We start from the raw sequence: 115,343 nt of genomic DNA on the forward strand, positions 1-115,343 counted from the left end.
CAGTTCGACTCGACCTTCAATTATCTGAAGGGCCAGAGCAAGATCGAGATCAGCGAGTCCGAGATCAACGGCAACAAGGACCCGTACAACACGTACACGCAGAAGGGCCTCACCCCCGGGCCCATCGGCAACCCGGGCCAGCTGGCCCTGCAGGCGGCCCAGACCCCGACGAAGGACGGCTGGCTCTACTTCGTCGCGACCGACGGCAAGCACAAGACGGAATTCGCCAAGACGCACGCCGAATTCCAGAGGCTGAAGGACAAGTTCAATGAACAGCAGGGCATCGACTGAGGCACGCAGGGCCGCGGTCCTCGGATCGCCCATCGCGCACTCGCTCTCCCCGGTGCTGCACCGCGCCGCATACGAGGCGCTCGGTCTCGGCCACTGGTCGTACGAGCGCTTCGAGGTGAACGAGGCGGAGCTGCCCGGCTTCATGGAGGGGCTCGACTCCTCCTGGGCCGGGCTGTCCCTGACCATGCCGCTCAAGCGGGCGATCATCCCGCTGCTCGACGGGATCAGCGACACCGCGGCCTCCGTCGAGGCCGTGAACACGGTCGTGATCACCGAGGACGGCCGCCGCACGGGCGACAACACCGACATCCCCGGCATGATCGCCGCCCTGCGCGAGCGCGGCGTGGACAAGGTGGAGTACGCCGCCGTACTCGGCGCGGGAGCGACCGCCTCCTCCGCGCTCGCCGCACTGGCGAGGATCTGCACCGGCCCGGTGACCGCGTACGTACGGACGCACACCCGCGCCGACGAGATGCGCGGCTGGGGCGAGCGGCTCGGCGTCGAGGTGCACACCGCCGACTGGGCGGAGGCGGCGCACGCCTTCGACGCCCCGCTCGTCGTCGCCACCACCCCCGCCGGAGCGACGGACGCCCTCGTGCCGTACGTACCGGAGCGGCCGGGCACGCTCTTCGACGTGCTGTACGACCCCTGGCCCACCCCGCTCGCCGCTGCCTGGGCCGAGGAGGGCGGAGCCGTCGTCGGCGGCCTCGACCTGCTGGTCCACCAGGCCGTGCTGCAGGTGGAACTGATGACCGGCCGCACCCCCGCCCCGCTCGCCGCGATGCGGGCGGCGGGCGAGCAGGCCCTGAGCGAACGATGAGCGCGCCCACTGCCGGGCCGCAGCTCGCCGCCGACTGGGGCAAAGGCCTCCTCCACCTGGCCCTTGGGATGCTGCCCGACTGGCTGGAGCACACGATCGCCGTGCTCGGCCTGCTGGCCCTTGCGGCGGTGGGCGCCCGGTGGCTGCTGGGCGTGGTTCGCGCCGCGCGGACCGGCGGAGGCGCCGGGTCCGCCGGGGACGCGGACGTCCGATAGCTGGACCGCGATCAGGCGACCGCTCCGGACGTGGGAGGATCGGGGGTGGCGGGCCAGGGCCGCGCACCCGGTCGCGCTGTCCCAATTCCAGGCGCGAGCATGAGGAGCACCGTTGAGCAGGTTGCGCTGGCTGACCGCGGGGGAGTCGCACGGACCCGCACTGGTGGCGACGCTGGAGGGTCTTCCCGCCGGTGTCCCGGTCACCACGGAGATGGTGGCGGACCACCTCGCCCGGCGGCGCCTCGGCTATGGACGCGGTGCGCGGATGAAGTTCGAGCGTGACGAGGTCACGTTCCTGGGCGGTGTGCGCCACGGCCTCACCCTGGGCTCGCCCGTCGCGATCATGGTCGGTAACACCGAGTGGCCGAAGTGGGAGAAGGTCATGGCGGCCGACCCCGTCGACCCTGCCGAGCTCGCCGAGCTGGCGCGCAACGCCCCGCTGACCCGCCCCAGGCCCGGCCACGCCGACCTCGCCGGCATGCAGAAGTACGGCTTCGACGAGGCACGGCCCATCCTGGAGCGCGCCAGCGCCCGCGAGACCGCCGCACGCGTCGCCCTCGGCACGGTCGCCCGCTCCTACCTCAAGGAGACCGCGGGCATCGAGATCGTCTCCCACGTCGTGGAGCTGGCCGCGGCCAAGGCCCCGTACGGCGTGTACCCGACCCCGGCCGATGTCGAGAAGCTCGACGCCGACCCGGTCCGCTGCTTCGACGCCGACGCGTCGAAGGCGATGGTCGCCGAGATCGACCAGGCCCACAAGGACGGCGACACGCTCGGCGGCGTCGTCGAGGTGCTCGCGTACGGCGTACCCGTCGGCCTCGGGTCGCACGTCCACTGGGACCGCCGCCTCGATGCGCGGCTCGCCGCCGCCCTCATGGGCATCCAGGCCATCAAGGGCGTCGAGGTCGGCGACGGCTTCGAGCTCGCCCGCGTCCCCGGCTCCCAGGCCCATGACGAGATCGTCGTCACCGAAGACGGCATCAAGCGCACCTCCGGCCGCTCCGGCGGCACCGAGGGCGGACTCACCACCGGTGAACTGCTGCGCGTACGAGCCGCGATGAAGCCGATCGCGACCGTGCCGCGGGCCCTGAGGACCGTCGACGTCGCCACCGGCGAGGCCGCCGCCGCGCACCACCAGCGCTCCGACGTCTGCGCCGTGCCCGCCGCCGGCATCGTCGCAGAGGCCATGGTCGCGCTCGTCCTCGCCGACGCGGTCGCCGAGAAGTTCGGCGGCGACAGCGTCGCGGAGACCCGCCGCAATGTGCGGTCGTACCTCGAGAACCTGGCCATCCGGTGAGCGGAGCGCACGAGGCCGCCGGGCCACAGGTCGTACTGATCGGGCCGATGGGCGTCGGCAAGTCCACCGTCGGCGCCCTGCTCGCCCAGCGCCTCGGCGCCGGCTACCGGGACACTGATGCCGACATCGTCGCCGCCCAGGGCCGGGAGATCTCGGACATCTTCATCGAGGACGGCGAGCCGCACTTTCGCGAGCTGGAGCGCGCGGCGGTACGGGCCGCTCTCGCCGAGCACACGGGCGTCCTCGCCCTCGGCGGTGGAGCGATCCTCGACGAGGGCACCCGCGAACTGCTGTCCGGACTGCCCGTCGTCTATCTCTCGATGGACGTCGAGGAGGCTGTCAAGCGCACCGGCCTCGGCGTTGCCCGCCCGCTGCTCGCCGTCAACCCGCGCAGGCAGTGGCGCGAGCTGATGGAGGCTCGCCGCCATCTGTACACCGAAGTCGCCCGGGCCGTCGTGGCCACCGACGACCGCACCCCCGATGAGGTCGCGCAGGCGGTCCTCGACGCACTCGAAGTGAAGGACGCATGACCGAGCAGGCAGTCACCCGTATCGCGGTCGCCGGCACCGCGGGCACCGACCCGTACGAGGTGCTCGTCGGCCGGCAGTTGCTGGGCGAGCTCCCCGGGCTGATCGGCCCCAGGGCCAAGCGCGTCGCCGTCATCCACCCCGAAGCGCTCGCCGAGACCGGTGACGCGGTCCGCCAGGACCTCGCCGACCAGGGGTACGAGGCCGTCGCCATCCAGGTGCCGAACGCCGAGGAGGCCAAGACCGTCGAGGTCGCGGCGTACTGCTGGAAGGCGCTCGGCCAGACCGGCTTCACCCGCACCGACGTCATCGTCGGCGTCGGCGGCGGGGCGACCACCGACCTCGCCGGGTTCGTCGCGGCGACGTGGCTGCGCGGAGTGCGCTGGATCGCGGTCCCGACCACGGTCCTCGCCATGGTCGACGCGGCCGTCGGCGGCAAGACCGGCATCAACACCGCCGAGGGCAAGAACCTCGTCGGCGCCTTCCACCCGCCGGCCGGCGTGCTGTGCGACCTCGGCGCGCTGGACTCCCTCCCGGTGCACGACTACGTCAGCGGCATGGCCGAGATCATCAAGGCCGGCTTCATCGCCGACCCGGCGATCCTCGACCTCGTCGAGGCGGACCCGGAGGGCGCGCGCACCCCGTCCGGGCCGCACACCGCCGAGCTGATCGAGCGCTCCATCCGGGTCAAGGCCGAGGTCGTGTCGAGCGACCTCAAGGAGTCCGGCCTGCGCGAGATCCTCAACTACGGCCACACGCTGGCGCACGCCATCGAGAAGAACGAGCGCTACAAGTGGCGGCACGGCGCGGCCGTCTCCGTCGGCATGGTCTTCGCCGCCGAACTCGGGCGGCTCGCCGGTCGGTTGGACGATGCGACGGCCGAGCGGCACCGCACGGTCCTGGAGTCCGTCGGGCTGCCGCTGACGTACCGCGGCGACCAGTGGCCGAAGCTGCTCGAGACCATGAAGGTCGACAAGAAGTCCCGCGGCGATCTGCTGCGCTTCATCGTCCTCGACGGCCTGGCCAAGCCGACGGTGCTGGAGGGCCCGGACCCCGCGGTCCTGCTCGCCGCGTTCGGTGAGGTGTCCGCATGAGCCGTCGTGTCCTCGTCCTGAACGGGCCGAACCTCGGGCGGCTCGGCTCGCGGGAGCCCGATGTGTACGGCGCCACGTCGTACGCCGGGCTGGTGGACGCCTGCCGGTCGCTGGGCAAGGAGCTCGGCTTCGACGTCGACGTCCGCGAGACGAACGACGAGGGAGAGATGGTCCGCTGGCTCCACGAGGCGGCGGACGGTTCCGTACCGGTCGTTCTCAACCCCGGTGCGTTCACGCACTACTCGTACGCGATGCGCGACGCGGCGGCCCAGCGGACCGCGCCGCTCATCGAGGTGCACATCTCGAATCCGTACGCACGGGAGGAATTCCGCCACACTTCGGTGGTCGCGGCTGTCGCCTCCGGAACGGTCGCGGGCTTCGGGATCGGCTCGTACCGGCTGGCCCTGCGGGCGCTCGCCGAAGAACTCGACGGCTGAGCAGGCCTCGACGGGGCACTTCGTACCGGCCCCGGCCGTTCCCACTGCGGAGGCCGGGGAGGGTACCGTTCGGTACGGGCGGGTCAACTGCCGCCCGACCAGCGTGAAGTCGTAGTCGTACGAGACGGAGTGGCACCGGATGCAGCACGGAGTGGGGGGTCCGCTGCCGCCCCAGGGACCCGGGCACGGACCGGCGGCCGGGTGGGAGCACCAGGCCCAGCACCCCGTCCCGCCGCCCCCGCCGCCGCAGGGCCGCCCGCCCGCTCCCGGCTGGACCGGTCCTGCCCCGCACCACGCCGCCGTGCCACCGTCCCGTGACACCACAGGGCATGTGCCACTGCCCCCGGGCGGACCGGTTCCCCTACCCTCCGCCATGGCTTCGCCCGGGGCGACCCCCACGCCCCCCGTCGAGAGCGGCACCGGCACCGCCACGCTCGCGGTGCTCCTCATCGGCCCGGCCGGCGCGGGCAAGACGACCGTGGCCCGCCACTGGGCCGCCGGCCGCCGTGTCCCCACCGCGCACATCAGCCTCGACGACGTCCGCGAATGGGTCTGCTCCGGCTTCGCCGACCCTCAGTCCGGCTGGAACGACCAGTCCGAGGCCCAGTACCGCCTCGCCCGCCGCACCTGCGGATTCGCCGCCCGCAACTTCCTGGCCAACGGCATCTCCTGCATCCTCGACGACGCGGTCTTCCCGGACCGTCCGGTCGTCGGCCTCGGCGGGTGGAAACGCCATGTGGGCCCCGGACTGCTGCCGGTCGTCCTCCTCCCCGGCCTCGAGATCGTCCTCGAGCGGAACGCGGAGCGCAGCGGCAACCGCCGCCTCTCCGACGAGGAGGTCGCCAGCATCCACGGCCGTATGGCCGGCTGGTACGGCTCGGGCCTCCCGATCATCGACAACTCCAAGTACGACGTCGAGACCACGGCCCGGATCCTCGACGAGGTCCTTGCCCGCTCGATCGCAAGCCCGCCGGCCTGGTAGGCGGGTTCTCCGCCTCCGCTGACCCCCAACGCCGTGTGGGCGTGGCCCTCGATCGCCGGAGGGCCTACTCGTCCGCCCGGCGCCGACCACGGACCCGGCCCGTCCGGCGCCTGGGATCGGACGCCTTTCCACCCTGTCCGGCGCTTGAGGACGGACACCCCGGCCCGGCGGACGGCATCGGGCCACGCCTCGGGGCCTCGCCTGCGGCTCGGCACCCGGGGGCGGGGCCGAGCCGCGGGGTCCGGGCGCAGGCCACCCGGCATCCGGGGTTCGGGGGTAGCGCCCCGGCGAACGGGGCCGGGGCGGAGCCCCAGCAGGGGCCGGGGGCGGCGCCCCCACCCCACACGGACGCGCTCGACCGGCCGAATCGGCTCGACGCTCTTAGGCTCGTGTCATGTCCGAGGTGTTCGCAGCCCGGCGCGGGCTGCTGCGGGACCGCTTCGCGGCCGTCGGCAGCTCAGCGGCCCTGGTGTCCCGACCCGCAAACGTCCGCTATCTCGCGGGCGCTGCGCCGCCGGGTGCCGTACTGCTGCTGGGCCCCGGAGGGCCCGCCGCCGACACCCTGCTCTGCCCCAGCGCGCCCACCGGTGATCCCGCTCACGGCAGGATCGACGAACGGCTGCGCCAGACCGTGCTGCCCAACCACGGAGGCGACGCGGCCGTCGCCGCCGCCCAGGCCGCCGGGGCCGCCGGGGCCGAGTCCCTCGCCGTAGAGGAGCACCATCTCACCGTCGCCCGCCACCGCGCCCTCGGCTCGGTCGCCCCGCACCTGCGCTTCTGCGACCTCGACGGCGCCGTGGAGCAGCAGCGGATGGTCAAGGACGAGGACGAGATCGCCTGCATCCGCATCGCCGCCGAGATCACCGACCAGGCCCTCGGTGAACTGCTCGAATCCATCCTCGTCGGCCGCACCGAGCGACACCTCGCCCTGGAGCTGGAGCGCCGGCTCGTCGACCACGGGGCCGACGGCCCCGCCTTCCGCACCTCCGTCGCCACCGGCCCCAACGCCGGACTCGGCGGGCACCGCCCCTCCGACCGCCGGGTGGAGGAAGGCGATTTCCTCGCCGTCTGTCTCGGCGCGAACTACCGCGGCTACCGCTGCGAGATCGCCCGTACGTTCGTCATCGGAACCACCCCTGCCGACTGGCAGATCGAGCTGTACGACGTCGTCTTCGCCGCTCAGCGGGCCGGCCGCGAAGCCCTCGCGCCCGGCACCGAGTACCGCGAGGTCGACCGCGCCGCCCGTCAGGTGCTCGACGCCGCCGGCCACGGCGACGGCCTCGCGCCCTCGACCGGGCACGGTGTCGGGCTCGAAATCGACGAGGACCCGCAGCTGTCGCCTGCCGCCATGGGTAAACTGGACGCTTGTGTGCCGGTCACCGTCGAACCGGGGGTCCACCTCCCGGGCCGGGGCGGGGTCCGGATCGATGACACGCTCGTCGTGCGCCAGGAGGCGGACGGCGGACCCGAGCTACTCACCATCACGACCAAGGAGCTGCTCGCGCTCTAGCGCGCAGCGTGCACTTTCGCACTCCCTGGTCGTCCACCAGCGTCAGTCCAGGAGATTCCGCAACCGTGGCCACCACGAACGACCTCAAGAACGGCATGGTGCTCAAGCTCGACAACGACCAGCTCTGGTCCGTCGTCGAGTTCCAGCACGTCAAGCCCGGCAAGGGCCCGGCCTTCGTGCGCACCAAGCTCAAGAACGTGCTGTCCGGCAAGATCGTCGACAAGACGTTCAACGCCGGCGTGAAGGTCGAGACGGCCACCGTCGACCGCCGCGACATGCAGTTCTCGTACATGGACGGCGATTACTTCGTCTTCATGGACATGCAGACGTACGACCAGCTGCACGTCTCCCGCACCGCCGTCGGTGACGCCGCGAACTTCCTCATCGAGGGCTTCACCGCCACCGTGGCCACGCACGAGGGCGAGGTGCTCTACGTCGAGCTCCCGGCCGCCGTCGAGCTGGTCATCCAGGAGACCGAGCCGGGCGTCCAGGGCGACCGCTCCACCGGTGGCACCAAGCCCGCCACCCTGGAGACCGGTTACACCATTCAGGTCCCGCTCTTCATCACCACCGGTGAGAAGATCAAGGTCGACACCCGTTCCGGCGACTACCTCGGCCGGGTGAACAGCTAACCGTGGCTGCTCGCAACAAGGCCCGCAAGCGCGCCTTCCAGATCCTGTTCGAGGCCGACCAGCGCGGGGCGTCCGTGCAGACGGTCCTCGCCGACTGGATCCGGCACGCGCGGACCGACGACCGTCAGCCGCCGGTCGGTGAGTACACGATGGAGCTGGTCGAGGGGTACGCGAAGCACGCGGCCCGGATCGACGAGCTCATCGCCACCTACGCGGTCGGCTGGACGCTCGACCGGATGCCCGTCGTCGACCGCAACATCCTGCGGCTCGGCGCATACGAGCTGGTGTGGGTGGACGAGACCCCGGACGCGGTGGTGATCGACGAGGCGGTGCAGCTCGCCAAGGAGTTCTCCACGGACGACTCCCCGTCCTTCGTGAACGGCCTGCTGGGCCGCTTCAAGGACCTCAAGCCGAGCCTGCGTCGCGACGCCGGCGCCTAGGCTCGCGCCTCGGCCGCTCAGCCACGAAGGCCCGCAGCGAATGCGCTGCGGGCCTTCGGCCGTTGTCCGCGTGCCCGGTGCGCGTGGGTCGGCCTGTTGCGCCGCGCACGCCGCTGCGGGCGGGGAAGCGTGCCACCCGCGTTCGGTGGGCCCGGGCGCCCGTCCTCGAACGCCGGACGGGCTGCAGGTCCCCGGTGGCCGGGGCATGGGTTCGAGGCGCCGGACGGGTTGAAGGCGTCAGCACCCCGAAACGGCCGCGGGCCGGTGGAAGCGCTGCTTCCCCCGGCCCGGCGGCACGTTTCTGCAGGTGTGGCGTCAGCCCTCTTCGTGCGCGACTGCACGCCGTGCGTCCGCGTCCAGCACGCCCCAGCTGATCAGCTGCTCGGTCAGGACCGAGGGCGACTGGTCGTAGATGACGGCGAGCGTGCGCAGGTCGTCCTGGCGGATCGAGAGCACCTTGCCGTTGTAGTCACCGCGCTGGCTCTGGATCGTCGCCGCGTAACGCTGCAGCGGACCGGCCTTCTCGGCGGGGACATGGGCGAGGCGCTCAAGGTCGAGGACGAGCTTGGGCGGCGGCTCTGCGGCGCCGCCGGGCGTGGTGCCCGGGAGAAGCTCCTGGACCGGGACCCCGTAGAAATCGGCCAGCTCGGCAAGACGCTGCACGGTCACCGCACGGTCCCCTCGCTCGTACGACCCGACGACGACGGCCTTCCAGCGGCCCTGGGACTTCTCCTCCACCCCGTGGAGAGACAGCCCCTGCTGGGTGCGGATGGCGCGGAGCTTGGCCCCGAGCTGCTTTGCGTATTCGCTGGACATATAGCTCCCCGGACACTGTATCGACGTGCGGCTCGGCCGCGCGGCTGGTCACTCACTGTGAGGTTACGCAGCGTTACTTGGCTGCGTCAAGCCGAATGGTCCGTACGACCCTCCCGAGGGTGTGACCAGGGGCCGGGCTGAACCCTGGTAGCGTGGACGGCGCAAATCCGACGTCCTTTAAGGTCCGTCCCGTGAGGCGGAGAAGGAGGTCCGTTTCGTATGGACACACACAGCCCCGATGCGGCGCGCCCCGTTCTTGAGGCCCCCGACATCGCGCGGGTACTGACCCGCATCGCCCACGAGATCGTCGAGCGCGCGAAGGGCGCCGAGGACGTGGTGCTCCTCGGCATCCCGACACGCGGGGTCTATCTTGCCCGCAGGCTCGCCGACAAGCTCGCGGAGATCACCGGCCGCACGATCCCGGTCGGCTCCCTCGACATCACCATGTACCGCGACGACCTGCGGCTCCGTCCTGCCCGCGCGCTCGCGCGCACGGACATTCCCGCCGACGGCATCGACGGCCGTCTGGTCGTCCTCGTCGACGACGTGCTCTTCTCCGGCCGCACCATCCGCGCCGCACTCGACGCGCTGAACGACATCGGCCGCCCGCGCGCCGTCCAGCTCGCGGTCCTCGTCGACCGCGGCCACCGTGAACTGCCCATCCGCGCCGACTACGTCGGCAAGAACCTCCCCACGTCGTTGCGGGAGACGGTCAAGGTCCAGCTCGCCGAGGAGGACGGTCGCGACACCGTGCTGCTCGGTGTGCGCGAGACCGCCCCGGCCGGCGAGCAGTAGCACCCCGTACGGCCTTCCCGATGCCGCGGCACCGGCAGCCGAAGCCGAAAGCCTGAGCCGAGGCCGAGGCCGAAGCCGGACCCGAGGCCCGAAACCGAAGTCCTACGGGCCTGTGCCTGCACGCCCCCATGCCCCGCAAACCGCCACACACCGGAGCACACCCAGATGAAGCGCCACCTCATCTCGGCCGCCGACCTCACCCGCGAAGACGCCGTCCTCATCCTCGACACCGCCGAGGAGATGGCCCGGGTCGCCGACCGGCCGATCAAGAAGCTGCCCACCCTGCGCGGCCGTACCGTCGTCAACCTCTTCTTCGAGGACTCCACCCGCACCCGGATCTCCTTCGAGGCCGCCGCCAAGCGCCTCTCCGCCGACGTCATCAACTTCTCGGCCAAGGGCTCGTCCGTCTCCAAGGGCGAGTCCCTCAAGGACACCGCGCTCACCCTGGAGGCGATGGGCGCCGACGCCGTCGTCATCCGCCACCACGCCTCCGGCGCCCCCTACCGGCTCGCGAACTCCGGCTGGATCGACGGAGCCGTCGTCAACGCGGGCGACGGCACCCACGAGCACCCCACCCAGGCCCTGCTCGACGCCTTCACCATGCGCCGCCGCCTCGTCGGCCGGGACGCCGGCATAGGGCGCGACCTCGAAGGGCGCCGCATCACGATCGTCGGCGACGTCCTGCACAGCCGCGTCGCCCGGTCCAACGTCCATCTGCTCACCACGCTCGGCGCCCACGTCACCCTCGTGGCACCGCCCACCCTGGTACCGGTCGGCGTCGAGACCTGGCCGTGCGACGTCTCGTACGACCTCGACGACGTGCTGCCGAAGTCCGACGCCGTGATGATGCTGCGCGTGCAGCGCGAGCGGATGAACGCAGCCTTCTTCCCGACCGAGCGCGAGTACTCACGCCGCTACGGCCTCGACGGCGACCGGATGGCCCGGATGCCCGAGCACGCCATCGTCATGCACCCCGGACCGATGAACCGCGGCATGGAGATCACCGCCGAGGTCGCCGACTCCGACCGCTGCACCGCCGTCGAGCAGGTCGCCAACGGCGTCAGCATCCGGATGGCCGTCCTGTATCTGCTGCTGGGCGGCGCTGTGCCTGATGCAAAAGATGTGCCCGCCGTCACCAACGCCACCACCGCCCGCACCGAGGAGACGAAGTAACCGATGAGTGAGACGACGAAGATTCTGCTTCGTGGCGCGAAGGTCCTGGGCGGCGAGGCGCAGGACGTCCTGATCGAGGGCGAGACCATCGCCCAGGTCGGCACCGGCATCGCGGCCGACGGCGCCACCGTCGTCGAGGCCGAGGGCAAGATCCTGCTGCCCGGCCTGGTCGACCTGCACACCCACCTGCGCGAGCCGGGCCGCGAGGACTCCGAGACGGTCCTCACCGGCACCCGCGCGGCCGCGAGCGGCGGCTACACGGCCGTGTTCGCCATGGCCAACACCTTCCCCGTCGCCGACACCGCGGGCGTCGTCGAGCAGGTCTGGCGGCTCGGCAAGGAGCACGGCTACTGCGACGTCCAGCCCATCGGAGCCGTCACCGTCGGCCTGGAGGGCAAGAAGCTCGCCGAGCTCGGCGCCATGCACGACTCCGCCGCCGGGGTCACCGTCTTCTCCGACGACGGCAAGTGCGTCGACGACGCCGTGATCATGCGCCGGGCGCTGGAGTACGTGAAGGCCTTCGGCGGAGTCGTCGCCCAGCACGCGCAGGAGCCGCGGCTGACCGAAGGCGCCCAGATGAACGAGGGCGTCGTCTCCGCCGAACTGGGCCTCGGCGGCTGGCCCGCCGTCGCCGAGGAGTCGATCATCGCCCGCGATGTCCTCCTCGCCGAGCACGTCGGCTCCCGCGTCCACATCTGCCACCTCTCGACCGCCGGTTCCGTCGAGATCGTCCGCTGGGCCAAGTCCCGCGGCATCGACGTCACCGCCGAGGTCACCCCGCACCACCTGCTCCTCACCGACGAGCTGGTCCGCACGTACAACCCGATCTACAAGGTCAACCCGCCGCTGCGCACCCAGCGCGACGTCATGGCACTGCGCGAGGCGCTCGCCGACGGCACGATCGACATCGTCGCCACCGACCACGCGCCGCACCCGCACGAGGACAAGGACTGCGAGTGGGCCGCGGCCGCCATGGGCATGATCGGCCTGGAGACCGCCCTGTCCGTGGTGCAGCAGACGATGGTCGAGACCGGCCTGCTGACCTGGGAGGGCGTCGCCGACCGCATGTCCTTCGCACCCGCCCGTATCGGCCGGGCCGAGGGCCACGGCCGTCCCGTCTCGGCAGGTGAGCCCGCCAACCTCACCCTGCTCGATCCGGCATACCGTGGAAACGTGGACCCCGCGGGCTTCGCCTCCCGCAGCCGCAACACCCCCTACGAGGGCCGCGAGCTGCCGGGTCGCGTCACCCACACCTTCCTGCGGGGCCGGGCGACGCTCATGGACGGGAAGCTGGCGTGACACCTGCACTGATCAACCTCGCCGCCGAGGCCGCGGAGAAGCAGTCGGCGGAGGTGACCGACTGGGCCGCCCGCCTCGGCTGGGTGGCCGGGCTGCTGCTCTTCGTCGCCCTCGTCTACTGGCTGATGCGCCAGGGCTGGAAGTGGCGCGGCGAGCTCCAGTCGGGTCTTCCGGCACTGCCCACCGCGCCGGAGCACGCGGGGGAGGCGAAGCTGAAACTGAGCGGCCGCTACCACGGCTCGACGACCGCCGGACAGTGGCTCGACCGCATCGTCGCCCACGGCCTCGGCACCCGCAGCCGCGTCGAGCTGACGCTCACGGACGCCGGAATCGACGTCGTGCGCCCCGGGGCCACCGACTTCTTCATCCCGGCCGCGGCCCTGCGCGCGGCACGCCTCGACAAGGGCATCGCCGGCAAGGTCCTCGCCGAAGGCGGCCTCCTCGTCGTCACCTGGGCGCACGGCGACAAGCAGATCGACTCCGGCTTCCGCTCCGACCACGCGGCCGAGCACGCCGCCTGGCTCGAAGCCATCAACACAGTCAACTCGATGAACATCACCAATCCGACGGAAGGCGCCGCACGATGACGACCTCCACCAGGGGAACCCGCGTTCCCGCCGTACTCGTCCTGGAGGACGGCCGTACCTTCCGCGGCCGCGCCTACGGGGCCGTGGGGGTGACCTTCGGCGAGGCGGTGTTCTCCACCGGCATGACCGGCTACCAGGAGACCCTCACCGACCCGTCGTACCACCGCCAGGTCGTCGTGATGACCGCCCCGCACGTCGGCAACACCGGCGTCAACGACGAGGACCCCGAGTCCTCCCGCATCTGGGTGGCCGGTTATGTCGTCCGCGACCCCGCCCGCGTGCCCTCCAACTGGCGCGCCAAGCGCTCGCTGGACGAGGAGCTGAGCCGGCAGGGCGTCGTCGGCATCAGCGGCATCGACACCCGCGCCCTCACGCGCCATCTGCGCGAGCGCGGCGCCATGCGCGTCGGCATCTTCTCCGGCAACGCACTGCCCGACGAGGGCACGATGCTGGCCGAGGTGCGCCAGTCGCCCGAGATGAAGGGCGCGAACCTGTCCGCGGAGGTCGCCACCGAGGAGACGTACGTCGTCCCGGCCATCGGCGAGAAGAAGTTCACCGTCGCCGCCGTCGACCTCGGCATCAAGGGCATGACCCCGCACCGCATGGCCGAGCGGGGCATCGAGGTGCACGTCCTGCCCGCCACCGCCACCGCCGACGACGTCTACGCCGTCAACCCCGACGGTGTCTTCTTCTCCAACGGCCCGGGCGACCCCGCCACCGCCGACGGTCCCGTCGCCGTCATGCAGGCCGTCCTCGAGCGCAGGACTCCGCTGTTCGGCATCTGCTTCGGCAACCAGATCCTGGGGCGCGCCCTCGGCTTCGGCACGTACAAGCTCAAGTACGGCCACCGCGGCATCAACCAGCCAGTGCAGGACCGCACGACCGGCAAGGTCGAGGTCACCGCGCACAACCACGGCTTCGCCGTCGACGCCCCGCTCGACAAGGTCTCCGAGACCCCCTACGGCCGCGCCGAGGTCTCCCACGTCTGCCTCAACGACAACGTGGTGGAGGGCCTCCAGCTGCTCGACCAGCCGGCCTTCAGCGTCCAGTACCACCCTGAGGCGGCCGCGGGCCCGCACGACGCCGCGTACCTGTTCGACCGCTTCGTTTCCCTGATGGAGGGCCAGCGTGCCTAAGCGCACCGATATCCAGTCCGTCCTGGTCATCGGCTCCGGCCCGATCGTCATCGGCCAGGCCGCCGAGTTCGACTACTCCGGAACCCAGGCCTGCCGGGTCCTCAAGGCCGAGGGCCTGCGCGTCATCCTGGTCAATTCCAACCCGGCGACGATCATGACCGACCCGGAGATCGCCGACGCCACGTACGTCGAGCCGATCACGCCCGAGTTCGTCGAGAAGATCATCGCCAAGGAGCGGCCCGACGCGCTCCTGCCCACCCTCGGCGGCCAGACCGCGCTCAACACCGCCATCTCCATGCACGAACAGGGTGTGCTGGAGAAGTACGGCGTCGAGCTCATCGGCGCCAATGTCGAGGCCATCAACAAGGGCGAGGACCGCGACCTCTTCAAGGAGGTCGTCGAGGCGGTACGGGAGAAGATCGGCCACGGCGAGTCCGCCCGCTCGGTCATCTGCCACTCCATGGACGACGTCCTCAAGGGCGTCGAGACCCTCGGCGGCTACCCCGTCGTCGTCCGCCCCTCCTTCACCATGGGCGGCGCCGGCTCCGGCTTCGCGCACGACGAGGATGAGCTGCGCCGTATCGCGGGACAGGGCCTGACGCTCTCGCCGACCACCGAGGTGCTCCTGGAGGAGTCCATCCTCGGCTGGAAGGAGTACGAGCTGGAGCTGATGCGCGACAAGCACGACAACGTCGTGGTCGTCTGCTCCATCGAGAACTTCGACCCGATGGGCGTGCACACCGGTGACTCGATCACCGTCGCCCCGGCGATGACGCTGACCGACCGCGAGTACCAGCGGCTGCGCGACATCGGCATCGCGATCATCCGCGAGGTCGGAGTCGACACCGGCGGCTGCAACATCCAGTTCGCGGTCGACCCCGACGACGGCCGGATCATCGTCATCGAGATGAACCCGCGGGTGTCCCGGTCCTCCGCGCTGGCGTCGAAGGCCACCGGCTTCCCGATCGCCAAGATCGCCGCGAAGCTCGCCGTCGGCTACACGCTGGACGAGATCCCCAACGACATCACCGAGAAGACGCCGGCCTCCTTCGAGCCGACGCTCGACTACGTGGTCGTGAAGGCCCCGCGCTTCGCCTTCGAGAAGTTCCCGTCCGCCGACGCCACCCTCACCACCACCATGAAGTCGGTCGGCGAGGCCATGGCCATCGGCCGCAACTTCACCGAGGCGCTGCAGAAGGCCCTGCGCTCCCTGGAGAAGAAGGGCTCGCAGTTCGACTTCACCGGCCCGGTCGGTGACAAGGACGAGCTGCTGCGCGAATCGGTCCGCCCGACCGACGGCCGGATCAACACCGTCATGCAGGCCATCCGCGCCGGCGCCACCCCGGAGGAGGTCTTCGAAGCCACGAAGATCGACCCCTGGTTCGTGGACCAGCTCTTCCTCATCAAGGAGATCGCCGACGAGCTCGCCGCCGCCGAGCGGCTCGACCCCGAGCTGCTCGCCGACGCCAAGCGGCACGGCTTCTCCGACGCCCAGATCGCCGCGATCCGGGGCCTGCGGGAGGACGTCGTCCGTGAGGTCCGGCACGCCCTCGGCGTCCGCCCGGTCTACAAGACGGTCGACACCTGCGCCGCCGAATTCGCCGCGAACACCCCGTACTTCTACTCCTCCTACGACGAGGAGAGCGAGGTCGCGCCGCGCGAGAAGCCCGCGGTCATCATCCTGGGTTCGGGCCCGAACCGGATCGGCCAGGGCATCGAGTTCGACTACTCCTGCGTCCACGCCTCCTTCGCGCTCAGCGACGCGGGCTACGAGACCGTGATGGTCAACTGCAACCCCGAGACCGTCTCGACGGACTACGACACCTCCGACCGCCTGTACTTCGAGCCGCTCACGCTCGAGGACGTGCTGGAGATCGTCCACGCCGAGACCCTCGCGGGCCCGGTCGCCGGTGTCATCGTGCAGCTCGGCGGCCAGACCCCGCTCGGCCTGTCGCAGGCGCTCAAGGACAACGGCGTCCCCGTCGTCGGCACCTCCCCGGAGGCGATCCACGCCGCCGAGGACCGCGGCGCCTTCGGCCGCGTCCTCGCCGACGCCGGCCTCCCGGCGCCGAAGCACGGGACCGCGACCACCTTCGCCGAGGCCAAGGCCATCGCCGACGAGATCGGCTACCCCGTCCTCGTACGCCCGTCGTACGTGCTCGGCGGCCGCGGCATGGAGATCGTGTACGACGAGAGCCGCCTCCAGTCGTACATCGCCGAGTCCACCGAGATCAGCCCCGACCGGCCGGTCCTCGTCGACCGCTTCCTCGACGACGCGATCGAGATCGACGTCGACGCGCTCTACGACGGCACCGAGCTCTACCTCGGCGGCGTCATGGAGCACATCGAGGAGGCCGGTATCCACTCCGGCGACTCGGCGTGCGCCCTGCCCCCGATCACGCTCGGCGGGTTCGACATCAAGCGGCTGCGCGCCTCCACCGAGGCCATCGCGCGCGGGGTCGGGGTCCGCGGACTGATCAACATCCAGTTCGCGATGGCCGGCGACATCCTGTACGTCCTGGAGGCCAACCCGCGCGCCTCCCGCACCGTCCCCTTCACCTCCAAGGCGACGGCCGTGCCGCTCGCCAAGGCCGCCGCCCGGATCTCGCTCGGCGCCACCATCGCCGAGCTGCGCGAAGAGGGCCTGCTGCCCGCCAACGGCGACGGCGGCACCCTGCCCATGGACGCGCCGATCTCCGTCAAGGAGGCCGTGATGCCGTGGAGCCGCTTCCGCGACATCCACGGACGCGGCGTGGACACCGTTCTCGGCCCGGAGATGCGCTCCACCGGCGAGGTCATGGGCATCGACTCGGTCTTCGGCACCGCGTACGCCAAGTCGCAGGCCGGCGCCTACGGTCCGCTGCCCACCAAGGGACGCGCCTTCATCTCGGTCGCCAACCGCGACAAGCGCTCGATGATCTTCCCGGCGCGCGAGCTGGTCGCGCACGGCTTCGAGCTCCTGGCCACGTCCGGCACGGCCGAGGTCCTCAAGCGCAACGGCATCAACGCCACCGTCGTGCGCAAGCAGTCCGAGGGCGAGGGCCCGAACGGTGAGAGGACCATCGTCCAGCTCATCCACGACGGCCAGGTCGACCTCATCGTCAACACCCCGTACGGCACCGGCGGCCGCCTCGACGGCTACGACATCCGTACGGCGGCGGTGGCGCGCAGCGTCCCCTGCCTGACGACGGTCCAGGCGCTCGCCGCCGCGGTCCAGGGCATCGACGCGCTCAACCACGGCGGTGTGGGCGTCCGCTCGCTCCAGGAACACGCGGAACACCTGACCGCGGCCCGCGACTAGCAGCCCACGAGGGGGACACCGGAAACGGTGTCCCCCTCCTCATGAGGACAGCCATATGTACAAACTCTTCTTCAACCTGGCCTTCAAGCGCATGGACCCGGAAGAGGCCCACTACCTGGCCTTCCGCTGGATCCGCCTGGCGGTCCGCATCCCCGTGCTGCGCACGCTCGTCGCCGCCGTACTCGCGCCCCGCCACAAGGAGCTGCGCACCGAGGCGCTCGGTCTGCGCATGCACGGCCCCTTCGGCCTCGCCGCCGGCTTCGACAAGAACGCCGTCGCCATCGACGGCATGGCGATGCTCGGCTTCGACCACGTCGAGATCGGTACGGTCACGGCGCAGGCGCAGCCCGGCAACCCCAGGAAGCGGCTCTTCCGCCTCGTACCTGACCGTGCGCTGATCAACCGCATGGGATTCAACAACGAGGGCTCCGCCGCGGTCGCCGCCCGCCTCGCCACCCGTCACGAGACCTTCCGGACGGTCGTCGGCGTCAACATCGGCAAGACCAAGGTCGTCCCGGAGGAGGAGGCCGTCGGCGACTATGTGACCTCGACCGAGCGGCTCGCCCCGTACGCCGACTACCTCGTGGTCAATGTGAGCTCCCCGAACACGCCCGGCCTGCGGAACCTCCAGGCCACCGAGGCGCTGCGCCCGCTGCTCAGCGCCGTACGCGAGGCCGCGGACCGCAACGTCCCCGAGCGCCGCGTCCCCCTCCTCGTCAAGATCGCCCCCGATCTCGCGGACGACGACGTCGACGCCGTCGCCGACCTGGCCGTCGAACTCGGCCTGGACGGCATCATCGCCACCAACACCACCATCGCCCGCGACGGCCTCGGCCTGAAGTCCGGCCCGGCGCTGGTGAAGGAGAGCGGCGGACTCTCCGGAGCCCCCCTCAAGGCGCGCTCCCTGGAGGTGCTGCGCCGGCTGTACGCACGCGTCGGCGACCGCATCACCCTCGTCGGCGTCGGCGGCATCGAGAACGCCGACGACGCCTGGCAGCGCATCCTCGCCGGCGCCACGCTCGTCCAGGGCTACAGCGCCTTCATCTACGAGGGCCCGTTCTACGCCCGCGCGATCCACAAGGGCCTGGCCGCGCGCCTGGCCGCCAGCCCGTACGCCACCCTCGCCGAGGCCGTCGGGGCCGAGGCCCCGAAGCCCGGGGCATGAGCGCGAACACCCACGGAGGTATCCAGATGAGCGACACTCCCGAGCCCTTCGGCGCGCGCCTGCGCCACGCCATGGACACGCGCGGGCCGCTCTGCGTGGGCATCGACCCGCACGCGTCGCTGCTCACCGCCTGGGGCCTGGACGACGACGTCGCGGGCCTGGAGCGCTTCACGCGCACGGTCGTCGAGGCGCTCGCCGACCGCGTCGCCGTCCTCAAGCCGCAGTCGGCGTTCTTCGAGCGCTTCGGCTCACGCGGCATCGCGGTCCTGGAGCAGGCCGTCGAGGAGGCGCGGGCCGCCGGTGCCCTGGTGCTGATGGACGCCAAGCGCGGTGACATCGGCTCGACCATGGGCGCGTACGCCTCGACCTACCTCGACCCGCGCAGCCCGCTGTTCTCCGACGCCGTCACCGTCAGCCCCTACCTGGGCTTCGGCTCGCTGCGGCCCGCCCTCGACGCTGCCGTGCTCAACGGCTGCGGGGTGTTCGTCCTGGCGCTCACCTCCAACCCCGAGGGCGCCGAGGTCCAGCGGGCGACCGCGGCCGGCGGTGTCTCGCTCGCCCAGCTCATGCTGAACCACATGGCCGACGAGAACGCGGGTGCCTCGCCCCTGGGCTCGGTCGGCGCCGTCGTCGGGGCGACGCTCGGCGACGCGGGCGTCGACCTCGACATCAACGGTCCCCTCCTCGCCCCTGGCATCGGCGCCCAGGGCGCGACCCCGGCGGACCTGCCGGGCGTCTTCGGCTCGGCGGTCGGGAACGTCGTACCGAGCGTGAGCCGTGGAGTGCTGCGGCACGGCCCGGACGTCGCGGCGCTCCGGGAGGCCGCGACGCGCTTCGCCGACGAGGTGCGGGTGGCGGTCGCGGGGGTCCAGGGCGTGTCGGGCTGAGGGTCCGGAGGGTCCCGGGGGTCCTGTCGGGCTGATCGATCGGAGGGGCCCAGGTCCCCTCGGGCCGATCGGTCCGGAGGGGGCCCGGGGCCTGCTCGCCACCTTCGGCGGGGCACGACCTGCGCCTCTTCCAGACATTTTCTTGACAGAAACCCGGTCGGTATGTCTGGAATATCCAGGTCGGCCGATGCTGACCAGGACTTTTCCGCTGTTCTCGCTGACTGGAGCGGTCTCGGCCGCTAGTCTCCGTCGAGAGTCAGCGATGCAACGGCCACTGCGTTGCGTCGTTGCTCGCCTGGTGTGGGGCGACTAGGTTCCTCACCGGTCCGTATCCGACAGTTCGACATCCGAGGTGACGTAGGCGTGGCTCTTCCGCCCCTTACCCCTGAACAGCGCGCAGCCGCGCTCGAAAAGGCCGCCGCGGCTCGCCGGGAGCGGGCCGAGGTCAAGAATCGACTCAAGCACTCCGGCGCCTCCCTCCACGAGGTCATCAAGCAGGGCCAGGAGAACGACGTCATCGGCAAGATGAAGGTCTCCGCCCTGCTCGAGTCCCTCCCCGGCGTGGGCAAGGTCCGCGCCAAGCAGATCATGGAGCGGCTCGGCATCTCCGAGAGCCGCCGCGTGCGAGGACTCGGCTCCAACCAGATCGCCTCCCTGGAGCGCGAGTTCGGCAGCACCGGCGCCTGAGTCCGGGGCACTGCCGGGAAACTGGAATAATCGCTGCATGGCAGCAGAGGTACGTCCGCGGCTGACCGTGCTCTCCGGCCCCTCCGGGGTGGGCAAGAGCACGGTCGTCGCCCATATGCGCAAGGTCCACCCCGAGGTCTGGCTCTCGGTGTCGGCCACCACCCGAAAGCCGCGCCCCGGCGAGCGTCACGGCGTCCAGTATTTCTTCGTCACCGACGAGGAATTCGACAAACTGGTCGCCAACGGTGAGCTCCTGGAATGGGCAGAATTCGCGGGCAATCGCTACGGCACTCCACGCCGTGCGGTCCTGGAGCGACTCGAGGCCGGCGAGCCGGTGCTGCTGGAGATCGACCTCCAGGGCGCCCGCCAGGTCAAGGAGTCCATGCCGGACTCCCAGCTTGTCTTCCTGGCGCCACCGAGCTGGGAGGAGCTCGTCCGCCGGCTCACCGGCCGCGGCACCGAGGCGCCCGACGTCATCGAGCGCCGTCTCGAAGCCGCAAAAATCGAACTCGCCGCCGAGTCGGAGTTCGATACGACCCTGGTCAACACCTCCGTCGAGGACGTAGCGCGTGAGCTGCTAGCCTTGATGGCAGTTGTTTGATCTTTTTCCCACCTTTCGGAAGGTAGAGCGTGTCCTCTTCCATCACCGCGCCCGAGGGCATCATCAACCCGCCGATCGACGAGCTGCTCGAGGCCACGGACTCGAAGTACAGCCTCGTGATCTACGCGGCCAAGCGCGCGCGTCAGATCAATGCGTACTACTCGCAGCTCGGCGAGGGTCTGCTCGAGTACGTCGGTCCGCTCGTTGACACCCACGTCCACGAGAAGCCGCTCTCGATCGCCCTGCGCGAGATCAACGCGGGTCTGCTGACCTCCGAGGCCATCGAGGGCCCGGCGCAGTAGGCGCCACAGCACGTTGCACAGGCCCGGCGGAGCGTCCGCCGGGCCTGTGGTGTGTCATGGATACCGAGTCGAGAGTGCGGGGAGAGGTCGTGGACAAGCCGAAGGTCGTTCTGGGGGTCACCGGTGGCATCGCCGCCTACAAGGCGTGCGAGCTGCTGCGGCGCCTGACCGAGTCGGGCCATGACGTACGCGTCGTGCCCACCGCGTCCGCGCTTCAGTTCGTCGGCGCCCCGACCTGGTCGGCGCTGTCCGGACACCCGGTCGCCACCGAGGTCTGGTCGGACGTCCACGAGGTCCCGCACGTACGGATCGGGCAGGGCGCCGACCTCGTCGTCGTCGCCCCGGCGACCGCCGACATGCTCGCCAAGGCCGCGCACGGCCTCGCCGACGACCTCCTCACCAACACACTGCTCACCGCCCGCTGCCCCGTGGTCTTCGCACCCGCGATGCACACCGAGATGTGGGAGCACCCGGCCACCCAGGAGAACGTCGCGACGCTGCGCCGGCGCGGCGCCGTCGTCATCGAGCCCGCCGTCGGCCGACTCACCGGCGTCGACACCGGCAAGGGGCGGCTCCCCGACCCGGGGGAGATCTTCGAGGTGTGCCGCCACGTTTTGAGGAGGCACAGCCTGGCGCGCGGCGCCGCCGTGCCCGACCTGGCCGGCCGCCATGTCGTGATCAGCGCGGGCGGCACCCGTGAGCCGCTCGACCCGGTCCGCTACCTGGGCAACCGCTCCTCCGGCAAGCAGGGGTACGCCCTGGCGCGCACGGCCGCGGCCCGTGGCGCCCGGGTGACGCTGATCGAGGCCAACACCGGCATGGCCGACCCGGCCGGGGTCGACGTGGTCCGCGTCGGCACCGCCGTACAGCTGCGGGAGGCCGTGCTCAAGGCGGCCTCCGACGCCGACGCGGTGGTGATGGCCGCGGCCGTCGCGGACTTCCGGCCGGCGACGTACGCCGAAGGCAAGATCAAGAAGAAGGACGGCCAGGAGCCCGCACCGATCGTCCTGGTGCGCAATCCGGACATCCTCGCCGAGATCTCCGCCGACCGGGCCCGTCCGGGACAGGTGGTCGTCGGCTTCGCCGCCGAGACCGACGACGTACTCGCCAACGGCCGCGACAAGCTCCGCCGCAAGGGCTGTGACCTGCTGGTCGTCAATGAGGTGGGGGAGCGCAAGACCTTCGGCTCCGAGGAGAACGAGGCCGTGGTCCTCGGGGCGGACGGCAGCGAGACGCCCGTGCCGTACGGCCCCAAGGAAGCCCTCGCGGACACCGTGTGGGACCTGGTCGCGCCGCGTCTGGCCTGACGGCTCCGCCGCCGGGCACGGCGCCAGGTGTGAGGCCGGGTGTGAGACTGAGCGCGTCCGGTGGCGCGGCGGGCGTCCGGATGAATCCGGATGAATTTCTCATTCGCCAGGGCGATGTCGCCAAAGTCCGCGGAAAACCGGCCATGCGGCCGCATGCGAGCGTCGATGGGCGTACAGTCGCACGCTGTTTCCGCGCCCCTATCACTCCCACGGAGCGAGACGCGTGGTCCGACGGACGGAAGGGCCCGATAAACTGTCCTCGGAACGACGCGGGGCGCAGCCCCCCGGCCGGTCCGCCAATGATCAGCCAGCAGCCGCTGCAACCCCAGGGAGCGTTGTGTCCCGTCGCCTGTTCACCTCGGAGTCCGTGACCGAGGGTCACCCCGACAAGATTGCTGACCAGATCAGCGACACCATTCTCGACGCACTGCTGCGCGAGGACCCCGCGTCCCGCGTCGCCGTGGAGACCCTGATCACCACCGGTCTCGTGCACGTGGCCGGCGAGGTCACCACCAAGGCCTGGGCCGACATCCCCACCCTGGTGCGCAACAAGATCCTCGAGATCGGTTACGACTCCTCGAAGAAGGGCTTCGACGGCGCGTCCTGCGGCGTCTCGGTCTCCATCGGCTCCCAGTCGCCCGACATCGCCCAGGGCGTCGACACGGCGTACGAGTCGCGGGTCGAGGGCGCCGCCGCAGGCAGGGACACGGACGAGCTCGACAAGCAGGGCGCCGGTGACCAGGGCCTGATGTTCGGGTACGCGTGCGACGAGACGCCCGAACTGATGCCGCTGCCGATCTACCTGGCGCACCGGCTCTCGCGCCGCCTCTCCGAGGTCCGCAAGAACGGAACCATTCCGTACCTGCGTCCGGACGGAAAGACCCAGGTCACCATTGAGTACGACGGCGACAAGGCCGTCCGCCTCGACACGGTCGTGGTCTCCTCGCAGCACGCCTCCGACATCGACCTGGACTCGCTGCTCGCGCCCGACATCCGTGAGTTCGTCGTCGAGCACGTGCTGAAGCAGCTCGTCGAGGACGGCATCAAGCTGGACACCGACGGCTACCGCCTGCTGGTCAACCCGACCGGACGCTTCGAGATCGGCGGCCCGATGGGCGACGCCGGCCTCACCGGCCGCAAGATCATCATCGACACCTACGGCGGCATGGCCCGCCACGGCGGCGGCGCCTTCTCCGGCAAGGACCCGTCCAAGGTCGACCGCTCCGCCGCCTACGCCATGCGCTGGGTCGCCAAGAACGTCGTGGCCGCGGGCCTTGCCTCGCGCTGCGAGGTCCAGGTCGCGTACGCGATCGGCAAGGCCGAGCCGGTCGGTCTCTTCGTCGAGACCTTCGGCACCGCGGCGGTCGACACCGAGAAGATCGAGAACGCGATCGCCGAGGTCTTCGACCTCCGCCCGGCCGCGATCATCCGCGACCTCGACCTGCTCCGCCCGATCTACGCCCAGACCGCGGCGTACGGCCACTTCGGCCGCGCCCTCCCCGACTTCACCTGGGAGCGCACGGACCGCGTGGACGCGCTGCGCGCGGCTGCCGGTCTGTAAGCGAGCACCGCTGCGTTCGAGGGCCCCGGACCGATTCGGTCCGGGGCCCTCGCCGTGCTCGTGCCCGTGCCCGTGCCGGGCCCTCGCGTGTGCCGGGGCCTTGCGCGTGCCTGTGCCGGGGGCCGGTCGCCGCAATTGCGTGGCGCCGCGCGGATGCCGCTCGTTACGCTGACGATCTCCCGGTGCGCAGGTGACGGATACATCTGGAGCGGGGCGTGCGCCTCGCAGGTGAAGGAACCTCAACTCCGCCGCCGCCGTGATCTCGGGAGACCATGCGCCGGAGCGCCCGGTGCGAAGGCGACGGTTACTTCTGGCGCCGGTCCTGTCCTCAAGCTCCCCCTACGCCCTGCGGGCGGGGAGGGACCCCGGACGGGCCGGCCCTCGCGGGTTCGAATCCCGCCGCCGGTCCTGCACCGGTGTGGCCGAGCGGTCCAAGGCAAAGTGCACACCGTCACCGCCCCTGATCTCGGGCGCCCTCCGCACAGCGGTCACTGTCAGTCCCTTCTGATAGGAAGGTGGCTGTGAGCAGCGACAACGAACGTTCCGAGCGGCCCGGCGACGGCCCGCCGGAGCAGCTTGCGCTGATCCGGGAGACCGTGCGGAAGGCGAAGATCCCGCGGGCCAAGCCCCGGACCTGGCGGGGGGCCGCGCTGGCGAAGCAGCTGCCGGTGGCGCGGGTCGTGGTGAACAAGGGAGTGCTGCACCTCGACCAGTTCTTCGACTATGCCGTGCCCGAGGAGCTCGACGCGGACGCGCAGCCCGGCGTGCGCGTACGTGTGCGGTTCGGGGCCGGGGCGCACCAGGTACGGGACGGACGCCGCGAGGGCGGGCGGCTGATCGACGGATTCATCGTCGAGCGACGGGCCGATTCGGACTACTCGGGGCCGCTGGCGGCCCTCGCCGACGTCGTCTCGCCCGAGCCCGTGCTCAGCAGCGAACTCCTCGAACTGGCGAGGGCGGTCGCCGACCGGTACGCGGGGAGCCTGGCCGATGTGCTGCAGCTGGCGGTGCCGCCGCGCAGCGCACGGGCCGAGGCGAAACCCTCGCCGGAACCGCTGCCGCCGCCAGCGGCGCCGGACGCGGGCACGTGGGAGCGGTACGGGCGGGGGCCCGGGTTCCTGGAGGCGCTGGCCGGCGGGGGTGCGCCGCGGGCCGTGTGGACCGCACTGCCCGGGCCGCACTGGGCGGAGGAGCTGGCCAGGGCCGTCGCGGCGACCCTGGCGTCCGGGCGCGGCGCGCTCGTCGTCGTGCCGGACGGAAGAGCCGTGTCGCGGGTCGACGCCGCTCTCACCGGGCTGCTCGGTGAGGGGCGCCATGCGGTGCTGACCGCCGAGGCGGGGCCCGAGAAGCGGTACCGGCAGTGGCTGGCCGTGCGGCGCGGATCCGTGCGGGCGGTGGTCGGGACGCGGGCGGCGATGTTCGCTCCCGTACGGGACCTCGGGCTCGTCGCGATATGGGACGACGGCGACGCCAGCCACAGCGAGCCGCACGCGCCGCTGCCGCACGCGCGCGAGGTGCTGCTGCTGCGCGCCGCGCACGACCGATGCGCGTTTCTGCTGGGTGCGACGAGCTGCACCGTGGAGGCGGCGCAGCTCGTCGCGAGCGGCTGGGCGCTGCCACTGGCTGCGGACCGGGGACAGGTGCGGCGGGCCGCACCGCTGGTCCGCACCGTCGGCGACGGTGAGCTCGCCCGCGACGAGGCCGCGCGGGCCGCGCGGTTGCCGTCGCTGGCGTGGCAGACCGTCAGGGACGGGCTGAAGTCCGGCCCCGTGCTCGTCCAGGTGCCCAGGCGGGGCTACGTACCGAGGCTGGCCTGCGAGCGGTGCCGTACGCCCGCGCGCTGCGGGCACTGCTCCGGGCCGCTGGAGGCACCGGGCGAGCGCGACCTGCGGTGCGGCTGGTGCGGGCAGGATGCCGCGGGATGGCACTGCGCGGAGTGCGGCAGCGTCCGGCTGCGGGCCCAGGTCGTGGGCGCGCGGCGCACCGCGGAAGAGCTGGGCAGGGCGTTTCCGGCGGTGCCCGTGCGCACGTCCGGGCGTGACCATGTCCTGGACACCGTGCCCGGCCGGCCCGCGCTGGTCGTCAGCACACCGGGCGCGGAACCGGTCGCCGAGGGCGGGTACGCGGCGGCGCTGCTCCTGGACGGCTGGGCGATGCTCGGCCGGCCCGACCTGCGGGCGGGCGAGGAGGCACTGCGCCGCTGGATCGACGCGGCCTCCCTGGTGCGGGGCCAGGAGGACGGCGGCACGGTCGTGGTCGTCGCCGAGCCCACACTCCGCCCCGTGCAGGCGCTCGTCAGATGGGATCCCGTGGGCCACGCGCAGCGCGAGCTCGCGGAGCGCGCCGAGCTGGGCTTTCCGCCCGTGTCCCGGATGGCATCGGTGACGGGGCCGGGCGACGCGGTTGCGGCCTTCCTGGCGGCGGCCGAGCTGCCGGGCGACGCGGAGGTCCTGGGCCCGGTGCCGCTGCCGCCGGTCGCGCCGGGCAGCCCGCGTCGCCCCGGCGACCCCCCGGCGGGGGAGCGGTGGGAGCGGGCGCTCGTGCGGGTCCCCCCGGGGAGCGGTGCGGCGCTGGCAGCGGCCCTCAAGTCGGCCCAGGCCGCGCGGCTGGCACGGGGCGTGACGGTGCCGGTCCGGGTGCGGGTGGATCCGCCGGACATCGGCTGACGGGGCTTTCGTCGGGGCGTTGGCACCCCCGGACCCCCACGGTCCCGGCCACCTTGGGGCGCGTTTGCGGCGTGCGGTTGGGCCTGTCGGGCCGGTGTCCGTCCTCAAGCGCCGGACGGGCTGTGTGCGCCGGTACCGCCGGGTGGGCCGGGGTGTCCGTCCTCAATCGCCGGACGGGCTGAGTGTGCACCCGGTACCGCCGGGTGGGCCGGTGTGTCCGTCCTCAATCGCCGGACGGGCTGGGTGGTCGGGGGTGCCCGGTACCTGACGGTTGCCGTCCGGGTCCGCTCCGGGGCTCGTGTCCTGGACTGCGCTGCATCCGATATGCGGCTCCGCCGCGTGGTCACCGCGCTTCGCGCGAGTTGCGGGCGCTTTTACGTCCAGAACACGACCCCTGCGCGTCCCCGGGCGTGGTGAACGGTGGGGGCTCGCGCCGGTGGGCGGGTTTGTGCCCACCCGTTCCGCCCTGCGGAACGACTGCCCACAAACCACGGGGTCACCCCCCGACCTGTAGTCGGGGGACGGCCGGGGCGGGGCCGTGCAGGGGCGCCCCCGCAGGAAATCGGGCGGTGGTGCCGGATGACGCCGTACCCACCGATTTCCGAGGAGGCGAGCCCGGAGGGGCACCGCACCACCACCCACCCACAGCAGCCGCACCAAGCCCGTCCGGCGCTTGAGGACGGACACACCGGGCACGCCCGCGGCACCGGGCACACCGCACCCCGCACCGGTACCGCGCACGACCCCGCCCACCGCCGGAGGCACCCGCACCCCGCCGGAGGCACGGTCAGCCGTTGCGCGGGCCGGGGAAGGCGCTCGGGCGGACCTCCTCGCGGAGGGAGTGGGTGGCCGCCGTCGGCTGGGGCGGCATCGAGCGCGCCGCGGGAACCGCCGGCACCGCGGGCGCGGCGACCGCCTCGGTCGCCCCCGGCTGCGGCGTCGCCCGCCGCGACCCGTAACGACGGTGCACGGCCTGCTTCGTGACGCCCAGCGCCGAGCCCACCGCATCCCACGAGAAGCCCAGCGAACGGTCGAAGTCCACCGCCGCAGTCACCAATGTCTCGACGCTGTCCCGCAGTTCCTGCGCAAGGCGGACGGTCGGGGCCGGAGCCCTGCCGTAGACGACGAAGCCCGTGGACGGGCCGGAGCGACGCGGACGGTAGACGTTGCCCAACTGGGCCGTGAGCGTGCGCAGTGCGTCCACCTGCCGGCGGACCCGCTCGATGTCCCGCACCAACAGGTGCAGGCTCGCCCGGGCTTGGGCGTCGTGGGTTGCGTGGTCGGCCATGAACAAGCCTCTCGAACCGGCGTTGAAAAGGGTCGGGCCGCACCGGGCGGCCCGTTTCGGTCAATCTCTCTTGACCAACGCTCCACCCGGCGTTGTGGTCACGGTGCACGGGTGCAAGGGCATATGCGCGGGGCGCACGTGCGTCCGTGCGCCCCCTGCCGGTCCGGCCAAATAGACTGGTGCGTCGCGCGTCCATTTGGCACACAGAGCGAGGTATCCCCAGTGAAACTTGTCTTCGCAGGCACCCCCGAGGTCGCCGTACCCGCCCTGGACGCCCTGATCGCCTCCGGCCGGCACGAGGTCGCGGCCGTCGTCACCCGCCCGGACGCCCCCGCAGGCCGCGGCAGGCGCCTCGTCGCCAGCCCCGTCGCGCAGCGCGCGGAGGAGGCCGGGATCGAGGTCCTGAAGCCCGCCAGGCCACGCGACGAGGACTTCCTCGCGCGGCTGCGCGAGATCGCCCCGGACTGCTGCCCGGTCGTCGCGTACGGTGCGCTCCTGCCCAAGGTCGCGCTGGACGTCCCCGCCAACGGCTGGGTCAATCTGCACTTCTCGCTGCTGCCCGCGTGGCGCGGCGCAGCGCCCGTGCAGCACGCGATCCTCGCCGGGGACGAGATGACCGGCGCGTCGACGTTCCAGATCGAGGAAGGGCTCGACTCCGGCCCGGTCTACGGGGTGATCACCGAGCACGTGCGGCCCACCGACACCAGCGGTGACCTGCTCACGCGGCTCGCCTTCGCGGGGGCCGGACTGCTCGCCGCGACGATGGACGGCATCGAGGACGGCACCCTCAAGGCCGTGCCGCAGCCCGCCGAGGGCGTCACGCTCGCCCCGAAGCTCACCGTCGAGGACGCGCGGGTGGACTGGCGCGCGCCCGCGCTCCGGGTCGACCGCGTGGTCCGCGGCTGCACGCCCGCGCCCGGTGCGTGGACCGTCTTCCGCGGCGAGCGGCTGAAGCTGGTCAACGTCCAGCTCCACCCGGACCGCACCGAACTCGCGCCGGGGGAGCTCATGGTGGGGAAGAGCAACGTGTACGCGGGCACCGGTTCGCACGCCGTCGAGCTGATCTGGGTGCAGCCGCAGGGCAAGAAGCCCATGCGCGCCGCGGACTGGGCGCGCGGGGTGCGGATCGCCCCCGGTGAGAGGCTGGGCGCCGCCGACGTAGGCTGAAGGGGATCGACCCTTCCGAAACGCGGAGCACCTTTTGAGTGAGCAGAGCGGCCGTCGCCGTCCCCACAAGCCGTACCGTCGCCCGAAGAAGGATCCCGTGCGGATCCTCGCCTTCGATGCGCTGCGCGCGGTGGACGAGCGGGACGCGTACGCCAATCTCGTGCTGCCACCGCTGCTGAAGAAGGCCCGTGAGGAGGGTGACTTCGACAGCCGGGACGCGGCGCTCGCGACCGAGCTCGTGTACGGCACACTGCGCCGGCAGGGTACGTACGACGCGATCATCGCCGCGTGCGTCGACCGGCCGCTGCGCGAGGTCGACCCGCCCGTGCTGGATGTCCTCTCGCTCGGCGCCCACCAGCTGCTCGGTACGCGTATCCCGACGCATGCGGCCGTCTCGGCCAGCGTGGAGCTGGCCCGGGTGGTGCTCGGAGACGGGCGGGCGAAGTTCGTCAACGCGGTGCTGCGCAAGATCTCGCAGCACGACCTCGACGGCTGGCTGGACCGTGTTGCGCCGCCGTACGACGAGGACGCCGAGGACCATCTGGCCGTGGTCCACTCGCATCCGCGCTGGGTCGTCTCCGCGCTGTGGGACGCGCTGGGCGGCGGCCGGGCCGGGATCGAGGACCTGCTGGAGGCCGACAACGAGCGGCCCGAGGTGACGCTGGTCGCCAGGCCGGGGCGGTCCACGACGGAAGAGCTGCTGGACCTGCTCGGCGAGGAGGGCGGGCTGCCGGGACGCTGGTCTCCCTATGCGGTACGGCTCGTCGAGGGCGGCGAGCCGGGCGCGCTCGGCCCCGTGGGCGAAGGGCGCGCGGGCGTGCAGGACGAGGGCAGCCAGCTCGTGGCGATAGCCCTCGCCGACGCGCCGCTCGACGGCCCCGACGAGCGCTGGCTCGACGGCTGTGCGGGCCCCGGCGGCAAGGCGGCCCTGCTGGGCGCGCTCGCCGCCGGACGCGGCGCCTCGCTGCTGGCCTCCGAGAAGCAGCCGCACCGCGCCCGCCTCGTCGAACGCGCCCTGGCAGGCAACCCCGGCCCGTACCAGGTCATCGCCGCGGACGGCACCCGCCCGCCGTGGCGCCCCGGCTCCTTCGACCGGGTCCTCGTCGACGTGCCCTGCTCGGGCCTCGGCGCCCTGCGCCGCCGCCCCGAGGCCCGCTGGCGCCGCCGCCCCGAGGACCTCGACGGCTTCGCCCCGCTCCAGCGCACGCTGCTGCGCGAGGCGCTGGCGGCGGTCCGCGTCGGCGGCGTCGTCGGATACGCGACGTGCTCGCCGCACCTCGCCGAGACCCGCGTGGTCGTCGAGGACGTGCTCAAGGGCCGCGGCGGGGCCCCCGTGTCCGCCGAGTGGATCGACGCCCGCCCCCTGATGCCGGGCGTACCGGCACTGGGCGACGGCCCGGACGTCCAGCTGTGGCCACACCTGCACGGAACCGACGCGATGTATCTGGCGCTGCTGCGGCGCACTGCATAACCGGCCTCGTCGGACTGCCGGTCTCCGGTCCTCCCGCGCAAGCCCGTGCCGCAGCATGGCAGTCTTGGCACATGGCCCAGATCAACCCCAGCATCCTGTCCGCCGACTTCGCCCGCCTCGCCGAGGAGGCGAAGGCCGTCGAAGGCGCCGACTGGCTCCACGTAGATGTCATGGACAACCACTTCGTGCCCAATCTGACGCTCGGCGTACCGGTGGTGGAGTCGCTCAGCCGCGCGACCGACATCCCGCTGGACTGCCATCTGATGATCGAGGACCCGGACCGCTGGGCTCCCCAGTACGTCGAGGCCGGCGCCGGTTCCGTCACCTTCCATGTGGAGGCCGCGGCGGCGCCCGTGCGGCTGGCGCGCGAGATCAGGGCCAAGGGGGCGCGCGCCTCGATGGCGCTCAAGCCCGCCACACCCATAGAGCCGTTCGAGGACCTGCTCCCCGAGCTCGACATGCTGCTGATCATGACCGTGGAGCCGGGCTTCGGCGGTCAGGCGTTCCTCGACATCATGCTTCCGAAGATCCGCCGCACCCGGGAGCTGATCACCAAGCACGGACTCGAGCTGTGGCTGCAGGTGGACGGAGGTGTCTCGGAGGTGACGATCGAGCAGTGTGCGGAGGCGGGCGCCGATGTCTTCGTCGCCGGTTCCGCGGTGTACGGGGCCGAGGACCCGGCCGAGGCGGTGCGCTCGCTGCGAGATCTGGCGTCCCGGACCATTGCCTCTGCACCCTGGGCATGCGACCACTGAACCACGCTTACATGAACGGGGCCCGACCGGGCTGATCGACAACCCCGGGATCTGACAGGATGACGGTTCCGGAGTGTGAACAGCAGTGAGGAGAGCGCGGTGTCTGCAATGTCGGCGGGACGACCAGCCCTGCGGATGGGACCCGCGGAGCTGGTGCAGGCGGCGGCCATGGCCCGCCGCTTCTACCTCGAGGGCAAATCCAAGATCCAGATCGCCGAGGAGTTCGGCGTCAGCCGCTTCAAGGTGGCACGGGTCCTGGAGACCGCGCTCGAACGCGACCTCGTGCGGATCGAGATCCGCGTCCCCGCCGAGCTGGACGCAGAGCGCTCCGACGCGCTGCGCGCCCGCTACGGCCTGCGGCACGCGGTGGTCGTCGAATCCCCGTCGGAGGGCGAGGACGAGTCCCCCGACCCGGAGAACCTCGGTGAGGTCGCCGCAGATCTTCTCGGGGAGCTGGTGGCCGAGGGCGATGTGCTCGGCCTGGCGTGGGGCCGCTCGACGATCCACATGGCGGCCGCGCTGGACCGGCTGCCGCCGTGCACGGTCGTGCAGCTGACGGGTGTGTACGACGCCGGGACCGCCGAGCGCGGCTCGGTCGAGGCGGTGCGGCGCGCCGCGCAGGTCTCCGGCGGCGAGGCGCACCCGATCTACGCGCCGATGCTGCTGCCTGACCCGGCGACCGCGGCGGCGCTGCGCAACCAGACCGGCATCGCGCGAGCCTTCGAGTACTTCGACAAGGTGACCGTCGCGTGCGTGTCGATCGGCTCCTGGGAGCCGGGCATCTCGACGGTGCACGACATGCTCACGGACGAGGAGCGCGCGCACTACGCCTCGCTCGGGGTCGCCGCGGAGATGTCGGCCCACCTCTTCGACGCGGACGGCCGCCGGGTCGGCCGCGACCTCGGCGAACGCTGCATCACGGTCGAGGCGGACCGGCTGCGCCGGATCCCGGAGGTCGTCGCGATCGCGGGCGGGCAGCGCAAGGCGTCGGCGATCGGCGCGGTCCTGCGGTCGGGACTCGTCACGAGCCTGGTGACGGATACGGCCGCGGCGGACTACCTCCTCACGGAATCCCGCCCCGGTCCGCGGCCGGCGCTGGAGCGCGCGGACCCCGACGACTGACGCCGGACCCGTTCCGGTCCGATCGACCCCTCAGGGCCCGATGCCCCACATCCCCCACATCCCCCACAGCCCGTCCCGGCTCCCGCCGGGTCGGGCTGAGCGCGTTTCGCGGCCTCCGGCATCGCGGCCTCCGCCGTCACGAAGGGCCGGGCCCCAGGCCGTACAGACGCCGGGCGTTCCCCGCCGCCAGCAGGTGGGCCACGCGTTCGCCGTCCGGCCCCGACCAGGCGCCGGACGCCGTCCAGGCGTCCAGGAGGCGGGCGAGCCCCTCCTCGAAGACGCGGGCGCCGACCATGTAGAGCTCCGGGAGCCCGTAGGCGTCGCTCGAGTACATCAGCTTGCCGAACGGCGTCAGCTCCAGTGCCTCGGCGAGTACGACATCGGCGCGGGCACCCGTATGGGAGAGGGCCAGGCCGACGTCCGCGTACACATGTGTGAACACATTGGCGAGATAGGCGGCATGCCGGTGGTACGGGTAGCCGTGCAGGAGGACCAGCGGGCAGCCGTACGGGGCGGTGGCGCGGATGAAGTCCGTCAGGAGCAGGGGATCACAGCGGTCGAGGCGCAGATCGGGGTCGCCGAAGCCGGTGTGGAGCTGGAGCGGCAAGCCGGTCTGCACCGCCGACCACAGCAGATGGCGCAGCAGGACGGGGTCGATGAGCCGCCCGCCCGGCGCGCGCCCGTCCAGCCAGCGCGCGGCCGCCGCATGGACCTCGGCCGGGGTCGGCGGCTCGGGGTCCAGGCCGAGGCCGTGGCGGTACGCGGCGATCGACTTGAACCCGGCCGCGGTGCGGGCGGCCGCCATGACGGCGTGGTCGAACACCTCGAGGAACAGTCCCGGGCTGTGGGCTGCGTCCGCCGTGTGCTCGGCCAGCGACTCGAGCCGGACGATCGTGTGTGCTTCGCCGCCGCCGAGTTCGGCCAGATCGGCGGGCCCGGTGAGGTCTCCCGGCAGCCCGGTGTCGACGAGGTACGTGCCCGTGCCGCTCGCCCGTAGCAGCCTCCGCGCCGTCTCCTCGGCGCCCAGCTCCCGGCGGCGCTCCAGGTACTGCTCGGGAGGGCAGTGGGGCTCCAGACCGAGCAGCGGCGGGCACCAGCGGCGCACCGCGAAGCCCAGCTGCGTGTCGAAGAAGCTCGTGCCGGGCGCGGCGGGGGCGTCCGACTCGGTCAGGTACGAGGCGAACGTGTCCGCATCCGGGCTCCGGCGCAGCACACCGTGACAGTGGTGGTCGACGAGCGGCGGCAGTGCGAGCGCCATTCAGTACCGCCCGCGCGTCGCGTCGGCGATCTCCTGCGGGCTTCTGCCGGCGAACAGCTCGGTCTCGGCCGTGCGTACGGCGACGATCGCCTCGAACAGCGCATCGCCGAGCGCCTCGCGCAGCACCTCCGACCGGCCGAAGTGTTCCAGCGCCTCGGACAGCGACCGCGGCAGGCGGGCGGGGCCGCCGTCCGGCGCGGGCTCCGGCCCCACCGCCGGGTCGCCCTGCACCGGAGGCGGAAGGGCCGCCCCCGCGGCCACACCCGCGAGCCCCGCAGCGATCACCGCGCCCGTCACCAGGTAGGGATTGGCCGCCGCGTCGATGCACTTCACCTCGGCGTTCGCGCCCTCCGGGTCGTCCGGCGCGCCCGTGATGAAGCGGAGGGCGGCCTCGCGGTTCTCCAGGCCCCAGCACTGGAAGGCGCCCGCCCAGCGGGACGGTTCGAGGCGGAGGTAGCTCGCGGGGGAGGGGGCGCCGATCGCGAGGAGGGCCGGGAGGGCCTCCAGGACGCCCGCGAGGAACGCCTCGCTGTCGGCGGTCATCCCGAAGGGGCCCGGACCGCCCCGGCACAGGTTCTGACCGTCCCGCCACAGGCTGAGATGGAGGTGACCGCCGTTACCGACGTTCCCCGCCTCCACCGCCGGCCCGAACAGGGCGGTGAGCCCGTGCCGCAGGGACACCGCCCGCACCGTCTCGCGCACCAGCACTGCGAGGTCCGCCGCGCCCACCGGGTCGGACGGGGCCACCGAGACCTCGAACTGCCCGGCGGCGTACTCGGGGTGGATCTGGAGCACGTCGACGCCCTGCGCGACCAGCGTGCGCAGGACATCGTCCAGGTAGTCGGAGAGCTCGACCACCCGGGCCATCCCGTACGCCGGCCCGGTGCACGCGGGCACGCCGTCGCGCTGCACGATCCACTCGGTCTCGAAGCCCATCCGCAGTTCGATGCCGCGCTCCGCGGCCCGCCGGGCCATCCGCCGGGCGAAGAGCCGCTGACATGCGCCGTACGGCTGTCCCTCCTGGTCGTAGCGGTCGACGGGCGCCCAGGCCCAGCCGGGCTGTCCGGCGAGCACGGTGAGCCGGTCGAGGTCCGGCACGAGCCTCAGGTCGCCGTCCGGGCCGCCGATAAGGCGGCTCGTGGTGATCGAGTCGTCCACCAGGTAGACGTCGAAGACCGGCGACATGCCGACGCCACCCGCCGCTGCCTGGGCCAGACGGCCGACGGGCACGGCCTTCACCCGGGTGAGGCCCGCGTTGTCCACCCACGTCAGGGCCGCCCCGTGGACACCCTCCGCCAGGAGTCGCGCGGTCTCGAGCCGGGCGAGCTGCCGCGCCTCCTGACGAGCGTGCTCACGCTCCTGCCGCAGGGCTCGCTGATTCCTGTCCTGATTCCCGTCGCTGTGCTGCACGGGGCATTCCCTACCCGCCCGGCCCCACCTTCACCGCCTTCACCACGCGACCGTGGCAGCATCGGCGCCATGCTGCACCGGCCGCCCCTCCGCGTCGTCCTGGCGCTGTCGGCCCTCCTGGGGCTCCTGCTGACCGGCTGCTCGTCCGGCTCCCCCACGCCTGACCGGGCGCCCACCGGGACCGCCACCAGGACCGCCCTCCCGACCGTCCGCGTCGCCGACCTGCCGCCCGAAGCCCGCGAGACCCTGCGTCTGATCGACCGGGGCGGGCCGTTCCCGTACGAGAAGGACGGCGCCACGTTCGGCAACTTCGAGGGGATCCTGCCGAAGCAGCGACGCGGCTACTACCGCGAGTACACCGTTCGCACGCCCGGCGAGGGCGACCGCGGGGCCCGCCGGATTGTCACCGGGCAGGGCGGTGAGATCTACTACACCGACGATCACTACGAGACGTTCAGGGAGGTGCTCCGATGAGGAACGGCCCCCTCGCGGCGCTGTTCGGCGCCACCGCCGGCCGGAACATCACCGTGCTCGACCTCCATGGGGTCACGGACAAGGCCGCCTTCATGGAGCGCTGCGCAAGCGACCTGGAGCTTCCCGCCTGGTTCGGCAGGAACTGGGACGCGCTCGCCGACTGCCTCACCGACCTGCCGGGGGACGAGGGCACGCTCGTACTCGTCCGCCGCTGGCAGGAGTACGCCGCGGCTCGGCCCCATGAGTGGGAGACCGCACAGGAGGTCTTCGCGCAGGCGGTCGACACCATGCCGGGGCGGCTCGCCGTACTCGTGGCGCTTGGAGGTTCCGACCAGAGGTCGACGCCGGGTCCTGGATGATCAGCCCGGGCGGTTCATTCCCCCGGTCATGGGACAATGAAGTACGTGCGTTTTCCCCCGGATGAACTTCCGGGACCCCTCCGATCGACTGGGATGTTCAGCACGTGCGTTTCCTCAATGACATCAAGCCGCCGTACGACCTGACGTACGACGATGTGTTCATGGTGCCGAGCCGCTCGGCCGTGGGCTCCCGCCAGGGGGTCGACCTCTCGTCTCCCGACGGCACGGGTACCACCATCCCGCTGGTCGTCGCCAACATGACCGCGATCGCCGGCCGCCGGATGGCCGAGACCGTGGCCCGCCGCGGCGGCCTGGTCGTCATCCCGCAGGACATCCCGATCGAGGTCGTCACCGACGTCATCTCCTGGGTGAAGACGCGCCACCTCGTGCTCGACACCCCGATCGTGCTGACCCCGCACCAGACCGTCGCCGACGCGCTGTCCCTGCTGCCCAAGCGGGCGCACAACGCCGGTGTCGTCGTCGACGAGGAGCAGCGCCCGGTCGGCGTCGTCACCGAGCACGACCTGTCCGGCGTGGACCGCTTCACGCAGCTGTCCGAGGTCATGTCCAAGGACCTGCTGCTCATCGACGCGGACATCGACCCGCGCGAGGCGTTCACGACCCTCGACAACGCCAACCGCAAGATCGCGCCGGCCGTCGACAAGGACGGCAAGCTCGTCGGCATCCTCACCCGCAAGGGCGCGCTGCGCGCGACCCTGTACACCCCGGCGACCGACGCCGACGGCAAGCTGCGCATCGCGGCCGCCGTCGGCATCAACGGCGACTTCGTGGCCAAGGCCAAGCAGTTGCTCGACGCGGGCGTGGACACGCTCGTCATCGACACGGCCCACGGCCACCAGGAGTCGATGATCGCCGCGATCAAGGCCGTGCGCGGCCTCGACCCGAAGGTCCCGATCGTCGCGGGCAACATCGTGGCCGCCGAGGGCGTCAAGGACCTGATCGACGCCGGCGCGGACATCATCAAGGTCGGTGTGGGCCCGGGCGCCATGTGCACCACCCGCATGATGACCGGTGTGGGTCGCCCGCAGTTCTCCGCCGTCCTGGAGTGCGCCGCCGAGGCGAAGAAGTACGGCAAGCACGTGTGGGCCGACGGCGGTGTCCGGCACCCGCGCGACGTCGCCATGGCGCTCGCCGCCGGCGCGTCCAACGTGATGATCGGTTCCTGGTTCGCGGGCACGTTCGAGTCCCCGGGTGACCTCCAGCACACCGCCGACGGGCGTCCGTACAAGGAGTCGTTCGGCATGGCCTCCGCGCGCGCCGTGCAGAACCGTACGAGCGAGGAGTCGGCGTACGACCGGGCCCGCAAGGCGCTGTTCGAGGAGGGCATCTCCACCTCGCGGATGTTCCTCGACCAGGCCCGCCCGGGCGTCGAGGACCTGATCGACTCGATCATCGCGGGCGTCCGGTCCTCCTGCACCTACGCGGGCGCCGGCTCGCTCGAGGAGTTCGCCGAGAAGGCGATCGTCGGCATCCAGAGCGCCGCCGGTTACGCCGAGGGCAAGCCGCTGCACGCCAGCTGGAACTAGGTCCTGTCCGGTCGATCAGGCCGGATCAGTGAGCGGCACAGCCGCCGACGGCCGCCCACAGCAGGCCGTTGACGACGGCCCCCGGGATCGCTCCCGGGGGCCGTCGCCGTTCCCGTACCTTCGGCGCATGGAGATCACACCCTGCCGGGCCGACGACGTCCCGCTGCTCGACCTGCACATGCCCTCCAGCAGCGCGGATTCCCACCATGCCGCCCGCTATGCCCGCCAGGAGGCGGGCGAGAGCACCTACCTGGTCGCCCGGCGCGACGGCGTGCCCGTCGGACACGGGGAGGTGCGCTGGACCGGCTGTGCGGCGCCGGAGGTGCGGGCCGTGCACGGCGACTGCCCGGAGCTCAACGGGCTGGCCGTCTGGCCCGAGGAGCTCCAGGGGCAGGGCATAGGCACGGCCCTGGTCCACGCCGCCGAATCCCTCGCGCGCGCACGCGGCCGGTCGGAGCTCGGCCTCGGCGTGGACCTCGACAACGCGCGGGCGGCGGCGCTGTACGCCCGGCTCGGATACGAGCCCACCGTGTCGTACACCGACCACTGGGCGTACCTCGACGAGGAGGGCGGGCGGCACGAATGTGCCGACCCGTGCACCTTTCTCGTCAAGCGCCTGGGCTGACGAACCCGGCGCCGCGCAGGGCGTCCGCGACCGCCGAGGCCATCAGGGCATGGCCCGCGTCGTTCGGATGCAGCCCGTCCGCCAGATGGTCCGCCGTCAGCAGACCGAGGCCGGGGAGCAGTGCCAGCCGCTCGTCGCCCGCCGAGACGAGGTCCCGGGCCGCGGACTCCATCGCCGTTCGCAGCTCGGCGAGCGTGGCTCCGCAGGCGTTGGGCGTCGACTCGGCCTCGGGGTGCAGCACCGGGGAGAGCATGAGCAGGGGCGTGTCCGGGTGACCCTGGCGTACGAGGGCGACGAAGGCGCGCACCGTCTCGTACAGCAGGGGAGCGGTGTACGGGATCCGGGACCAGCAGTTGGTGCCGAACGCGAGGGTCAGGACATCGGCGGGGAGCGCCGCGAGCTGCTGTGCGACGGGGAGTTCGCCGCGGGCCGCGCCCGCGTACCCGAGGTTGACCGTGTCCAGGTTGAGGGCCCGGCCCGCGGTCGCGGGCCAGGAGTGGGCGGGGCGGGTCGACCACCAGCCCTCGGTGATCGAGTCGCCGTGCACGACCCAGCGCGGGCGCCCGGGCGCGGGAAGCAGCGTGCCGCCCACGCCGCGCAGACCGTGGATCACGGGCGACTGGGACTCGGGCGGATGGACCGTGAACGGCCCCCCGCCGGAGGGGAGTTCGATCGTGACGGTCGCTTCCGCCGCGGGCTCGGTGAACGAGTCCTGCACCCAGCGGTCGCCCTGCCAGAGCGAGAAGCAGTGGGCGAGGTCGCGCAGCACCTCCGTCGCGCCGGGCACCTGCGCGCGATAGCGCACCTGGACCGCCCGTGCCCCGTCCGGCACGGTGAACTCCAGCCGTACGCCGATGGGGAGCGCGGCCCGCTCGCGGATGTCCCACGGCAGCCGGGCCAGATCGCCGGGGTCGGCCCGCACCACCCGCTCACCGTCCCGCCAGGCCACACCGCGCAGAAAGGGGCCTGGATCGAGCCAGGCCGGGTCCTCCGTCGCGGGGGGCCTGGCGCCGGACTGCGTACAGGGCGTCCTGCCGGGTGTCGTCTCACGCATCAAGTCGGGCCTCCGATCGTCGGATACGGGAGCGGACACACGTTTCAACGGGCCGGCCACCCAAAGGGCACACGACCGATATGACCGTGTACCCGGGCAGGGGGGAGTCACCGTGCAGCGGACCTGACGAAGTGTCAATGCAGACGAGGAATCCCGGCGACCGCTGTTACCGCAGGGAGCATTGCGCCCTGTGCGCCGGATCGCGTACCTTGACTGCCCCTACCGGACGGTAACCACCGCTGGTCCGTCGTCCCGAACGTTCTGGGGAGTCCATGCGCCGGCGACTGCGCCGTCCCACGATCCGCGGCCGGATCGTCGCCCTCACCGTGCTGCCGATCATCGCGCTGATGACGCTGTGGAGCTTCGCGATGGTGTCCGTGACCGGCGATCTGCGCGCCCTGATCCGGTTGCAGGGCGTCTACGAGAGCTTCGGCACTCCGGTCGACACGGCGGTCGGGCAGATCCAGATCGAGCGCAGGCTCGCCGCCGCCTATCTGGGGGCGGGCGAGCGCGCCGACGCCGGTGCGGGTGATGCCACCGCGTATCTGGAGCAGCAGCGCTCGACCGACCGCACCGTGCAGGCGATGCACGACGCCATCGGTGACGAGGACCGGCGCGAGGACCTCTCGGCGCGCCAGCGCCAGTCGCTGGACGTGATGGCCGACGCGGCCTCGCGGCTGGAGTCCCTGCGGAAGCAGGTGATCGACCGGAAGCTCTCCTGGAGCGGGGCCGTCGACGCGTACACCGCGCTCGTCGAGCCGACCTTCGACGTCCAGTCCATGCTGACGGCGCTGCAGGCCGGGCAGCTCGCACGCGAGGCGCAGGTCGTGGTGGAGCTCGTACGGGTGCGGGAGTTCGTGTCCCGGGAGGACGCGCTGGTCGCCGGTGCGCGGGCGGCGGGCAGCCTCAGCGACCGCCAGTACGACGCGCTCACGGCCACGATCGAGGACCGGCGGGTCTTCCACCGTACGTACGTGGCCGATCTGCCGGCCGACTCGCGCGAGCTGTTCACGGACTTCGAGCAGGGCGCCGAGTACCGGGCACTGATCTCCGGAGAGGACGCGCTGCTGCGGGCAGGGGCGTCCGGCGCGGGCGAGGCGATCGCCGCCGACTCCTGGCGGACGACGACGGACCGGGCGGTCAAGCGGTACATGCTGCTGTGCACCGAGTCCGCGCTCAACGCGGCGGACCGCGGGCGGGCCTTCGCCTACCGCGAGATGGTCAAGGCCGCGGTGGTCGGCGGCGTCGGGCTCGTCGCCGTCGTGGTCTCCATCTGGCTGTCGGTGTCGGCGGGGCGGCGCATCGCGCGGCGACTGGAGGAGCTACGGGACGCGGCCGACCTGCTGGCGACGCGCCAGTTGCCCGAGGTCATGGAGCGGCTGTCGGCGGGCGACGACGTGGACGCGGCCGTGGTCGCCCCGCCGCTCGACTTCGGCGACGACGAGCGCGGTGCCGACGAGATCGCGCAGGTCGGACGGGCGCTCAACGTGGCGCGGCGGGCGGCTGTCGAGGCGGCCGTCAAGCAGGCGACGCTGCGGCGCGGGGTGTTCGCTGTGCTGCTGAACATCGCACGGCGCAACCAGGCGCTGGTGCACCGGCAGTCCAAGCTGGTCGACACCCTGGAACGCCGCACGAGCGACCCGGACACGCTGGAGGACCTCTTCCGCATCGACCACCTGACGACGCGGATGCGGCGCCACGCGGAGGGCCTGATCATCCTCTCGGGAGCGGCGCCGGGGCGGAGGTGGCGCAAGCCGGTGCCGTTGGTCGACGTCGTGGCCGCGGCGGTCGGGGAGATCGAGGACTACACGCGGGTCGTCGTGCCGCCGATGCCGGCCGTCGGGATCAGCGCGGACGCGGTGGCGGACGTGGTGCACCTCGTGGCCGAGCTCGTCGAGAACGCGGCTGCCTTCTCGCCGCCCCACACCCAGGTGACGATGCGCACGGGCGCCGCCCGCAACGGATTCGTCCTCGAGATCGACGACCGCGGCCTCGGCATGGACCGCGAGGAACTCGCCCAGGCCCACCGGACCCTGGCCCGCCCCGGGGACTTCGACCCGGTCGAGGACGAGCGCCTCGGCCTGTACATCGTCGGTCGCCTCGCCGCCCGCCACGGCATCACGGTCACCCTCACCCGGTCGCCGTACGGCGGTACGACCGCGGTGGTCCTGCTCCCGAACAGCATCACGACCCCGGTGGACCCCGAGCCCACTCCAGGGCCCGCCCCCGCCCCCTCTGCCACCCCTGAGCCGGCGCCCCCGTCTCACGACCGCGCCCCGGAGCCCGCCACCGGCGCCGTCGTACGCGCCCTGCCCACGCGCGTGCGGCGGACGGCACCCGCGGAGGCCGCACCCGCTGGGGCGGGCACGGAGGCCGCACCCACTGCGCCCGAGGCCGGCCCGGCGCCGACGGTGGCCGACGACAGCGGATCCGGGCCGGCCCTGCTGCCCAGGCGCGTACGGCAGGCGTCCATCGCCGCGCCGCTGCTGGAGGGGCCGGGCCACGCGGAGCCGGAGGAGCCTGCCCAGGAAGTCAGCGCGGAGGAGATGCGGGCGATCTTCGGGGCGTTTCAGCGAGGGCTCGACCGGGGGCGCAAGGGCGAGCCGGCCGGGCCGGAGAGTACGAGCGAAGGGCGGGGCCACGATGGGTGACCCGAGCAACCGTGACGATCGCGAGCAGACCGAGCAGACCGAGCAGACCGAGCAGACCGAGCAAGCCGAGCAGGCCGAGCAGACCGGCGCGGGCGATCTCGGATGGCTGCTCGACGAGCTGGTGGCCAGGACCGACCACGTCCGGCAGGCCGTACTGCTGACCGCCGACGGGCTCGTCACCAGCGCCTCCCGCGGAATGCCGGCGCGTGACATCGAGCACCTGTCCGCCGTGTGCGCCGGGTTCCACAGCCTCGCCAAGGAGACCGGGTCCCGATTCGAGGCCGGGAAGGTGCGGCAGACCATGGTCATGCTCGACGGCGCCTATCTCTTCATCACCCCCGCCGGCGACGGCAGCCGGCTCGCCGTGCTGTCCGACATCGAGACCGACGTCGGACAGCTCGCGCACGAGATGACCCTGCTGGTCAGGCGCGTCGGCCGGCACATGGCCGTACCCGCGCGCACGCTCCCCGAGGCACCCGGCGCCTGAGTCCGTGAGCGAGCACTGGTACGAGGACGAAACCGGGTCCATGGTGCGGCCGTACACCGTGACCCGGGGCCGGACCCGTCCCGCCGCCGAGCACCGCATCGACCTGATGTCGCGGGTCACGGCGCTGGACGTGGCGGGGGACCGGCCCGAGCAGCGGCTCGACCATGCCCGCAGTTCACTGCTGGAGCTGGTGCGCCGCAGTGCGCGCCCGGTCGCCGAGGTCGCGGCCGACGCGGATCTGCCGCTCACCGTCGTCCGCGTCCTGCTCGTCGACCTCGTCGAGGCGGGGCTCGTCCGGATCTCCGCTCCGCCCGCTCACCGGGGTTCCCACGACCCGTCGCTGCTCCGCGAAATAGTCGACCGTCTGCGTGAGATCTGAACGCTTTTGCGCAGCTGTGCAACGTTCCTCCGTTGCCGCCGGAACCACGCAACGATCTTGCACGGATGCGCAAGGCTCATGCATTACGAGCAGGACGGCCCGCCTCGTAAGGTCCTCGCTGTACGTGGAGTGGCGGGGACCGCCTGCTCGGCGAATCCCCCCGCTCAGGGCTGCTCGGTCATGCCCGCATCCCCGGGGATCCGCCGCGGTCGCCGCCTCCCGATAGGCAGCGATAAGGAGCCTCCTTCAGTGTTGGATCACGGCGCAGCGCCACCCGTCACTCCCCAGCCGGGCCCCGTGGGCCCGCAGAGCGGCCTCGGCAGCCGTCTCATGCGCCGCAAGCCCGTCGAGACTCTCGTCGCCGAGGGCGGCCAGGGTGAGGGCGGCACGCTCCGGCGCTCGCTCACCATGTGGCAGCTGACCATGATCAGCATCGGTGCGACGCTCGGCACCGGCATCTTCGTCGTGCTCGGCGAGGCCACCCCGCTGGCCGGTCCCGCCGTCGCGATCTCGTTCGTCGTCGCCGGCCTCACCGCCCTGTTCTCGGCGCTGTCGTACGCCGAGCTCGCCGGATCCATCCCGGTGTCCGGCTCCTCGTACTCGTACTCGTACGCGACCATGGGCGAGCTCATCGCCTGGGTCTGCGGCTGGTGCCTCGTGCTGGAGTACGGCGTCTCGGTCGCGGCTGTCGCGGTCGGCTGGGGCGAGTACCTCAACGAGCTGCTCGACGGCACGATCGGCGTCACCATCCCCGCCTCGGTCTCGGCACCGCTCGGCGAGGGCGGCTACATCAACCTCCCGGCCCTCGTCGTCGTGCTCCTCGCCATGGTCTTCCTGATGGGCGGCGCCAAGGAGAGCGCCCGCGTCAACACGATCATGGTCGCGGTGAAGATCGTCACGCTGGTGCTCTTCATCGGCATCGGCTTCATGGGCATCAAGGCCGGCAACTACGCCCCGCTCGCGCCGCTCGGCGTCACCGGGATCAGCGCCGCCGCGGCCACGCTCTTCTTCTCGTACATCGGCTTCGACGCCGCCTCCACCGCCGGTGAAGAGGCCAAGAACCCGAAGAAGGACCTGCCGCGCGCGATCATGCTGTCGCTGCTCATCGTCACGGTGCTCTACTGCCTGGTCGCGCTGGTCGCCGTCGGCGCCATGCCGTGGCAGGACTTCGAGGGCACCGAGGCGGCGCTCGCCCAGATCATGAAGGACGTCACCGGCCAGAGCTTCTGGGGCGTGGTGCTCGCCGCGGGCGCGGTCGTCGCCATCGCGTCGGTCGTCTTCGCCGTGCTGTACGGCCAGACCCGCATCCTGTTCGCGATGTCCCGCGACGGTCTGGTGCCGAAGGTGTTCGCCAAGGTGAACCCGCGCACCGGCGCCCCGCGCGCCAACACGGTGATCGTCTCGCTCTTCTGCGGTGCCCTCGCGGCCTTCATCCCGCTGGGTGAGCTGGCCAACGCCACCAGCATCGGCACGCTCTTCGCGTTCGCCCTGGTCAACGTGGCCGTGATCATCCTGCGTTACAAGCGCCCGGAGATGAATCGCACCTTCAGGGTGATGCTCTTCCCGGTCACCCCGATCCTGGGCTTCCTGTTCTGCGCGTACATGATGTGGAGCCTCCCGGCCATCACGTGGGTCTGGTTCGGTGGCTGGATGGTCGCGGGGCTCGTGTTCTACTTCCTGTACGGCCTGCGCCGTTCCCGGTTGGCAACTGCAGAGAAGTGATCCACCCCCTGTGCGACTGAACGATCTCGACGAACGCATCGTCCACGCCCTCGCCGAGGACGCCCGTCGTTCCTACGCCGACATCGGCTCGCTCGTCGGCCTGTCCGCGCCCGCTGTGAAGCGGCGCGTGGACAGGCTGCGGGCCGAGGGAGCCATCACCGGCTTCACCGTCCGCGTCGACCCGGCCGCGCTCGGCTGGGAGACCGAGGGCTTCATCGAGATCTACGCACGCAGCAACACCTCGCCCGAGACCATCAAGCGCGGCCTCGAGCGCTACCCGGAAGTCGCGTCCGCCTCCACCGTCACCGGTGAGGCGGACGCGATCGTCCAGGTCTTCGCCTCCGACATGCGTCACTTCGAGCGCGTGCTGGAGCGCATCGCGGGCGAACCGTACGTCGAGCGGACCAAGTCCGTGCTGGTGCTGTCCCCGCTGCTCAGGCGCTTCTCGTCGGGTTCACCCGGCTAGCGGGTGTGCGGCGGATCCTGCTGGGCCCGCGACGCCCTGCGACTCCGTCTCCTGCGTTGTCGTCGGTCACCGACTCCCCCGTAGCCCTTCGGGCACGGGAGGTGCCCCCACCGCGTCGATTTCTCCCCCTGCCTTCGGCGGGGGGACCCCCGACCTCCGCCTGGATCCGAAGCTGCAGCAGTGGCATCGGCCGCTCCGCGGCGGGCGCTCGCGGATCCAGCCTGATCCACCGGACACCCCTGGGGCGCCGGGGCCCGCGGGGCACGCGCAACGAATCGCCGCCGACCCCGGCATTCGCGCAACGGATCGACACTCGGTCCGCAACGGTCGCGCCTTGTCCGGGCAGAGCGCCGGAACGTACCGTTTCTGACGTCGCCCTGACGCCCTCACCCACCCCCTTCCCGAGGTAGGTCCATGCCGCCGCTGCGCACCGCCCTGCTCCAGAGCTCCGGGACCCCCGGCGACATCGTGAAGAACCTCGAGATCCTCGACGCGCACGCCGCCCGCGCCGCGGCCGCGGGCGCCGGGCTGCTGATCTGCCCGGAGATGTTCCTCACCGGGTACGCGATCGGCGCGGATGTGCACCGCCTCGCGGAGCCCGCCGACGGCGCCTCCGCGCAGGCCGTCGCCGAGATCGCCGTACGCCACGGGATCGCCGTCCTCTACGGCTACCCGGAGCGCGGCAGCGGTGAGCAGACGGAGCTCGTGTACAACGCGGCGCAGCTGATCGGCCCCGACGGCACGCGCCTCGCGAACTACCGCAAGACCCATCTCTTCGGCTGCTTCGAGCAGGAGTGGTTCACGCCCGGCGACGAGCCCGTCGTCCAGGCCGAGCTCGGCGGCCTCCGGATCGGCATCCTGATCTGCTACGACGTCGAGTTCCCGGAGAACGTACGCGCCCACGCCCTCGCCGGGACCGATCTGCTGGTGGTGCCGACCGCACAGATGCACCCCTTCCAGTTCGTCGCCGAGAAGCTCGTCCCGGTGCGCGCCTTCGAGAGCCAGATGTACGTCGCGTACGTCAACAGGACCGGACCCGAGGGCGAGTTCGACTTCGTCGGCCTCAGCTGCCTCGCGGGCCCCGACGGCATCGCCCGGGCCCGCGCCGGCCACGGCGAGGAGCTGGTGATCGGCGACGCCGACCCGGACTTCCTGGCCGCCTCGCGCGCCACCAATCCGTATCTGCGCGACCGCCGCCCCGGCCTGTACGCGCCGCTCGCCCGCTAAGACCTCTCGTCCCGCCGCCCGACCAGGAGCAACACCCCATGACGTCCACGGTGCCCACCGCCGTCCCGCACACCGACGCGCAGCCGCCCATCACCATGTTCGGGCCGGACTTCCCGTACGCGTACGACGACTTCCTCGCCCACCCGGCGGGTCTCGGCCAGATACCCGCGACCGAGCACGGCACCGAGGTCGCCGTGATCGGCGGCGGGCTCTCCGGCATCATCGCCGCGTACGAGCTGATGAAGATGGGCCTCAAGCCGGTCGTCTACGAGGCGGACCAGATCGGCGGACGGCTGCGCACGGTCGGCTTCGACGGCTGCACCCCCGGTGGAGAGCAGCTGACCGCCGAGATGGGCGCCATGCGCTTCCCGCCGTCGTCGACGGCGCTGCAGCACTACATCGACCTGGTGGGCCTGGAGACCAGGCCGTTCCCCAACCCGCTCGCCGAGTCCACCCCTTCGACGGTCGTCGACCTCAAGGGTGAGTCGCACTACGCGGAGACCATCGACGACCTGCCGCAGGTCTACCGCGACGTGATGAACGCGTGGAACGCCTGCCTGGAGGAGGGCGCGGACTTCTCCGACATGAACCGCGCCATGCGCGAGCGCGACGTCCCGCGCATCCGCGAGATCTGGGCGAAGCTCGTCGAGAAGCTCGACAACCAGACCTTCTACGGCTTCCTCTGCGACTCCGAGGCCTTCAAGTCCTTCCGGCACCGCGAGATCTTCGGCCAGGTCGGCTTCGGCACCGGCGGCTGGGACACCGACTTCCCCAACTCCATCCTGGAGATCCTCCGCGTCGTCTACACCGAGGCCGACGACCACCACCGCGGCATCGTCGGCGGCTCGCAGCAGCTGCCGCTGCGGCTGTGGGAGCGCGAGCCCGAGAAGATCGTGCACTGGGCGCAGGGCACGTCGCTGAAGTCGCTGCACGTGGACGGCGAGCCGCGCCCGGCCGTGACCCGCCTGCACCGCACCGCCGGCAACCGGATCACGGTCACGGACGCGTCCGGCGACATCCGCACGTACCAGTCGGCGATCTTCACGGCGCAGTCCTGGATGCTGCTGTCCAAGATCGCCTGTGACGACTCCCTCTTCCCCATCGACCACTGGACGGCGATGGAGCGGACCCACTACATGGAGTCCAGCAAGCTCTTCGTCCCGGTCGACCGGCCGTTCTGGCTGGACAAGGACGAGGAGACCGGCCGTGACGTCATGTCGATGACGCTGACGGACCGGATGACGCGTGGCACGTACCTCCTGGACGACGGCCCCGACAAGCCGGCCGTCATCTGCCTCTCGTACACGTGGTGCGACGACAGCCTCAAGTGGCTGCCGCTGTCCGCGAACGAGCGGATGGAGGTCATGCTCAAGTCGCTCGGCGAGATCTACCCGAAGGTCGACATCCGCAAGCACATCATCGGCAACCCGGTGACCGTGTCCTGGGAGAACGAGCCCTACTTCATGGGCGCCTTCAAGGCCAATCTGCCGGGTCACTACCGCTACCAGCGGCGCCTGTTCACGCACTTCATGCAGGACCGGCTGCCCGCCGACAAGCGCGGCATCTTCCTCGCCGGCGACGACATCTCGTGGACGGCCGGCTGGGCCGAGGGTGCGGTGCAGACCGCGCTCAACGCCGTGTGGGGTGTGATGCACCACCTCGGCGGTGCCACCGACGCGAGCAACCCCGGCCCGGGCGACGTGTTCGACGAGATCGCCCCGGTGGAGCTCCCGGAAGACTGAGCAGTCTCCTCGAGGAGCCCGAACGGACCCGTGATCGCGGGTCCCCGTGAACGAACCCCCGCCGCCGACCGCGACCCGGTCGGCCCCGGGTGGTCGCATCAGCCGCCGTCGGCCGGAGACCCCGGCCGACGGCGGCTCCGTTCGTCCGCCGGATCCGCGTGCCCTCAGATCCCCGCGGCCCGCACGCCCTCGTACACCGCCGCCGCGACGTCCTTCAGCTCCTCCGCGTCCCGCGTGGTGCCCTGCAGATCGACGAGGAACTCGTCCGGACCGGGCGCGGAATGGGCCGCGAGGTCCTCGACGATCTGGTCGACGCTGCCGTGGAACGGCTGACGGTCGCTGCCTTCCAGCGGCTTCGCGCGGTAGGCCGCATTGGCCCGTACGACGACCTCCAGGGGTCGTTCGCGGCCGCGCTCGGCGGCCATGTCCTGAACGCGCCGCCAGTCGTCGGCCAGCTGCCGCGGGCCCCTCGCGACCGGCATCCAGCCGTCCGCCCGGTCGACGAGCCGGCGCCTGGACCGCGGACTGAACGCGGGCAGCAGGACGGGAATGGGCCGGGCCGGCTTGGGGCCGACCACGGAGGGCGCGACGGTGGTGAGCTCGCCCTCGTACGCGACCGGGTCCGGCCCCCACACCGCCCGGCACACGTCCAGCAGCTCGTCGAGGACCGCGCCGCGCTTCTCGAACGGGGCGACCGCCGCAGCGGCGTACTCGTCGAGGGACCAGCCGGTGCCGAAACCGGCGACGACCCGGCCGCCGCTCGCCGCGTCGAGCGTGGCGAGCGTACGCGCCAGCTGGAAGGGGATGTGCAGCGGCGCGATCAGCACACTCGTACCCAGCCGCGCCCGGCCGGTCGCGGCGGCGGCCAGGGTCAGCGACACCGTCGGTTCGGCGACATTGCGGTACTGGTCGGGCCAGGGGAGGCCGGGCACGCCGTACAGTCCCTGGGTCGCGGGCTCGGGGAACAGGATCCGCTCGAACGCCCACAGGCTCGCGTAGCCCATCTCCTCGGCCGCCCTGGCCACCGCGGGGATGTCGCGGCCGATGTCGTACTGCCTCATCTGCGGGAGCCCGAGCCCGAGCCGGATCGCCATGTCCACTCCTTCACGTCAGGGTGCGTCAGGGCCAGGGGGTGAGCAGGCAGCGCCCGACGAGCCCGACACCCGTGTCCAGCCTCTCGGTGAACTCATCGGCCAGTCCGGGGACTTCCTGGATGCGCCAGAGCAGCCGCGCCGCCGACCAGGCGCCGTCCCGGGCCCGCTCCAGGCTCCATGAGCCCAGCAGATGGGTGAGCGGATCGGCGACCTCGAGCAGATCGGGCCCCGGCATCAGGTCCTCGCGGATGCGCTCCTCCAGCATCGTGAGGATGTCACCCACGCGGTCGAACTCCCCCTCCAGCTCCGGTGGTTCGCAGCCGAGCGTACGACAGGTGTCCACGACGGCCAGCGCGAGATCGTGCCCGATGTGCGCGTTGATCCCGGCCATCGCGAACTGCAGCGGGCGTACGCCGGGATGACGGCGGTACTGGAACAGCGGCCGCCAGCAGGCGGGCGGCCGACCACCCGCGGCGACCGTGCCGACGGCGGAGAGATAGCGCTCGGCGAAGAGAACGGCCAGCGTGACGGCCGCCCGCCGGTCGGGGAACTCGCCGCGGCCGATGCGCCGGCCGACCTCCTCCGTGACCGTCAGGTACATCCCGTTGAAGACCGCGACCCCGTCCTTCGCCGGCCAGCCCGAGCGGAGCGCCCGCATGCGCGCCAGCACCGAGCCGACCGAAGGGCTGCCGGAATCGGTCCGGGCCGCGGAGTCTGTTCCGAAATGGTCGATCTGCGCCATGGGAGCAGCGTCCCAGTCGTAGGCTCGGGCAGGTGCCGCCCGGCCCGGGGCTTCCCCGGAACGGGGGAAGGACCGGACGACGGGCGGCCACCAGGAGAGGCTCAGGAGGCTCAGGGGGAGCCTCGGTGCGAGGGGGGAATGCAACGGTGTCAGGCGTACGCACACAGCGCCGGACGGAACGGATCGAGCGGCGCCGCGTGGCGCGCCACGGAGTCATGGCCGTCGCGGCCTCGGCCGTGGTGGCCGTGGGCACCGTCACCGGACTGGTGTCCGCGGCGGGCGGCGACGACGCGAACGACGCGGCACGGCCGGAGGCGAGCAGTTCACCGCTGACCGTTCCGCTGCCCGCCCGTCCCAGCCCGTCGCCCTCCCCGCCCACGGCTCCGCCGTCCTCGCCCGCCGCATCGCCGAAGACGCCCGCGAAGTCCCCGCCCCGCCGGTCCGCGGATACGGAGACATCGACCGCGGGCGCCCGGCTGTACCGCCATCCGCAGTCGCAGGCCCTCGACTGGGTACGGGCCAACCCGGGCGATCCGCGCAGGCCGGTGATCGAGTCACGGATCGCCGCCCAGCCGGCCGCGGTCTGGTTCGTCGCCCACAACCCCGGCGAGATCGCCGGCCAGGTGCGCTCGGTGACGGCGGGCGCGGCGGCAGCGGGCCGCGTCCCGGTCCTCGTGCCGTACGCGATCCCCGACCGGGACTGCGGCGGCGCGTCGCAGGGCGGGGCGCCCGACCTCGCCGCCTACGACCGCTGGATACGTGAGTTCGCAGGGGGACTTGGCGGCGCACCGGTCATCGTGATCCTCGAACCCGACTCGATCGCCCTCGCCGACTGTCTGTCCGACAGCGAACGGGCCGCGCGCTACGCCTCGCTCGCGCGCGCCGGACGCACCCTCAAGGCCGCGAACCCGAAGGCGAAGGTCTACTTCGACGCCGGCCACTCCGGCTGGAACTCCGCCCCGGAACAGGCCGCCCAGCTGCGCGCGGCCGGCGTCGCCAACAGCGGCGACGGCATCTTTACCAACGTGTCCAACTTCCACCGCACCGCCGACGAGGCGCGGTACGCCCGCGAGGTGCTCGCCGCGCTCGGCGGCCCGGCGCGTCTGGGCGCCGTCATCGACACCAGCCGTAACGGCAACGGCCCGCCGGAGCCGGGGACGTGGTGCGACCCGGAGGGCCGGGCGCTCGGGCGGACGCCGACCACCGAGACCGGCGAGTCCCGGATCGACGCCTACCTGTGGATCAAGCTTCCGGGGGAGTCGGACGGCTGCAAGGGCGAGGCGGGCACCTTCACTCCGGACTACGCCTACGACTTGGCGACCGGCTGACTGCCGCCGCCCATTCACCTCGTAGGTGGCGAACTGCTCGGCGGTGATCCGTTCGTACGGGGCCTGCTCTCGGGTGCCGTCGCCCGGTGCCACGAACGACGCGCCGAACCGTCGGGGCGAACCACGGCTCCGGGTGCGGGGTTTTGTCCGTCGCCGTGCAGGCTCCAGCGCACGCCGAGGTTCATACGGGCTCCGCTTCCAAGGGTTCCTGGATCCTCGCAATCGTCGGGATCCTCGCAATCGTACGGGGAGCGTGAGGCTCCGGTTCCGTTCGTGAACGGTGCGCGACCGGGGACGGGTGGGGTTGTGCAGATCGGCATCTCGGTTGCGTACAGGTGCGATTGCACCATGATCACAGTCAGGGCGAGGCGGGTCCTTCACCGATCTCCGGAGGGGGCGCGGACATAGGTTTGAGCAGCTCACAACAACTCCGCCGGAGCACTGCACGGTGAACTGCGCGCGGGGGGAACGTTGTTCACTGATCCAGAAGGAAGCAGCTCTATGCGCCGCACCATTGTCCGCCGCACCGCCGTCTCCGCGTCCGCCGTATCGCTGGCCCTGCTCGTCGGTGCCTGCGGCTCCGGGGACCCGGCCGCGAAGGACGAGCCGAAGGGCGGCGCGCCCGCCGCGTCGGCTGCGAAGGCCTTGTCCCAGGCAGAGCTGGACGAGCTGATCCTGGCCGAGGGCGACCTCCAGGGCCACAAGTTCTCCAAGGCCACTGCAGCGGACATCGCCGCGGCGAAGACCGTCACCAGCGACAAGGCCGAGTGCAAGCCCCTGGTCGACGTCATGGCGCTGCGCGCCGCCGGGACGCCCGGCGCGACCGCGACGCGCAAGATCGTCGCCGTCCCCAAGGCGCCGGACGCCGACGCCTCGCCCGAGGAGAAGGCGCTGGCCGGCCTCGGGGCACTCGGTGCGACGGTCACGGCCGACACCCTTGGCTCGTACGACGGTGAGGGCGCGGCGGACGCGTTCGCGGCCATCAAGAAGGCGGGAGCGGACTGCGCCGACGGGTTCGCCCTGGTCGCCGGCGCCGAGAAGACGAACTTCACCAAGGTCGAGCCCGCTGCCTACACCGCCGGGGACGAAGCCGTCGCCTTCACCATCACCGTGGACCTGGACGGGGAGACCGGTGTGACGCATCTCGTCGCGGTCCGCAAGGGGGGAACCCTCGCGACCTTCCACGCTCAGAGCCTCGCCGGCAAGGCGGAGCAGCCGAAGACCGTCATCGACGCCCAGGTGAAGAAGCTGGGCTGACGAGCACACTCCGCAGGGCCCGCGACCGGGCCCCGTGCCGCCGCCGCACGGGCCCGGTCGCACAGTCCTCAGGGAGTGCGCCGCAGCAGACACATCGCGTCCCCGGCCTGTTCCCGGTCTTTCGCTGACCGGGCGACAGCCAGGCGCAGAGCAGGTCGGGCGGCCACCGTCAGGCCCGGATCTCCGGCGCCGCCGCCTTCGGGGCCAACGCGGACGTGGCGGGATCCGCCCCCCGCGCGCTGCCCCGCAGCACCCCCGCCCCCAGCACCAGCCCGAACGCCAGCACGGTCACCAGCCCGAACGACACCACCAGCGACGTCATATCCGCGATTCCCCCGATGGCGGACGGCGCGATCAGCCCCGAGGTGTACGTGATCGTCGCGACGCCCGCGATCGACTGGCTCGGGTTCGTCCCGCTGCGCCCCGCCGCGGCGAAGGCCAGCGGCACGACGACCGCGATGCCGAGCCCGATGCACCCGAAGCCCGCCATCGCGGCCACCGGGTGCGGCGCCAGGACGACCAGGACCCCGCCGGCCGTCGCCAGGACGCCGCCGACGCGCACGGTACGGACCGGGCCGAAGCGGTCCACCACCCGGTCGCCGAGCAGCCGGGCCACCGCCATCGTCAGCGCGAACGCGGTGGTGGACGCCGCCGCGAGCCCCGCCGACGTCCCCAGCTCGTCCCGCAGGTACACCGCCGACCAGTCCAGGCTCGCACCCTCCGCGAACACCCCGCAGAACCCGATCGCCCCGATGAGCACCGCGGAGCGCGGCGGCAGCGCGAAGCGTGGCGGAGGCTCCTCGTCCGGGGTGCTGCGCAGGTCCAGGACGCCCTGACAGGCCAGCAGTCCCAGGGCGGTGAGCACGGCGGACGCGGCGAAGTGGTGGAACCGGGCGTCGCTGCCGAGGTGCGCGGCGAGCGTGCCGGCCGCCGAGCCGATCAGGGCGCCCACGCTCCACATGCCGTGCAGGCTGGACATGATCGAGCGGTCCAGGCGGTTCTCGACCTCGACACCGAGGGCGTTCATCGCGACGTCGGACATGCCGGCGGTGGCGCCGAAGACGAAGAGTGCTGCACAGAGGGCGTACACAGTGGGGGCGAGCGCGGGGAGGGCGAGGGCGAGCGTCCACAGCGCGAGCAGCCCGCGCAGCGCGGTGCGCGCGCCGAACCGGTGGCTGATCGCCCCGGCGAGCGGCATCGCGAGGGACGCCCCGATCGCCGGGAATGCGAGCGCCAGGCCGAGCTGGCCCGCCCCGACCCCGGCATGGTCCTGGATCCAGGGGATACGGGTGGCGAAGCTGCCGGTCACGGCACCGTGCACACAGAAGACGGCGGCCACGGCGTAGCGCGCCCGCCTGAGCCGCTGGGCGCTGTACGCGGGTTCGGTCGACATGCGACGTAAACTATCAGGAACCCTGCCTGATAAATAGAGTGGCAGCGCGGATCTGGAAGGATTCCCGGCATGCCCGCATCCCCGAGCACCGCACGGGCCATCAACGACCGGCTCGCCCTGCGACTGCTGCAGGACGAGGGCCCGTTGACGGCAGGTCAGCTGAAGACCCTGACCGGACTCTCCCGCCCCACCGTCGCCGACCTCGTGGAGCGGCTGCAGGGGTCGGGGCTGGTCCACGTGGTGGGCGAGGCCGGCGAGCAGCGCCGCGGTCCGAACGCCAGGCTGTACGGGATCGTCGCCGACCGGGCGCATCTGGCGGCCCTCGATGTGCGTACCCACGGCGTCTCGGTGGTGGTCGCCGACCTCCTCGGTGGCACGCTCGCCGATGCGACCCTCCCGATCGGCCACGACACCGGCACCGACCCCGCGGTCGAGCAGGCCGTCGCGCTGCTGGAGCGCACGGCGCGCGAGGCGGGCGTGGCGCAGCTGCACAGCGTCGGGATCGGGGCGCCGGGTCTCATCGACCCCGCCACGGGCGAGCTGCGGGACTCCACCGGCCTGCCCGCCTGGCACCGCAGACTCGTCGCCGCCCTGCAGGAACGGCTTCCCGCCACCGTGCTCGTCGAGAACGAGACCAACCTCGCCGCAGTCGCCGAACAGCGCCTCGGCGCCGCCCGCGACCGCGACACCTTCATCCTCCTCTGGCTCGGCCAGGGCATCGGCGCCGCGCTCTTCCTCGACGGCCGCCTGCGCCGCGGCGCCTCGGGCGGCGCGGGCGAGATCGGCTTCCTCCCGGTCCCGGGCACGGGCGGCCTCCCCAGCGCCGACGGATGCGACGGCGGCTTCCACTCCCTGGCGGGCGGCGCGGCGGTGGCCCGACTCGCCGAGCGGTACGGCCTGCGCGGCGACGCCGAACAGGCCGTGCGGGCGGCGACAGCCGCCGTGCCGGACCGCTCGGGTGCGCCGCTCCCCGAGCCCGCGCCCGCGGAGGCCTTCCTCGACGCGCTGGCGGAGCGCGTCGCGATCGGCGTCGCCGCGACCGTCGCCGTGCTCGACCCGGGCTGCGTCGTCCTCGGCGGCGAGATCGGGCACGCCGGCGGGGCCGCGCTCGCGACCCGGGTCGAGCGGCGGCTGAACGAGATGTCTCCGCTCAGGACCGAGGTCCGCCCCGGTGCACTCGGCGGCGCGGGCGTCCTCCGAGGCGCCCTGCTCACCGCCCGCGAGGCGGCGCAGGACGACCTCTACACGACGGTGCGCTAGGCGGGACTCACGCGCTCCGGCGTGCGAGCCCGGCAGGATCGGCCGGACGGGGCGCCCCGGTTCGCCGGCAGGGCGGCGCAGGGCGATCCGCCCGCCCCGGTGCGACAGGGCTCGGGTGCCTAGTCCGCCGTGCGGGCCCGCTCGCGCAGGAAGTCCTCGAAGGTGCGCTTGCCCACGGCCTGGTCCGGCGCCAGGTTCAAGCCGCGCTGCAGCGCACGGAACGTCCGGCCCGGGACCCACAGCGGCACCAGCACGCGGCGGCGTCCGGTCGCCCGCAGATACAGCCGCGCCAGCTCGCTCAGCGTGCGCACCTCGGGCCCGCCCATGTCCGCCACACGGCCCGCCGGGGTACCCGCGGCCAGTTCCGCGAGCCGGGCCGCGACCTCGGCGGTCTCGACCGGCTGGATCCGTACGCCGGACGCCACCGGCATCAGCGGCAGCTTCGCCGCACTGTGCAGGATCGTGAACACCAGGTCGTGGAACTGGGTGGTGCGCAGCACCGTCCAGCCGATCCCGGACCCTTCGATGATCTTCTCGACCCTCAGCTTCGTCGCGTAGTAGCCGAGCGGCACGCGATCCACCCCGACGATCGAGATGAGCACGAGATGCCCGACCCCCGCCCGCTTCGCCGCCGCGACGAGATTGGTCGCGGCCTGCTCGTCCCCGCCGGTCCGCGTCGACGCGCAGTGGACGACCACGTCCACACCCGCCACCGCGGCGTCGAGCCCGGCCCCGTCGCGCAGATCGACGGGGTACGCGGCCGAATGCCGGCTCAGTACGCGGACGTCGTGGCCCAGCTCGCCGAGCCGGGCGACGACATGCCTGCCCAGCGTTCCCGTACCGCCGGTCACCAGCATCGTGGTCATGGAACCAGCCTGACAGACGACGGACAGGCGTGCCGGGGCCGGGCGTGGCCCTTGGGGCCGGGGACCCGGCGGCGGCAAGGGCCGGGAACCGCCGCCGGGCGTTCTCGCGGGCGCATGTGTCACCCGCCGAGGGCCAACAGGCGGGGGAATGCGTCGTGTTGGGTCCCGGTGTGTACGCACCGGCCGGTCCTCTCCGGGAGGTGACGGTGAGAGTAAGAGGACTAGACCACTCCGGTCAATAGGTCTGGATCAATCCCATGGCGCCTGGCTTGAACTGGCCGAAAGCGGTTGCCCATTGACGGGTGGCGCGCGCGAGGCCTGATCGTCGCGAGGGCGCGGCGATAGGTTGTCGATCACCGGTCGGAGTGAGTGGGGGAGCGGGATGTCTGTGGTGCTGTCGGCGGAGGGAACTGCTTCCGCTCCGCCGTTGCGGCTGCGTCCGTGGTGTGCCGACGACGCGGAAGCAGTCGCTGCCGCGCATCAGGACCCGGTCCTTCGGCGCTGGTTGAAGACGCGGATCGACGGCGAGCCGGACGCTCGCCGATGGATCGACGAGCAGATGAGCCAGTGGTCCGCAGGCGCCCGGTTCAGCTTCGCCGTCCTGGAACGGAGTCCGGGGCGGAGCCCGGAACGGACCGGCGGGGACGAGGACTTCGGCAGACCGGTCGGCCAGGTCGTGGTGAAGGAATTGGACCCGGACAAGAACTCGGCCGAGGTCGGCTACTGGGTCGCGGCGCAGGCGCGAGGGCGTGGGGTCGCGCCACGTGCCCTGTCGGCCGTCTCGCAGTGGGCCTTCGGTCTGCGCCGGACGACGCCGCTGGAGCGGCTCGATCTGATCCACGCCGTGGGCAACCCGGCGTCGTGCCGCGTCGCGGAGAAATCCCGGTTCGCCCTGCGTTCCGCACTGCCGGCGCTGCCGCCCGCGTTCCCCGCAGAAGGCCACCTCCACTCCCAGTGGGCGGATCCTCGGTGATGTGCCCATGCCCGGAGTGACGGTCCCGTCGCCGTCGGTTGTGAGCCACCCCACACCGGTTCGCCTGCATAGGTCACGACCAGCCGTGGCACACTGGCCCTGTATCAGCAGCAGCGCACTCCGGGGTCGGTGTAATTCCGAACCGGCGGTTACAGTCCGCGACCCGTCCGCATCCAGCGGACGGTTGACCAGGTGAAATTCCTGGACCGACGGTGAAAGTCCGGATGGGAGGCAGTGCGCGGCGGGCGACCCTCGTGGTCTGCCGGCCGTCTGTGGCTGATCGTCCTCGCGGGAGTTCCCGAGGACGGTCGGTTCCGTCGGGCTCGGCGTTCCCGTGAGGCGTTGTCCCGCTTTCTCTGTCGTCATCGACAGCCCCGGAGTCCGTGCCCGAAGAGGCAGGAGGACCCGGTGGCCACCACAGCCGACGCAGACGCGATGCACCGAGCCGTTGAGCTCGCCGCCCGCGGACTCGGCTCCACCAGCCCCAACCCGGTCGTCGGGTGCGTCATCACCGACGCGTCCGGACAGCCCGTGGGCGAGGGGTTCCACCAGCGCGCCGGCGGCCCGCACGCCGAGATCCACGCCCTCCGTGCCGCGGGCGGACGCGCCCGCGGCGGCACGGCATACATCACCCTCGAACCCTGCAACCACACCGGCCGCACCGGTCCTTGCGCCCAGGCACTCGTCGAAGCCGGCGTCGCGCGGGTCGTGTACGCAGTCGCCGACCCGAACCCGCAGGCCACCGGCGGCGCCGACACCCTGCGGGCGGCCGGGATCGACGTCGAGTCCGGGCTCCTCGAGGACGAGGCCGAAGCGGGCAACATCGCCTGGCTCACCTCCGTACGCCTCGGCCGGCCCTACGTCCTGTGGAAGTACGCCGCCACCCTCGACGGCCGCATCGCCGCCGCCGACGGCACCAGCCGCTGGATCAGCTCGCCCGAGTCCCGCGCCGACGTGCACCGGCTGCGCGCCGAGGCCGACGCCGTCGTCGTCGGATCCGGCACCGCCCTCGCCGACGACCCGCACCTCGCGGTCCGCGGGGTCGACGGTGCGGTACAGCCGCTGCGCGTCGTCGTCGACACCGACGCCACCGCCGTCAAGCCCGGCGCCCGCATCCTCGACGATGCCGCGCCGACCCTGATCGCGGTCGCCGAGGACGCCAAGACCGACCTGCCCGACGTCGTACGGATCCCCAGGGACGGCAGCGGTCTCTCCGTGCCCGCCCTGCTGGCCGCCCTGCACGAGCGCGGCGTCCGTTCCGTACTCCTCGAAGGCGGCCCGACCCTCGCCGGGGCCTTCGTCTCCGCGGGAGCCGTCGACAAGGTCGTCGGCTATCTCGCCCCCGTACTCCTCGGCGCGGGCCGCGCGGCCCTCGCCGACGCCGGAATCTCCACCATCACCGAGGCGTTGCGGCTCGACGTGACCGAGACCGTACGCATCGGCCCCGATCTGCGCATCACCGCGGCTGTTCAGCCCGTCCCCAAGGGAGCTTGAGTGTTCACCGGAATCGTCGAAGAGCTGGGTGAGGTCACCGCCGTCGAGAATCTCGGCGACGCCTCCCGCTTCCGCCTGCGCGGCCCCGTCGTCACCGAAGGGGCCAAGCACGGCGACTCCATCGCCGTCAACGGCGTCTGCCTCACCGTCGTCGAGACGGGCGACGGCGAGTTCACGGCCGATGTGATGGCCGAGACGCTGAAGCGCTCCAGCCTCGGCGCGCTCGCCGTCGGCTCCCGGGTCAACCTGGAGCGCCCCATGGCGGTCGGCGGCCGGCTCGGCGGGCACATCGTCCAGGGCCACGTCGACGGCACCGGCACCGTCGTCGAGCGCACGCCGTCCGAGAACTGGGAGATCGTCAAGATCTCGCTGCCCGCGGACCTCACCCGGTACGTCGTCGAGAAGGGCTCCATCACCGTCGACGGAGTCAGCCTCACCGTCGTCGACGCGGGTCCGGACCACTTCACGATCAGCCTCATCCCCACCACGCTCGCCCTGACCACGCTCGGCATCAAGCAGCCGGGCGACCCGGTCAACCTCGAGGTCGACGTCATCGCCAAGTACGTCGAGCGGCTGCTCGGCTCCAAGACCGAGGAGAGCGCCAAGTGAGCGCCGTGACCTGGCTCAACTCCGAGGCGTTCACGGCCTTCGGGCAGCACGTCATCTGGTCCGACATGATCGGCAACAGCATCGGCCTGATCGCCCTCGCGCTCGGCTGGCGGCGCTCCATATGGACCTGGCCCGCCCAGTTCGTGTCCGGTGCCATCCTCTTCGTCGCGTTCGCCACGACGCTGACCGGCAGCGCAGGCAAGCAGGTTGTCGTCATGGCCGTTGCGGCATGGGGGTTCTGGCAGTGGAGCCGCGGTCGGCAGCAGGCCCAGGACGGCGAGATCGCCGTCCGCTTCGCCTCCTGGCGTGAGCGCGGAGTCATGCTCGGCGCAGCCGCGCTCGGCACCGTCGCCGTGGCCGGCCTGTTCCTCGCGTTTCCGAAGCTGTCCTGGGATCCCTGGCCGGATGCGTACATCTTCGTCGGCACGCTCGTCGCGATGTACGCCCAGGCCCGCGGCATGGTCGAGTTCTGGTTCGCCTGGCTGCTGGTCGACCTCGTCGGCGTACCGCTGAGCTTCGCCAACGGCTACGCCTTCTCCGGATTCGTCTACGTCATCTACGGCGTGCTCGTCCTGTCGGGCATGCGCGACTGGTGGCTCCGGTCCCGTACGACCCCTGCCCTGGAAGGAGCGGCGGCATGACTGCTCTGCCGACCTGGTACCCGGCCGACGACAACGCAGAGGACTTCGCCCTCGACCCCGTCGAGCAGGCCATCCGTGACATCGCCGCTGGCCGGCCCGTCGTGGTCGTCGACGACGAGGACCGCGAGAACGAGGGCGACCTCGTCATCGCCGCCGAGAAGGCCACGCCCGAGATCGTCGCCTTCATGATGAGCGAGTGCCGCGGACTGATCTGCGCGCCCATGGAGAGCGACGAGCTGGAGCGGCTGCAGCTCCCGCAGATGGTCGAGCACAACACCGAGTCGATGAGCACGGCCTTCACCGTCTCCGTCGACGCGGCCCCCCGGTACGGCGTGACCACCGGCATCTCCGCCGCCGACCGGGCCACCACCCTCCAGCTGCTGGCGAACGGCAGCGCCGAGCCGTCCGACTTCGTGCGCCCCGGCCATGTCTTCCCGCTGCGGGCCAAGCCCGGCGGCGTGCTCGTGCGGAACGGTCACACCGAGGCAGCCGTCGACCTCGCCCGGCTCGCGGGTCTGCGACCCGCCGGCGCGATCGTCGAGATCGCCGGCGAGGACGGTGTGATGCTGCGGCTGCCCGAGTTGATCCCGTTCGCGCGCAAGCACGGGCTTACGATCATCTCCATCGAAGACCTGATCGCGTACCGCCGCAGCTCCGAGCCCACCGTCCGCCGCGAGGCCGAGGTCAACCTGCCGACGGCGCACGGCGCGTTCACGGCGTTCGGCTACCGCTCCACCGTCGACGGCGTCGAGCATGTCGCGCTCGTCCACGGCGACATCGGCGACGGCGACGACGTCCTGGTCAGGGTCCACTCCGAGTGCCTGACCGGCGACATCTTCCACTCGCTGCGGTGCGACTGCGGGCCCCAGCTGCAGGCGTCGATGGAGCGCATCACCGAGGTCGGCCGCGGCGTGGTCGTCTATCTCCGCGGCCACGAGGGCCGCGGCATCGGCCTGATGTCCAAGCTGCGGGCGTACGAGCTCCAGGAGCGCGGCCGCGACACGCTGGACGCCAACCTGGAACTCGGCCTGCCCGCCGACGCCCGGGACTACGCGGCGGGCGCGCAGATCCTCGACGATCTCGGCGTACGCAGCCTCCGGCTGATGACCAACAACCCCGACAAGATCACCGCTCTGGTCCGGCACGGCCTGAAGGTCGAGGGCCGCGAGCCGATGCCGGTACAGGCGGGCGAGCACAATCTTCGGTATCTGCGGACCAAGCGGGACCGGATGGGGCACGACCTGCCCGGGCTGGACGCCTCCACTGCGTCCACCTGCGGCAACCAGTAGGACCAGTAGGGCCAGCAAGAGCAGCAAGACCAGCAAGACAGCAGGACCAGTAAGAACAGGGATTCGAGGAGACACGTGAGCGGCAAGGGCGCACCCGAACTGTCCGTACGAAACTGCGGAGACCTCCGCGTGGCCGTCATCGCGGCCCAGTGGCACGAGAAGATCATGGACGGCCTCGTCGACGGCGCCCTGCGCGCCCTGCACGAGCTCGGCATCGACGAGCCGACCCTGCTGCGGGTCCCCGGCAGCTTCGAGCTCCCCGTCGTCGCCAAGGTGCTGGCGGGCCGCGGCTACGACGCGATCGTCGCGCTCGGCGTCGTCATCCGCGGTGGCACCCCCCACTTCGAGTACGTGTGCCAGGGCGTCACCCAGGGCCTCACCCAGGTCTCCATCGACACGGGCGTCCCCGTCGGCTTCGGCGTACTCACCTGCGACACCGAGGAGCAGGCCCTGGACCGGGCCGGCCTCGAGGGCTCCAACGAGGACAAGGGACACGAGGCGGTCACCGCCGCCGTCGCCACCGCGGCCATCCTGCGTTCAGTATCTGAACCCTGGCGCTGAGGAGAGCCCACTTCCGCGTAGGGTGGGACCACCATGTCCAAGAAGACGTTCGAGGAGCTCTTCGCCGAGCTCCAGCACAAGGCCGCCAACGGCGATCCCGCCACCTCCCGCACCGCCGAACTGGTGGACAAGGGCGTCCATGCCATCGGCAAGAAGGTCGTCGAGGAGGCCGCAGAGGTCTGGATGGCCGCCGAGTACGAGGGCAAGGAAGCCGCGGCCGAGGAGATCTCGCAGCTGCTGTACCACGTACAGGTGATGATGGTCGCCCGGGGGATCTCCTTGGACGATGTCTACGCCCATCTCTGAGCACACTGCTCCGAGCAGGTTCGCCCTCTCCCGATCAGGTTCACCCACTCCGATTCCCGAGCAAAGGAAGCCCACCTCATGCTGCGCATCGCCGTCCCCAACAAGGGTTCACTCTCCGGACCTGCGGGGGAGATGCTCCATGAGGCGGGCTACCTCCAGCGCAAGGACTCCAAGGAGCTCGTGCTGGTCGACCCGGAGAACGAGGTCGAGTTCTTCTATCTGCGCCCCCGCGACATCGCGATCTACGTCAGCTCGGGCCGCCTCGACATCGGCATCACCGGCCGCGATCTGCTCCTCGACTCCGGAGCCAACGCCGAGGAGATCCTCCAGCTCGGCTTCGCCCGCTCCACCTTCCGCTACGCCACCAAGCCCGGCACCGCCGCGGGCGTCGAGGACTTCGGCGGGCTGACGATCGCCACCTCGTACGAGGGCATCGTCGCCAAGCACCTCGCCGACAACGGCATCGACGCGTCCGTCGTCCACCTCGACGGTGCCGTCGAGACGGCGATCGAGCTGGGCGTCGCCCAGATCATCGCCGATGTCGTGGAGACCGGCACCAGCCTGCGCAACGCCGGCCTCGGCGTCATCGGCGAGCCGATCCTCACCTCCGAGGCCGTCGTCATCCGCCGCACCGGCGCGAAGGCCGACGACCCCAAGGTCCAGCAGTTCCTGCGGCGCCTCCAGGGCGTCCTCGTGGCCCGCAGCTACGTGATGATGGACTACGACTGCCGGGTCGAGAACCTGGAGCAGGCGGTCGCCCTGACCCCGGGCCTGGAATCGCCGACCGTCTCCCCGCTGCACAACGAGGGCTGGGTCGCCGTCCGCGCGATGGTCCCGGCCAAGGAGGCGCAGCGGATCATGGACGATCTGTACGAGCTGGGCGCCCGCGCGATCCTGACCACGGCGATCCACGCCTGCCGCCTCTGAAAGCGGCCCGATTCATGTCTGCGGAACAAGTGGAACAAGTGGAACAACAGGAACTCCCCGCCCTCCCCACGACCTTCAGGCCGACCCGCACCCGGGTCGTCCTGCTGTCCGTCGGGACGGTGATGTTCGCCGTGATCACCGCCGTCGCCTTCGCACTGGAGAAGCTCACCGCGGGCGAGCGCATCAGCTTCGTCCTCACCGCGCTGCTCTTCTTCGGCGTACTGGCCCTGCTCAGCCGCCCCAAGGTCGTCGCCGACGACCAGGGTGTCACCGTGGTCAACCTGACCCGCAGCCGTCGGCTCGAGTGGGCGGAGATCCTCCGTGTCAACCTCCGTCCGGGTGACCCCTGGGTCTTCCTCGATCTGAGTGACGGAACCAGCCTGCCGGCCCTCGGTATCCAGCCGGGAATCGCACGCGAGCACGCCATCCGGGACGCACGGGCCCTGCGCGCCCTCGCGGAAGCCCGCGGCACCGGCACCGACAACGGCTGAGACCCTGCCCAGTGGGGCAGGGTCGTGATTACTCTTGATGCGGAGGCGCCGAGTGCGCCTCCGCCTCACACCCACGTGGCCAACGGTGGCCCGTGAGGCACCTGCGACCCGAGGAGTGACTCCCTCCAGCAATGGACGGATCGTCCGGTAGTACCTGCGCCGCCCCCTTCTGCGAGGCGGCGGCATGATCATCCCGCTACTGCTGCTCTGCGCGGCCTTCCTTCTCATCCTCGCGAACGGTTTCTTCGTGGCTGCCGAGTTCAGCCTCGTGACCGTGGAGCGCGCGGACGCCGAGCGCGCCGCCGCCGAAGGTGACGTCCGCGCCAGGAGCGTCGTACGAGCCCTGCGCGAGCTGTCGTTCCAGCTGTCCGGCACACAGCTCGGCATCACCATCACCTCCCTCGTCGTCGGCATGCTCGCCGAGCCCGCGCTCGCACAGCTGCTCGACGCACCGCTCACGGCGGTCGGGATACCCGACGGGGTCGTCCCCGGCGTCGCGGTGGTGATCGGCATGCTGCTCGCGTCCGCCGTCCAGATGGTGGTCGGCGAGCTCGTCCCGAAGAACTGGGCGGTGTCACGGCCGCTGCAGGTCGCCCGTTTCGTGGCCGGCCCGCAGCACGGCTTCGCGACCGCCTTCCGGCCCGTCATCGCGCTGCTCAACGCCGTCGCCAACCGCCTGGTGCGGGCGCTCGGCGTGGAGCCCGCCGAGGAGCTGGCGTCCGCCCGTACCCCCGGCGAACTGGTCTCCCTCGCCCGCCATTCGGCCCGCGCCGGTGCGCTGGAGCAGGACACGGCGGATCTGTTCGTACGGACCCTGTCGCTGGGCCATCTCACCACCCAGCACGTGATGACCCCCCGCGTGAAGATGAGCGCGCTCCAGTCCGACGCGACCGCGGCGGACGTCCTCAACCTCACCCGGGCCACCGGCCTTTCGCGCTTCCCCGTCTACCAGGAACGCATCGACGAGGTCGTCGGCATGGTCCATCTGAAGGACGCGCTGGCCGTCCAGGCGCACCAGCGACAGCGCACCCCGGTCGGCCGCATCGCGGTCCCCCCGCTGCTGGTGCCCGAGACCCTTCCGGTGCGGCAGCTGCTGGAGCGGCTGCGCAGCGAGCAGCCGATCGCCGTCGTCGTCGACGAGTACGGTGGCACGGCCGGGGTCGTCACCCTGGAGGACATCGTCGAGGAGCTCGTCGGCGAGGTCCGCGACGAGCACGACGCCGAGGGCGACGGGCGGCCCGAGCTGGCCCCGGTCGCGCCGGAGGACGGCAATCCGGCGTGGGAGGCCGACGGCAGCTGCCGGGTCCTCACCCTGCGGCGGATAGGCCTCGACGTGCCCGACGGCCCCTACGAGACCGTCGCAGGGCTCGTCGCCGATCTGCTCGGCCGGATCCCGGCCCCGGGCGACAGGGCGGAGCTTCCCGGCTGGCGGCTGTCCGTTCGCCAGGTGGACCGGTACCGGGCGGAGCGCGTCAAGCTGGTGCGCACCGCGGATGTGGCGGAGGCAGTCCGATGAGCGTCCTCCAACTGCTGTTCGCGGTGCTGCTCGTGCTCGCGAACGGCTTCTTCGTCGGCGCCGAGTTCGCCCTCGTGTCCGTACGGCGCAGCCAGATCGAACCTCTCGCCGTAGAAGGGTCCTCGCGGGCCCGGCAGGTGCTGTTCGGTCTGGAGAACCTGCCGCAGATGATGGCCGCCGCGCAGTTCGGCATCACCGTCTGCTCGCTGACGCTGGGCGCGGTGGCCGAGCCGACCGTGGCCCATCTCCTGGAGCCCGTCTTCCACGCCGTCCACGTCCCCGAGGCGCTGATCCATCCGCTCGGCTATGTCATCGCCCTCGCCGTCGTCGTCTTCCTCCATCTCGTCATCGGCGAGATGCTCCCGAAGAACCTGGCCATGGCCGCCCCGGAGAAGACCGCGCTCTGGCTCAGCCCGGGGCTGGTCGGCTTCGCCCGGCTGTGCCGCCCGGTGACGGCGGGACTCGGGGCGTGTGCCCGGCTGGTGCTGAAGCTGTTCCGGGTCGAGCCGAAGGACGAGGTCGAGGCGGTCTTCACCAGTGACCAGCTGGGCCAGCTGGTCGAGGACGCGGGCCAGGCGGGTCTGCTCGACCCGGAGGAGCAGGAGCGGCTCGAGGACGCGCTGGAGCTGGGCAGCCGCCCGGTGACGGACGTCCTCATCGCCCGCTCGGCCCTGGTGACCGTGCCGCCGTCGGTGACGCCCCGCCAGATCGAGGAGCTGACCGTACGCACCGGCTACTCCCGCTTCCCGGTGCGCGGCGAGGGCAACGGGCCGTTCATGGGCTACCTCCACGTCAAGGACGTCCTCGACCTGGAGGACGGCGAGCGGGCCGTACCGCAGCACATCTGGCGGCCGATGGCCACGCTGCGGGCCGAGCTGCCGCTGGACGACGCCCTGACGGTGATGCGCCGCGCGGCGACGCATCTGGCGCAGGTCGCCGACGCGTCGGGGCGGGTGCTGGGTCTTGTCGCCCTGGAGGACGTGCTGGAAATGCTGGTCGGCGAGGTCCGCGACCCCGCCCACCGGGCGGTCGTGCCGGTCCCCTCCGCCCCGGCGCCGGGTCCGGAACGCGCGCTGGCCGGCTGACCGGGGGGCGGGGCGGGGGTTTCTCTTCCCCACCCCGCCCCTTCCAGCCACAATCCAGCCCGTCCGGCGTCCGAGGACGGGCACTCCGGCTCACCGCGCGGGGGGCGGTGCTCCCTGCCCCAGGGCCGGGTAGCCAGAGGCGAGGGCGGCGCGTCACATCGGCGTCGGGTCCTGTGGGCCCCGGTCCGCGGGGCCGCGGCCCGAGAGGACCTCACCGTAAGCCTGCATCAGATCCGGAAGGCGCAGCGTCGCCAGGTCCTCGCGGGTCGGCGTGCCGGCGTACCCGGAGAGCCGCAGGTCCCGGTACGCGCAGCTCTTCTCGTACAGCGTGCGCAGAAAGCGGCCGTTGCCGAGCTCGTCGATCCAGCCCTGGTCCACCACATGGCCGCTGATCGAGCGCAGCTCGTCCAGGGCCTCCTCGTCCCACAGATCGCCGTTGGCCGCGGCGAGCACCTCGCCGATCGCGGTGAGCTCCAAGGGGCGGTACGAGGGGAAGTCGACCCGGGTCGTGAAGCGGGAGGACAGCCCGGGATTGGCGGCGAGGAGCCGGTCCATGCCCTCCGGGTAGCCGGCCAGGATGACCACGAGGTGGTCCCGGTTGTCCTCGGCACGCTTCAGCAGCACCTGCAGCGCCTCGTCGCCGTACGCGTCGCCCTTGCTGTAGCCCGTGTTGGAGAGGGAGTACGCCTCGTCCACGAAGAGCACCCCGCCGAGCGCGGAATCGATCAGCTCGTTCGCCTTCACCGCCGTCTGGCCGAGGAACTCGCCGACCAGGTCGGACCGCTGCGCCTCCACCAGATGGTCCCCGCCGAGCAGCCCGAGGGCGTAGAAGACCCGGCCGAGGATGCGTGCCACGGTCGTCTTGCCGGTGCCGGAGGGACCGGAGAAGACGAAGTGGCGCTTCGGCGGCTGCACCGGCAGCCCCTGGCCGGCTCGCAGCCGAGCCATGTTCAGCTGCGCGGACAGCGCCTTCACCTGCCGCTTCACCGGCTCCAGACCCACCATCCGCTCCAGCTCCGCCAGCGCGTCGGCGAGCAGCACCGGGTCGGTGGGGCCCCCAGGGAACTGGGGCGGGGCCGACGGGGACGGTACGGCCGCCTTCTCCCGTACGCCGTCGGCGGGCGATGCCGGGGCGGCGGAGCCGAACTGCGTCGCCTGCGGGTCGGCGCCGAACCGCGGCTCGGGCACGAGCGGGGGCTCGGCCTCGGACTGCGCATCCACGGCGTCCTGCCCGAGGCCCGCCCCGCCCGCCAGCGACACCGCGGCAAGCCCGGCCGGCTCGTCGGCCCCGTCGATCCCGTCGTACTCGGCGATCGCCGCAAGCCGAGCCGAGGTGTCCATGAACGCCGGGTCGACCCGGTGCACCGCCCGGTACAGCGGCAGCGCCGCGGCACTGCGCCCGGTGCCCTCATGGGCGCGCGCCAGCCAGTAGCGCAGCTCCTTGCGCTGCGGCTGCTCGCTGCGGCAGCGCATCAGCGCCGCGGACAGCATCGGCTCGGCCTGCCCGTACATCTCCAGGCGGACCCGCGCCATGCCGCCGAAGAGCCCGGCCTCGATGCCGAGCAGCGGATCGTTCACGAGCGGCTCGGTGTGCCGGACGAGCTGCTCCCAGTCCTTGACCAGATACGCGCGGCAGGCGTGCAGGAAGCGCACCTGCGGGTCGGTGTCGACGGGCGGCAGCCCGGCGAGCGCCCGGTCGAGCTCCGGCACATGGCGGCCGTCGAGCCAGTGCGAGGCATGGGCGAGTAACAGATCGCGCGGACTCTCCAGGACCGGCTGCACCCACCAGCCCAGCCAGTACCAGGAGTTCAGCGTGCGCCGGTAGCGGGCCCGCTGCTCGCCGAAGCGCTCCCTGTTGCGGTACATACGCAGCAGCGCGGTCGTCGTGTCCACGCGCAGCGCATGCAGACCGAGCCAGCCGTCCGCCATTGCGGGGTCGAGCCGCACCGCGGTCCTGAATTCCTCCTCCGCCTGCGGATACGCGCCCATGGTGTAGGCGTCCACACCGCGCACCCAGGCGAGGTCGGCCGGGGCCAGCGCGCCCTGCGTGCCGATGTCCATCGGGTCCCCCACATACCGTGCCCCGTGCCATCCCGCCGGGCGGGCGCCCGTCGGAGCGTGCTGAACCACCTTCTCGCGGACGGGAATTGACCGCACCGAGAGGCATCGTACCTGCGCAGGGGCGGGTGATTAAGGGTGCGCGAGCGTCCCGCAGATCGTGACCCAGGGTGAGCACCGGGTGGGGGAGAGGACGCCGGGGAAGGGGAGCGAGGGCAGAACGAAGCCCCCGATCACGGGGGAACAACCGGGGGCCTCGCGTCTGGGTGGCTTCAAAGCCACACATTGAGAACGTAAGACCTGTATGGCCCTTGGGTCAAGCAGAGTTGGGGCACTCGGCGGGGCGGATTTCCGACTGCTCAGTACGGAGCTCGGAGCCGGTCACGTTCCGTGACGAAATGACTCGCTCCCGCTGTCGTACCTGGTCCCGGGAGCCACTCGTACCCCTCTGGCCACTCCCGTACCAGGGTGTCCGCGAAGGGGCGTGACGGATCACCGGCGAAATGGCGTGTCTCCGCCTCGATCCATCCGTCCCAGAACCCGGAGAGCGCGGGACCGTCGCGGTGCCGACCGCGCACCCAGGACTCCCGCGGGCCCCGGTCCATCCAGAGCAGCCGGGCGAGATGCGGCCGCAGCGCACGGCGGCCCGCCCCCACGCCCTCGACGAGGACGACCGGCTCGGCAGGCAGCGGACGAGGCGCGCCGAAGCGGCGCAGGTTCCAGTCGTACGGGTCGTAGCGCGCGCGCTCGCCCCGCGACAGCGGTTCGATCACCTGGTCGAGCAGGCGGCCGGTCCATTCGAACAGTTCGTCGTGCGTGGCGAGATCGTCGAGATGGAGTACGGGAGCGCCACCGAGCGCATCGGCGAGCAGGGCCGCGAAGGTGCTCTTCCCCGAACCCGCGTGCCCGTCCACCGCGATCAGCCGGACCGGGCCGCAGGATGGCGCCAGCGCGCGAAGTCCGGCGGCGGCACGGTCGGGATCGAGGAGGGGGGCGGGGTTCACAGAGCCCACCCTAAGGGGCCCTTACCCCGGACGGCCCAGGCCGCCGCAGGTCACTCCACTGGTCGAGACCAATATTGGTCGCGCGGCACGGCGCGAATCTCTGGCAGAAGCCGCACGGGAACCGGGATAGTTGCCGGGAGTCGTCCCGCTGTCACGACCCGTGCGCGCCTGCCCTGCGCGCCGCCCCGAGCGCCCCATCGCGCCTGTGCGCACCGCGAGACTGTCGCGCACCGAGACGGAGGTCCCATGACCAGACCCGCTTCGCGCAGAACCGTCCTCACCGCGGCACTCGCCGCCGCGGCCGGAGCGGCCTCGGTGGCCCGGGCCGCTCCGACGACGGCCGCCACCCCTTCCGGAGCGGGCCGGGCCGGGGCATCTGCCACGGCTGCGGCCGGCCCGCTCGTCGACAACCGCTTCTGGACCTCGTACGCCGACTGGCGGCAGGGCGAGCGGAACGGCACCCAGCCCCTCGCCGGGCCCCGGCCCGCCCTGGTCATCGCGACCCCCGCCGGCCGCGTCGACTACGCCGACCCGCACACCGGGAGGACCAAGGCCTGGGAGTACGCCACCTGGACCTCGCCCGTGCACCGCCCCTCGGTGCCCGCGACCGAGGTCATCGCCTCCTGGAACGCCCGCACCCCGGCGGGCACCTGGCTGCAGGTGGAGCTGGCGGGTACGTACTCGGACGGCACGGCGACCCCCTGGTTCGTCATGGGCCGCTGGACCTCGGGCGACGGCGACACCGACATCCGCCGTACCTCCCTCGACGACCAGACCGACGGCCGAGGCACCATCTGGACCGACACCTTCTCCGTGGACGACCCGGCGACCGGCCTCCGGCTCAGCTCCTACCGGATGCGCCTCACCCTCTGCCGCACGCCCGGGACGAAGCTCAGCCCAACCGTCTGGCGGGTGGGCGCCATGGCGTCCGACATCCCGGACCGCTTCACCGTGCCCGCGTCCACTCCCCGCCTCGCACGGGAGCTGGCCGTGCCCCGGTACTCGCAGAACACGCACGTCGGCCAGTACCCGGAGTACGACAACGGCGGCGAGGCGTGGTGCAGCCCCACCTCGTCGCAGATGATCATCGAGTACTGGGGACGGAAGCCGACCGCCGGTGATCTCGCCTGGGTCAACCCGGACTTCGCCGACCCCCAGGTCTGCCACGCGGCCCGGCACACCTTCGACTACCAGTACGAAGGCTGCGGCAACTGGCCCTTCAACGCCGCCTACGCGGCCACCTACCGGGACATGAACGCCGTCGTGACCCGGCTGCGGACGCTCGGCGAGCTGGAGAACCTCGTACGGGCCGGCATCCCGGCCATCACGTCGCAGTCCTTCCTCAAGGAGGAACTGACGGGCGCCGGGTACGGCACCTCCGGCCATCTGATGACCGTCATCGGCTTCACCGCCGACGGCGACGTGATCGCGAACGATCCGGCCTCGCCGAGCAACGACGCCGTACGCCGGGTCTACCGTCGCCGCGAGTGGGAGAACATCTGGCTCCGTACCAAGCGGTACAACGCGAGCGGGAAGGTGGTGTCCGGCACAGGCGGCGTCTGCTACCTCTACTGGCCCGAGCGCCCGACAGCCGCCCAGCGCAAGGCTCTTGCCGCCCTCGGTATCCACTGACGCGCGCGCCCCGGCCCGCGGGTGGGTGACCGGTGTCACTGCCCGCGAGCCGTGCGCCTGGCACTGTGGACCGGTATGTCAGTGGGGGGACGTCCATGACCACGACGACGACCGAGCGAGCAGCCATGACCGCGACCACCGCCACCGCCGCCCGGGCCCGCACCGGCGGTCCCAAGGAAGACGGCCCCAAGATCCTCGAACACATCCTGGGCTGGACCCTCGTGGTCGTCTTCGCGATGCTCGTCACCCAGGCCGGACTGCTGTGACAGCCGGACCGCTGTGACAGAGGGGGCGAGGAACCGACCCGTTCCCCGCCCCCTCCGGTCCGTCCCGGTTCAGCTGATCGACTTGATCAGCTCCCCGTTCGCCGTGTCACCGCTCAGCTCCCAGAAGAACGTGCCTCCCAGGCCCTGCTGGTTCTTGTACGTCATCTTCCCGGCGACGGTCGCGGGCGTGTCGTAGCTCCACCACTGCGTCCCGCAGTGCGCGTACGCCGTCCCCGCGACGGTGCCGTTGGCCGGGCATTTGGTCTTGAGCACCTTGTAGTCGTCGATGCCCTGCTCGTACGTGCCCGGGGCCGGCCCGGTCGCCGTGCCGCCCGGGGCCTTCTGGGTCACACCGGTCCAGCCGCGCCCGTAGAAGCCGATGCCCAGCAGCAGCTTGCCCGACGGGATCCCGAGGCCCTTGAGCTTCTTGATCGCCGCGTCCGTGGTGAAGCCCTGCTGCGGGATGCCGGGGTAGGAGGTGAGCGGGGAGTGCGGGGCGGTCGGACCCTGGGCGGCCCAGGCGCCGAAGAAGTCGTACGTCATCGGGTTGTACCAGTCGACGTACCGGGCGGCGCCCGCATAGTCCGTGGCGTCGATCTTGCCGCCGCTGCTCGCGTCGGCCGTGATGGCCGCGGTGACGAGGTTCGACGTGCCGAACTTCGCACGGAGCGCCGACATCAGCTTCTTGAAGGCGTCGCGGCCGCTGGTGTCGCAGGACAGCCCGCAGGCGTTGGGGTACTCCCAGTCGATGTCGATGCCGTCGAAGACGTCGGCCCAGCGCGGGTCCTCGACGAGGCTGTAGCAGGACTGGGCGAAGGCCGCCGGGTTCTTCGCCGCTTCGGTGAAGCCGCCCGACCAGGTCCAGCCGCCGAAGGACCAGATGACCTTGAGATTCGGGTGCAGCTTCTTCAGCTTGCGCAGCTGGTTGAAGCTGCCGCGCAGCGGCTGGTCCCAGGTGTCGGCGACGCCGTCCACGGACTGGTCGGCGGTGTACGCCTTCTCGTGGTCCGCGAAGGAATCACCGATCACGCACTTGCCGCCCGTGACATTGCCGAAGGCGTAGTTGATGTGCGTGAGCTTGTTCGCCGAGCCGGAGGTCCGGATGTTCTTGACATGGTAATTGCGGCCGTAGACACCCCAGTTGGTGAAGTAGCCGACCACCTTGGACCCGGCCATGGGCGCTGCGGCGGGCCTCGCGGCCGCGGTCGTCGTGCGTGCGGTGCCGGCGGTTCCGCCCGCCGTGGCGGTGCCCGCGCCGCCGAGCAGGCCCGCGGCCAGCACGGCCGCACAGACACCGGTGATCAGCGCCCGCAGGCGCGTGTGTGGGGGTGGGGATCCGAGCATCGTGTGTCTCCTCGTGGGGGGAGGGAGAGCGTGTGGGGGACGGTGCTTCGGCAGACATGGCATGAACGGGTCATGTCTCCAGGGGGACGGTAGAAGGACTAGACCACTGAGTCAATGGTTCGGACCAATTTCGAGGCGTGTTCGAGAAGAGGCCGAAGAGTGCCTCGGCAAAGCGGAACGGAAAATTCCACCCCGTGACGGACGCCCCCGGATCGGGCATACTCAACCCGCCACAGCCGCTGGTCAGCCACTTCCGTGATCCGGGAGGGCAGCATCGGCGCACCAGGTGACATCCGGCGGCGCCGCCCTACCCTTCGCGCGCGACCGCCGCAGCGCCCGACAGGGAGGAGAGCGCCGTAATGCCCGACCGCGCCCCGCAGCCGGTGGACCGCATGCTGCCCACCGAGGAGTCCAGGGATCTCATCGCCCTGGTCCGAGAGATCGCCCAGCGGGAGATCGCACCCCGCGCGGCCGAGGAGGAGGACGCGGGCCACTTCCCGCGCGACATGTTCGCCCTGCTCTCCGAATCCGGTCTGCTCGGCCTGCCGTACGACTCCGCGTACGGCGGCGGCGACCAGCCGTACGAGGTGTACCTCCAGGTACTCGAAGAGCTCGCCGCCGCCCGCCTCACCGTCGGACTCGGGGTCAGCGTCCACACCCTCGCCTGCCATGCCCTGGCCAACTACGGCACCAAGGAGCAGCAGGCCGAGCACCTTCCCGCGATGCTCGGCGGCGGACTCCTGGGCGCCTACTGCCTCTCCGAGCCGTCCTCCGGCTCGGACGCCGCCTCCCTGCGTACAAAGGCGGTGCGCGACGGGAACGACTGGGTGCTCACCGGCACCAAGGCCTGGATCACCCACGGCGGCGTCGCCGACTTCTACACCGTCCTCGCCCGCTCGGGCGGCGAGGGTGCGCGCGGCATCACGGCGTACCTGGTGCCGGGTGACGCGGAGGGCCTGAGCGCCGCCGCGCCCGAGAAGAAGATGGGGATGAAGGGCTCGCCCACGGCCCAGCTGCACTTCGACGGCGTGCGCATCCCGGACTCCCGTCGCATCGGCGACGAGGGGCAGGGCTTCGCGATCGCGCTCTCGGCGCTGGACTCCGGGCGCCTCGGCATCGCCGCCTGCGCCATCGGCGTCGCCCAGGCGGCGCTCGACGAGGCGGTCTCGTACGCCACCGGCAGGCAGCAGTTCGGCCACCCCATCGCGGACTTCCAGGGGCTGCGCTTCATGCTCGCCGACATGGCGACGAAGATCGAGGCGGGCCGTGCGCTGTATCTCGCCGCCGCCCGGCTGCGGGACGCGGGCAGGCCGTTCTCCCAGCAGGCCGCCATGGCCAAGCTGTTCTGCACGGACGCGGCGATGCAGGTGACCACGGACGCGGTCCAGATCCTCGGCGGGTACGGCTACACCGCGGACTTCCCGGTCGAGCGGCTCATGCGCGAGGCCAAGGTGCTCCAGATCGTCGAGGGCACCAATCAGATCCAGCGCATGGTCATCGCCCGTCACCTCGCTGGGCCAGAGTCCCGCTGACCCATCCCGTCCGCGGGGACCACGCCGGCGCCGCCGTGAGCCTGTTCCACTCCTGGTCACGGCGGCCCGGCAGGGTCCGGCCCGCGCTCGCCCAGTGGCGAAGGAGATCGAGGTAGATGGGCGGGTCCGCGGAGTGCGGAACCGATTCTTCCTGACGTGGCGTCGTCAGGCGCCGGCGGCCCGGGCCGCCCGAGGGGTACTGCGGGGTCATGTCCGTCAAAACGCCCGCCGGCCGCGCGGGGTCACCGGCACGTCAATTCGAGCGGCAGTTCGTGATGTACCCGTCGTGGGGTCCCGCGAGCGGTGGCCGGCGCAACGGGGCTCTGAAGTGGGCCCGAATCTGTCTCACGGTGGTCCACGGGTGACCTCGGCGGCGGCCCCGGAGCGGCCTGGATCGAACGCACTCGCGTGCTCCGGGGCGCGCGCAGTCTCGTGGTGGTGACACGAGTATGGCCCTCGGCAGGGCATCTGACGTACCGTCAATTTCCCTGCCGACCAGGAGGCCGCCGTGCCAGAGGACCGTCCGATCGCGCTCGACGAGTACCCGATCCACCAGGCTCCGCTCTCGATGAAGCACGTCGTCACGGGTGACCGCAACGCCTACGACCGGTGCATCTTCCACGTCCTCGACCACGAGGGCCGAGCGCTGCTCATCGCGGGCCTGGGCGTCTACCCCAACACCGGGATCATCGACGCCTACGCGACCCTGCGCATCGGCGACCGACTGCACGCCGTACGGGCATCCGACGCGCTCGGTGACGACCGGATGAGGCTGTCCGTCGGACCGCTGCACATCACGGTCGACGAGCCGCTGCGGCGGATCCGGCTGCGCTGCGAGGCCGATCCCTGCGACCCCGGGTCGCTCTCGTACGACATCGCCTGGCAGGCCGACTTCCCGGCCGTCTGGGAGCCCCACCACGTCCAGCGGCGCGGCGAGCGGCTGATCCTCGAAGGGCGCCGCTTCGTGCAGGCCGGTCGCTGCACCGGCACGATCCGGGCAGGCGGCGACGAGTTCGCCGTGACGGCGGGGGAGTGGACCGGCACGCGCGACCGCAGCTGGGGGGTGCGGCCCATACCCGGCGAAGAGCCGGGCCGCGCCGACGAGTTCCGCCCCGAGGGCTTCCACTGGCTCTGGGTGCCGGCCCGTTTCGACGACCGCTTCCTGATGGTCATCGCCCAGGAGGACGCCGACGGCTACCGCACACTCGGCGAAGCCGTGCTCGTGCGCGACGGCGAGCCCGACGTCCAGCTCGGTTGGCCCCACACCGACGTCACCTACCGCCCCGGCACGCGCCACCCCGAGCGCGCGGTCATCCACCTGACCGACCGGGCCCGCAAGCCGCTGGAGCTCGGCGTGGAGACCCTCTGCTCGTCCCCGCTCGCCGTCGGCGCCGGCTACCCGCCCGCGGGCGACTGGCAGCACGGCACATGGCGGGGCCGCGGCTGGACCGACCGCCGGACGTACGACCTCTCGGACCCCGGGGCCCACCCCATGGCCGCGTACGGCGTCACCGACCACGCCGCTCGCTTCACCCTCGAAGGCCGCACCGGCTACGGGATCTTCGAACACGGCACCTTCGGCCGCCACGACCCGAGCGGCTTCACCGGCTACGACTCGGTCGCGTAGGGCGTCCGCGAGGGCGACGCCTGCGGCGGGCCTCCCCACCCCCGCCGAAGGCGCCCCCCGGCGCCCCGCCCGGACGACCCACCCACCGCCCGCCCACCACCCCGCGAGGAGCACCCGCCATGCCCACGGCACCCCGCCCCCGCACCACCACCCGCGATCCGGAGGCCCTCGCCCTCCGGCTGACTGCCTGGCTGGACGCGCGGCTGCCCGGAGCCAAGGTCGCGAACATCCGCGTACCCGAGTCCAACGGCATGTCCAGCGAGACGCTGCTGTTCGACATCGACCACCCGGAGCCGCCCCTGCACGCCTGCGCGTTGCGTCTCGCCGCCGACCCGGACGCGTACACGATCTTCCCCGTCTACGATCTGCGCGCGCAGTACGAGACCATGCGCGGCGTCGCCCGGCACACCGATCTGCCCGTGCCGCGCGTGCTGTGGCTGGAGGAGGATCCGGGGCCGCTGGGCGCGCCGTTCTTCGTCATGGAGCGGGTCGACGGCCGTGTACCGCCGGACATCATGCCCTATACGTACGAGGGCAATTGGCTGCACGCGGCGACCGACGCCGAACGCGCCGCGCTGGAGGAGTCCACCATCTCCCTCATCGCCCGGCTTCACGACCAGTACCCGGTCGCGGCCGGCGAGGGCAGCCCGCTGAGACGCCACGTCGACGCCCAACGCGACTACTACGCCTGGGTCGTGGACGGACTGCCGCGCTCACCGCTCATCGAGCGGGCCTTCGACCGGCTGGAGGAACACTGGCCCGCCGACGAGGGCCCCGCCGTACAGAACTGGGGCGACGCCCGCATCGGCAACATCATCTATGACGGCTTCGCGCCCGCAGCCGTACTCGACTGGGAGATGGCCGCGCTCGCCCCGCGCGAGGTCGACCTCGGCTGGACGATCTACCTGCACCGCTTCTTCCAGGACCTGACCGTCGGCTTCGGCCAGGCCGGACTGCCGGACTTCCTGCGCCGGGACCGCATCGAGCGGCGCTATGCCCAACTGACCGGCCACACACCGCGCGACATGGACTTCTACACCCTCTACGCCGCCCTCCGGCACGCCGTCGTGATGCTGCGCGTGGCCTACCGCCAGGTGCACTTCAAAGAGGTGGAGGTGCCGGAGAACCCGGACCGGATGATCCTGCACCACGACAGCCTCGCCGCCATGGTGCAGGGCACGTACTGGTAGAGACGGAGACGAGTGGCCCTCAGGCGGCCCGCCGCATCCCGGGCACCTTGATGGGGCGCGAGCCCGGACCGCCGACGTGGGAGAAGGGCTGCGTGCGCCAGTCGAGCCCCTGCGGGAGCGTCAACAGGAGCGCGGTGTCCTGCTCCTGGACCTCCAGGGACTCGTCGGCGGGCCGCGCGTCCGCGGCCGGCCGGCCGGTCCCTGCACACACAGACAGCACGAACGGATTCCACGGCGTCGGGCACAGTGCGTGCTCCGGCAGCGCGTCCTCGTCGGCGAGCAGCGCGATCGGCTGCGCGCAGTCCGGGCAGATCACCCGGTACATCTCGAACGTGTCATAGGCGTCGAGCTCGTCGTCCTCGTGGGATGCGACGGAATCAAGAGGCTCCGGTTCAGTACGTCCGGTGCGCTTCACACTCTGCATGGAGATTCTCCCCCTCGGGTGGGCCGACCAGGCAATCGTGGCCTCGACCACACCAAGCACTTCCCTCCGGGCCCGGTGGGTAACCGTGAGGTCCCGACGGACACGGTCCTCGGCCTGTGGTGTTCGTCACATGCCTGCCGCAGGTGCCGGTCCACGGGGCATCCGGCCGTGCACCCGACTGTGCCGGAAGCGACCCGGGGCAATAGGTTGATCCGCATGGAGGAGCTGGATCGTCAGATCGTCGAGTTGCTCGTCAAGGACGGGCGCATGAGCTACACCGACCTGGGCAAGGCCACGGGCCTGTCCACCTCGGCGGTGCATCAGCGCGTCCGGCGGCTCGAACAGCGCGGCGTCATCCGCGGGTACGCCGCCGTCGTGGACCCGGAAGAGGTCGGGCTGCCGCTCACGGCGTTCATCTCGGTGAAACCCTTCGACCCCAGTGCCCCCGACGACATCGCCGAGCGGCTCGCCGGCGTGCCCGAGATCGAGGCCTGCCACAGCGTCGCCGGGGACGAGAACTACATCCTCAAGGTCCGTGTCGCCACCCCGCTGGAGCTGGAGGAGCTGCTCGGGCAGATCCGCTCGCTGGCCGGTGTGTCCACCCGGACGACCGTGGTGCTCTCCACCCCGTACGAGGCACGGCCGCCGCGAATCTAGGCTGTTCCCCATGAGTGAGAGCGCGCCCCCGGCCGAACACCGCACCGTGCTGCTGCGCGGTGGTGACGTACACAGCCCCGCCGATCCGTTCGCCACCGCCATGGTCGTGGAGCGCGGGCACATCGCCTGGGTGGGCTCCGAGGGGGCTGCCGACGCCTTCGCGTCCGGCGTCGACGAGGTCATCGACCTGGAAGGCGCCCTGGTCACCCCCGCGTTCGTGGACGCGCACGTGCACACCACGGCCACCGGGCTCGCGCTCACCGGCCTCGACCTGTCCGGCGCCGCCTCGCTCGCCGAGGCCGCGGACCGCATCCGCGCGTACGCGTCGGCGCGGCCCACCGACCGCATCCTCATCGGGCACGGCTGGGACGCCTCGCGGTGGCCCGAGCAGCGGCCGCCCCGGCGCGACGAGCTGGACGAGCTCACCGGAGGCCGTCCGCTCTATCTCACCCGTGTCGACGTCCACTCGGCCGTCGTCACCACCGCACTGCTGGACCTGGTGCCGGGGGTCCGGAGCATGCCCGGCTTCCGCGACGGTGAGCCGCTGACCGCAGACGCCCACCACGCCGTGCGCTCCGCCGCGTACGCCGCCGTCTCCCCCGAGCAGCGGGCCGCGGCCCAGCGCGCCGCACTCCGGCACGCCGCATCCCTGGGCATCGGCACCGTCCATGAGTGCGCGGGGCCGGACATCTCGTCCGAGGACGACTTCGTCGGCCTCCTCAAGACGGCCTCCGACGAGCCGGGTCCGCGCGTCGTCGGCTACTGGGCCGACAGGGACGTGGAGCGGGCACGCGCCCTCGGGGCCGTCGGCGCGGCTGGCGACCTCTTCGCCGACGGCTCGCTCGGCTCGCACACCGCCTGCCTCCACGAGCCCTACGCCGACGCCCCGCACTCCGGAGTCGCCCACCTCGACGCGGCGGCCGTCGCCGCCCATGTCACGGCCTGCACCGAGGCCGGGATCCAGGCCGGCTTCCACGCCATCGGCGACCACGCGATCAGCAACGTCATCGAGGGAATGCGCGCCGCCGTGTCCGCCCTGGGACTCGCCCGGATCCGGGCCGCCAGGCACCGCGTCGAGCACGCCGAGATGCTCACCCCCGAGACCATCGCCGCCTTCGCCGAGTACGGACTCACCGCCTCCGTGCAGCCCGCCTTCGACGCGGCCTGGGGCGGCGACACCGGGATGTACGCCCAGCGCCTGGGCATCGAACGCGCCCGCACCCTCAACCCGTACGCCGCGCTGCTGCGCGCCGGTGTGCCGCTGGCCTTCGGCTCGGACAGCCCGGTGACCCCGCTCGACCCCTGGGGCACGGTCCGCGCCGCCGCCTTCCATCGCACGCCCGAGCACCGGATCTCCGTGCGCGCCGCGTTCACCGCCCACACCCGGGGCGGCTGGCGGGCGATCGGGCGGGACGACGCGGGCACGCTGGTGCCCGGAGCGCCCGCCGACTACGCGATCTGGCGCACCGGCGAACTCGTCGTCCAGGCCCCCGACGACCGGGTCGCCCGCTGGTCGACCGACCCCCGTTCCGGCACCCCTGGCCTGCCCGATCTCACCCCGGGCACGGCGCTCCCGGTCTGCCTGCGCACCGTGGTCTTCGGACAAACGGTCTACGTAAGACCGAACGAGTGACATCGGGATATTTCGCACCGTCGATCGACGCGCCGACGGCTCGGTCGCGACCTGCGGATCTTCGTCGCTGACCAGCCGATTCGGCCAATCGCCGCAGATCACACGACTGTTGACAGACCGCAGCCGGGGGCCGGTAGGTTCGGCCGAGTCCACCACAGGACGTCCGACCGGTCGAACCTCCACGCAGTCGTCGAACGCCGCTGGGTCATGGGGTGGTGCGCCGCACCGGCGCACCACCACTGGGAGCCAGGTTCAGCGCCCGCGCCTCGGGGGCGAGGGAAGGTTTCGGCCGGTGGGGGTCCCCCCTGCTCCGCAGGAGCTCGGGGGAAGGTGCGACCCGGGTGGGGCCCGGCGTTCAGTAGACAACGGCTCTCGGTCGACCCGCAGCCAGCGGGTCCCGGGCCGGCCCGAAGGACGCCGGGCCCCGATCCGTTCTCCCGTATGTCCGTGCCGTGGTGGCGCCGTCACGGGCGCTCGCTATGGTGGGGCTCTGCGTACGGACGTTAGGGGCAGCAGTGAACGACGGTGGTCAGAGGCGGTACGGCCCGCTCGGCAGAGCCTTGGTGATCATCCCCACCTACAACGAGGCGGAGAACATCGAGCCGATCGTCTCGCGGGTGCGCTCCGCGGTGCCGGAGGCCGACATCCTGGTCGCCGACGACAACAGCCCCGACGGGACCGGCAAGATCGCCGACGAGATCGCCTGCGAGGACGCACAGGTGCACGTCCTGCACCGCAAGGGCAAGGAAGGGCTCGGTGCCGCGTATCTCGCGGGCTTCCGCTGGGGCATCGAGCACGGCTACGGCGTCCTCGTGGAAATGGACGCCGACGGCTCCCACCAGCCCGAGGAGCTGCCCCGGCTCCTCACGGCGCTCAAGGGCGCCGACCTCGTCCTCGGATCCCGCTGGGTCCCCGGCGGCCGGATCGTCAACTGGCCCAAGTCCCGCGAGTTCATCTCCCGGGGCGGCAGCCTCTACTCCCGCGTGCTGCTGGACGTCCCGATCCGCGATGTCACCGGCGGCTTCCGCGCCTTCCGCAAGGAGACCCTGGAGGGTCTCGGCCTGGACGACGTGGCCTCCGCGGGCTACTGCTTCCAGGTCGATCTGGCCCGTCGCGCCGTCGGCGCCGGCTTCCATGTCGTGGAGGTCCCGATCACGTTCGTGGAGCGCGAGCGCGGGGACTCCAAGATGAGCAAGGACATCCTCGTCGAGGCGCTCTGGCGGGTCACCGCCTGGGGCATCGCCTCGCGGGCCGGCCGTCTGCTGGGCCGGGGCTCTTCCAGGCGCCCGTCCTGATCTCACCTTTACGCCACTCCGTCGGGCGCCCAGGCACACTGGGGGCATGACGACCGGCGTACCGACACCGACCGCCCCCAAGCGCTCACGCGCCCGTACCCTTCTTCCGCTCGGCATCGCCGCCTGGCTGGTGCTGGAGATCTGGCTGCTGACGGTCGTGGCCGGAGCGGCCGGCGGGTTCACCGTGTTCGCCCTGCTCGTGGGCGGCGGGGTGCTCGGCGCCGTGGTCATCAAGCGGGCCGGCCGCCGCGCCTTCCGCAGCCTCACCGAAACCCTTCAGCAGCAGCAGTCGGGCGCTGTGCCCACGGCTGCGCCCGGGGAGCGCTCGAGCAGCGGCAACGGTTTCCTGATGCTGGGCGGACTGCTGCTGATGCTGCCCGGTCTCATCTCCGACACCGCGGGACTGCTGCTGCTCGTTCCGCAGGTCCGTGCGGCTCTGGGGCGCTACGCGGAGAAGTCGCTGGAGCGCAGGATGCGGCAGGCCGCTCCCGGTTCCCTCGGCGATGCCTTTCGGCAGGCCCGTATTCACCGCCCGGACGGAAAGATCGTGCAGGGTGAGGTCATCCGCGAGGACGTGCCGCCCACGCCGCCCCGCCAGGACGAGGGCCTGCGCCCTCCGCTGACCCCGTAGTCCGCCTGTGCGGCCTGTCCCGGTACCCGGACAGGCCGCACAGGCGGCGAGTCGTCCGAGCCACCGAGGCGTGGAAAAGCCGCGGGAGGCGTGGAAAAGCCGCGGGCTGCGGCACACATTCCGTGTGCGGCAGCCCGCGGCTCTTTGTTCTCTATGGGTGGTGCGTCGTTACGCGGACTTCCGGCTGTCGCGCGGGTGCACCGCAATGTTCATGGCGCCGGAGCGCAGGACCGCCAGCCTCTCGGCCAGCACCTCCTCGAGCTCCTCGCGGGTGCGCCGCTCCATGAGCATGTCCCAGTGCGTACGCGCGGGCTTGCCCTTCTTCTCCTCGGGGCCGTCCCCGTCCACCAGGAGTGCCTGGGCGCCGCACGCCTTGCACTCCCACTCCGGCGGAATTTCCGCCTCTACCGAGAACGGCATCTCGAAACGATGTCCGTTCTGGCATGCGTACTCCACCGCCTGGCGCGGGGCCAGATCGATGCCGCGGTCGGTCTCGTAGCTGGTCACCACGAGGCGCGTGCCGCGAAGAGCTCGCTCACTCATGAATCGTGCCTCCCGGGCTTGTCGCCCACAGGACAGGTGTCGCTGTCGTCGTCATCCGGTCAACGTCCGGTCGGCGGTAAAGATTCCCGTTGCATTCCCGTTGCGGGTCATGCGTCGTCGCCCGTCGTGCCGCCCCTTGTTGTACCCACCAATGCCCGGTTTGTCACATCTGGCAGAAAGTGTCACCCAGCGTTTTGACGTATTCAGCACGCAGTAACGGTCCGCCTGGCAGGCCAAAGGCGTACACTACCGGCCTTTCACTTCAACGTCTAAATCCGTTCCGGTACGGGGTTCCCCGCGGCCGCCACCGCACGCCGCACCGGAACCCGTGCGAGCAGCACGAATCCCAGTCCGAAGAAGATCACCAACGAGATGATCGCATCCCGATAGCTGCCCGTCAGCTGGAACGCCAGACCGAACACCAGCGGCCCCAGCCAGCTCAGCCCGCGATCGCTCATCTCGTACGCGGAGAAGTACTCGGCCTCCTTGCCGCGCGGCACCAGATGCGAGAACAGCGACCGCGAGAGCGCCTGGCTGCCGCCGAGCACCAGCCCGATCGCGGCGGCGAGTGCGTAGAACCACACCGGCGTCCGCGCCGGCAGGAAGTACCCGGCCCCCAGGATCAGCGTCCACACCGCCAGCGAGCCGAGGATCGTCCGCTTCGCGCCGTACGTCCCGGCCAGCCGGCCCATCCCCAGCGCACCCACCACCGCCAGCACCTGCACCAGCAACACCGCCGTGATCAGTGTCGTCTGATCCAGCTCCAGCTCCTCGGAGCCGTACACGGACGCCTGCGAAATCACCGTCTGCACACCGTCGTTGTAGACGAGGTACGCGAGCAGGAACGACAGCGTCAGCGGATACCGGCGCATGTCCCGCAGCGTCGCGACGAGCTGCCGCCAGCCCGCTCCGACCGCACCCTCGCCACGCGGAAGCCCGTCGCCCGCCGCCAGGCGCCGGTCGCGCAGCCGCCGCAGCGGTACCAGCGTGAACGCACCCCACCACACTCCGGCCGACGCGAGACAGATGCGTACCGCCTCCGACTCGGACAGCCCGAAGGACTCGTGCCCCGTGTACAGCACCAGATCGAGTACGAGCACGAAGGCACCCGATGTGTAGCCGAAGGCCCAGCCCCGCGAGGACACCGCGTCCCGCTCGTCGGGCTCGGCGATCTGCGGCAGGTACGCGTTGTAGAGCACCATCGACACGGACAGCGACGCGTTCGCGACGATGAGCAGGAACGCGCCCAGCAGATAGCGGTCGCCGTCCAGGAAGAACATGCCCGCCGTGGCGGTGGCCCCCAGATACGCAGAGACGGCGAGCAGCGGCTTCTTCCGGCCCGTGCGGTCCGCCACGGCGCCCGCCAGCGGCATCACCAGCACCGCCAGCACCACCGAGACGGACACCGCGTAGGCGAAGACCGAACCGGCCCGGACCGGGATGCCGAGCGGATGGACAAAGCCCTCTGCGTCCGCCGCGGCCTTGGCGACCGACGTCAGATAGGGGCCGAGGAAGACCGTGAGCACGCTCGTGGAATAGACGGAGCAGGCGAAGTCGTAGAAGTACCACCCGCGTTGCTGCCGCCGGCGTTCGCCGTCGTCCGGCCCGGTGGTCCGGTCCGCGGTATCGGCGGTCATGCGGCCCCCTCGATCGTCCCCGTGGAGAAGACGCGCGGCGCCCGGACCGTACCGACCGTTCAGACCCAGACTCCCCGGTCGGTCAGCACCGTGCGCAGCGTCTCCAGATGATCGGTCATGATGCCATCCACTCCCAGGTCCAGGAGGGCGGCCATCCGATCCGCGTCGTTCACGGTCCACACATGCACCTGGAGCCCCCGCGCGTGAGCCTCCCGTACGAAGCGCCGGTCCACGACCTTGATGCCGTTCTGCGACTCGGGGACCTGCGCGCAGACCACGCCCGCGCGCACCGCCGCCGGAATGCCGAGGGAGCGCAGCCGCAGCCCCAGCACCCCGCGCACGCCGTACGAGGTCGCCAGCCGCGGGCCCGCGAGCCGGTGCGCCCGCGACACCCGGCTCTCCGAGAACGAGCCGATGCAGACCCGGTCCCAGGCCGCCATGCGCCGCACCAGGTCGACGAGCGGCTCGAGCGCGCCCTCGGCCTTGATGTCCACGTTCCAGCGGGCCTCCGGGAACTCCTCCAGCAGCTCCTCGAAGAGCGGCAGCGGCTCCTTGCCCGCGACCCGGGCCCGGCTCACCTCGCTCCACGGCAGGTCCGCGATCCGGCCACGGGCGTCCGTGACCCGGTCGAGCGTCGAGTCGTGGAAAGCGACCAGCTTCCCGTCGGCACTGGTGTGCACATCCGTCTCGAAGTAGCGGTAGCCGGTCGCCGCCGCGCGGCGGAAGGCGGCGGCCGTGTTCTCCAGTCCGTCGGCCGTGCCGCCGCGATGCGCGAACGGTATGGGGGAGGGGTGGTCGAGATACGGATGCCGGGGGTGGGGTACGCGATTCACCGGGGCAGTATGGCCTGCTCCGATGACGCCCCGGCGACCACCCGGCTTCCTTCGTCCGCAGACGGGATGGCGAAAACGCGCAGGAAGAGCTGGGCCAGCGGGCCGATGGACAGGGCGTACGCCACCGTGCCGACGCCGACCGATCCGCCGAGGACGAAACCGGTGGCCACGACCGCGACCTCGATCGCGGTGCGGACCAGGCGTATCGAGCGGCCCGTGACGCGGTGGAGGCCCGTCATCAGGCCGTCGCGCGGACCGGGGCCGAAGCGGGCGGAGATGTAGAGGCCCGTCGCCGCACCGTTGAGCACGATCCCGGCGGCCATCACCGGGATCTGGGTGGCGAGGCCGTGCGCACCGGGCACGAGCGCGAGGGTGCCGTCCATCGCGATGCCGATGACGAAGACGTTGGAGACGGTGCCGAGGCCCGGCTTCTGGCGGATCGGGATCCACAGGAGCAGGACGACGGCGCCGACGATGATCGAGACCACGCCGATGGTCAGTCCGGTCCGCTCGGCGAGGCCCTGGTGCAGCACGCCCCACGGCTCGAGGCCGAGACCGCCGCGGACGAGGAGGGCGGAGCTCACGCCGTACAGCGCGAGGCCGAGGTAGAGCTGCAGCAGCCGACGAAACAGCGTGGACAAAATTCTGCCCCCCAGTGGTGAGAGTGGACTGATGCGTGACACTCTGTGGCTGGGAAAGCAGTGTCAACCATGGCCAATCCGGGGAAGGTGGACTGACTTCCATGGCGCAGTGGACTTCAGCGGTGGGGGCAGCGCAACTCGCCCGCCAGCTCAACGGGCAGCAGCCCCGCCCGGCCGGCCCCGGTACGCGCAAGCCACCCGCCTACCGTGCGCTCGCCGACGGCATCCGGCTGCTCGTCCTCGAGGGCCGGGTGCCGGTCGCCGCTCGGCTGCCCGCCGAGCGCGAGCTCGCGGTGGCCCTCGCCGTGAGCCGTACGACGGTGGCGGCGGCGTACGAGGCCCTGCGGGCGGAAGGGTTCCTCGAGTCCCGCAGGGGCGCGGGCAGCTGGACCGCGGTCCCCGCCGGGAACCCCCTGCCCGCGCGGGGTCTCGAGCCCCTGCCGCCGGAGTCGCTGGGCTCGATGATCGACCTCGGCTGTGCGGCCCTGCCGGCTCCCGAGCCGTGGCTGACCCGTGCCGTCCAGGGCGCGCTGGAGGAGCTGCCGCCGTACGCGCACACCCACGGCGACTATCCGGCGGGCCTGCCCGCCCTGCGTCAGATGCTCGCGGAGCGGTACACGGAGCGCGGGATCCCTACGATGCCCGAGCAGATCATGGTCACCACGGGTGCGATGGGCGCGATGGACGCGATCTGCCATCTCTTCGCGGGGCGTGGTGAGCGCATAGCGGTCGAGTCGCCTTCGTACGCGAACATCCTGCAGCTCATGCGGGAGGCCGGGGCCCGGCTCGTGCCGGTGGCCATGGCGGAGGGGCTGGCGGGCTGGGACCTGCCGCGCTGGCGCCAGGTCCTGCGCGACGCGGCCCCCCGTCTCGCGTACGTCGTCGCCGACTTCCACAACCCGACGGGGGCGCTGGCCGACGAGGACCAGCGGCGGTCGCTCGTGGACGCCGCGCGGTCGGCCGGGACCGTGCTCGTCGTCGACGAGACGATGTCCGAGCTCTGCCTCGAGCCGGACCTGGAGATGCCCCGCCCCGTCTGTTCCTTCGACGCGGCGGGTTCGACGGTCATCACGGTCGGCTCCGCCAGCAAGGCGTTCTGGGCGGGCATGCGCATCGGCTGGGTCCGGGCCGCCCCGGACGTCATCCGCTCCCTGGTCGCGGCCCGTGCCTACGCCGACCTCGGCACCCCGGTCCTGGAGCAGCTGGCCGTCAACTGGCTGATGAGCACGGGCGGCTGGGAGAAGGCGGTCGCGGTCCGGCGGGCCCAGGCCCGCGAGAACCGCGACGCTCTGGTGGCGGCCGTCCGCCGGGAGCTGCCCGGCTGGGAGTTCGTCGTTCCGCAGGGCGGCCTGACCCTCTGGGTCCGCGCCGGCGGCCTGTCGGGCTCCCGCCTGGCCGAGGTGGGCGAACGCGTCGGAGTCCGCGTCCCCTCGGGCCCGCGCTTCGGGGTCGACGGCGCCTTCGAGGGCTACGTCCGCCTTCCCTTCACGGTCGGCGGCCCGGTCGCCGACGAGGCGGCGATGCGGCTTGCGGCGGCGGCACGGCTGGTGGAGACGGGGGCGACGACGGGCACGGAGGCACCGCGGACGTTCGTGGCCTGACGGCCACGCCGTCCGCGGTGCGGGTGGTTGGGGTGCGAGGGTCGTCGGGGCGTAGCCGGTGCCATGAAGTCGGGGCCGCCCGGGGCGCGGGGGTGTGCCGCGCGGCCTGTGCCGTGGGTGTGGGTGGTGCCGGTGCGCGTGGGCGAATGCCCGAACCCCTGTCTGTGGGGCGCTTCTACGCGTCCCCTTCCTACCGGCGGCAGGCGGTCGCCGACGGCGCGGCCCGAGGCCGACCGCCGTCAGCCCTCGGCCGGGACCGGGGTTCCGGTCGCGTGGGGGGCCGGGACCGGATCCGGGACCGGGTCCGGGATTTCCTCGGCGGAGGGAGCCGTGCGTTCCGGGAGGAGCGCGAGGACCGCCTGGCGGTGGGGCTCGCTCGTGGCCTCGTCGTACGGGTCCGGGGTCGCCGGGACCTGGAGGCGCAGCACCGCGGCGGTGCCGAGCCGCGCGTAGCCGCGGCCCGGCGGCACGTCGGACGTCGGGGTCGTGTGCGGCGGCACGCCGAGCACCGTCCGGACCTGTTCGAGTGTGCTGGGCCCCAGGACCACGCGGGCGCGCGTGTGGCTCCGTACCGTCTCGGACAGGAACTCCAGGCTGTCGTACTGGTCCGCCACGACCACCGTCACCGACGCCGCCCGCCCGTGCCTCAGCGGCACCTGCAGCAGCTGCTGCGGGTCGGTGCGCCCGTCCGCCGCCGCGAGGTGGCTGAACACACTGGGCCGGTCCACGAGGATCCACAGCGGCCTGCGGGTGTCCTCGGGTGCGGGATGCCCCGCCTGCCGGGCCCGGTTCGCCGCGATGAGCCGCCGTTCCGTCTCGTGCGCCGCCCACTCCAGGCTCGCCAGTGCCCCGGCGAGCCCGCATTCGACGGCCAGTACGCCCGTCCGCCCCGTCAGACACGCGTACTCACCGGTGCCGCTGCCCTCCACGATCAGCACATCGCCGTGGGCAAGCGCCTGGAGGGCGATCGAGCGCAGCAGCGTGGTCGTACCGCTCCCGGGCTGGCCGACCGCCAGCAGATGCGGCTCCGTCGAGCGGGGGCCGGTGCGCCACACCACCGGCGGGGCGTCCTTGGTCTCGCCGCCGATGACGACCGGCACCGTCCGCTGCACGGCGCCCGGGTCGGTGAAGCCCAGCACCGTTTCCCCGGGAGCAGTGACGAACGGCTGGGCGGCGATCGTGGTGGGGAGCGCGGGCAGCACGCGCATGACGAGCTGGTTGCTCTCCTCGTCCCAGTCGAAGAGGTACTCGCGGCCACGTCCCGATTTGGCGTGCAGCAACTGCTCGATGCGGGTACGCGCCTCGGCCTCGCCGTCGGTGAAGTAGGCCGGGTAGCGCACCCGCAGCCGCGTCAGCCGGCCGGCGCCGTCGAACTCGTGGTCGCTGAACGCCTTCGCCCACTCCCCGCCGTGGGCGAACAGCGGACTCGGGTCCTCCGCTACGGAGAAGTACGGCACGAGCGCTTCGTAGAGCGCCTGCAGCCGCGCCACCGCCGCCTCGTCGGGCCCGGTCCTCACAGGCGTACGCTCCCGCCCCATCCAACCCGCCAGCCCCATCGTCGTGATCAGGCCGAGCAGCGGCCCGTACGGGACGAGAGCGACCACCAGCACGCAGGCCGCCGCCAGGAAGAGCGTGGGGCCGCGTCGTTCCTTCGGCGTTTCGGCCCATTTGCGCCGTCCGGCGGCGGCCAGCAGCCGCAGTCCGCGGCTGATTGTGATGAGCGGCTGGAGTACGTCCGTGGCGTTGTCGGCGGCTGTCCGCGCGAGCTCTCGGCTGCGAGCGATCCGTTCGGTGCCGTTGCTCAGAATGCGGGGGAGTGGTCGCCGGGCCACGTGGTTCTCCTGCTCCTTGAGTTGTGGAAGGGGCGGTGCGGGGGCGTCAGAACTTGATCCCGCCCAGCAGGCTGGCGAGGCTGGCGCCTCCTGCTGTGATGCTCGGGGCGATGGCCGTCCCCGCGAGGTAGAAGCCGAAGAGGGCGCTGACCAGGGCGTGCGACGCCTTCAGCCCGTCCTTCTTGAAGAACAGGAAGACGATGATTCCCAGCAGCACGACGCCTGAGATGGACAGGATCATGAGTTGTTCTCCTGGTTGAGGGGACAGTCACCATGAGTTCTTCCAGTCTCACAGAAAGTATCTATGCGATAAAAGGTGCAAACGGGTGAATATCAGGACTTTTCACCCGAGTGGCGTACGCCGGTTGGTTGCCCGGGGCGCGTTGATCTTTGCCGTGGAGGGGCGCCGTCATGTCGCGCCACGGGCAGTACCCTGTCGATTCACTCGTACGTGCTGCCCGACCGCACTCGGCACCCGTACCAGCACCACCCAGCACCAGGTCAACGCAGCGGAAGGTAGTCCGTCCCATGAGCGAAACCCCGGATCCCGAGGTGATCGAGCTCGCGACCAGGATCTTCGATCTGGCGCGTCAGGGCGACGCCGAGGCGCTCGCCGCCTACGTCGACGCCGGTGTCCCGGCGAACCTCACCAATGACAAGGGCGACTCGCTCGTCATGCTCGCCGCCTACCACGGCCACGACCGGGCGGTGCGGGCCCTCCTCGACCGCGGGGCCGACGCGGACCGGGCCAACGACCGGGGCCAGACCCCGCTCGCCGGTGCCGTCTTCAAGGGCGAGGACGCGGTGATCCGCGCCCTCCTCGACGGCGGAGCCGATCCGGAAGCAGGAACTCCGTCCGCGGTGGATACCGCGAGGATGTTTGGGAAGACAGACCTCCTGGAGCTGTTCGGCAAGCAGTGAACGGGTGTTGAACGCCAGGTGAGAGCGGCGCCGTAAATGTGGTCGCGGCGGCGAAACGGCTGGGTCATCATGACGTCGGGCCCGCAACGGGCCACCGACGAGAGGCAGAGGAAGATGGTCTACACCAAGCGGAAGACGACGGGCAGCCGATCATGTTGTTGCGCGGCCTAGGCGAACACACTCCCGGTTGCGTCGACAGCTTGATGTGAGGCATTTTCCATGTTCGAACCAGTCATAGCGCCGAGCGGCACCTTGCTCGGCCTGCTGCAGAGGGGCCGCGGCGACGGCACGCTCCACGCGCTCGCCGCACCCCGTGCCGAAGCCCTCGCGGCCCTCAACCACTGCGTGCTGAGCGACCCCCGCCACGACTGGCAGGTGGAGAACCGCTCCCTCTACTACGCACGCCTCTACCTGGATCTCCACGGTGGGCTCGACGAGATCGAGGCCCATCTCTTCGGGGTCGACGACCACATCGACGCGGACGAGACGAGGACCGGGCTCGCGCTCGCGGTGCTCGGCCACCTCGCCTCGTACGGACGTGATGACGCCCTGTCCCTGCTGCGGCGCTACGCCGCGGCCGGATCCAACTGGGCCTGGGCCCTCGACGAGCTCGCCCTGCGCGACGACGACAACGGACTGCGCCTGCTCGCCGGGCCCGTACTGGCCCGCTTCCCGGCCACCCCGGAGGGCGACGCCGAGCTGGCCACCGCCGTGCGCGACGCCTTCGAACCGCGGCCGTGGCGGCTGTGGGCCGAGGACCAGCGGGATGCGGTGGGCGCGCGGGTGCGGGCCGCTCAGGAACGCGGCTCCTTCGACCGTTGGCAGCGGCAGCTGCGGCCCAGCGGGCCGCGGCCCGGCTGGAGCGTGCGAGCCGTCTTCGAGTGGGCCCAGCAAGGGCACGAGCGCGGCAGCGTGCTGCATGTGCCGGCCGCCCGCTGTCTCACCGCCGTCGCCGGACCCGACGACCGCACCATGATCATCGAGGCGGCGCGCAGCGGACCCGACGGCGCCAGGTGCGCTGCCCTGCACTACCTGGCCCAGGCACAGGATCCCGCCGTGCTGGATCTCATCGAGGCCGCCGTGCTCGACGGGTCCCGCGTGGTCGCCGATGCCGCCGTGTCGGCCTTCGAGCGGATGTGCGGCGAGGCCGCGGTCGACCGGGCCCGCGGCTGGGCCCGTCGGCCCGACGCCCTTGGCGCCTCCGCCGCCGGTGTCCTGGCCTGCCGAGGGGGCACCCAGGACACCGAGCTGGTCCTCGGCGCCCTCCGCGAGACCGTCCGCGCGGACGGACCCGACGCCCCGCTCCTGTGGACCCTCGTCGACGGCACGGGCAGGCTCGGCATCGAATGCGCGGCACCCGTCCTGCGCCACATCTACCGCGAGACCGCGTCCTCGCACCTGCGCGGCCGCACGGCACGCGCCCTCGCCGCGACCGACCCCTCCTTCGCCACCGGCTTCGCCGTCGAATGCCTGTGGGACTGCGAGGAGACCACGAGAGAAGTCGCCGCCCTCCACGCCGAAACCGGCGACGCACGCGTCGCCGATCGTCTCCGCCGCCTCGCCGCCGACCCGGCCGAGGAGGCCGAGGTCCAGACGGCGGCCCACAGCCGCATCGGCCCGGACACGCCTCCGCACTGAGCCGGCGCGGGCGGCGCGACCATGGCCGCGGCGGCCGAGCGCGCACCGCGTCCACGCCGAGGGCGGGGCGCCGACCGCGCGCTGACCGGGTGCTGTCCGGGCGTTGCGGCGCGCCGCGCGACGACGGCCGCGGGCCGAGGCACGGGCAGATGGCGCGCGATGAGTACCGCCGGCCGCGCGCCGAGTGCACGGGCCGGCCGCGCGCGCCGACGGAAGCGGCGCGGCGCGAGCGCTGCGGGGTGCTGTCTGCGACCGGTGGTGCTTTTCCCTCCTCGCCCCATCCCGCCGTGTCGATGTGCGGCTCCGCCCCCGGCTCCGTTTGCGGGCGCGGCGGCGTGAGGGACCCCCGGTGGAGGCTCATCATGAGCCCGCCCGGTCGGTACCGGACACGTCCAGGGGGTCTGGGGTTGTCCCCGGTTCGGGGAAGGGGCGGCGGGGGGAAGGAGCCCGCCGCAGGCGGCCACGATCCGCCGGGGACACCCCATTGGCGCCACAGGCCGACGCACACCCCTCGGCCCATGCGCACCGCGACCGAAACGCCGTCGGTGAGTGGCCGAAACGGGCAGGGTAGGACATCGCGGGGCAGGCTCGGGCCTGAACAGCGGTCCAGGCGGGGGCGTAGGACAAACGCTCATAGGACGTTCCCCGCACGGAAAGATCCACGTTGGCCGCACCACCCCCGGCGCGACGACAACACCCCTATGCGTGTCGTCATCGTCACCGAATCCTTCCCGCCAGACGTCAATGGTGTGGCGCACTGCGCCCTGCAGACCGCCCGGCACCTCGCCGACCGCGGTCATGATCCGCTTGTCATCGCCCCGGCCGTCGCCGGGCACGGGGCAGACATCGAAGCGCCGTGCCCCGTGGTGCGCGTGCCGTCCCTGCCGCTGCCCGGCTATCCGCAGGTCCGCGTGGCCCTGCCCAGCCGACGGCTGGCCGCGGCACTCACCGCGCACCGCGCCGATGTCGTCCACCTCGCCAGCCCCTTCGTGCTCGGGGTGCGGGGGATGGGGGTGGCGGCGAAGCTCGGGCTGCCCGCCGTCGCCGTCTACCAGACCGATCTCGCCGGTTACGCCCGTACGTACATGGGTGCCGGTGAGGCCACGGCATGGCGACGCATCCGCACCGTGCACACCGCCGCCGACCGGACCCTCGCGCCGTCCAGCGCCGCGCTGCGCGACCTCGAGGAGCACGGAGTGCCCCGGGTGCGGCTCTGGCCGCGCGGCGTGGACACCGTGCGGTTCCGGCCCGAGCTGCGGGACGAGGCCCTGCGGCGCGAACTCGCCCCGAACGGCGAGACGATCGTCGGATACGTCGGCCGCCTCGCCCCCGAGAAGTGCGTCGAGCTGCTCGCCGGCGCCTGCGGGCTTCCGGGGGTGAAGGTCGTGGTCGTCGGCGACGGGCCGAGCGGAGCGTCCCTGCGCGACGCGCTGCCCGGCGCCGTGTTCATGGGCCGTCGCACCGGAGACGACCTCGCGCGGATCTTCGCCTCGCTCGACGTGTTCGCGCACACGGGCCCCTACGAGACCTTCTGCCAGACCGTGCAGGAGGCCATGGCCAGCGGCGTGCCCGTGATCGCCCCGGCGGCCGGCGGGCCACTGGACCTCGTCGACCACGGGCGTACGGGACTCCTCGTCCCGCCCCGCGACACCGCGGCGGTGACGCAGGCGGTGGCGGCCCTCGTCGCCGACCCCGCGCGCCGGGAGGCGTACGGGCGCGCAGGGCGCGAAACGGTCGAGGGCCGCACCTGGGCCGCAGTCGGTGACCAGCTCCTCGGGCACTATGCCGAGGTGCTGCGGGAGCGGACGGCGGTGGCGGCATGAGCAGCACCAACGGGCTGCGCATCGTGCGGCTGGCGAACTTCGTGACACCCGCGTCGGGCGGGCTGCGAACCGCACTGCGCGAGCTGGGCCGCGGCTATCTCGCGGCCGGGCACGAGCCGGTTCTGGTCGTGCCCGGCGATGCCGAGAGCGACACGACGACCCCCCAGGGGCGGGTCATCACGCTCCCTGGACCGGTGCTTCCCGGCACCGGCGGCTACCGCGTACTCGCCGGGCGGTCGCGGCTCGGCCGGCTCCTCGAGGAGCTCGCGCCCGACCGGCTGGAGGTCTCCGACCGGACCACGCTGCGGTGGACGGGGGAGTGGGCACGGCGGCGCCGGATCCCCTCGGTGATGGTGTCCCACGAGACGGCGGACGGGGTGCTCCGCACGTGGGGTGTGCCGGGCGCGTTCGCCGAGCGCACCGCGGACCGGCTCAACCGGCGCAGCGCCTGGTCGTACTCGCGGATCGTGTGCACCACGGAGTGGGCGGAACGGGAGTTCATCCGGATAGGCGCGAGCAACGTGGTCCGCGCGCCGCTGGGTGTGGAGCTGGAGCGGTGCCGGCCGGGGCGGCGCAGCAAGGTGCTGCGGGCCCGTTACGCCGAAGGCGCCGAGGTCCTGCTGCTGATGTGCTCCCGGCTGTCCGTGGAGAAGCGTCCGGGTATGGCGCTCGACGCGCTGGCCGCACTGCGCGGGAGCGGCGTGCGCGCGGCGCTGGTCGTCGCCGGTGAGGGTCCGCTGCGGAGCGGGCTGAGCCGGCGTGCACAGGACGCGCGGCTACCCGTTCACTTCCTGGGGCACGTCGCCGACCGCGAGGCACTCGCGGACCTGCAGGCGGCGGCGGACATCTGCCTGGCGCCGGGACCGGCCGAGACCTTCGGGCTGTCAGCCCTGGAGGCCCTGGCTTGCGGAACCCCGGTCGTCGCCAGCGCGTCGTCCGCCCTCCCGGAGGTCATAGGCGACGCCGGCATCGCTGCCCCCGACACTCCGGAAGCCTTCGCGGACGCGGTACGGGAGCTCCTCTCCCGCCCCGAATCCGCCCGCCGCGAGGCCGCCCGCGCCCGCGCGGAACTCTTCGGCTGGGACCGCGCGGTCTCCGCCTTCCTCTCCGCCCACGACGCCCCCGCCCGCATACCCGGCCACCCGGAGGTCGCGGCATGACCACGGACCTGAGCCCGCCGGGCCCCGCGTCCGGCGCGGTGGCCGAACTGGCCGGCCCCGCGTCCGAGTCCACGTCACGGCCCATGGCCGCGGCAGACGCGGCGCCGTGCACGGACGGCGGTCCCGGGCCTGTGCTCGTCGGACCGGGCGCCACGACCCGCACGTCTCCTGCGGGCGCCGCGTCCGGTGCGGTGGCCGCGTCCGCGCCGACCCGCGGACTTCCGTCGGACGCCCTCAGGGCGCTGTCCACGACGCTCGTCGGCGCTCCCGCCGGCAGCGCGGGATCCGGACCGGTCAGCGCCGGCCCGGCCGTGGCGTCCGATGGCGTCGCAGGCCCTGGGCGTATCCAGGACGATCCGTCGGCCACGGGCACCGAGAAGGCCCATCGCCGCGCGTCCGATGCGCCGGGCGCGCCGGCCGCCGCCGGGAGCGGCGAGCGGTCCGGAGTCGCGTCGCCGCAGCCGCCGGAGACGGCCGCCACGTCCCTTCGTATCCCGGCCGAAAGCAAGGCTGTCGGCCCCACCGGCCCCACCGGCCCCACCGGCGTCGGCCCCACCGGCCTTGTTGGCCTCACCGCACCCGAGGCCCCGCCCACCACCCCCGCGCCGACGCCCGACCCGGTGTCGCTCGCGACCGTGCCCTCGCCGAGGCCCGGGGGCCCGGGTCCCGCCGCACAAGGCAGCACCGTGGCCGGGCTCGCCGGCACCGGGCCCGCACCCGCCACCGCGCCGCCACGCACAACGCGCACACCGCGCCCGACACGCCCCCCGCGCTTCGCGGCGCTCGGCGACTCCCTCACCGAGGGCGTCGGTGACCGGGTCGACGGAGCCTGGCGCGGCTGGGCCGCGTTGCTCGCGCAGGGCCTGGGCGAGGCCGTAAGGCCCGCGGAGTTCCGGAACTTCGCCGTCAGCGGGGCGCTCACCCGCGACGTCCACGAGAACCAGACGCCCGAGGTCCTCGCGTACACGCCCGACATCGCCTCGGTCGTCGTCGGGGTGAACGACACGCTGCGCCACACCTTCGACATCCACGACCTCGCCTTCCGGCTCAACAAGGTCTGCGCCGCGCTCAGCGAACAGGGCACCAGGATCCTGACCGCCTGTCTGCCCGACCCGGGCGCGATGCTCGCGCTGCCCGCCCCGCTCGCCCGCCCGCTCGCCCGCCGGCAGCGGGCCGTCAACACCGTCGTCCACGCGCTCTCCGAACGCTACGGGGCCGTCCACCTGCACATCGCCGACGCGACCTGGGTCGAGGACCGCACCATGTGGAGCGCGGACCGGCTCCACCCCGGCGAACGCGGGCACCGCATGATCGCCCGTCGCTTCCACGAGCTGCTCGCCGCGGAGGGTCTCGCCCTCGGAACGGCCCCCGGAGCCGAACCCGAGCAGCCCGCGCCGAGCCGTGCCGCCAAGGTGCTGTGGCTGGCCACCGCCGGCACCGCCTGGGTGGCGCGCCGGTGCACCGATCTCCTGCCCCAGCTGGTCGGTCTCGCCGGCGCCGAGGTACGCCACTGGGCCCGCGGCACCAGCACCCGCCTCGACCACGTCGCAGAAAACGCCCTCTCCTCCGCGCTCGCCTCACTGTCCCTCGACGCCCCCCTTGCCAGAATGGGGGAATGAGCGGGCGCTGGGAATTCTGGATCGACCGTGGCGGGACGTTCACCGACATCGTCGGGCGACGCCCCGACGGACACCTCGTCACCCGCAAACTGCTCTCCCACAACCCCGGGCACTATCGCGACGCGGCCGTCGCCGGCATCAGGCTGCTCCTCGGGCTCGGCCCCGACGACACCGTTCCGGCGGACCGGATCGCCGTCGTCAAAATGGGCACCACCGTCGCCACCAACGCCCTCCTGGAGCGGCGCGGAGAGCCGACCGTCCTCGTCATCACCCAGGGCTTCCGGGACGCGCTGCGCATCGCGTACCAGAACCGCCCCCGCCTCTTCGACCGTCACATCGTCCTCCCCGAAGCCGTGTACGACCGAGTGATCGAAGTCCCCGAGCGCGTCGACGCCCACGGCGACATCGTCCAGCCGCTCGAACTGGACACGGTCGCCCAGCAGCTCGAAGCCGCCCGTCACGACGGTTTCTCCAGCGTCGCCGTCGTCCTGATGCACGGCTACCGCCACCCCGCCCACGAGACGGCCGTCGCCGACGCCGCCCGAGAGCTCGGCTTCACCCAGGTCAGCTGCTCCCACGAGGTCAGCCCGCTGATCAAGCTCGTACCGCGCGGGGACACCACCGTCGTGGACGCGTACCTCTCGCCGATCCTGCGGCGCTACGTCGACGAGGTCGCCGAAGAACTCCGCTCCATCCGCCTGATGTTCATGCAGTCCAACGGCGGTCTGCGGGAAGCCGCCCATTTCCGGGGCAAGGACGCCGTCCTGTCCGGCCCGGCCGGCGGTGTCGTCGGCATGGCCCGCACCTCCGAACAGGCGGGCCACGGCCGCGTGATCGGCTTCGACATGGGCGGTACGTCCACCGATGTGTCGCACTACGCGGGGGAGTTCGAACGCGAGCTCGGCACCCAGGTCGCCGGCGTACGGATGCGTGCGCCGATGATGAACATCCACACCGTCGCGGCCGGCGGCGGCTCGATCCTCCACTTCGACGGCCAGCGCTACCGCGTGGGACCCGACTCGGCCGGCGCCGTGCCCGGCCCCGCCTGCTACCGGCGCGGCGGCCCGCTCACGATCACCGACGCCAATGTGATGCTCGGCCGCGTCCAGCCCGACCACTTCCCCGCAGTCTTCGGGCCGGAGGGCGATCAGCCGCTCGACGCCGAGGTCGTACGGGAATGCTTCACCGAGCTCGCCGATGAGATCCGGAAGGCCACGGGCACCGAACGCAGCCCCGAGGAAGTCGCCGCCGGCTTCCTCGAGATCGCCGTACTCAACATGGCCAACGCCGTCAAGAAGATCTCCGTCCAGCGTGGCCACGACGTCACCCGCTACGCGCTGACCAGCTTCGGCGGCGCGGGCGGCCAGCACGCCTGTGCCGTGGCCGACGCCCTCGGCGTCGACACCGTCATCGTCCCGCCACTCGCCGGGGTCCTCTCCGCGTACGGCATCGGCCTCGCCGACGCGACCGCCATGCGTGAGCAGTCGGTCGAGGCCGAGCTGAGCGACAGCACCCTGCGGCGCGTCCAGGACCTGTGCGGCGAACTGGCCGAACGCACCCGCGCGGAACTCCGCGCCGACGCCGTCCCCGACGACGCGATCACCACCCGCGCCCGCGTACTGATCCGCTACGCCGGTACGGATGCCGGCCTGCCCGTGGCGCTCGACACGCTCGACGGGATGCGGGAGGCGTTCGAGTCGACGCATCGCGCACGGTACGCGTTCACGATGGACAAGCCGCTGGTCGTGGAGGCGGTGTCGGTCGAGGCGGTGGGGGCGGCGGGACCGCACGGGTCGGTGGTCGTCGAGGAGGCCGCCCGGGGCGTCGGGCCCCAGCTGCGGGCGACCGTGCGGATGTTCGTGGACGGCGACCGGACGGACACACCGCTGTACCGGCGGGAGGATCTGTCCCCGGGCGACACCGTCGACGGCCCGGCGATCATCGCCGAGGCCGACGCGACGACCGTCGTCGATCCGGGCTGGCGGGCGACCGTGGGGGAGGGCGGGCATCTGCTGCTCGCACGCGCCACGCCACGGCCCGGCCGGGCCGCCGTCGGCACGGACGTCGACCCCGTGCTGCTGGAGGTCTTCAACAACCTCTTCATGGCGATCGCCGAGCAGATGGGTGTGCGCCTGGAGAACACCGCCCACTCCGTCAACATCAAAGAGCGGCTGGACTTCTCCTGCGCCCTCTTCGACGCCGACGGCAATCTCATCGCCAACGCCCCCCACATCCCTGTGCATCTCGGCTCGATGGGCGAGTCCATCAAGGAGGTGCTGCGACGGAACGCCGGTGATCTGCGGCCGGGCGATGTCTACGCCATCAACGACCCCTACCACGGTGGTACGCACCTGCCCGATGTGACCGTCGTGACGCCCGTCTTCGACGACGACGACGACGGCGGCGGCGGTGAACTGCGGTTCCTGGTGGCCTCGCGCGGCCACCACGCCGAGATCGGCGGTATCACCCCCGGCTCCATGCCCGCCTTCAGCCGGACGATCCACGAGGAGGGCGTCCTCTTCGACAACTGGCTGCTCGTACGGGGCGGCCGGCTGCGCGAGACCGAGACCAGGGAGCTCCTCACGGGCGCGCCCCACCCGTCCCGCGATCCCGACACCAATCTCGCCGACCTGCGCGCCCAGATCGCCGCCAACGAGAAGGGCATCAGTGAACTCGGCCGCATGGTGGACGAGTTCGGTCTCGATGTCGTCCAGGCCTATATGCGCCATGTACGGAACAACGCCGAGGAGTCCGTGCGCCGCATCCTCGCCGAGCTGAGCGACGGCTCGTACCGCTACGAGACCGACGGTGGCGCGACCATCGAGGTCGCACTCAGCGTGAACCGGGAGGCCCGGAGCGCGGTCCTCGACTTCACCGGTACGTCGCCGCAGCAGCCCGGCAACTTCAACGCCCCCAAGTCGGTGGTGATGGCAGCGGTCCTGTACGTCTTCCGCACGCTCGTCGCCGACGACATCCCCCTGAACAGCGGCTGCCTGGAACCGCTGGACGTGCGGGTACCGGAAGGGTCGATGCTCGCGCCGACCTACCCGGCCGCGACGGTGGCCGGCAACGTGGAGACCTCGCAGGCCGTCACCGGCGCGCTGTACGCCGCGCTCGGCGTCCAGGCGGAGGGCTCCGGCACGATGAACAACGTCACCTTCGGCAACGACCGCGTGCAGTACTACGAGACCGTGGCGAGCGGCTCCGGGGCGGGCGACGGCTTCGACGGCGCCGATGCCGTGCAGACCCATATGACCAACTCGCGGCTGACCGACCCGGAGGTGCTGGAGTGGCGCTATCCGGTGCGTGTGGACGCGTTCTCGGTACGCGACGGCAGCGGGGGCGCGGGGCAGTGGCGGGGCGGGCACGGTGTGGTGCGGCGGATCCGCTTCCTGGAGCCGATGACGGTGGCCCTGCTCACCGGCCACCGACGCGTGCGGCCGTACGGGATGGCCGGTGGCGACCCGGGCGCGCTGGGCGCGAACGCGGTGGAGCGTGCGGACGGCACCGTCGAGGACCTCCGGGGCGTGGACGCGGTGGAGGTCGGGCCCGGTGACGTCCTGGTGGTCAGGACGCCCGGCGGGGGCGGTTACGGCAAGCCGGAGGACTGACCGGGCGGCCCGGCCGGAACGAACCGCACCGGCGTACCCGGCACCGCCTGTGCCGCCGCTGCGAGGTCCGTCTCCCGGACCACGGCGACCACCGGGTATCCGCCGGTCGTCGGGTGATCGGCGAGAAACACCACGGGCCGCCCGTCCGGTGGTACCTGTACCGCGCCCAGGACCATGCCTTCGCTGGGCAGTTCGGCCCGGACGGCCCGCTGCAGGGGTGGGCCGTCGGTGCGCAGGCCGATGCGGTTGCTCGCCGCCGACACCCGGTAGGCGCCGGTGGCCAGGGCGCGCAGGGCCGCAGCCGTGAACCAGTCGTCGCGCGGCCCGAACCGCACCCTCAGCACGAGCTCCGACGGCGGGCCCGGCCAGGGCGGGCCGTCCACCCGCCCGGACGGCCCGCTGGGATCACCCAGCGGCACCACCGTGCCGTCGACCAGCGGCGCGGGCCCGAGCCCGGAGAGCAGGTCCGTCGAGCGGCTGCCCAGCACGGGCTCGGCAGCAATGCCTCCACCGAACGCCACATAGCTCCGGACGCCGCGCACCGCCGCTCCCACCTCCAGCAGCGCCCCCGCCGCGACCCGCACGGGGGCGCCCCAGGCCACCGCGCGGTCGTCGACGCGCACTGGACACGGCGCCCCGCCGATGGCCACGGTCACCGCGGAACGTGGCCGCACCGCGCACCCGGTGAGCGTGGTCTCCAGCGCCGCCGCCTGCTCCGGATTGCCGACGAGCCGGTTGACCAGCCGCAGCGCACGCGGATCGAGGGCTCCGGAGCGCGGCACACCGAGATGCGCGTGCCCGGGCCGCCCCAGGTCCTGGACCGTGGTCAGCGCGCCTGCCCGTACGACCACGAGGGCCCGGTCGGTCATCCACGCTCTCCCGCGTCCGGTATGAACGCATCGGACGGGAACGCATCGGACGGGAGCGCCTCGGGCACGAAGCGCACCCGGACACCCGGCGAAAGCAGTGCGGCGGGCTCGCGCGCCGGGTCCCACAGAGTGGCGTCCGTCGTCCCGATGAGCTGCCAGCCGCCGGGGGAGGAGCGTGGGTACACGCCCGTGTACGGTCCGGCCAGCGCGACCGAACCCGCCGGTACGGACGTGCGGGGCGTGGCCCTGCGCGGGACCGCGAACCGCTCGCCGAGCCCGGTCAGATAGCCGAACCCGGGCGCGAACCCGCAGAAGGCGACATGGAATTCGGCCGCCGAGTGGATCCCTGCGACCTCGTCCACTCCGACCCCCCAGAGGACCGCGACGTCCGCCAGATCGGGCCCGTCGTAGCGCACGGGTATCTCGACCACTGCTCCGGTGTCCGCTGCGCGCGGAGGTATGTCCCAGCCGGGCAGCTCGGCGGCCAGCCGGGCCGGCTCCTCCACCCCGTCGAGGAGCACCGTCCGCGCCGCGGGCACGATCTCCCGCACCTGGGGCAGTGACCCGGCGGCGCGGCGCCGCAGCAGCTCGGCGTGGAGCGACTCCACCTCCTCGCCACTGCCCAGCTCCACAAGGAGCGCCCGGTCACCAACGGGCAGGAGCCTCATACGAACGCCTCCACACGGACCCCCGACTCCTCCAGCTGCGCCCGGACCCGGCGCGCCAGACCGACGGCTCCCGGGGTGTCGCCGTGCAGACAGAGCGAGCGGGCCCGGACGCCGACCGTCTGGCCGCACTGCGAGGTGACGACCCCGAACCTGGCCAACGACACCGACCGTTCCACCACGGCCCCCGGGTCGGTGACGACGGCGCCCTCCTGCCCCCGTGGCACGAGGGTGCCGTCCGCCGCGTAGGCCCGGTCCGCGAACGCTTCGGTGACGACGGGGAGTCCGGCCTTCTCCGCCATGGTGTGCAGCCGGGAGCCGGGCAGCCCCAGCAACGGCAGCCGCTCGCCGGTGAGCATGACACCCTCGACGACGGCTTCCGCCTGCTCCTCGTCGCGGACGACGCGGTTGTAGAGCGCCCCGTGCGGCTTGACGTACGAGACGCGCGTACCGGCCGCGCGGGCGAACACCTCCAGCGCACCTATCTGGTACGCGACTTCGGCGGCCAGCTCGTCGGGCGGGACGTCCATCGAGCGGCGGCCGAACCCGGCCAGATCGCGGTACGAGACCTGGGCACCGATCCGCACCTTGCGCTCGGCGGCCATGTCGCAGACCCGCCGCATGGTCGCCGCGTCCCCGGCGTGGAAGCCACAGGCCACATTGGCGCTGGTGACGACCGACAGCAGCTGTTCGTCGTCGGTCAGGCGCCAGCGGCCGAAGCCCTCGCCGAGGTCGGCGTTGAGGTCGATCGAAGCCCAGGTCATGAGAGATGGTCCTTTCACCAGGGTGCCCGTGTCACACGAGCTCTCGGCCACGCGTCTCCGGCAGACCGAGCAGCGCAACAACGGCGAGGCCGTAGCCGACGGCGCCGAAGACCAGGGCGCCCCCGACTCCCCAGCTGTCCGCCAGGAATCCGACAAGCGTGGGGAAGAACGCCCCCACCGCCCGCCCCGTGTTGTAGGTGAAGCCCTGCCCCGTGCCGCGCACCGCCGTCGGATACAGCTCGGCGAGGAACGAACCGAAGCCACTGAATATCGCCGACATACAGAATCCGAGCGGGAATCCGAGCACGAGCAGCAGCCCGTCCGCCCCCGACGGAATGTTCGTGTACGCCAGAATGCAGGCGGCGGAGAGCACGGCGAACAGGGCGATGTTCTTCTTCCGGCCGAGCACATCGGTCAGATATCCGCCCGTGAGGTAGCCGATGAAGGCGCCGGATATGAGGAACGTCAGGTAGCCGCCCGTGCCGACGACCGTGAGTCCGCGCTCCGTCTTGAGATAGGTCGGCACCCACGTCGCGAGCGTGTAGTAGCCGCCCTGGACTCCCGTGGAGAGCAGCACCGCGAAGAGTGTCGTGCGCGCCAGGTCCTTCCTGAATATCGCCGAGAAGGAGCCGCGGTCGCTGCTCGCACGGCGCCGTTCGGCCGCCTCCGGCGCGTCCGCCACGTTGCGTCGGACGTAGATGACGAGCAGGGCGGGCAGGGCGCCGGTCCAGAACATGACCCGCCACGCGGTATCCGCGTCGAGAAACTGGAACACCAGCGTGTAGACGATGACCGCAAGCGCCCAGCCTGCGGCCCAGGCGCTCTGGATCCCGCCGAGCGTGCGGCCGCGGTGCCTGGCCGTGGCGTACTCGGCGACCAGAATCGCACCGACCGCCCACTCCCCGCCGAAGCCGAGGCCCTGCAGGGCACGGAAGACCAGCAGGGTCTCGTAGTTGGGCGCGAAGCCGCACAGCACCGTGAACAGCGCGTACGTGATGACCGTGATCATCAGTGCGCGGACCCGGCCGATGCGGTCCGCAAGTATCCCGGCGAGCGCGCCCCCGACGGCCGACACGACGAGGGTGACCGTCGTCAGGAGCCCGGTCTGGCCGCTGTCGAGACCGAAGAACGCGGCGATCGCCACCATGCTCAGCGGCAGCGTGAAGAAGTCGTAGGAGTCCAGGGCGTAGCCGCCGAACGCGCCGGCGAAGGCGCGGCGCCCGCGCGGGCCGAGCGCGCGAAGAAAGGCGAACGCGCCCGTGTCCTCGGGCAGTTCGCCCTGCTTCGGCTGGGTCTGGGTCGTACTCATCTGCACCTCGCAGGAGGGGAGGGGTGCTGCTGAGACATGCGGAAGGCGTGCCGCGGTCGCGCGAAGGCGTGCGGCAGGTCATGCGCCGGTCACGCGGCATTGGTGCCGTGCTGTGACGCCGACCACACGTAGCGTAGAGGATTGTTGAACGATCCGACAAGAGTCATGTTGTCTCGTTCCTGCTTCTACGATTGAATCCGCACGGCACCGGTGGGACCGGCGGCCATGGAGACCGAATAGAGGGCGCTGTGGGGACGACGGGGTCCGAGCTGGGCCAACTGGCGGACGATCGCCCGCTGCTGGGCCGCACGAGCACGGCCGAACGGGTCGCGGACATCCTGCGCACCCGGATCGCGGAGGGTTTCTTCCTGCCGGGGGCACGGCTCTCGGAGGAGAGCATCGGCAACGCGCTGGGCGTCTCGCGCAACACGCTGCGCGAGGCGTTCCGGCTGCTGACCCATGAGCGGCTGCTGGTCCATCAGCTCAACCGGGGTGTGTTCGTCAGGGTCCTGGCCGTCGAGGACGTCGAGGACATCTACCGCACCCGCCGGCTGGTCGAATGCGCGGTCGTCCGCGGCCTCGGCGAGCCGCCGTTCACGCTCGACGGCCTGCGCGACGCCGTCATCGCCGGAGAGCAGGCGGCACGCGAGGAGAACTGGAAGGGCGTCTCCACCGCCAACATCCACTTCCACCGGGAACTCGTCGCACTCGCGCGCAGCGTCCGCACGGACGAGCTGATGCGCGGCGTCCTCGCCGAACTCCGCCTCGCCTTCCACGTCGTGGACGACCCCCGCGGGCTCCACGAGCCCTATCTCGTACGAAATCGGGAGATTCTGGAAGCGCTCAAGGCCGGAGAGCGGGACGGCGCGGAGCGACTGCTCGCCGAGTACCTGGACGACTCGCGCAGCCGGCTCGTGCAGGTGTACGCGGGGCTGGTGCAGGACGGGGATGCGGCGGATCGCTGAGGGAACCCGCCGCCGCGGTGCGCGGGGCAGGTAGCTCCGGGCGCCGGCCGCCGGGCGGGCAGTGCCGGGGACGGGGTTTCTGCGCCGTTTCGACCGTTGTCAGTGCGAGGACCTAGTCTGTGCACCGTGACTTCGCCTGCCTCGACGGAATTCGTTCCGCCCCAGCTCAGCGCGGGGCCGCGCCCCGCTCAGGGCCCGGCCGCCGACGAAGGGCTCGCGCGGCGGCTCCGTGCGCTCGCATGCACCGCTCCGCTGCACGATCTGGACACCCGCAAGGCGAATCTGGCCGGGGAGTACTCGATCTATGCGATGGCCGAAGTCGCCCTCGCCGCCATCGATCTCGTCACGCTCAACATGGACTTCGACACCGGCGCCGACCATGAGCAGATAGTGGCGAGACTGCTGCCGCGCATCGCGGCGCAGGCCCCGCAGCGTCCGGTTGCGGAGCATGAGCGCGTCGCCCGCTGGGTGCTCGAGAACCTGATCAATGTAGGCAGCGTCGATCGCGGCTTCCGTGCGGTTTACGGCATTTTTGGCCCTGATGGGGTGTATGTCCGACGCGACTACGACTTCAAACTCATCGAGGAAGTGCCGGGTTACGGCGGCAGCGTCTATCTCCGCACGACGGACGAAGCGGTCAACGTCCTCGTCGGCGCCCTCGACACGGACGTCACCAGTGCACAGATCGCGGCCGAGGTGAAGCTCGAGGTCCTGATCAGCCGCGGCCGGCTCGCGGACGCCCAGCTCGCCGCCGAGCAGGCCCGCTACCGGACCGTGCAGTACGCGGAGACCCTCCGCAGGACCCTCGAGGCGACCCGGCGCAACGTCCGCGCCGTCGACTGGCTCAACGCGGTGCCCGACATGATCGCCGAGGCGCTCGACCATGTCGCCGACCGCTACCGCCACGAGAACGCGATCCTGACGAACATCCGCAAGGCCCGCGACGAGGCCGAGGACCCCGAGCACAAGCGGCGCGCCGCCGAGCTCGTCGACATCGTCAAGGACTGCATCCGCCGCCACACACAGCTCCAGTCCCGCCTCCTGGAAGCGGGCCCGCTGTTCCGCGCGGAGCAGGACCGGCAGGCCTTCGCGGCGCCCGCCCCCCGCTCCGGGACGGACCTCTACGGGCACCTCGTCGCACCGCTGCTGCCGCTGCCCGTCGGGCAGGCCATCCGTGTCACGGACGCGTTCTTCGCACACGGCACCGGACTGCGCACCCCCGTGTCCGTGCGCGTCGGCGACCTCGTCGACATGCTGCTGACCCCGCCGGTCGAGCGCGAGCACCTGGGCGCGGAAATGCCCGAGCCCGACCTGATCGCGACCCCCGACGACAGCCGCTTCAGCGAGGAACAGCTCGCGAGCGCGATGGATCTGCTCGACCTCGAGCACGACGCGCCCCGTCGCCTCTCCGGCCTCCTCGCCGAGGCCCGCCGCCGTGATCCGGACCTTCCCTACCTGGTCGCGCTCCTCGCCGTCCACGCGGCGAGCCCTCCGGTCGGCACGGCCTACCGCCAGGGCGAGCAGCGCCTGCTCTTCGCCGTCGACGACGGCACCCAGCTGGACGACCCCGAGTTCGGCGGCGCGGACCTGATCGTCGGCACAGCCCTCCTGGACGCGGCGGGTATGGCGGCGGACCGTACGGAGGCGGCGTGAGCGCGCGCCACGGCCCCGGCGTCGCCGACGGCCGCACCGCGCCGACGTCCCGACGCACACGGCGGTCCGCCCTCGCCCCCGCGGCGACCATGCGGCGGAAAGCCGAGTCTGCTGCCCGAGAGCGGGGCCGTCACAGCACATGCCGCCGGCGAACGAGTCCGGTCTGCGGCGGCCGCTTCGCCCTGATGAACGGTGCCACGGTCCAGGGCCCGATGCCGGCACGTCCGTCCGTCTCCGTGCCTGCGGCCGACGGCATGCCGCGGCCAGGCTCAGCGGTCCGCCGTCCCCACTGCCACGCGCGCTCCTGGGAGCCCCACCGCGCAACGGAGCCGACCGTCGCATCCGCGCGCGTACCCGTACTCCTACTCGTACCCGAACTCCTACTCGTACCCGAACAGAACCACCGCAAGGAGCCGCAGCCGTGAGCGACCAGCACGCAGAGCACGCCGGGGCGTGGAGCGAGCCGGGCGCGCCGCAGGGGCCGCCGGCCGGGCCGATGTCCGCGTCCGGCGGTGTCACCCCCGCGGACGCCGCCGACGCCGCCCGGCTCGTGTCCTTCGGGCTGCAGCCCAAGCTGCTGCCCGCGCGGGACGCCGAATACGCCGACCTCCTGCGGCGGTACCGGGAAGAGCCCGCCTTCGCGCGGCTCGCCGACGCCGTGGCCACCGGACTCGGACTCGTCGTCCTCGAGGTCTCCCCGCGCGCGGGCATGGCCGTGACCGCCGGCGAGGACTCGGTCTTCGCCGTACGCATGGGCGACTACGCCCGCCGTGCCTCCGCCGACTCCGCGGACCGGTTCCTGCACGGTCTCGCCCATCTCGCCGTCGCCGCCCTGGCGTTCCCGCGCCCCGAGGACCTCGCCGACGACGGCTACATCGGCCGTATCACCGTCAACGGGGTCGACGCGTTCGTACGCCAGGCCTGTCGCCGCCTCGAAGAGCGCGCCGATGAGCAGGGCGAGAACACCGACCCGGCGTCCGACGCCCCCGGGCTGGAGGCCGCCTGGCGGATCTACGCGCGCCGCAGCGCCACGGGCGCGACGAAGGACGCCCGCAGGCTCGCCGGCTCCACCACCGGCATCGTCGGCAAGGCCGTCGCCTTCCTCACCGACTCCGGATTCCTGCAGCGCACCGGCGACGACGCCGGAGGCGCGTACCGCACCACCGCCCGCTATCAGCTTCAGGTACGTGACATGGCGGGCAGCGCCGCCATGGCCGAGCTGCTGGAGCTCGGCGTCGTCCCCGTCACCGACGGCACCGCCACGCTGGTGCCCGCGCCCGACGCCGACGACCTGGAGCTGGCCGCCGACGCCGGCCTCCCCTTCCACGCCTGACGCGCCGAACCCCGCCGACCCCGCCGAACCCTGCCGAGAACGACGAGAGCCCCCCGCCATGTACGAGCTGTCCCGGGTCCGCCTCTACTCCATCGGGCCTGCCGGTGCGCGCTACGCCGACACCGTGCTGGACCTGCGCGGAGTCGGCGAGCCCGTGCCCGACCCGGCCCCCATGCAGGCCGAGTTCTTCGAGGAGGAGCCGGTCGGTCCGCCGCGCCGCCCTGCTCCCGCGGGCGTGCTCTTCCTGGAGAACGGCGGCGGCAAGTCCGTGCTGCTCAAGCTGATCTTCTCGGTGATGCTGCCCGGTCACCGCAACACGCTGGGCGGCGCCAGCTCCGGCGTCCTGCGCAAGTTCCTGCTCGCCGACGACTGCGGCCATGTCGCCCTGGAGTGGCAGCACACCCTCACCGGTGAGCTCGTCGTCGTCGGCAAGGTCAGCGAGTGGCGCGGGCGGCAGGTCTCCAACGACCCGCGGAAGTTCGCCGAAGCCTGGTACTCGTTCCGTCCGGGACCGGGCCTGAGCCTCGACTCGCTGCCGGTCGCCGAGTCCACCGCCGTACGCCCGCCGGTCGAGGGCGCATCCGGTGCGCGGGGACGCCGCCGCACGATGAAGGGCTTCCGGGACGCGATCACCGAGGCGGGCAAGGCGTACCCGCATCTCGAGGTGTACTGGGAGGAGATCCACGACCGCTGGAACGAGCACCTCGGCGACCTCGGGCTCGACCCCGAACTCTTCCGCTACCAGCGCGAGATGAACGCCGACGAGGGCGAGGCCGCCGGCCTCTTCGCCGTCAAGAAGGACTCCGACTTCACCGATCTGCTGCTGCGGGCCGTCACGGACACCCGGGACACGGACGGGCTCGCCGACCTCGTCAGCGGCTTCGGCCACAAGCTGGGCCGGCGCGCCGAACTCACCGCGGAGCGGGACTTCACGGCGGGTTCCGTGGACCTGCTCGGCCGCATCGTGGAAGCGGCCGAGGCGCGAGCACGGGCGCGCGACATCCACGCGGGCTCCGAGCGCCGTACGCGTACGCTCGCCCGCAGGCTCTCCGCCCGCGCGGGAGAGGAGCGCGGCCGCGCCGCGGAGCTCGCGCAGCAGGTGACGGCCGCGGCCCACACCGTGACCGAGGCCGAACAGGCCCGCAGCCGCAGCTCGCGCATCGCCGCCGAACTCGCCTACCGGCACGCGTCGCTGGCGCTCACCGTCGCCGAGAAGGGCGCCGCGGCACAGCGCCGCGAGCTGACCGACGCGCGGACACTGCACTCCGCGTGGCAGGCCGCAGAGGCGGTGCTCCGGCACCGCGCGGCCGCCGACCGTTCGGCGCGGGTCGCCGCCGCCATCCGCGAGGCCGAGCGGGACGCCGCGCCCGCGCTCGCGGCCCGCGCAAAGGCCGCGGCCGACCTGGTGCGGGCGCTGCATTCCGCCGCCGAGGACGGCGAACGCGTCGCCAACGAGGAGGAGGAGCGCTCCGCCGCGCTCCAGGAGGCCGCCGAGTCCGCCCACCGCGACGCCACCGCCGCCGCAACAGAGGCCCAGCGCGCCCGCAGCGAGGCCGGGCATCTGCGTCAGCGCCTCGCGGAGGTCGAACAGGAGACGGCCGAGGCCGTCCGCGCGGGCTGGCTCGACGACACCGCGCCCGATGCCGATCCGGCGCGCGCCGCCCTCGCCGCGAGCGACGCGGAGAAGACCGCGGTCGCCGCGTGGGACGCGGCCCGTGACGCCGCCCGCACGGCCGCGGACCGCGCCCGCGAGGCCGCCGCCGCCGAGACCCGCGCCGAGCTGGCAGCAGCCCGCGCCGCGGACGCCGCCCGGGCAGCCGACCTCGCTCACGAGGCGGAACGCCGCGCCGCCGCCTCCATCGCCGAGTCGGAACGCCTCGCGGAACTCCTGAGCCTCCCCGCGGCTCCGGTCGCGGGTGCGCCCGCCCTTCCGGGCCCGCGCCGGGGCGGCTCATCCCGGGCAACCTCCGCACACGGCGGTGCCGTCCACGTCTCGCTACCGGGCCCCGCGACCGCCGGCGACTCGGCCACGCCGGAGGAGCCCGGCTCCGCCGGACCCGAGGGTTCACCTTCCGGCGCGGGGGCCCCCGCCCCCGGCGTGGCAGGTGGCCCCGGCGGAGCCTCGGGCTCAGCGCCTGCGGGAGCTCCTGCTCCGACTGCGAATGCAGCCGAATTCGCCGGACCCGAGGGTTCGCCCTCCGGCACGGGGGCCTCCGCCCCCGGCGGGGCGGGCGCTGCCGGCGCATCCACGGGTGCCCCCGCCAACGCCGCAGGCCCGGCGCCTGCCGGTGTTCCCGCCGTGGCCGCGGACGTCCCGCACGTCGCTGCCGGAGGCGCCGCGTCCGCCGGGCCCTCCGCCCCCGGCACGGAACCCGCACGCACGGTCGACGGCCCCCTCACCGCCGAGGAACTCGACCGGTACGCCGACGAGTTGCGCGAGCTGCTCGAACAAGGCGTCGCCGCCGCCGAGCGGCAGCTCTTCGAGCTCAGGACGGCCGCAGCCGACGACGCCCGCATCCTCGGGGCCCTCGGAGACGGAGGGCTGCTGCCGCCAGGGCCCGATGTGCTCGCGACCGTCGAGCACCTGGGTGAGCACGGCATCCCCGCGCTGCCCGGCTGGCGCTATCTCGCCCAGGCCGTCGACCCCGCCGACCACGCCACCGTGCTCGCGGCGCGGCCGGAGCTCGTGGACGGTGTCGTGATCACCGATCCCGTCTCCTACGCGCGCGCCCGCGACGTGCTGGCCGGGGCCGCGCTGCTGCCGCGTTCCACGGTCGCCGTCGGTACGGCCGCGGCGCTGCTCGCCCCCGTACCGGGACCGGGCACCGGGGGCGGCGAGGACGTGTTCCTCGTACCGCCGAACCCGGCGATGCACGACGAGCAGGCCGCGGACGAGGAACGCCAGGCGCTCAGGGCCCGGGCAGCCGCGCGGGACGAGGAGATCAGGGTCCTCGCGGCCCGGCTCGCGGGCGACCGCGCCCTCGCCGCGCGTATCGGATCCTGGCGCGCCGACTGCCCGCCGGGCATGCTCGCCGAGCTCGCAGAGGCAGCGCGCACCGCACAGCACGCCGCCGAGGCCGCCGAGGAAGCGCTCGCCGAGGCCCGTGCCGTACGGGCCGAGGCGGACGAGGCCGCCGCCGACACCGCACGCGTGCGCGACGAGAGGCAGGACGCCGCCCAGCGAGCCCGCCGCGCCGCCGACGCGCTCGCCGGGCTGGCCTTCCGCCTCCGGGAGCGAGCCGGCTGGCAGGCGAAACTGCGCGAACTCGCCGACGAGGCGGCCGAGTCCGAGGCCCGGGCGGCTGCCTGCCTGGAGCGGGCGCGAGCCGCCGACGAGGACCGCCGGGCGGTCCAGCGCGCCGCCGACGACGCGCGCCGCACCGCCCGCGCGCTCCGCGCCGAGCGGGCCGAGATCGCCGGCGCCCCGGAGCAGCTGCCGGAGCCCGACACGGAAGCGCCCGACGTACCGCGCGCCTCGCTGCCCGCCCTGCGCGAGGCGTACCGGGCCGCGTCCCAGCTGTACGAGAAGGTCGGCGTCGGCGCCGACCTCCGCGCCGAACAGGCCCGCGCCGAGAGCGACGAGAGCGCCGCCCTGGGCGAGCTCGACCGGCTCACCAACAAGGTCCGCACCCGCGCGGCCCAGCTTCTCGAAGGCACCGATGGCGCCGACGGCCCCTCCCGCCAGGCCGCCGCCGCCCGCGCCGAGTCTCTGGTGCAGCTGCTGGAGTCCCGCGCGTCCGAGGCAAGTGAGAAGCTCGGCCGGCTCCGCGGCGAGGCCGAGCGCCTCGCCCCCGTCGACGGCGACGCCCACACCGAGCTCCCCGAGGAGCTGGTCCCCACCGACGCCGAGCACGCCCAGGCCCTCCTGCGGACGGCCACGGCCGAACTGGCCGCCCGCACCGAGGCGTTGGACACCGCCCGCGCCACCCACGCCGAACTGCTGCGCGCCCACCGCGCCGCCGAGGACGCGGCGGGGGGCTTCGACGAGACCGCAGCGCTGCTGCGTGATCTGCTCAGGGACCACGCGGAGGAGGAGCAGGAGGCCACGGAACCGTATCCCGGCACCCTGGAGGAGGCCCGGCACTCCGCCGCCGAGGCCCGCCGATCGCTGCGCGGTTGCGCATCCGACCTGTCCGCCGCCGAAGCTGCCGTACGCGAGGCGAGCGACGTGCTCGTACGTCACGCCAACTCCACCCGCTACGAGGCCGTACGCACCCCTGCCCGCCAGCAGATCCGCGAACTCCCCGCGGCCGCCCTGCCCGAGCACGCCGCGAAGTGGGCCGAGGCGTTCGCGCCCCGGCTGCGCGTCCTCACCGACGAGCTCGCCCAGCTGGAGCGCAACCGGGACTCCATCGTGGACCGGCTCCGCGGGCTGGTGGATTCCGCGCTCACCACGCTCCGTTCGGCACAGCGGCTGTCCCGGCTGCCCGAGGGGCTCGGCGAGTGGTCGGGACAGGAGTTCCTGCGCATCCGCTTCGAGGAACCGGACCAGGCGAGTCTCACCGAACGGCTCGGGGAGGTCATCGACGAGGCCACCCGCGCCGCCGTGAAGAAGAACTCCGATCTGCGCAGGGACGGCATGTCCCTGCTGCTGCGCGGCGTCCAGGCGGCGCTCCAGCCGAAGGGCGTCGCCGTCGAGATCCTCAAGCCGGACGCGGTGCTGCGCGCCGAGCGCGTCCCGGTCGGGCAGATGGGCGACGTCTTCTCCGGCGGCCAGCTCCTCACCGCCGCGATCGCGCTCTACTGCACCATGGCGGCCCTGCGCAGCAACGACCGCGGCCGCGACAAGCACCGCCACGCCGGCACGCTGTTCCTGGACAACCCCATCGGCCGCGCCAACGCCACGTATCTGCTGGAACTGCAGCGCGCGGTCTCGGACGCGCTCGGAGTCCAGCTGCTCTACACCACAGGGCTGTTCGACACGACCGCCCTCGCCGAATTCCCGCTGGTCATCCGGTTGCGAAATGACGCCGACCTGCGGGCGGGCCTGAAATACATCAGCGTCGAGGAGCATCTGCGCCCAGGGCTGCCCCAGCAGCGCACCGACGGCGAGACCGTGCACGGAGAGATCACCGCGACCCGGATGTTCAGACGAAGCCCCGACCAGCCGGCGCCCGCGGAGGACCACCCCGACCCGTCGGCCGCGGCCCGGTAGGCCAGGGGCCACGGACAGCGGCCCCTGGTAGGCCGGCGGCCACGGGACAGCGGCCCCGCAGTAGGCCAGGGGCACGGGACATCAGGCCCGCGACAGCCTGCCGTCCGTGCCCCGACTCCGTATGCGCGCGGCTCCCCGCGCCGCCGCCCGGGCCGTGCGCCGGGCCCGCCGCCGCTCGCGCCGCAGCTGTCGCGCCGTACTGCTCGGCACCGAGACCACACCGTGCCGCTGGTTCCACACCTGCCGTGTCACCCAGACGTCCAGCACCGCCCACGTCGCCACGACCGTGCTGCCCACGCTGCTCAGGACCAGCGGGAACGCCAGCCACGAGCCCGTGACGCTGAACAGGAACGCCGTCATCGCCTGTATCAGCGTCACCGCCGTCACGATCACCGCACGCACGGCCGCCGTGCGCACCGGATCGGGCATCCGTCGCCGAGCCGCCGGCTCCTCCACCCAGAGCCGCCGCGGCACACCCGTCTCATCCGCCGTACCCATGGTCCGCGTTCACTCCCCACCGCTGTCCGACTGCAGGGTGGCTGCCCGGATTCGGCCCCTTTACGCCGACGCGCGCGCACCACACGCCGCGTCCATGCCCCCGGAACCCCTGAAACCCCCGCAACCCCCGGCAGTTACTGCTCCCCAACTGCTGATCCCCAACCCCTGTTCCCCGTACAGGAAGACGAACAACACGCGTCGAAGATTCCCGCGGAAGGAAGAATTCCAGCCATCCCCTCAGGAAAGGAGTGTCGCCTCCTGTCAGGTGGCCTCGGCCACACCACGGAGGTCCAACTCCCCGAATACCAGGACAACTCATGATCAACGCAACTTCTCGCGGCCGAAAAACGTCCGGACGTGTCTTCGAGTTGTCACCGTGTCAGTAGTAGGCTCGCGCCGTTTGCTGACGGAGAACACAAGCGGAATCACCGCCTGCACACCGCGGGCGCCGATCAGGGGGAGGCCATGCGCTTTCGCGGGAAGTCCATCCGCCGGAAGATCGTGGCGTTGCTGCTCGTGCCGCTGGTGTCCCTCACCGCGCTGTGGGGTTTCGCGACCGCGATCACCGGCCAGGAGGCCAAACAGCTCCTGGACGTCGGCTACATCATCAACCGGGTCGGCTACCCCCTGGAGGACACCGTTCGTGTCATCCAGAAGGAACGCCGCCAGACCATGGTCTATCTCGCGGACCCGCGTGCCTCCGACGCCCTGACGACCCTGCGCCGCCACCGCTCGGCCACCGACGCAGCCGTGGCCGACATCCGCAAGAACGCCGAGGACTCCGGCGTACGCGACTCCCTACGCCCGGACGTCTCCCAGCGGTTGGACTCGCTCCTCGACGCCCTCGACGGACTCGGCTCGCTGCGCCGCAACGTCGAGCAGAGCGCCATCACCCGCGCCCAGGCCCTCGAGTTCTACAACCGGCTCGTCGACCCCTGCTACAGCTTCCTCAACTCCCTCCACGCGCTCGAGGACGTGGAGCTCGAGAAGCAGGGTCGCGCCCTCGTCGGCGTCGTACGCGCCCGTGAACTGCTCTCCCGCGAGGACGCGCTCGTGACCTCCGCCCTGATCACGCGCAGGATCACCGCCGAGGAGATCCGCACGGTCTCCGACCTCGCCGCCAACCGCAAACTCCTGTACGAGACCAGCCTCGAGGTCCTGCCCGCGTCCGAGCGCGACACCCTCGAGAAATACTGGCGCAGCCCGGACACCCAGCCCTTGCGCGAGGCCGAGGAGAAGCTGATCACCGCAGGCCCCGGCAAGAACCCCCGCGCTGTGGACGCCGCGCGCTGGGAGGAACTGGCCACACCGGTCCTGGACGATCTCGCCCGCCGGAGCACCGAGGCGGGCGACCGCTACCAGGACCGCGTCGAGCCCGCCGCGTACAGCGTCCTCGTCAAGGCCGGCATCGCCGGAGTCCTCGGCTTCCTCGCCCTCCTGATCTCCCTCGTCGTCTCCGTACGCATCGGCCGTGATCTGGCCCGCGTCCTGTCCCGGCTGCGCAAGGAGGCCCACGAGGTCTCCGGTGTCCGGCTGCCCAGCGTCATGCGCCGGCTCGCCGCCGGTGAGACCGTCGACGTCGAGACCGAGGCGCCGCACCTGGAGTACGAGAAGGACGAGATCGGCCAGGTCGGCCAGGCCCTCAACACCCTTCAGCGCGCAGCCGTCGAAGCCGCGGTCAAGCAGGCCGACATGCGTCGCGGCGTGTCCGAGGTCTTCGTCAACCTCGCACGCCGCAACCAGGTGCTGCTCCATCGCCAGCTCACGCTGCTCGACACGATGGAACGGCGCACGGAGGACACCGAGGAACTCGCGGACCTGTTCCGGCTCGACCACCTCACGACCCGTATGCGCCGGCACGCCGAGGGCCTGGTGATCCTCTCCGGCGCCGCCCCGTCCCGCCAGTGGCGCAAGCCGATCCAGCTGATGGACGTCGTACGGGCCGCGGTCGCCGAGGTCGAGGACTACGAGCGCATCGAGGTACGCCGCCTGCCGCGCATCGGCGTGGGCGGACCCGCCGTCGCCGACCTCACCCACCTCATAGCGGAACTGCTGGAGAACGCCACCGTCTTCTCACCCCCGCACACCGCCGTCCAGGTCCACGGCGAGCGGGTGGCCAACGGCTTCACCTTGGAGATCCACGACCGGGGGCTCGGCATGGCGCCCGAGGCGCTCCTCGACGCCAACCTCCGGCTCGCCGAGACCCCCGAGTTCGAGCTCTCCGACACTGACCGGCTCGGCCTGTTCGTCGTCAGCCGGCTCGCCCAGCGGCAGAACGTCCGGGTCTCGCTGCAGCCGTCCCCGTACGGAGGGACCACCGCGGTCGTCTTCATACCGGCCGCGCTGCTCACCGACGCCCCCGAGACCGAGGGCACCGGCTTCCGGCTCGACCGCAAGAGCGGCCGCAGCGATTGGGACAGGGACCGCGACCGGCGCCACTCCGACGGCGGCAGGCTCGCCGCGCTGTCCCAGGTGCCCACGGGACTCGGCGGCCCCACCGTGCTCGACGGACCCGTCGAACTGGAGCCCCCGGTCGGCACGCTCGGCATCGACGACCGCCCGGCCATCGCAGGCATCGACACGATCGAGTCCATCGGCGCGATCGACACCACCGCCGACATCGAGGACACCGAGAGCGAGCGCGGCGGACTGTTCCGCGCCCGCGACTTCCTGCGCGCGCCCGCCGACGAACAGCACCAGCAGGTACCCGACCAGGTGCGCGAGCACCCGCGTGACGGCCGGCGCCCGGTGGGGCCCGTTCCGCTGCCCCGCCGCAAGCCGCCGACGCTGGTCAGCGACCACGGCCGCCGGGTGGACGGGCCGGGCCGCTCCCACCCGTCGTTCGGGCGGACCGCGGAGGCGAAGACGGATACGGCATCGGCATCGGCATCGGCGTCCGCGTCCGGCCCGGCCCGGCCCTCGGACCGGACACCGGGCCTGCATCCGGCACGGTCCACGGACCGCGCCCTGGGCCCGGCCGCGGGCCCGGCTTCGGCCTCGGCCCCGGGCACGACCCCTGCCCCGGGCCCGGCTTCGGCCACGGACAGCCCGAGCCCCGTCCCGCCCGCGCCAGGCGGCCTGCCGCGCCGCGTGCGCCAGGCCAGCCTCGCCCCACAGCTGCGCGCGGACGCGTCCGGCACCCGCGCCGCCGGCACCCCTGGGGCACCGGCCGACGAGCCGGACATCGAACGTGACGCGGAAGAAGTACGCGACCGCATGGCCTCGCTGCAACGCGGCTGGCAGCGCGGACGTCGGCAGAACGCCGAGGACACCACCGGCCCCGGCGAAACGGCACAAGGAACCACACCGGAGGGGAACGGTCGATGACCGCACCGAACGCCGCAGCAAACGACTCCACCAAGAGCGGCGAGCTGAACTGGCTTCTCGACGAGCTGGTCGAGCGGGTCGGCTCCATC

The 115,343-nt window shown here is 72.2% G+C and carries 100 protein-coding genes and 1 riboswitch (2 of these 101 only partly in view); of the genes, 76 read left to right on the forward strand and 24 right to left on the reverse strand.

The window, feature by feature from the left end; genetic code table 11:
- From mltG to nusB, 11 genes are all read left to right on the forward strand, one after another.
- On the forward strand, positions 1-291 hold the 3' portion of the coding sequence (mltG, locus tag ACWCXB_RS16075) for an endolytic transglycosylase MltG (RefSeq protein WP_450723198.1). Its footprint begins 1,476 nt before the window's first position; 291 of the gene's 1,767 nt are visible here — the last part of the coding sequence; its start codon lies off the left edge, out of view; it ends in the stop codon at positions 289-291.
- A complete protein-coding gene (locus ACWCXB_RS16080) occupies positions 269-1,111 on the forward strand; it encodes a shikimate dehydrogenase (RefSeq protein ID WP_450723200.1) in 843 nt (280 codons plus the stop codon). Before mltG ends, ACWCXB_RS16080 begins: the two co-directional genes overlap by 23 nt.
- Positions 1,108-1,326, forward strand: coding sequence for a hypothetical protein (locus ACWCXB_RS16085; RefSeq protein ID WP_450723202.1), 219 nt, complete (start codon positions 1,108-1,110; stop codon positions 1,324-1,326). Before ACWCXB_RS16080 ends, ACWCXB_RS16085 begins: the two co-directional genes overlap by 4 nt.
- A gap of 112 nt (positions 1,327-1,438) precedes the next feature.
- Positions 1,439-2,623, forward strand: coding sequence for a chorismate synthase (aroC, locus tag ACWCXB_RS16090; protein WP_450723204.1), 1,185 nt, complete (start codon positions 1,439-1,441; stop codon positions 2,621-2,623).
- 47 nt (positions 2,624-2,670) lie between these two features.
- The gene (locus ACWCXB_RS16095) at positions 2,671-3,153 is read left to right on the forward strand and encodes a shikimate kinase (RefSeq protein ID WP_450723393.1); all 483 of its coding nucleotides are present in this window, start codon (positions 2,671-2,673) and stop codon (positions 3,151-3,153) included.
- Positions 3,150-4,244 (forward strand): 3-dehydroquinate synthase, encoded by a 1,095-nt coding sequence (gene aroB / locus ACWCXB_RS16100; RefSeq protein WP_450723206.1) that lies wholly within the window; start codon positions 3,150-3,152, stop codon positions 4,242-4,244. Before ACWCXB_RS16095 ends, aroB begins: the two co-directional genes overlap by 4 nt.
- Positions 4,241-4,681, forward strand: a complete 441-nt coding sequence (gene aroQ, locus ACWCXB_RS16105) for a type II 3-dehydroquinate dehydratase (protein ID WP_450723208.1) — start codon at positions 4,241-4,243, stop codon at positions 4,679-4,681. The genes aroB and aroQ overlap by 4 nt, the downstream gene beginning before the upstream one ends.
- 139 nt (positions 4,682-4,820) lie before the next feature.
- Positions 4,821-5,663, forward strand: coding sequence for a Pro-rich N-terminal domain-containing protein (locus ACWCXB_RS16110; protein WP_450723210.1), 843 nt, complete (start codon positions 4,821-4,823; stop codon positions 5,661-5,663).
- 394 nt (positions 5,664-6,057) lie between these two features.
- Entirely contained in the window at positions 6,058-7,173 is a 1,116-nt protein-coding gene (locus ACWCXB_RS16115; protein ID WP_450723212.1) for an aminopeptidase P family protein, read from the forward strand.
- A 65-nt stretch (positions 7,174-7,238) separates the two neighbouring features.
- The gene (efp, locus tag ACWCXB_RS16120; RefSeq protein ID WP_450723214.1) at positions 7,239-7,805 is read left to right on the forward strand and encodes an elongation factor P; all 567 of its coding nucleotides are present in this window, start codon (positions 7,239-7,241) and stop codon (positions 7,803-7,805) included.
- Between the two features lie 2 nt (positions 7,806-7,807).
- Positions 7,808-8,245, forward strand: coding sequence for a transcription antitermination factor NusB (nusB, locus tag ACWCXB_RS16125; RefSeq protein WP_450723216.1), 438 nt, complete (start codon positions 7,808-7,810; stop codon positions 8,243-8,245).
- Positions 8,246-8,560: 315 nt separating this feature from the next.
- Here the strand turns inward: nusB and bldD are convergent, their stop codons facing one another.
- Positions 8,561-9,061 (reverse strand): transcriptional regulator BldD, encoded by a 501-nt coding sequence (bldD, locus tag ACWCXB_RS16130; protein ID WP_017945577.1) that lies wholly within the window; start codon positions 9,059-9,061, stop codon positions 8,561-8,563.
- 219 nt (positions 9,062-9,280) lie between these two features.
- On the opposite strand from bldD, the gene pyrR reads away from it, so the two are divergent.
- The 14 genes from pyrR to ACWCXB_RS16200 all read left to right on the forward strand — a co-directional run bounded on the left by pyrR (position 9,281) and on the right by ACWCXB_RS16200 (position 26,528).
- A complete protein-coding gene (gene pyrR / locus ACWCXB_RS16135; protein WP_450723217.1) occupies positions 9,281-9,856 on the forward strand; it encodes a bifunctional pyr operon transcriptional regulator/uracil phosphoribosyltransferase PyrR in 576 nt (191 codons plus the stop codon).
- Between the two features lie 165 nt (positions 9,857-10,021).
- Entirely contained in the window at positions 10,022-11,029 is a 1,008-nt protein-coding gene (locus ACWCXB_RS16140) for an aspartate carbamoyltransferase catalytic subunit (protein ID WP_450723219.1), read from the forward strand.
- A gap of 3 nt (positions 11,030-11,032) precedes the next feature.
- Positions 11,033-12,328 carry a dihydroorotase gene (locus ACWCXB_RS16145; protein ID WP_450723221.1) on the forward strand — a complete coding sequence of 432 codons (1,296 nt, stop codon included), beginning with the start codon at positions 11,033-11,035 and terminating at the stop codon, positions 12,326-12,328.
- The gene (locus ACWCXB_RS16150; protein WP_450723223.1) at positions 12,325-12,915 is read left to right on the forward strand and encodes a PH-like domain-containing protein; all 591 of its coding nucleotides are present in this window, start codon (positions 12,325-12,327) and stop codon (positions 12,913-12,915) included. Before ACWCXB_RS16145 ends, ACWCXB_RS16150 begins: the two co-directional genes overlap by 4 nt.
- Positions 12,912-14,051 (forward strand): glutamine-hydrolyzing carbamoyl-phosphate synthase small subunit, encoded by a 1,140-nt coding sequence (carA, locus tag ACWCXB_RS16155; RefSeq protein WP_450723225.1) that lies wholly within the window; start codon positions 12,912-12,914, stop codon positions 14,049-14,051. Before ACWCXB_RS16150 ends, carA begins: the two co-directional genes overlap by 4 nt.
- The gene (carB, locus tag ACWCXB_RS16160) at positions 14,044-17,352 is read left to right on the forward strand and encodes a carbamoyl-phosphate synthase large subunit (RefSeq protein WP_450723227.1); all 3,309 of its coding nucleotides are present in this window, start codon (positions 14,044-14,046) and stop codon (positions 17,350-17,352) included. The genes carA and carB overlap by 8 nt, the downstream gene beginning before the upstream one ends.
- 55 nt (positions 17,353-17,407) lie before the next feature.
- Entirely contained in the window at positions 17,408-18,517 is a 1,110-nt protein-coding gene (locus tag ACWCXB_RS16165; protein ID WP_450723229.1) for a quinone-dependent dihydroorotate dehydrogenase, read from the forward strand.
- 26 nt (positions 18,518-18,543) lie between these two features.
- Complete coding sequence (gene pyrF / locus ACWCXB_RS16170) at positions 18,544-19,404, forward strand: orotidine-5'-phosphate decarboxylase (protein ID WP_450723231.1); 861 nt, start codon at positions 18,544-18,546, stop codon at positions 19,402-19,404.
- Between the two features lie 363 nt (positions 19,405-19,767).
- Positions 19,768-20,091 (forward strand): integration host factor, encoded by a 324-nt coding sequence (locus ACWCXB_RS16175; protein WP_026246651.1) that lies wholly within the window; start codon positions 19,768-19,770, stop codon positions 20,089-20,091.
- 37 nt (positions 20,092-20,128) lie between these two features.
- On the forward strand, positions 20,129-20,692 hold the full coding sequence (gmk, locus tag ACWCXB_RS16180; RefSeq protein ID WP_450723233.1) for a guanylate kinase: 564 nt from the start codon (positions 20,129-20,131) through the stop codon (positions 20,690-20,692).
- Positions 20,693-20,721: 29 nt separating this feature from the next.
- On the forward strand, positions 20,722-20,994 hold the full coding sequence (rpoZ, locus tag ACWCXB_RS16185; RefSeq protein WP_005319902.1) for a DNA-directed RNA polymerase subunit omega: 273 nt from the start codon (positions 20,722-20,724) through the stop codon (positions 20,992-20,994).
- Between the two features lie 56 nt (positions 20,995-21,050).
- The gene (gene coaBC / locus ACWCXB_RS16190; RefSeq protein ID WP_450723235.1) at positions 21,051-22,301 is read left to right on the forward strand and encodes a bifunctional phosphopantothenoylcysteine decarboxylase/phosphopantothenate--cysteine ligase CoaBC; all 1,251 of its coding nucleotides are present in this window, start codon (positions 21,051-21,053) and stop codon (positions 22,299-22,301) included.
- Between the two features lie 337 nt (positions 22,302-22,638).
- Positions 22,639-23,862, forward strand: coding sequence for a methionine adenosyltransferase (metK, locus tag ACWCXB_RS16195; protein ID WP_450723237.1), 1,224 nt, complete (start codon positions 22,639-22,641; stop codon positions 23,860-23,862).
- Positions 23,863-24,383: 521 nt separating this feature from the next.
- The gene (locus ACWCXB_RS16200) at positions 24,384-26,528 is read left to right on the forward strand and encodes a primosomal protein N' (RefSeq protein ID WP_450723239.1); all 2,145 of its coding nucleotides are present in this window, start codon (positions 24,384-24,386) and stop codon (positions 26,526-26,528) included.
- Between the two features lie 787 nt (positions 26,529-27,315).
- Here ACWCXB_RS16200 and ACWCXB_RS16205 read toward each other — a convergent pair.
- Positions 27,316-27,816, reverse strand: a complete 501-nt coding sequence (locus tag ACWCXB_RS16205) for a hypothetical protein (protein ID WP_450723241.1) — start codon at positions 27,814-27,816, stop codon at positions 27,316-27,318.
- Between the two features lie 222 nt (positions 27,817-28,038).
- Between ACWCXB_RS16205 and fmt the strand changes: the two genes are divergently transcribed.
- The 4 genes from fmt (at position 28,039) to ACWCXB_RS16225 (ending at position 32,331) form a co-directional block, all read left to right on the forward strand.
- The gene (gene fmt, locus ACWCXB_RS16210; RefSeq protein WP_450723243.1) at positions 28,039-28,983 is read left to right on the forward strand and encodes a methionyl-tRNA formyltransferase; all 945 of its coding nucleotides are present in this window, start codon (positions 28,039-28,041) and stop codon (positions 28,981-28,983) included.
- 34 nt (positions 28,984-29,017) lie between these two features.
- Positions 29,018-30,454, forward strand: coding sequence for an RsmB/NOP family class I SAM-dependent RNA methyltransferase (locus tag ACWCXB_RS16215; protein WP_450723244.1), 1,437 nt, complete (start codon positions 29,018-29,020; stop codon positions 30,452-30,454).
- Between the two features lie 71 nt (positions 30,455-30,525).
- Entirely contained in the window at positions 30,526-31,209 is a 684-nt protein-coding gene (gene rpe / locus ACWCXB_RS16220) for a ribulose-phosphate 3-epimerase (protein ID WP_450723246.1), read from the forward strand.
- A gap of 75 nt (positions 31,210-31,284) precedes the next feature.
- Positions 31,285-32,331 (forward strand): sugar-binding transcriptional regulator, encoded by a 1,047-nt coding sequence (locus tag ACWCXB_RS16225; protein ID WP_450723248.1) that lies wholly within the window; start codon positions 31,285-31,287, stop codon positions 32,329-32,331.
- A 136-nt stretch (positions 32,332-32,467) separates the two neighbouring features.
- On the opposite strand, the gene ACWCXB_RS16230 is transcribed toward ACWCXB_RS16225, so the two are convergent.
- Together ACWCXB_RS16230 and ACWCXB_RS16235 are read right to left on the reverse strand one after the other, a co-directional pair.
- Positions 32,468-33,589 carry an amidohydrolase family protein gene (locus ACWCXB_RS16230; protein WP_450723250.1) on the reverse strand — a complete coding sequence of 374 codons (1,122 nt, stop codon included), beginning with the start codon at positions 33,587-33,589 and terminating at the stop codon, positions 32,468-32,470.
- Positions 33,590-34,957, reverse strand: a complete 1,368-nt coding sequence (locus tag ACWCXB_RS16235) for a glutamine synthetase (RefSeq protein WP_450723395.1) — start codon at positions 34,955-34,957, stop codon at positions 33,590-33,592.
- A 111-nt stretch (positions 34,958-35,068) separates the two neighbouring features.
- Here ACWCXB_RS16235 and ACWCXB_RS16240 point away from each other — a divergent pair, with 111 nt between their 5' ends.
- From ACWCXB_RS16240 to ACWCXB_RS16255, 4 genes are all read left to right on the forward strand, one after another.
- Positions 35,069-35,473 (forward strand): ribonuclease domain-containing protein, encoded by a 405-nt coding sequence (locus ACWCXB_RS16240; RefSeq protein ID WP_450723252.1) that lies wholly within the window; start codon positions 35,069-35,071, stop codon positions 35,471-35,473.
- On the forward strand, positions 35,470-35,832 hold the full coding sequence (locus tag ACWCXB_RS16245) for a barstar family protein (RefSeq protein WP_450723254.1): 363 nt from the start codon (positions 35,470-35,472) through the stop codon (positions 35,830-35,832). The genes ACWCXB_RS16240 and ACWCXB_RS16245 overlap by 4 nt, the downstream gene beginning before the upstream one ends.
- Before the next feature lie 104 nt (positions 35,833-35,936).
- Complete coding sequence (locus ACWCXB_RS16250) at positions 35,937-37,379, forward strand: GuaB1 family IMP dehydrogenase-related protein (RefSeq protein ID WP_450723256.1); 1,443 nt, start codon at positions 35,937-35,939, stop codon at positions 37,377-37,379.
- A 127-nt stretch (positions 37,380-37,506) separates the two neighbouring features.
- The gene (locus ACWCXB_RS16255) at positions 37,507-38,004 is read left to right on the forward strand and encodes a GNAT family N-acetyltransferase (protein ID WP_450723257.1); all 498 of its coding nucleotides are present in this window, start codon (positions 37,507-37,509) and stop codon (positions 38,002-38,004) included.
- Here the strand turns inward: ACWCXB_RS16255 and ACWCXB_RS16260 are convergent.
- Entirely contained in the window at positions 37,988-39,058 is a 1,071-nt protein-coding gene (locus ACWCXB_RS16260) for a GDSL-type esterase/lipase family protein (RefSeq protein ID WP_450723259.1), read from the reverse strand. The two genes, ACWCXB_RS16255 and ACWCXB_RS16260, sit on opposite strands and share 17 nt — an antisense overlap.
- A 272-nt stretch (positions 39,059-39,330) precedes the next feature.
- Between ACWCXB_RS16260 and ACWCXB_RS16265 the strand changes: the two genes are divergently transcribed.
- The 7 genes from ACWCXB_RS16265 to ACWCXB_RS16295 all read left to right on the forward strand — a co-directional run bounded on the left by ACWCXB_RS16265 (position 39,331) and on the right by ACWCXB_RS16295 (position 47,732).
- Positions 39,331-41,709, forward strand: coding sequence for a nitrate- and nitrite sensing domain-containing protein (locus ACWCXB_RS16265; RefSeq protein ID WP_450723261.1), 2,379 nt, complete (start codon positions 39,331-39,333; stop codon positions 41,707-41,709).
- The gene (locus ACWCXB_RS16270) at positions 41,702-42,196 is read left to right on the forward strand and encodes a roadblock/LC7 domain-containing protein (RefSeq protein ID WP_450723263.1); all 495 of its coding nucleotides are present in this window, start codon (positions 41,702-41,704) and stop codon (positions 42,194-42,196) included. Before ACWCXB_RS16265 ends, ACWCXB_RS16270 begins: the two co-directional genes overlap by 8 nt.
- A 4-nt stretch (positions 42,197-42,200) precedes the next feature.
- Positions 42,201-42,575, forward strand: coding sequence for a DUF742 domain-containing protein (locus tag ACWCXB_RS16275; RefSeq protein ID WP_450723265.1), 375 nt, complete (start codon positions 42,201-42,203; stop codon positions 42,573-42,575).
- Between the two features lie 249 nt (positions 42,576-42,824).
- Complete coding sequence (locus tag ACWCXB_RS16280) at positions 42,825-44,297, forward strand: amino acid permease (protein WP_450723267.1); 1,473 nt, start codon at positions 42,825-42,827, stop codon at positions 44,295-44,297.
- A gap of 10 nt (positions 44,298-44,307) precedes the next feature.
- Positions 44,308-44,763, forward strand: a complete 456-nt coding sequence (locus tag ACWCXB_RS16285) for an Lrp/AsnC family transcriptional regulator (protein ID WP_450723269.1) — start codon at positions 44,308-44,310, stop codon at positions 44,761-44,763.
- 414 nt (positions 44,764-45,177) lie between these two features.
- The gene (locus tag ACWCXB_RS16290; protein ID WP_450723271.1) at positions 45,178-45,990 is read left to right on the forward strand and encodes a carbon-nitrogen hydrolase family protein; all 813 of its coding nucleotides are present in this window, start codon (positions 45,178-45,180) and stop codon (positions 45,988-45,990) included.
- A gap of 38 nt (positions 45,991-46,028) precedes the next feature.
- A complete protein-coding gene (locus tag ACWCXB_RS16295; RefSeq protein WP_450723273.1) occupies positions 46,029-47,732 on the forward strand; it encodes a flavin monoamine oxidase family protein in 1,704 nt (567 codons plus the stop codon).
- A 164-nt stretch (positions 47,733-47,896) separates the two neighbouring features.
- Here the strand turns inward: ACWCXB_RS16295 and ACWCXB_RS16300 are convergent, their stop codons facing one another.
- Positions 47,897-48,826, reverse strand: coding sequence for an LLM class F420-dependent oxidoreductase (locus ACWCXB_RS16300; protein ID WP_450723274.1), 930 nt, complete (start codon positions 48,824-48,826; stop codon positions 47,897-47,899).
- A gap of 25 nt (positions 48,827-48,851) precedes the next feature.
- Entirely contained in the window at positions 48,852-49,568 is a 717-nt protein-coding gene (locus tag ACWCXB_RS16305; protein WP_450723276.1) for a DUF5995 family protein, read from the reverse strand.
- A 146-nt stretch (positions 49,569-49,714) separates the two neighbouring features.
- Here ACWCXB_RS16305 and ACWCXB_RS16310 point away from each other — a divergent pair, with 146 nt between their 5' ends.
- Complete coding sequence (locus ACWCXB_RS16310) at positions 49,715-50,896, forward strand: glycoside hydrolase family 6 protein (RefSeq protein WP_450723278.1); 1,182 nt, start codon at positions 49,715-49,717, stop codon at positions 50,894-50,896.
- Between the two features lie 501 nt (positions 50,897-51,397).
- A complete protein-coding gene (locus tag ACWCXB_RS16315) occupies positions 51,398-52,153 on the forward strand; it encodes a hypothetical protein (RefSeq protein WP_450723280.1) in 756 nt (251 codons plus the stop codon).
- A gap of 169 nt (positions 52,154-52,322) precedes the next feature.
- On the opposite strand, the gene ACWCXB_RS16320 is transcribed toward ACWCXB_RS16315, so the two are convergent.
- A complete protein-coding gene (locus ACWCXB_RS16320) occupies positions 52,323-53,546 on the reverse strand; it encodes an MFS transporter (RefSeq protein WP_450723282.1) in 1,224 nt (407 codons plus the stop codon).
- A gap of 69 nt (positions 53,547-53,615) precedes the next feature.
- Here ACWCXB_RS16320 and ACWCXB_RS16325 point away from each other — a divergent pair, with 69 nt between their 5' ends.
- Positions 53,616-54,806, forward strand: a complete 1,191-nt coding sequence (locus ACWCXB_RS16325; protein WP_450723284.1) for an ROK family transcriptional regulator — start codon at positions 53,616-53,618, stop codon at positions 54,804-54,806.
- Positions 54,807-54,925: 119 nt separating this feature from the next.
- Here the strand turns inward: ACWCXB_RS16325 and ACWCXB_RS16330 are convergent, their stop codons facing one another.
- A complete protein-coding gene (locus ACWCXB_RS16330; protein WP_450723286.1) occupies positions 54,926-55,672 on the reverse strand; it encodes an SDR family oxidoreductase in 747 nt (248 codons plus the stop codon).
- A 382-nt stretch (positions 55,673-56,054) separates the two neighbouring features.
- On the opposite strand from ACWCXB_RS16330, the gene ACWCXB_RS16335 reads away from it, so the two are divergent.
- From ACWCXB_RS16335 to ACWCXB_RS16385, 11 genes are all read left to right on the forward strand, one after another.
- Entirely contained in the window at positions 56,055-56,645 is a 591-nt protein-coding gene (locus ACWCXB_RS16335) for a GNAT family N-acetyltransferase (RefSeq protein WP_450723288.1), read from the forward strand.
- A 111-nt stretch (positions 56,646-56,756) separates the two neighbouring features.
- Positions 56,757-56,887, forward strand: a riboswitch (FMN riboswitch).
- Positions 56,888-57,053: 166 nt separating this feature from the next.
- Positions 57,054-58,139, forward strand: a complete 1,086-nt coding sequence (ribD, locus tag ACWCXB_RS16340; RefSeq protein WP_450723290.1) for a bifunctional diaminohydroxyphosphoribosylaminopyrimidine deaminase/5-amino-6-(5-phosphoribosylamino)uracil reductase RibD — start codon at positions 57,054-57,056, stop codon at positions 58,137-58,139.
- Positions 58,140-58,748: a riboflavin synthase gene (locus ACWCXB_RS16345; protein WP_450723292.1), complete on the forward strand. Its 609-nt coding sequence runs from the start codon at positions 58,140-58,142 to the stop codon at positions 58,746-58,748.
- A gap of 5 nt (positions 58,749-58,753) precedes the next feature.
- A complete protein-coding gene (pnuC, locus tag ACWCXB_RS16350) occupies positions 58,754-59,389 on the forward strand; it encodes a nicotinamide riboside transporter PnuC (RefSeq protein ID WP_450723397.1) in 636 nt (211 codons plus the stop codon).
- Positions 59,386-60,678: a bifunctional 3,4-dihydroxy-2-butanone-4-phosphate synthase/GTP cyclohydrolase II gene (locus tag ACWCXB_RS16355; protein WP_450723294.1), complete on the forward strand. Its 1,293-nt coding sequence runs from the start codon at positions 59,386-59,388 to the stop codon at positions 60,676-60,678. The genes pnuC and ACWCXB_RS16355 overlap by 4 nt, the downstream gene beginning before the upstream one ends.
- 75 nt (positions 60,679-60,753) lie before the next feature.
- The gene (ribH, locus tag ACWCXB_RS16360) at positions 60,754-61,239 is read left to right on the forward strand and encodes a 6,7-dimethyl-8-ribityllumazine synthase (protein WP_450723296.1); all 486 of its coding nucleotides are present in this window, start codon (positions 60,754-60,756) and stop codon (positions 61,237-61,239) included.
- Between the two features lie 33 nt (positions 61,240-61,272).
- Positions 61,273-61,545 (forward strand): phosphoribosyl-ATP diphosphatase, encoded by a 273-nt coding sequence (locus ACWCXB_RS16365; RefSeq protein WP_093658196.1) that lies wholly within the window; start codon positions 61,273-61,275, stop codon positions 61,543-61,545.
- A 78-nt stretch (positions 61,546-61,623) separates the two neighbouring features.
- Positions 61,624-62,472: an ATP phosphoribosyltransferase gene (gene hisG / locus ACWCXB_RS16370; protein ID WP_450723298.1), complete on the forward strand. Its 849-nt coding sequence runs from the start codon at positions 61,624-61,626 to the stop codon at positions 62,470-62,472.
- A 14-nt stretch (positions 62,473-62,486) separates the two neighbouring features.
- A complete protein-coding gene (locus tag ACWCXB_RS16375; RefSeq protein ID WP_450723300.1) occupies positions 62,487-62,963 on the forward strand; it encodes a PH domain-containing protein in 477 nt (158 codons plus the stop codon).
- A 184-nt stretch (positions 62,964-63,147) separates the two neighbouring features.
- Positions 63,148-64,479 (forward strand): hemolysin family protein, encoded by a 1,332-nt coding sequence (locus tag ACWCXB_RS16380; protein ID WP_450723302.1) that lies wholly within the window; start codon positions 63,148-63,150, stop codon positions 64,477-64,479.
- Positions 64,476-65,564, forward strand: a complete 1,089-nt coding sequence (locus tag ACWCXB_RS16385) for a hemolysin family protein (protein ID WP_450723304.1) — start codon at positions 64,476-64,478, stop codon at positions 65,562-65,564. The genes ACWCXB_RS16380 and ACWCXB_RS16385 overlap by 4 nt, the downstream gene beginning before the upstream one ends.
- 153 nt (positions 65,565-65,717) lie before the next feature.
- Here the strand turns inward: ACWCXB_RS16385 and ACWCXB_RS16390 are convergent, their stop codons facing one another.
- Together ACWCXB_RS16390 and ACWCXB_RS16395 are read right to left on the reverse strand one after the other, a co-directional pair.
- Positions 65,718-67,625, reverse strand: a complete 1,908-nt coding sequence (locus ACWCXB_RS16390; protein ID WP_450723306.1) for an AAA family ATPase — start codon at positions 67,623-67,625, stop codon at positions 65,718-65,720.
- A 356-nt stretch (positions 67,626-67,981) separates the two neighbouring features.
- A complete protein-coding gene (locus tag ACWCXB_RS16395; protein WP_450723308.1) occupies positions 67,982-68,626 on the reverse strand; it encodes a uridine kinase family protein in 645 nt (214 codons plus the stop codon).
- Between the two features lie 246 nt (positions 68,627-68,872).
- Between ACWCXB_RS16395 and ACWCXB_RS16400 the strand changes: the two genes are divergently transcribed.
- On the forward strand, positions 68,873-70,258 hold the full coding sequence (locus ACWCXB_RS16400) for a peptidase C39 family protein (protein WP_450723310.1): 1,386 nt from the start codon (positions 68,873-68,875) through the stop codon (positions 70,256-70,258).
- 95 nt (positions 70,259-70,353) lie between these two features.
- Positions 70,354-70,524, forward strand: coding sequence for an SCO1431 family membrane protein (locus tag ACWCXB_RS16405; protein ID WP_450723312.1), 171 nt, complete (start codon positions 70,354-70,356; stop codon positions 70,522-70,524).
- A gap of 69 nt (positions 70,525-70,593) precedes the next feature.
- Here the strand turns inward: ACWCXB_RS16405 and ACWCXB_RS16410 are convergent, their stop codons facing one another.
- Entirely contained in the window at positions 70,594-71,868 is a 1,275-nt protein-coding gene (locus tag ACWCXB_RS16410; RefSeq protein ID WP_450723314.1) for a glycoside hydrolase family 18 protein, read from the reverse strand.
- Positions 71,869-72,227: 359 nt separating this feature from the next.
- Here ACWCXB_RS16410 and ACWCXB_RS16415 point away from each other — a divergent pair, with 359 nt between their 5' ends.
- From ACWCXB_RS16415 to ACWCXB_RS16425, 3 genes are all read left to right on the forward strand, one after another.
- Positions 72,228-73,400, forward strand: coding sequence for an acyl-CoA dehydrogenase family protein (locus ACWCXB_RS16415; protein ID WP_450723316.1), 1,173 nt, complete (start codon positions 72,228-72,230; stop codon positions 73,398-73,400).
- A 508-nt stretch (positions 73,401-73,908) separates the two neighbouring features.
- Entirely contained in the window at positions 73,909-75,027 is a 1,119-nt protein-coding gene (locus ACWCXB_RS16420; protein WP_450723318.1) for a hypothetical protein, read from the forward strand.
- A 119-nt stretch (positions 75,028-75,146) separates the two neighbouring features.
- Positions 75,147-76,217 carry a phosphotransferase family protein gene (locus tag ACWCXB_RS16425; RefSeq protein ID WP_450723320.1) on the forward strand — a complete coding sequence of 357 codons (1,071 nt, stop codon included), beginning with the start codon at positions 75,147-75,149 and terminating at the stop codon, positions 76,215-76,217.
- A 19-nt stretch (positions 76,218-76,236) separates the two neighbouring features.
- Here ACWCXB_RS16425 and ACWCXB_RS16430 read toward each other — a convergent pair whose 3' ends face one another.
- Positions 76,237-76,641 (reverse strand): hypothetical protein, encoded by a 405-nt coding sequence (locus tag ACWCXB_RS16430; protein WP_450723322.1) that lies wholly within the window; start codon positions 76,639-76,641, stop codon positions 76,237-76,239.
- 216 nt (positions 76,642-76,857) lie between these two features.
- On the opposite strand from ACWCXB_RS16430, the gene ACWCXB_RS16435 reads away from it, so the two are divergent.
- The 4 genes from ACWCXB_RS16435 (at position 76,858) to fxsA (ending at position 80,857) form a co-directional block, all read left to right on the forward strand.
- Positions 76,858-77,298 carry an Lrp/AsnC family transcriptional regulator gene (locus ACWCXB_RS16435; protein WP_450723324.1) on the forward strand — a complete coding sequence of 147 codons (441 nt, stop codon included), beginning with the start codon at positions 76,858-76,860 and terminating at the stop codon, positions 77,296-77,298.
- Positions 77,299-77,308: 10 nt separating this feature from the next.
- Positions 77,309-78,931: an amidohydrolase gene (locus ACWCXB_RS16440; protein WP_450723326.1), complete on the forward strand. Its 1,623-nt coding sequence runs from the start codon at positions 77,309-77,311 to the stop codon at positions 78,929-78,931.
- A 515-nt stretch (positions 78,932-79,446) separates the two neighbouring features.
- A complete protein-coding gene (locus ACWCXB_RS16445; protein WP_450723328.1) occupies positions 79,447-80,226 on the forward strand; it encodes a polyprenol monophosphomannose synthase in 780 nt (259 codons plus the stop codon).
- A 46-nt stretch (positions 80,227-80,272) separates the two neighbouring features.
- On the forward strand, positions 80,273-80,857 hold the full coding sequence (gene fxsA / locus ACWCXB_RS16450) for an FxsA family membrane protein (protein WP_450723330.1): 585 nt from the start codon (positions 80,273-80,275) through the stop codon (positions 80,855-80,857).
- Positions 80,858-81,025: 168 nt separating this feature from the next.
- On the opposite strand, the gene ACWCXB_RS16455 is transcribed toward fxsA, so the two are convergent.
- The 4 genes from ACWCXB_RS16455 to yczE form a co-directional block, all read right to left on the reverse strand.
- On the reverse strand, positions 81,026-81,400 hold the full coding sequence (locus ACWCXB_RS16455; RefSeq protein WP_003959706.1) for an RNA polymerase-binding protein RbpA: 375 nt from the start codon (positions 81,398-81,400) through the stop codon (positions 81,026-81,028).
- Between the two features lie 269 nt (positions 81,401-81,669).
- On the reverse strand, positions 81,670-83,037 hold the full coding sequence (locus ACWCXB_RS16460; protein WP_450723332.1) for an MFS transporter: 1,368 nt from the start codon (positions 83,035-83,037) through the stop codon (positions 81,670-81,672).
- A gap of 59 nt (positions 83,038-83,096) precedes the next feature.
- Entirely contained in the window at positions 83,097-83,870 is a 774-nt protein-coding gene (locus ACWCXB_RS16465; protein WP_450723334.1) for a glycerophosphodiester phosphodiesterase family protein, read from the reverse strand.
- The gene (gene yczE, locus ACWCXB_RS16470; RefSeq protein ID WP_450723399.1) at positions 83,867-84,544 is read right to left on the reverse strand and encodes a membrane protein YczE; all 678 of its coding nucleotides are present in this window, start codon (positions 84,542-84,544) and stop codon (positions 83,867-83,869) included. The genes ACWCXB_RS16465 and yczE overlap by 4 nt, the downstream gene beginning before the upstream one ends.
- A 68-nt stretch (positions 84,545-84,612) precedes the next feature.
- Between yczE and ACWCXB_RS16475 the strand changes: the two genes are divergently transcribed.
- Positions 84,613-86,112, forward strand: coding sequence for an SCO1417 family MocR-like transcription factor (locus ACWCXB_RS16475; RefSeq protein WP_450723336.1), 1,500 nt, complete (start codon positions 84,613-84,615; stop codon positions 86,110-86,112).
- Between the two features lie 239 nt (positions 86,113-86,351).
- On the opposite strand, the gene ACWCXB_RS16480 is transcribed toward ACWCXB_RS16475, so the two are convergent.
- Positions 86,352-87,944 carry a hypothetical protein gene (locus tag ACWCXB_RS16480; protein ID WP_450723338.1) on the reverse strand — a complete coding sequence of 531 codons (1,593 nt, stop codon included), beginning with the start codon at positions 87,942-87,944 and terminating at the stop codon, positions 86,352-86,354.
- Between the two features lie 46 nt (positions 87,945-87,990).
- A complete protein-coding gene (locus ACWCXB_RS16485) occupies positions 87,991-88,185 on the reverse strand; it encodes a hypothetical protein (protein WP_093658158.1) in 195 nt (64 codons plus the stop codon).
- Positions 88,186-88,472: 287 nt separating this feature from the next.
- On the opposite strand from ACWCXB_RS16485, the gene ACWCXB_RS16490 reads away from it, so the two are divergent.
- From ACWCXB_RS16490 to ACWCXB_RS16515, 6 genes are all read left to right on the forward strand, one after another.
- A complete protein-coding gene (locus ACWCXB_RS16490) occupies positions 88,473-88,865 on the forward strand; it encodes an ankyrin repeat domain-containing protein (protein WP_450723340.1) in 393 nt (130 codons plus the stop codon).
- Positions 88,866-89,084: 219 nt separating this feature from the next.
- Positions 89,085-90,503: a HEAT repeat domain-containing protein gene (locus tag ACWCXB_RS16495; protein ID WP_450723342.1), complete on the forward strand. Its 1,419-nt coding sequence runs from the start codon at positions 89,085-89,087 to the stop codon at positions 90,501-90,503.
- Positions 90,504-91,204: 701 nt separating this feature from the next.
- Positions 91,205-92,326, forward strand: a complete 1,122-nt coding sequence (locus tag ACWCXB_RS16500; RefSeq protein WP_450723344.1) for a glycosyltransferase family 4 protein — start codon at positions 91,205-91,207, stop codon at positions 92,324-92,326.
- Positions 92,323-93,486, forward strand: coding sequence for a glycosyltransferase (locus ACWCXB_RS16505; RefSeq protein WP_450723346.1), 1,164 nt, complete (start codon positions 92,323-92,325; stop codon positions 93,484-93,486). Before ACWCXB_RS16500 ends, ACWCXB_RS16505 begins: the two co-directional genes overlap by 4 nt.
- Positions 93,487-94,172: 686 nt before the next feature.
- On the forward strand, positions 94,173-95,105 hold the full coding sequence (locus ACWCXB_RS16510) for an SGNH/GDSL hydrolase family protein (RefSeq protein ID WP_450723401.1): 933 nt from the start codon (positions 94,173-94,175) through the stop codon (positions 95,103-95,105).
- Positions 95,102-98,716, forward strand: coding sequence for a hydantoinase B/oxoprolinase family protein (locus ACWCXB_RS16515; RefSeq protein ID WP_450723348.1), 3,615 nt, complete (start codon positions 95,102-95,104; stop codon positions 98,714-98,716). The genes ACWCXB_RS16510 and ACWCXB_RS16515 overlap by 4 nt, the downstream gene beginning before the upstream one ends.
- Here the strand turns inward: ACWCXB_RS16515 and ACWCXB_RS16520 are convergent.
- The 4 genes from ACWCXB_RS16520 to ACWCXB_RS16535 are packed head-to-tail and all read right to left on the reverse strand — an operon-like array spanning position 98,695 to position 102,323.
- Complete coding sequence (locus ACWCXB_RS16520; protein WP_450723350.1) at positions 98,695-99,585, reverse strand: 5-oxoprolinase subunit C family protein; 891 nt, start codon at positions 99,583-99,585, stop codon at positions 98,695-98,697. The genes ACWCXB_RS16515 and ACWCXB_RS16520 overlap by 22 nt on opposite strands.
- A complete protein-coding gene (pxpB, locus tag ACWCXB_RS16525) occupies positions 99,582-100,253 on the reverse strand; it encodes a 5-oxoprolinase subunit PxpB (RefSeq protein ID WP_450723352.1) in 672 nt (223 codons plus the stop codon). Before pxpB ends, ACWCXB_RS16520 begins: the two co-directional genes overlap by 4 nt.
- Positions 100,250-101,014 carry a LamB/YcsF family protein gene (locus ACWCXB_RS16530; protein ID WP_450723354.1) on the reverse strand — a complete coding sequence of 255 codons (765 nt, stop codon included), beginning with the start codon at positions 101,012-101,014 and terminating at the stop codon, positions 100,250-100,252. The genes pxpB and ACWCXB_RS16530 overlap by 4 nt, the downstream gene beginning before the upstream one ends.
- A 31-nt stretch (positions 101,015-101,045) precedes the next feature.
- Complete coding sequence (locus ACWCXB_RS16535) at positions 101,046-102,323, reverse strand: MFS transporter (protein ID WP_450723356.1); 1,278 nt, start codon at positions 102,321-102,323, stop codon at positions 101,046-101,048.
- Between the two features lie 248 nt (positions 102,324-102,571).
- Between ACWCXB_RS16535 and ACWCXB_RS16540 the strand changes: the two genes are divergently transcribed.
- The 4 genes from ACWCXB_RS16540 to ACWCXB_RS16555 all read left to right on the forward strand — a co-directional run bounded on the left by ACWCXB_RS16540 (position 102,572) and on the right by ACWCXB_RS16555 (position 111,429).
- Positions 102,572-103,288 carry a GntR family transcriptional regulator gene (locus tag ACWCXB_RS16540; RefSeq protein ID WP_450723358.1) on the forward strand — a complete coding sequence of 239 codons (717 nt, stop codon included), beginning with the start codon at positions 102,572-102,574 and terminating at the stop codon, positions 103,286-103,288.
- A 126-nt stretch (positions 103,289-103,414) separates the two neighbouring features.
- Positions 103,415-104,941, forward strand: coding sequence for a hypothetical protein (locus tag ACWCXB_RS16545; RefSeq protein WP_450723360.1), 1,527 nt, complete (start codon positions 103,415-103,417; stop codon positions 104,939-104,941).
- A gap of 421 nt (positions 104,942-105,362) precedes the next feature.
- Complete coding sequence (locus ACWCXB_RS16550; RefSeq protein WP_450723362.1) at positions 105,363-106,274, forward strand: hypothetical protein; 912 nt, start codon at positions 105,363-105,365, stop codon at positions 106,272-106,274.
- Positions 106,275-106,332: 58 nt separating this feature from the next.
- The gene (locus tag ACWCXB_RS16555; protein WP_450723364.1) at positions 106,333-111,429 is read left to right on the forward strand and encodes a hypothetical protein; all 5,097 of its coding nucleotides are present in this window, start codon (positions 106,333-106,335) and stop codon (positions 111,427-111,429) included.
- Between the two features lie 81 nt (positions 111,430-111,510).
- Here ACWCXB_RS16555 and ACWCXB_RS16560 read toward each other — a convergent pair whose 3' ends face one another.
- Positions 111,511-111,927: a hypothetical protein gene (locus tag ACWCXB_RS16560; protein WP_450723366.1), complete on the reverse strand. Its 417-nt coding sequence runs from the start codon at positions 111,925-111,927 to the stop codon at positions 111,511-111,513.
- 465 nt (positions 111,928-112,392) lie between these two features.
- On the opposite strand from ACWCXB_RS16560, the gene ACWCXB_RS16565 reads away from it, so the two are divergent.
- Together ACWCXB_RS16565 and ACWCXB_RS16570 are read left to right on the forward strand one after the other, a co-directional pair.
- Entirely contained in the window at positions 112,393-115,254 is a 2,862-nt protein-coding gene (locus ACWCXB_RS16565) for a nitrate- and nitrite sensing domain-containing protein (RefSeq protein ID WP_450723367.1), read from the forward strand.
- On the forward strand, positions 115,251-115,343 hold the beginning of the coding sequence (locus tag ACWCXB_RS16570; RefSeq protein ID WP_450723369.1) for a roadblock/LC7 domain-containing protein. 342 nt of this gene lie beyond the right edge of the window; 93 of the gene's 435 nt are visible here — the first part of the coding sequence; it begins with the start codon at positions 115,251-115,253; its stop codon lies beyond the right edge, outside the window. Before ACWCXB_RS16565 ends, ACWCXB_RS16570 begins: the two co-directional genes overlap by 4 nt.

The organism is Streptomyces sp. NPDC001514 (assembly GCF_053597075.1).

Excerpts from the sequence above, each read along its gene's own strand:
- ACWCXB_RS16530 (WP_450723354.1), bottom strand. The coding sequence starts at position 101,014 with ATGACCTGGGCTTCGATCGACCTCAACGCCGACCTCGGCGAGGGCTTC.
- ACWCXB_RS16565 (WP_450723367.1), top strand. The coding sequence starts at position 112,393 with ATGCGCTTTCGCGGGAAGTCCATCCGCCGGAAGATCGTGGCGTTGCTG.
- gmk (WP_450723233.1), top strand. The coding sequence starts at position 20,129 with ATGGCAGCAGAGGTACGTCCGCGGCTGACCGTGCTCTCCGGCCCCTCC.
- ACWCXB_RS16320 (WP_450723282.1), bottom strand. The coding sequence starts at position 53,546 with ATGTCGACCGAACCCGCGTACAGCGCCCAGCGGCTCAGGCGGGCGCGC.
- pyrF (WP_450723231.1), top strand. The coding sequence starts at position 18,544 with ATGAGCGACACTCCCGAGCCCTTCGGCGCGCGCCTGCGCCACGCCATG.
- ACWCXB_RS16365 (WP_093658196.1), top strand. The coding sequence starts at position 61,273 with ATGTCCAAGAAGACGTTCGAGGAGCTCTTCGCCGAGCTCCAGCACAAG.
- ACWCXB_RS16425 (WP_450723320.1), top strand. The coding sequence starts at position 75,147 with ATGCCCACGGCACCCCGCCCCCGCACCACCACCCGCGATCCGGAGGCC.
- ACWCXB_RS16095 (WP_450723393.1), top strand. The coding sequence starts at position 2,671 with ATGGGCGTCGGCAAGTCCACCGTCGGCGCCCTGCTCGCCCAGCGCCTC.
- ACWCXB_RS16265 (WP_450723261.1), top strand. The coding sequence starts at position 39,331 with ATGCGCCGGCGACTGCGCCGTCCCACGATCCGCGGCCGGATCGTCGCC.
- ACWCXB_RS16315 (WP_450723280.1), top strand. The coding sequence starts at position 51,398 with ATGCGCCGCACCATTGTCCGCCGCACCGCCGTCTCCGCGTCCGCCGTA.
- ACWCXB_RS16455 (WP_003959706.1), bottom strand. The coding sequence starts at position 81,400 with ATGAGTGAGCGAGCTCTTCGCGGCACGCGCCTCGTGGTGACCAGCTAC.
- coaBC (WP_450723235.1), top strand. The coding sequence starts at position 21,051 with ATGGATACCGAGTCGAGAGTGCGGGGAGAGGTCGTGGACAAGCCGAAG.
- bldD (WP_017945577.1), bottom strand. The coding sequence starts at position 9,061 with ATGTCCAGCGAATACGCAAAGCAGCTCGGGGCCAAGCTCCGCGCCATC.
- hisG (WP_450723298.1), top strand. The coding sequence starts at position 61,624 with ATGCTGCGCATCGCCGTCCCCAACAAGGGTTCACTCTCCGGACCTGCG.
- ACWCXB_RS16375 (WP_450723300.1), top strand. The coding sequence starts at position 62,487 with ATGTCTGCGGAACAAGTGGAACAAGTGGAACAACAGGAACTCCCCGCC.
- ACWCXB_RS16385 (WP_450723304.1), top strand. The coding sequence starts at position 64,476 with ATGAGCGTCCTCCAACTGCTGTTCGCGGTGCTGCTCGTGCTCGCGAAC.
- ACWCXB_RS16295 (WP_450723273.1), top strand. The coding sequence starts at position 46,029 with ATGACGTCCACGGTGCCCACCGCCGTCCCGCACACCGACGCGCAGCCG.
- ACWCXB_RS16355 (WP_450723294.1), top strand. The coding sequence starts at position 59,386 with ATGACTGCTCTGCCGACCTGGTACCCGGCCGACGACAACGCAGAGGAC.
- ACWCXB_RS16460 (WP_450723332.1), bottom strand. The coding sequence starts at position 83,037 with ATGACCGCCGATACCGCGGACCGGACCACCGGGCCGGACGACGGCGAA.
- ACWCXB_RS16270 (WP_450723263.1), top strand. The coding sequence starts at position 41,702 with ATGGGTGACCCGAGCAACCGTGACGATCGCGAGCAGACCGAGCAGACC.
- ACWCXB_RS16390 (WP_450723306.1), bottom strand. The coding sequence starts at position 67,625 with ATGGACATCGGCACGCAGGGCGCGCTGGCCCCGGCCGACCTCGCCTGG.
- pyrR (WP_450723217.1), top strand. The coding sequence starts at position 9,281 with ATGGACACACACAGCCCCGATGCGGCGCGCCCCGTTCTTGAGGCCCCC.
- ACWCXB_RS16505 (WP_450723346.1), top strand. The coding sequence starts at position 92,323 with ATGAGCAGCACCAACGGGCTGCGCATCGTGCGGCTGGCGAACTTCGTG.
- ACWCXB_RS16085 (WP_450723202.1), top strand. The coding sequence starts at position 1,108 with ATGAGCGCGCCCACTGCCGGGCCGCAGCTCGCCGCCGACTGGGGCAAA.
- ACWCXB_RS16485 (WP_093658158.1), bottom strand. The coding sequence starts at position 88,185 with ATGATCCTGTCCATCTCAGGCGTCGTGCTGCTGGGAATCATCGTCTTC.
- ACWCXB_RS16245 (WP_450723254.1), top strand. The coding sequence starts at position 35,470 with ATGAGGAACGGCCCCCTCGCGGCGCTGTTCGGCGCCACCGCCGGCCGG.
- ACWCXB_RS16080 (WP_450723200.1), top strand. The coding sequence starts at position 269 with ATGAACAGCAGGGCATCGACTGAGGCACGCAGGGCCGCGGTCCTCGGA.
- ACWCXB_RS16475 (WP_450723336.1), top strand. The coding sequence starts at position 84,613 with ATGGCGCAGTGGACTTCAGCGGTGGGGGCAGCGCAACTCGCCCGCCAG.
- ACWCXB_RS16140 (WP_450723219.1), top strand. The coding sequence starts at position 10,022 with ATGAAGCGCCACCTCATCTCGGCCGCCGACCTCACCCGCGAAGACGCC.
- ACWCXB_RS16205 (WP_450723241.1), bottom strand. The coding sequence starts at position 27,816 with ATGGCCGACCACGCAACCCACGACGCCCAAGCCCGGGCGAGCCTGCAC.
- ACWCXB_RS16415 (WP_450723316.1), top strand. The coding sequence starts at position 72,228 with ATGCCCGACCGCGCCCCGCAGCCGGTGGACCGCATGCTGCCCACCGAG.
- ACWCXB_RS16290 (WP_450723271.1), top strand. The coding sequence starts at position 45,178 with ATGCCGCCGCTGCGCACCGCCCTGCTCCAGAGCTCCGGGACCCCCGGC.
- ACWCXB_RS16325 (WP_450723284.1), top strand. The coding sequence starts at position 53,616 with ATGCCCGCATCCCCGAGCACCGCACGGGCCATCAACGACCGGCTCGCC.
- ACWCXB_RS16400 (WP_450723310.1), top strand. The coding sequence starts at position 68,873 with ATGACCAGACCCGCTTCGCGCAGAACCGTCCTCACCGCGGCACTCGCC.
- ACWCXB_RS16560 (WP_450723366.1), bottom strand. The coding sequence starts at position 111,927 with ATGGGTACGGCGGATGAGACGGGTGTGCCGCGGCGGCTCTGGGTGGAG.
- ACWCXB_RS16490 (WP_450723340.1), top strand. The coding sequence starts at position 88,473 with ATGAGCGAAACCCCGGATCCCGAGGTGATCGAGCTCGCGACCAGGATC.
- ACWCXB_RS16330 (WP_450723286.1), bottom strand. The coding sequence starts at position 55,672 with ATGACCACGATGCTGGTGACCGGCGGTACGGGAACGCTGGGCAGGCAT.
- ACWCXB_RS16515 (WP_450723348.1), top strand. The coding sequence starts at position 95,102 with ATGAGCGGGCGCTGGGAATTCTGGATCGACCGTGGCGGGACGTTCACC.
- ACWCXB_RS16260 (WP_450723259.1), bottom strand. The coding sequence starts at position 39,058 with ATGCGTGAGACGACACCCGGCAGGACGCCCTGTACGCAGTCCGGCGCC.
- ACWCXB_RS16305 (WP_450723276.1), bottom strand. The coding sequence starts at position 49,568 with ATGGCGCAGATCGACCATTTCGGAACAGACTCCGCGGCCCGGACCGAT.
- pxpB (WP_450723352.1), bottom strand. The coding sequence starts at position 100,253 with ATGAGGCTCCTGCCCGTTGGTGACCGGGCGCTCCTTGTGGAGCTGGGC.
- ACWCXB_RS16115 (WP_450723212.1), top strand. The coding sequence starts at position 6,058 with ATGTCCGAGGTGTTCGCAGCCCGGCGCGGGCTGCTGCGGGACCGCTTC.
- fxsA (WP_450723330.1), top strand. The coding sequence starts at position 80,273 with ATGACGACCGGCGTACCGACACCGACCGCCCCCAAGCGCTCACGCGCC.
- ACWCXB_RS16495 (WP_450723342.1), top strand. The coding sequence starts at position 89,085 with ATGTTCGAACCAGTCATAGCGCCGAGCGGCACCTTGCTCGGCCTGCTG.
- ACWCXB_RS16110 (WP_450723210.1), top strand. The coding sequence starts at position 4,821 with ATGCAGCACGGAGTGGGGGGTCCGCTGCCGCCCCAGGGACCCGGGCAC.
- ACWCXB_RS16520 (WP_450723350.1), bottom strand. The coding sequence starts at position 99,585 with ATGACCGACCGGGCCCTCGTGGTCGTACGGGCAGGCGCGCTGACCACG.
- ACWCXB_RS16335 (WP_450723288.1), top strand. The coding sequence starts at position 56,055 with ATGTCTGTGGTGCTGTCGGCGGAGGGAACTGCTTCCGCTCCGCCGTTG.
- ACWCXB_RS16535 (WP_450723356.1), bottom strand. The coding sequence starts at position 102,323 with ATGAGTACGACCCAGACCCAGCCGAAGCAGGGCGAACTGCCCGAGGAC.
- ACWCXB_RS16230 (WP_450723250.1), bottom strand. The coding sequence starts at position 33,589 with ATGGCGCTCGCACTGCCGCCGCTCGTCGACCACCACTGTCACGGTGTG.
- aroB (WP_450723206.1), top strand. The coding sequence starts at position 3,150 with ATGACCGAGCAGGCAGTCACCCGTATCGCGGTCGCCGGCACCGCGGGC.
- ACWCXB_RS16380 (WP_450723302.1), top strand. The coding sequence starts at position 63,148 with ATGATCATCCCGCTACTGCTGCTCTGCGCGGCCTTCCTTCTCATCCTC.
- ACWCXB_RS16300 (WP_450723274.1), bottom strand. The coding sequence starts at position 48,826 with ATGGCGATCCGGCTCGGGCTCGGGCTCCCGCAGATGAGGCAGTACGAC.
- ACWCXB_RS16435 (WP_450723324.1), top strand. The coding sequence starts at position 76,858 with ATGGAGGAGCTGGATCGTCAGATCGTCGAGTTGCTCGTCAAGGACGGG.
- ACWCXB_RS16500 (WP_450723344.1), top strand. The coding sequence starts at position 91,205 with ATGCGTGTCGTCATCGTCACCGAATCCTTCCCGCCAGACGTCAATGGT.
- ACWCXB_RS16165 (WP_450723229.1), top strand. The coding sequence starts at position 17,408 with ATGTACAAACTCTTCTTCAACCTGGCCTTCAAGCGCATGGACCCGGAA.
- ACWCXB_RS16410 (WP_450723314.1), bottom strand. The coding sequence starts at position 71,868 with ATGCTCGGATCCCCACCCCCACACACGCGCCTGCGGGCGCTGATCACC.
- ACWCXB_RS16440 (WP_450723326.1), top strand. The coding sequence starts at position 77,309 with ATGAGTGAGAGCGCGCCCCCGGCCGAACACCGCACCGTGCTGCTGCGC.
- ACWCXB_RS16405 (WP_450723312.1), top strand. The coding sequence starts at position 70,354 with ATGACCACGACGACGACCGAGCGAGCAGCCATGACCGCGACCACCGCC.
- ACWCXB_RS16240 (WP_450723252.1), top strand. The coding sequence starts at position 35,069 with ATGCTGCACCGGCCGCCCCTCCGCGTCGTCCTGGCGCTGTCGGCCCTC.
- carA (WP_450723225.1), top strand. The coding sequence starts at position 12,912 with ATGACGACCTCCACCAGGGGAACCCGCGTTCCCGCCGTACTCGTCCTG.
- ACWCXB_RS16145 (WP_450723221.1), top strand. The coding sequence starts at position 11,033 with ATGAGTGAGACGACGAAGATTCTGCTTCGTGGCGCGAAGGTCCTGGGC.
- ACWCXB_RS16555 (WP_450723364.1), top strand. The coding sequence starts at position 106,333 with ATGTACGAGCTGTCCCGGGTCCGCCTCTACTCCATCGGGCCTGCCGGT.
- ACWCXB_RS16430 (WP_450723322.1), bottom strand. The coding sequence starts at position 76,641 with ATGCAGAGTGTGAAGCGCACCGGACGTACTGAACCGGAGCCTCTTGAT.
- rpe (WP_450723246.1), top strand. The coding sequence starts at position 30,526 with ATGGCCCAGATCAACCCCAGCATCCTGTCCGCCGACTTCGCCCGCCTC.
- ACWCXB_RS16255 (WP_450723257.1), top strand. The coding sequence starts at position 37,507 with ATGGAGATCACACCCTGCCGGGCCGACGACGTCCCGCTGCTCGACCTG.
- aroQ (WP_450723208.1), top strand. The coding sequence starts at position 4,241 with ATGAGCCGTCGTGTCCTCGTCCTGAACGGGCCGAACCTCGGGCGGCTC.